103 protein-coding genes and 2 pseudogenes are annotated in these 114,162 nt (G+C 61.6%); 44 read left to right on the top strand and 61 right to left on the bottom strand.

Annotated features, from left to right (window positions below; translation table 11 throughout):
• Positions 1-64 precede the first annotated feature (64 nt).
• From clpB to rluD, 3 genes are all read right to left on the bottom strand, one after another.
• Complete coding sequence (clpB, locus tag AB4O22_RS00525; protein WP_003205692.1) at positions 65-2,629, bottom strand: ATP-dependent chaperone ClpB; 2,565 nt, start codon at positions 2,627-2,629, stop codon at positions 65-67.
• Positions 2,630-2,759: 130 nt separating this feature from the next.
• On the bottom strand, positions 2,760-3,485 hold the full coding sequence (pgeF, locus tag AB4O22_RS00520) for a peptidoglycan editing factor PgeF (protein WP_460095761.1): 726 nt from the start codon (positions 3,483-3,485) through the stop codon (positions 2,760-2,762).
• Positions 3,482-4,444 carry a 23S rRNA pseudouridine(1911/1915/1917) synthase RluD gene (gene rluD / locus AB4O22_RS00515; protein WP_003205696.1) on the bottom strand — a complete coding sequence of 321 codons (963 nt, stop codon included), beginning with the start codon at positions 4,442-4,444 and terminating at the stop codon, positions 3,482-3,484. The genes pgeF and rluD overlap by 4 nt, the downstream gene beginning before the upstream one ends.
• Before the next feature lie 150 nt (positions 4,445-4,594).
• Here rluD and AB4O22_RS00510 point away from each other — a divergent pair, with 150 nt between their 5' ends.
• The 4 genes and pseudogenes from AB4O22_RS00510 (at position 4,595) to AB4O22_RS00495 (ending at position 8,891) form a co-directional block, all read left to right on the top strand.
• Positions 4,595-5,611: an outer membrane protein assembly factor BamD gene (locus AB4O22_RS00510; protein WP_223470907.1), complete on the top strand. Its 1,017-nt coding sequence runs from the start codon at positions 4,595-4,597 to the stop codon at positions 5,609-5,611.
• 125 nt (positions 5,612-5,736) lie between these two features.
• Complete coding sequence (locus AB4O22_RS00505) at positions 5,737-5,970, top strand: PP0621 family protein (RefSeq protein WP_013694237.1); 234 nt, start codon at positions 5,737-5,739, stop codon at positions 5,968-5,970.
• Positions 5,960-7,548, top strand: a pseudogene (locus AB4O22_RS00500) (two-component system sensor histidine kinase NtrB). Before AB4O22_RS00505 ends, AB4O22_RS00500 begins: the two are co-directional and overlap by 11 nt.
• Entirely contained in the window at positions 7,545-8,891 is a 1,347-nt protein-coding gene (locus AB4O22_RS00495) for a sigma-54-dependent transcriptional regulator (RefSeq protein WP_223470909.1), read from the top strand. Before AB4O22_RS00500 ends, AB4O22_RS00495 begins: the two are co-directional and overlap by 4 nt.
• Positions 8,892-8,973: 82 nt before the next feature.
• Here AB4O22_RS00495 and AB4O22_RS00490 read toward each other — a convergent pair whose 3' ends face one another.
• Positions 8,974-9,339, bottom strand: coding sequence for a DUF6124 family protein (locus tag AB4O22_RS00490; protein WP_039014157.1), 366 nt, complete (start codon positions 9,337-9,339; stop codon positions 8,974-8,976).
• Positions 9,340-9,772: 433 nt separating this feature from the next.
• Between AB4O22_RS00490 and AB4O22_RS00485 the strand changes: the two genes are divergently transcribed.
• Positions 9,773-9,973 carry a nucleoid-structuring protein H-NS gene (locus AB4O22_RS00485; RefSeq protein WP_460097837.1) on the top strand — a complete coding sequence of 67 codons (201 nt, stop codon included), beginning with the start codon at positions 9,773-9,775 and terminating at the stop codon, positions 9,971-9,973.
• Positions 9,974-10,704: 731 nt separating this feature from the next.
• On the opposite strand, the gene thiO is transcribed toward AB4O22_RS00485, so the two are convergent.
• The 7 genes from thiO to AB4O22_RS00450 are packed head-to-tail and all read right to left on the bottom strand — an operon-like array spanning position 10,705 to position 17,495.
• Entirely contained in the window at positions 10,705-11,805 is a 1,101-nt protein-coding gene (gene thiO / locus AB4O22_RS00480) for a glycine oxidase ThiO (RefSeq protein ID WP_460095759.1), read from the bottom strand.
• Positions 11,806-11,861: 56 nt separating this feature from the next.
• The gene (locus tag AB4O22_RS00475; RefSeq protein ID WP_223470914.1) at positions 11,862-12,263 is read right to left on the bottom strand and encodes a type IV pilin protein; all 402 of its coding nucleotides are present in this window, start codon (positions 12,261-12,263) and stop codon (positions 11,862-11,864) included.
• Positions 12,264-12,274: 11 nt separating this feature from the next.
• Complete coding sequence (locus tag AB4O22_RS00470; RefSeq protein WP_460095758.1) at positions 12,275-15,373, bottom strand: pilus assembly protein; 3,099 nt, start codon at positions 15,371-15,373, stop codon at positions 12,275-12,277.
• The gene (locus tag AB4O22_RS00465; protein WP_223470931.1) at positions 15,360-15,830 is read right to left on the bottom strand and encodes a pilus assembly PilX family protein; all 471 of its coding nucleotides are present in this window, start codon (positions 15,828-15,830) and stop codon (positions 15,360-15,362) included. Before AB4O22_RS00465 ends, AB4O22_RS00470 begins: the two co-directional genes overlap by 14 nt.
• A 20-nt stretch (positions 15,831-15,850) precedes the next feature.
• Complete coding sequence (locus tag AB4O22_RS00460) at positions 15,851-16,567, bottom strand: PilW family protein (RefSeq protein WP_003205716.1); 717 nt, start codon at positions 16,565-16,567, stop codon at positions 15,851-15,853.
• Positions 16,564-17,025 (bottom strand): type IV pilus modification protein PilV, encoded by a 462-nt coding sequence (pilV, locus tag AB4O22_RS00455; RefSeq protein ID WP_028237094.1) that lies wholly within the window; start codon positions 17,023-17,025, stop codon positions 16,564-16,566. Before pilV ends, AB4O22_RS00460 begins: the two co-directional genes overlap by 4 nt.
• On the bottom strand, positions 17,022-17,495 hold the full coding sequence (locus AB4O22_RS00450; protein WP_003205719.1) for a GspH/FimT family pseudopilin: 474 nt from the start codon (positions 17,493-17,495) through the stop codon (positions 17,022-17,024). The genes pilV and AB4O22_RS00450 overlap by 4 nt, the downstream gene beginning before the upstream one ends.
• Positions 17,496-17,615: 120 nt before the next feature.
• Between AB4O22_RS00450 and AB4O22_RS00445 the strand changes: the two genes are divergently transcribed.
• Positions 17,616-18,155, top strand: coding sequence for a GspH/FimT family pseudopilin (locus tag AB4O22_RS00445; protein ID WP_013694240.1), 540 nt, complete (start codon positions 17,616-17,618; stop codon positions 18,153-18,155).
• On the opposite strand, the gene ispH is transcribed toward AB4O22_RS00445, so the two are convergent.
• From ispH to murJ, 6 genes are all read right to left on the bottom strand, one after another.
• Positions 18,109-19,056 carry a 4-hydroxy-3-methylbut-2-enyl diphosphate reductase gene (ispH, locus tag AB4O22_RS00440; RefSeq protein WP_223470918.1) on the bottom strand — a complete coding sequence of 316 codons (948 nt, stop codon included), beginning with the start codon at positions 19,054-19,056 and terminating at the stop codon, positions 18,109-18,111. The two genes, AB4O22_RS00445 and ispH, sit on opposite strands and share 47 nt — an antisense overlap.
• Before the next feature lie 206 nt (positions 19,057-19,262).
• On the bottom strand, positions 19,263-19,700 hold the full coding sequence (gene fkpB / locus AB4O22_RS00435; RefSeq protein WP_003205723.1) for an FKBP-type peptidyl-prolyl cis-trans isomerase: 438 nt from the start codon (positions 19,698-19,700) through the stop codon (positions 19,263-19,265).
• Entirely contained in the window at positions 19,693-20,205 is a 513-nt protein-coding gene (gene lspA / locus AB4O22_RS00430; RefSeq protein ID WP_003205724.1) for a signal peptidase II, read from the bottom strand. The genes fkpB and lspA overlap by 8 nt, the downstream gene beginning before the upstream one ends.
• Positions 20,198-23,029 carry an isoleucine--tRNA ligase gene (ileS, locus tag AB4O22_RS00425; RefSeq protein ID WP_460095757.1) on the bottom strand — a complete coding sequence of 944 codons (2,832 nt, stop codon included), beginning with the start codon at positions 23,027-23,029 and terminating at the stop codon, positions 20,198-20,200. Before ileS ends, lspA begins: the two co-directional genes overlap by 8 nt.
• 13 nt (positions 23,030-23,042) lie before the next feature.
• On the bottom strand, positions 23,043-23,981 hold the full coding sequence (gene ribF / locus AB4O22_RS00420) for a bifunctional riboflavin kinase/FAD synthetase (RefSeq protein ID WP_057451576.1): 939 nt from the start codon (positions 23,979-23,981) through the stop codon (positions 23,043-23,045).
• A gap of 130 nt (positions 23,982-24,111) precedes the next feature.
• On the bottom strand, positions 24,112-25,650 hold the full coding sequence (gene murJ, locus AB4O22_RS00415) for a murein biosynthesis integral membrane protein MurJ (RefSeq protein ID WP_223470920.1): 1,539 nt from the start codon (positions 25,648-25,650) through the stop codon (positions 24,112-24,114).
• Positions 25,651-25,904: 254 nt separating this feature from the next.
• Between murJ and rpsT the strand changes: the two genes are divergently transcribed.
• Positions 25,905-26,183: a 30S ribosomal protein S20 gene (gene rpsT / locus AB4O22_RS00410; RefSeq protein ID WP_003185593.1), complete on the top strand. Its 279-nt coding sequence runs from the start codon at positions 25,905-25,907 to the stop codon at positions 26,181-26,183.
• Between the two features lie 270 nt (positions 26,184-26,453).
• On the opposite strand, the gene AB4O22_RS00405 is transcribed toward rpsT, so the two are convergent.
• The 6 genes from AB4O22_RS00405 to rplU all read right to left on the bottom strand — a co-directional run bounded on the left by AB4O22_RS00405 (position 26,454) and on the right by rplU (position 32,513).
• Positions 26,454-28,490 (bottom strand): toxin-antitoxin system YwqK family antitoxin, encoded by a 2,037-nt coding sequence (locus AB4O22_RS00405; protein WP_460095756.1) that lies wholly within the window; start codon positions 28,488-28,490, stop codon positions 26,454-26,456.
• A gap of 81 nt (positions 28,491-28,571) precedes the next feature.
• Positions 28,572-29,027 (bottom strand): CreA family protein, encoded by a 456-nt coding sequence (locus AB4O22_RS00400; protein WP_460095755.1) that lies wholly within the window; start codon positions 29,025-29,027, stop codon positions 28,572-28,574.
• Between the two features lie 9 nt (positions 29,028-29,036).
• Positions 29,037-30,155: a glutamate 5-kinase gene (gene proB / locus AB4O22_RS00395; RefSeq protein ID WP_003205734.1), complete on the bottom strand. Its 1,119-nt coding sequence runs from the start codon at positions 30,153-30,155 to the stop codon at positions 29,037-29,039.
• Between the two features lie 336 nt (positions 30,156-30,491).
• Positions 30,492-31,715 carry an Obg family GTPase CgtA gene (gene cgtA, locus AB4O22_RS00390; RefSeq protein ID WP_003205736.1) on the bottom strand — a complete coding sequence of 408 codons (1,224 nt, stop codon included), beginning with the start codon at positions 31,713-31,715 and terminating at the stop codon, positions 30,492-30,494.
• A 190-nt stretch (positions 31,716-31,905) separates the two neighbouring features.
• Positions 31,906-32,163 carry a 50S ribosomal protein L27 gene (gene rpmA / locus AB4O22_RS00385; protein ID WP_003205738.1) on the bottom strand — a complete coding sequence of 86 codons (258 nt, stop codon included), beginning with the start codon at positions 32,161-32,163 and terminating at the stop codon, positions 31,906-31,908.
• 35 nt (positions 32,164-32,198) lie between these two features.
• The gene (gene rplU / locus AB4O22_RS00380; protein WP_003176051.1) at positions 32,199-32,513 is read right to left on the bottom strand and encodes a 50S ribosomal protein L21; all 315 of its coding nucleotides are present in this window, start codon (positions 32,511-32,513) and stop codon (positions 32,199-32,201) included.
• A gap of 239 nt (positions 32,514-32,752) precedes the next feature.
• On the opposite strand from rplU, the gene AB4O22_RS00375 reads away from it, so the two are divergent.
• The 3 genes from AB4O22_RS00375 (at position 32,753) to AB4O22_RS00365 (ending at position 34,731) form a co-directional block, all read left to right on the top strand.
• Positions 32,753-33,721: a polyprenyl synthetase family protein gene (locus AB4O22_RS00375; protein WP_003205740.1), complete on the top strand. Its 969-nt coding sequence runs from the start codon at positions 32,753-32,755 to the stop codon at positions 33,719-33,721.
• A 204-nt stretch (positions 33,722-33,925) separates the two neighbouring features.
• Positions 33,926-34,267: a zinc ribbon domain-containing protein YjdM gene (locus tag AB4O22_RS00370; protein WP_003205741.1), complete on the top strand. Its 342-nt coding sequence runs from the start codon at positions 33,926-33,928 to the stop codon at positions 34,265-34,267.
• A gap of 206 nt (positions 34,268-34,473) precedes the next feature.
• The gene (locus AB4O22_RS00365; RefSeq protein WP_003205743.1) at positions 34,474-34,731 is read left to right on the top strand and encodes a PA4570 family protein; all 258 of its coding nucleotides are present in this window, start codon (positions 34,474-34,476) and stop codon (positions 34,729-34,731) included.
• 134 nt (positions 34,732-34,865) lie between these two features.
• On the opposite strand, the gene AB4O22_RS00360 is transcribed toward AB4O22_RS00365, so the two are convergent.
• From AB4O22_RS00360 to AB4O22_RS00345, 4 genes are all read right to left on the bottom strand, one after another.
• Complete coding sequence (locus tag AB4O22_RS00360; RefSeq protein WP_003205746.1) at positions 34,866-35,483, bottom strand: FKBP-type peptidyl-prolyl cis-trans isomerase; 618 nt, start codon at positions 35,481-35,483, stop codon at positions 34,866-34,868.
• Positions 35,484-35,687: 204 nt separating this feature from the next.
• Positions 35,688-36,176: a TIGR00645 family protein gene (locus AB4O22_RS00355; protein ID WP_003205748.1), complete on the bottom strand. Its 489-nt coding sequence runs from the start codon at positions 36,174-36,176 to the stop codon at positions 35,688-35,690.
• Positions 36,177-36,309: 133 nt separating this feature from the next.
• Entirely contained in the window at positions 36,310-36,651 is a 342-nt protein-coding gene (locus AB4O22_RS00350) for a PA4575 family protein (RefSeq protein ID WP_013694243.1), read from the bottom strand.
• A gap of 368 nt (positions 36,652-37,019) precedes the next feature.
• Positions 37,020-39,458, bottom strand: a complete 2,439-nt coding sequence (locus AB4O22_RS00345) for a Lon protease family protein (RefSeq protein ID WP_223470922.1) — start codon at positions 39,456-39,458, stop codon at positions 37,020-37,022.
• 274 nt (positions 39,459-39,732) lie between these two features.
• Between AB4O22_RS00345 and AB4O22_RS00340 the strand changes: the two genes are divergently transcribed.
• The 4 genes from AB4O22_RS00340 (at position 39,733) to AB4O22_RS00325 (ending at position 43,190) form a co-directional block, all read left to right on the top strand.
• A complete protein-coding gene (locus tag AB4O22_RS00340) occupies positions 39,733-40,221 on the top strand; it encodes a DUF3015 domain-containing protein (protein ID WP_003185616.1) in 489 nt (162 codons plus the stop codon).
• 88 nt (positions 40,222-40,309) lie between these two features.
• Positions 40,310-42,163 (top strand): Lnb N-terminal periplasmic domain-containing protein, encoded by a 1,854-nt coding sequence (locus tag AB4O22_RS00335; protein ID WP_223470923.1) that lies wholly within the window; start codon positions 40,310-40,312, stop codon positions 42,161-42,163.
• A 104-nt stretch (positions 42,164-42,267) separates the two neighbouring features.
• Positions 42,268-42,624 (top strand): hypothetical protein, encoded by a 357-nt coding sequence (locus AB4O22_RS00330; RefSeq protein WP_028237098.1) that lies wholly within the window; start codon positions 42,268-42,270, stop codon positions 42,622-42,624.
• A gap of 74 nt (positions 42,625-42,698) precedes the next feature.
• Positions 42,699-43,190 carry a GreA/GreB family elongation factor gene (locus AB4O22_RS00325; protein WP_069971374.1) on the top strand — a complete coding sequence of 164 codons (492 nt, stop codon included), beginning with the start codon at positions 42,699-42,701 and terminating at the stop codon, positions 43,188-43,190.
• Between the two features lie 155 nt (positions 43,191-43,345).
• Here AB4O22_RS00325 and ettA read toward each other — a convergent pair whose 3' ends face one another.
• Positions 43,346-45,010: an energy-dependent translational throttle protein EttA gene (gene ettA, locus AB4O22_RS00320; RefSeq protein ID WP_013694244.1), complete on the bottom strand. Its 1,665-nt coding sequence runs from the start codon at positions 45,008-45,010 to the stop codon at positions 43,346-43,348.
• Positions 45,011-45,281: 271 nt separating this feature from the next.
• On the opposite strand from ettA, the gene AB4O22_RS00315 reads away from it, so the two are divergent.
• The 6 genes from AB4O22_RS00315 (at position 45,282) to AB4O22_RS00290 (ending at position 54,449) form a co-directional block, all read left to right on the top strand.
• Positions 45,282-49,130, top strand: coding sequence for a sensor domain-containing protein (locus AB4O22_RS00315; protein WP_460095754.1), 3,849 nt, complete (start codon positions 45,282-45,284; stop codon positions 49,128-49,130).
• A 221-nt stretch (positions 49,131-49,351) separates the two neighbouring features.
• Complete coding sequence (gene glyA, locus AB4O22_RS00310; RefSeq protein ID WP_003205763.1) at positions 49,352-50,605, top strand: serine hydroxymethyltransferase; 1,254 nt, start codon at positions 49,352-49,354, stop codon at positions 50,603-50,605.
• 202 nt (positions 50,606-50,807) lie between these two features.
• A complete protein-coding gene (locus tag AB4O22_RS00305; RefSeq protein WP_027912166.1) occupies positions 50,808-51,338 on the top strand; it encodes a hypothetical protein in 531 nt (176 codons plus the stop codon).
• A 291-nt stretch (positions 51,339-51,629) separates the two neighbouring features.
• Positions 51,630-52,943: a C4-dicarboxylate transporter DctA gene (locus AB4O22_RS00300; RefSeq protein WP_039014175.1), complete on the top strand. Its 1,314-nt coding sequence runs from the start codon at positions 51,630-51,632 to the stop codon at positions 52,941-52,943.
• A gap of 59 nt (positions 52,944-53,002) precedes the next feature.
• Entirely contained in the window at positions 53,003-53,707 is a 705-nt protein-coding gene (locus tag AB4O22_RS00295) for a FadR/GntR family transcriptional regulator (protein WP_039014177.1), read from the top strand.
• A 22-nt stretch (positions 53,708-53,729) separates the two neighbouring features.
• Complete coding sequence (locus AB4O22_RS00290) at positions 53,730-54,449, top strand: GntR family transcriptional regulator (RefSeq protein ID WP_038858937.1); 720 nt, start codon at positions 53,730-53,732, stop codon at positions 54,447-54,449.
• Here the strand turns inward: AB4O22_RS00290 and yjiA are convergent.
• The 3 genes from yjiA to AB4O22_RS00275 form a co-directional block, all read right to left on the bottom strand.
• On the bottom strand, positions 54,441-55,409 hold the full coding sequence (gene yjiA / locus AB4O22_RS00285) for a GTPase (protein ID WP_013694246.1): 969 nt from the start codon (positions 55,407-55,409) through the stop codon (positions 54,441-54,443). The genes AB4O22_RS00290 and yjiA overlap by 9 nt on opposite strands.
• Positions 55,410-55,692: 283 nt before the next feature.
• The gene (locus tag AB4O22_RS00280; protein ID WP_003201656.1) at positions 55,693-55,890 is read right to left on the bottom strand and encodes a YbdD/YjiX family protein; all 198 of its coding nucleotides are present in this window, start codon (positions 55,888-55,890) and stop codon (positions 55,693-55,695) included.
• Positions 55,891-55,905: 15 nt separating this feature from the next.
• Positions 55,906-57,972 (bottom strand): carbon starvation CstA family protein, encoded by a 2,067-nt coding sequence (locus AB4O22_RS00275; RefSeq protein WP_003205773.1) that lies wholly within the window; start codon positions 57,970-57,972, stop codon positions 55,906-55,908.
• Positions 57,973-58,129: 157 nt separating this feature from the next.
• Here AB4O22_RS00275 and AB4O22_RS00270 point away from each other — a divergent pair, with 157 nt between their 5' ends.
• Positions 58,130-58,486 (top strand): PilZ domain-containing protein, encoded by a 357-nt coding sequence (locus AB4O22_RS00270; protein ID WP_223472250.1) that lies wholly within the window; start codon positions 58,130-58,132, stop codon positions 58,484-58,486.
• Between the two features lie 208 nt (positions 58,487-58,694).
• Here the strand turns inward: AB4O22_RS00270 and radA are convergent, their stop codons facing one another.
• From radA to katB, 3 genes are all read right to left on the bottom strand, one after another.
• Positions 58,695-60,062, bottom strand: a complete 1,368-nt coding sequence (gene radA / locus AB4O22_RS00265) for a DNA repair protein RadA (RefSeq protein ID WP_003185644.1) — start codon at positions 60,060-60,062, stop codon at positions 58,695-58,697.
• 42 nt (positions 60,063-60,104) lie between these two features.
• Positions 60,105-60,653, bottom strand: coding sequence for an ankyrin repeat domain-containing protein (locus tag AB4O22_RS00260; RefSeq protein WP_038858508.1), 549 nt, complete (start codon positions 60,651-60,653; stop codon positions 60,105-60,107).
• A 152-nt stretch (positions 60,654-60,805) separates the two neighbouring features.
• Positions 60,806-62,347, bottom strand: coding sequence for a catalase KatB (gene katB, locus AB4O22_RS00255; RefSeq protein WP_460095753.1), 1,542 nt, complete (start codon positions 62,345-62,347; stop codon positions 60,806-60,808).
• Between the two features lie 282 nt (positions 62,348-62,629).
• On the opposite strand from katB, the gene mscL reads away from it, so the two are divergent.
• Positions 62,630-63,043, top strand: coding sequence for a large-conductance mechanosensitive channel protein MscL (mscL, locus tag AB4O22_RS00250; protein ID WP_003205779.1), 414 nt, complete (start codon positions 62,630-62,632; stop codon positions 63,041-63,043).
• 56 nt (positions 63,044-63,099) lie between these two features.
• On the opposite strand, the gene AB4O22_RS00245 is transcribed toward mscL, so the two are convergent.
• The gene (locus AB4O22_RS00245) at positions 63,100-63,876 is read right to left on the bottom strand and encodes a ferredoxin--NADP reductase (protein WP_003205780.1); all 777 of its coding nucleotides are present in this window, start codon (positions 63,874-63,876) and stop codon (positions 63,100-63,102) included.
• Positions 63,877-64,169: 293 nt separating this feature from the next.
• Between AB4O22_RS00245 and AB4O22_RS00240 the strand changes: the two genes are divergently transcribed.
• Together AB4O22_RS00240 and AB4O22_RS00235 are read left to right on the top strand one after the other, a co-directional pair.
• Positions 64,170-64,883 carry an autoinducer binding domain-containing protein gene (locus tag AB4O22_RS00240; RefSeq protein WP_223472249.1) on the top strand — a complete coding sequence of 238 codons (714 nt, stop codon included), beginning with the start codon at positions 64,170-64,172 and terminating at the stop codon, positions 64,881-64,883.
• A 182-nt stretch (positions 64,884-65,065) separates the two neighbouring features.
• A complete protein-coding gene (locus AB4O22_RS00235; RefSeq protein WP_013694248.1) occupies positions 65,066-66,205 on the top strand; it encodes a methyltransferase in 1,140 nt (379 codons plus the stop codon).
• 40 nt (positions 66,206-66,245) lie between these two features.
• Here AB4O22_RS00235 and AB4O22_RS00230 read toward each other — a convergent pair whose 3' ends face one another.
• From AB4O22_RS00230 to AB4O22_RS00220, 3 genes are read right to left on the bottom strand one after another with little or no spacing between them, the layout of a single operon-like run.
• Complete coding sequence (locus tag AB4O22_RS00230; RefSeq protein ID WP_003205785.1) at positions 66,246-66,410, bottom strand: DUF2474 domain-containing protein; 165 nt, start codon at positions 66,408-66,410, stop codon at positions 66,246-66,248.
• A gap of 11 nt (positions 66,411-66,421) precedes the next feature.
• The gene (gene cydB / locus AB4O22_RS00225; RefSeq protein ID WP_003205787.1) at positions 66,422-67,429 is read right to left on the bottom strand and encodes a cytochrome d ubiquinol oxidase subunit II; all 1,008 of its coding nucleotides are present in this window, start codon (positions 67,427-67,429) and stop codon (positions 66,422-66,424) included.
• A gap of 3 nt (positions 67,430-67,432) precedes the next feature.
• Positions 67,433-68,869: a cytochrome ubiquinol oxidase subunit I gene (locus tag AB4O22_RS00220; protein ID WP_003205789.1), complete on the bottom strand. Its 1,437-nt coding sequence runs from the start codon at positions 68,867-68,869 to the stop codon at positions 67,433-67,435.
• 483 nt (positions 68,870-69,352) lie between these two features.
• On the opposite strand from AB4O22_RS00220, the gene AB4O22_RS00215 reads away from it, so the two are divergent.
• Positions 69,353-70,591, top strand: coding sequence for an MFS transporter (locus AB4O22_RS00215; RefSeq protein ID WP_460095752.1), 1,239 nt, complete (start codon positions 69,353-69,355; stop codon positions 70,589-70,591).
• A gap of 46 nt (positions 70,592-70,637) precedes the next feature.
• Here the strand turns inward: AB4O22_RS00215 and AB4O22_RS00210 are convergent, their stop codons facing one another.
• The 3 genes from AB4O22_RS00210 to AB4O22_RS00200 are packed head-to-tail and all read right to left on the bottom strand — an operon-like array spanning position 70,638 to position 74,361.
• The gene (locus AB4O22_RS00210; RefSeq protein ID WP_460095751.1) at positions 70,638-72,839 is read right to left on the bottom strand and encodes a xanthine dehydrogenase family protein molybdopterin-binding subunit; all 2,202 of its coding nucleotides are present in this window, start codon (positions 72,837-72,839) and stop codon (positions 70,638-70,640) included.
• Positions 72,839-73,840 carry an FAD binding domain-containing protein gene (locus AB4O22_RS00205; protein ID WP_003205794.1) on the bottom strand — a complete coding sequence of 334 codons (1,002 nt, stop codon included), beginning with the start codon at positions 73,838-73,840 and terminating at the stop codon, positions 72,839-72,841. The genes AB4O22_RS00210 and AB4O22_RS00205 overlap by 1 nt, the downstream gene beginning before the upstream one ends.
• Entirely contained in the window at positions 73,837-74,361 is a 525-nt protein-coding gene (locus AB4O22_RS00200) for a (2Fe-2S)-binding protein (protein ID WP_003205795.1), read from the bottom strand. The genes AB4O22_RS00205 and AB4O22_RS00200 overlap by 4 nt, the downstream gene beginning before the upstream one ends.
• 192 nt (positions 74,362-74,553) lie before the next feature.
• On the opposite strand from AB4O22_RS00200, the gene AB4O22_RS00195 reads away from it, so the two are divergent.
• Positions 74,554-74,832, top strand: coding sequence for a type II toxin-antitoxin system RelE/ParE family toxin (locus tag AB4O22_RS00195; protein ID WP_057451873.1), 279 nt, complete (start codon positions 74,554-74,556; stop codon positions 74,830-74,832).
• A gap of 15 nt (positions 74,833-74,847) precedes the next feature.
• The gene (locus AB4O22_RS00190; RefSeq protein WP_003205799.1) at positions 74,848-75,135 is read left to right on the top strand and encodes a HigA family addiction module antitoxin; all 288 of its coding nucleotides are present in this window, start codon (positions 74,848-74,850) and stop codon (positions 75,133-75,135) included.
• A gap of 6 nt (positions 75,136-75,141) precedes the next feature.
• Here the strand turns inward: AB4O22_RS00190 and AB4O22_RS00185 are convergent, their stop codons facing one another.
• Both AB4O22_RS00185 and AB4O22_RS00180 read right to left on the bottom strand, forming a co-directional pair.
• On the bottom strand, positions 75,142-75,708 hold the full coding sequence (locus AB4O22_RS00185; protein ID WP_003205801.1) for a DJ-1 family glyoxalase III: 567 nt from the start codon (positions 75,706-75,708) through the stop codon (positions 75,142-75,144).
• 139 nt (positions 75,709-75,847) lie between these two features.
• Positions 75,848-76,303, bottom strand: coding sequence for a DUF4879 domain-containing protein (locus AB4O22_RS00180; protein WP_003205802.1), 456 nt, complete (start codon positions 76,301-76,303; stop codon positions 75,848-75,850).
• A 204-nt stretch (positions 76,304-76,507) separates the two neighbouring features.
• Here AB4O22_RS00180 and AB4O22_RS00175 point away from each other — a divergent pair, with 204 nt between their 5' ends.
• The 4 genes from AB4O22_RS00175 (at position 76,508) to AB4O22_RS00160 (ending at position 80,485) form a co-directional block, all read left to right on the top strand.
• On the top strand, positions 76,508-77,803 hold the full coding sequence (locus AB4O22_RS00175; RefSeq protein ID WP_003205804.1) for an NCS2 family permease: 1,296 nt from the start codon (positions 76,508-76,510) through the stop codon (positions 77,801-77,803).
• Positions 77,800-78,879: a tRNA (uridine(54)-C5)-methyltransferase TrmA gene (gene trmA, locus AB4O22_RS00170; protein ID WP_003205805.1), complete on the top strand. Its 1,080-nt coding sequence runs from the start codon at positions 77,800-77,802 to the stop codon at positions 78,877-78,879. Before AB4O22_RS00175 ends, trmA begins: the two co-directional genes overlap by 4 nt.
• Positions 78,880-79,187: 308 nt before the next feature.
• Complete coding sequence (gene aroQ, locus AB4O22_RS00165) at positions 79,188-79,628, top strand: type II 3-dehydroquinate dehydratase (RefSeq protein WP_003205806.1); 441 nt, start codon at positions 79,188-79,190, stop codon at positions 79,626-79,628.
• A 5-nt stretch (positions 79,629-79,633) separates the two neighbouring features.
• Positions 79,634-80,485, top strand: coding sequence for a shikimate dehydrogenase (locus AB4O22_RS00160; protein ID WP_460095750.1), 852 nt, complete (start codon positions 79,634-79,636; stop codon positions 80,483-80,485).
• Positions 80,486-80,604: 119 nt separating this feature from the next.
• On the opposite strand, the gene AB4O22_RS00155 is transcribed toward AB4O22_RS00160, so the two are convergent.
• Complete coding sequence (locus AB4O22_RS00155) at positions 80,605-81,282, bottom strand: TetR/AcrR family transcriptional regulator (protein ID WP_041931260.1); 678 nt, start codon at positions 81,280-81,282, stop codon at positions 80,605-80,607.
• 103 nt (positions 81,283-81,385) lie between these two features.
• The gene (quiC, locus tag AB4O22_RS00150; RefSeq protein ID WP_003205811.1) at positions 81,386-83,287 is read right to left on the bottom strand and encodes a 3-dehydroshikimate dehydratase QuiC; all 1,902 of its coding nucleotides are present in this window, start codon (positions 83,285-83,287) and stop codon (positions 81,386-81,388) included.
• Between quiC and AB4O22_RS00145 the strand changes: the two genes are divergently transcribed.
• Positions 83,286-83,558: a hypothetical protein gene (locus AB4O22_RS00145; RefSeq protein WP_223472246.1), complete on the top strand. Its 273-nt coding sequence runs from the start codon at positions 83,286-83,288 to the stop codon at positions 83,556-83,558. The two genes, quiC and AB4O22_RS00145, sit on opposite strands and share 2 nt — an antisense overlap.
• The gene (locus AB4O22_RS00140) at positions 83,555-84,892 is read left to right on the top strand and encodes an MFS transporter (protein WP_003205813.1); all 1,338 of its coding nucleotides are present in this window, start codon (positions 83,555-83,557) and stop codon (positions 84,890-84,892) included. Before AB4O22_RS00145 ends, AB4O22_RS00140 begins: the two co-directional genes overlap by 4 nt.
• Positions 84,893-85,031: 139 nt before the next feature.
• On the opposite strand, the gene AB4O22_RS00135 is transcribed toward AB4O22_RS00140, so the two are convergent.
• Positions 85,032-85,910 carry a DMT family transporter gene (locus AB4O22_RS00135; protein ID WP_003205814.1) on the bottom strand — a complete coding sequence of 293 codons (879 nt, stop codon included), beginning with the start codon at positions 85,908-85,910 and terminating at the stop codon, positions 85,032-85,034.
• Positions 85,911-85,972: 62 nt separating this feature from the next.
• A complete protein-coding gene (locus AB4O22_RS00130; protein WP_123351415.1) occupies positions 85,973-86,749 on the bottom strand; it encodes an IclR family transcriptional regulator in 777 nt (258 codons plus the stop codon).
• A 211-nt stretch (positions 86,750-86,960) separates the two neighbouring features.
• On the opposite strand from AB4O22_RS00130, the gene ypfJ reads away from it, so the two are divergent.
• Both ypfJ and AB4O22_RS00120 read left to right on the top strand, forming a co-directional pair.
• The gene (gene ypfJ / locus AB4O22_RS00125) at positions 86,961-87,845 is read left to right on the top strand and encodes a KPN_02809 family neutral zinc metallopeptidase (RefSeq protein WP_003205817.1); all 885 of its coding nucleotides are present in this window, start codon (positions 86,961-86,963) and stop codon (positions 87,843-87,845) included.
• Positions 87,846-88,793, top strand: coding sequence for an alpha/beta hydrolase (locus AB4O22_RS00120; RefSeq protein WP_460105814.1), 948 nt, complete (start codon positions 87,846-87,848; stop codon positions 88,791-88,793).
• 143 nt (positions 88,794-88,936) lie between these two features.
• On the opposite strand, the gene AB4O22_RS00115 is transcribed toward AB4O22_RS00120, so the two are convergent.
• The 3 genes from AB4O22_RS00115 to AB4O22_RS00105 form a co-directional block, all read right to left on the bottom strand.
• Complete coding sequence (locus AB4O22_RS00115; RefSeq protein WP_460095749.1) at positions 88,937-89,530, bottom strand: HAD family hydrolase; 594 nt, start codon at positions 89,528-89,530, stop codon at positions 88,937-88,939.
• Positions 89,527-90,396, bottom strand: a complete 870-nt coding sequence (gene tesB, locus AB4O22_RS00110) for an acyl-CoA thioesterase II (protein ID WP_003205823.1) — start codon at positions 90,394-90,396, stop codon at positions 89,527-89,529. The genes AB4O22_RS00115 and tesB overlap by 4 nt, the downstream gene beginning before the upstream one ends.
• Positions 90,397-90,500: 104 nt before the next feature.
• Positions 90,501-91,070 (bottom strand): GNAT family N-acetyltransferase, encoded by a 570-nt coding sequence (locus AB4O22_RS00105; RefSeq protein ID WP_003205825.1) that lies wholly within the window; start codon positions 91,068-91,070, stop codon positions 90,501-90,503.
• A 73-nt stretch (positions 91,071-91,143) separates the two neighbouring features.
• Here AB4O22_RS00105 and AB4O22_RS00100 point away from each other — a divergent pair, with 73 nt between their 5' ends.
• Positions 91,144-92,064 (top strand): histone deacetylase family protein, encoded by a 921-nt coding sequence (locus AB4O22_RS00100; RefSeq protein WP_003205826.1) that lies wholly within the window; start codon positions 91,144-91,146, stop codon positions 92,062-92,064.
• A gap of 276 nt (positions 92,065-92,340) precedes the next feature.
• The gene (locus AB4O22_RS00095; RefSeq protein ID WP_460095748.1) at positions 92,341-93,576 is read left to right on the top strand and encodes a TIGR03862 family flavoprotein; all 1,236 of its coding nucleotides are present in this window, start codon (positions 92,341-92,343) and stop codon (positions 93,574-93,576) included.
• 121 nt (positions 93,577-93,697) lie between these two features.
• Here the strand turns inward: AB4O22_RS00095 and AB4O22_RS00090 are convergent, their stop codons facing one another.
• Both AB4O22_RS00090 and yedA read right to left on the bottom strand, forming a co-directional pair.
• Positions 93,698-95,035: a DEAD/DEAH box helicase gene (locus tag AB4O22_RS00090; RefSeq protein ID WP_223472242.1), complete on the bottom strand. Its 1,338-nt coding sequence runs from the start codon at positions 95,033-95,035 to the stop codon at positions 93,698-93,700.
• A 58-nt stretch (positions 95,036-95,093) separates the two neighbouring features.
• On the bottom strand, positions 95,094-95,996 hold the full coding sequence (gene yedA, locus AB4O22_RS00085; RefSeq protein WP_003205832.1) for a drug/metabolite exporter YedA: 903 nt from the start codon (positions 95,994-95,996) through the stop codon (positions 95,094-95,096).
• A gap of 161 nt (positions 95,997-96,157) precedes the next feature.
• Here yedA and AB4O22_RS00080 point away from each other — a divergent pair, with 161 nt between their 5' ends.
• Positions 96,158-96,610 (top strand): Lrp/AsnC family transcriptional regulator, encoded by a 453-nt coding sequence (locus tag AB4O22_RS00080; RefSeq protein ID WP_460095747.1) that lies wholly within the window; start codon positions 96,158-96,160, stop codon positions 96,608-96,610.
• Positions 96,611-96,795: 185 nt separating this feature from the next.
• Here the strand turns inward: AB4O22_RS00080 and AB4O22_RS00075 are convergent, their stop codons facing one another.
• The 3 genes from AB4O22_RS00075 to AB4O22_RS00065 all read right to left on the bottom strand — a co-directional run bounded on the left by AB4O22_RS00075 (position 96,796) and on the right by AB4O22_RS00065 (position 98,795).
• On the bottom strand, positions 96,796-97,407 hold the full coding sequence (locus tag AB4O22_RS00075) for a 3'-5' exonuclease (RefSeq protein ID WP_223472241.1): 612 nt from the start codon (positions 97,405-97,407) through the stop codon (positions 96,796-96,798).
• Between the two features lie 21 nt (positions 97,408-97,428).
• Positions 97,429-97,908: a LabA-like NYN domain-containing protein gene (locus AB4O22_RS00070; protein ID WP_013694260.1), complete on the bottom strand. Its 480-nt coding sequence runs from the start codon at positions 97,906-97,908 to the stop codon at positions 97,429-97,431.
• A gap of 128 nt (positions 97,909-98,036) precedes the next feature.
• On the bottom strand, positions 98,037-98,795 hold the full coding sequence (locus tag AB4O22_RS00065) for a DUF2076 domain-containing protein (RefSeq protein ID WP_003205839.1): 759 nt from the start codon (positions 98,793-98,795) through the stop codon (positions 98,037-98,039).
• Between the two features lie 174 nt (positions 98,796-98,969).
• Between AB4O22_RS00065 and AB4O22_RS00060 the strand changes: the two genes are divergently transcribed.
• On the top strand, positions 98,970-99,632 hold the full coding sequence (locus AB4O22_RS00060; RefSeq protein WP_223472240.1) for a YciC family protein: 663 nt from the start codon (positions 98,970-98,972) through the stop codon (positions 99,630-99,632).
• A 90-nt stretch (positions 99,633-99,722) separates the two neighbouring features.
• On the top strand, positions 99,723-100,802 hold the full coding sequence (locus AB4O22_RS00055) for an endonuclease/exonuclease/phosphatase family protein (protein WP_460095746.1): 1,080 nt from the start codon (positions 99,723-99,725) through the stop codon (positions 100,800-100,802).
• Between the two features lie 129 nt (positions 100,803-100,931).
• Here the strand turns inward: AB4O22_RS00055 and hrpB are convergent, their stop codons facing one another.
• Complete coding sequence (hrpB, locus tag AB4O22_RS00050) at positions 100,932-103,448, bottom strand: ATP-dependent helicase HrpB (protein ID WP_460158235.1); 2,517 nt, start codon at positions 103,446-103,448, stop codon at positions 100,932-100,934.
• A 95-nt stretch (positions 103,449-103,543) separates the two neighbouring features.
• On the opposite strand from hrpB, the gene AB4O22_RS00045 reads away from it, so the two are divergent.
• Together AB4O22_RS00045 and AB4O22_RS00040 are read left to right on the top strand one after the other, a co-directional pair.
• Positions 103,544-103,963, top strand: coding sequence for a polyribonucleotide nucleotidyltransferase (locus AB4O22_RS00045; RefSeq protein WP_092149960.1), 420 nt, complete (start codon positions 103,544-103,546; stop codon positions 103,961-103,963).
• A gap of 28 nt (positions 103,964-103,991) precedes the next feature.
• Positions 103,992-104,885, top strand: coding sequence for a cation diffusion facilitator family transporter (locus tag AB4O22_RS00040; protein WP_223472237.1), 894 nt, complete (start codon positions 103,992-103,994; stop codon positions 104,883-104,885).
• A 64-nt stretch (positions 104,886-104,949) separates the two neighbouring features.
• Here the strand turns inward: AB4O22_RS00040 and AB4O22_RS00035 are convergent, their stop codons facing one another.
• Positions 104,950-105,960 carry a DUF6515 family protein gene (locus tag AB4O22_RS00035; RefSeq protein WP_223472236.1) on the bottom strand — a complete coding sequence of 337 codons (1,011 nt, stop codon included), beginning with the start codon at positions 105,958-105,960 and terminating at the stop codon, positions 104,950-104,952.
• A 414-nt stretch (positions 105,961-106,374) separates the two neighbouring features.
• Between AB4O22_RS00035 and AB4O22_RS00030 the strand changes: the two genes are divergently transcribed.
• Positions 106,375-106,854, top strand: coding sequence for an Lrp/AsnC family transcriptional regulator (locus AB4O22_RS00030; protein ID WP_003185723.1), 480 nt, complete (start codon positions 106,375-106,377; stop codon positions 106,852-106,854).
• Positions 106,855-107,100: 246 nt separating this feature from the next.
• Complete coding sequence (locus AB4O22_RS00025) at positions 107,101-107,310, top strand: DUF2788 domain-containing protein (RefSeq protein ID WP_003185724.1); 210 nt, start codon at positions 107,101-107,103, stop codon at positions 107,308-107,310.
• Here AB4O22_RS00025 and AB4O22_RS00020 read toward each other — a convergent pair.
• The 4 genes and pseudogenes from AB4O22_RS00020 to AB4O22_RS00005 form a co-directional block, all read right to left on the bottom strand.
• A complete protein-coding gene (locus AB4O22_RS00020) occupies positions 107,305-107,871 on the bottom strand; it encodes a pseudouridine synthase (RefSeq protein WP_161796661.1) in 567 nt (188 codons plus the stop codon). The genes AB4O22_RS00025 and AB4O22_RS00020 overlap by 6 nt on opposite strands.
• Positions 107,872-108,021: 150 nt before the next feature.
• Complete coding sequence (amn, locus tag AB4O22_RS00015) at positions 108,022-109,521, bottom strand: AMP nucleosidase (RefSeq protein ID WP_161796662.1); 1,500 nt, start codon at positions 109,519-109,521, stop codon at positions 108,022-108,024.
• A gap of 279 nt (positions 109,522-109,800) precedes the next feature.
• Positions 109,801-111,441: pseudogene (locus tag AB4O22_RS00010) on the bottom strand (acyl-CoA dehydrogenase family protein); the annotation flags it as partial.
• A 71-nt stretch (positions 111,442-111,512) separates the two neighbouring features.
• Positions 111,513-113,897 (bottom strand): hybrid sensor histidine kinase/response regulator, encoded by a 2,385-nt coding sequence (locus AB4O22_RS00005; RefSeq protein ID WP_460095744.1) that lies wholly within the window; start codon positions 113,895-113,897, stop codon positions 111,513-111,515.
• Positions 113,898-114,162 lie beyond the last annotated feature (265 nt).

Here is a 114,162-nt window from a genome sequence, read left to right as displayed (position 1 = left end):
CGGCCTGATGAAAAAAATGGCCTCGCAAAGCGAGGCCATCTCAATTGCAGGCAGTGCCAGCCTTTCAGTTGAAGACGATTTCGTCGTTCTCCACTGTACCGGTCACAGTCTCACCAGGCATGAACCGACCGGACAGGATCAACTGCGCCAGCGGGTTTTCGATCCAGCGCTGGATCGCCCGCTTCAGCGGCCGTGCGCCATAGACCGGGTCGTAACCCACCGCAATCAGCTTGTCCAACGCCTCGTCGCTCAACTGCAGTTTCAGCTCACGTTCGGTGAGGCGACTGCGCAGGCGACCCAACTGGATCTCGGTAATGCCGGCAATCTGATCACGAGCCAATGGCTCGAAGATCACCACTTCGTCGACCCGGTTGATGAACTCCGGCCGGAAGTGCGTAGAGATCGCGTCCATCACCGCCGCACGCTGCGCCTCGCGGTCGCCCACCAGTTCCTGGATCTGCGTCGAGCCCAGGTTGGAGGTCATCACGATCACCGTGTTGCGGAAGTCCACCGTGCGCCCGTGGCTGTCAGTCAGGCGACCATCCTCCAGCACTTGCAGCAGGATGTTGAACACATCCGGGTGCGCCTTCTCGACCTCATCGAGCAGGATCACCGAGTACGGCTTGCGACGCACTGCCTCGGTCAGGTAACCGCCCTCTTCATAACCGACATAACCCGGTGGCGCACCGATCAGCCGTGCCACGGAATGCTTCTCCATGAACTCGGACATGTCGATGCGCACCATGGCCTCTTCAGTGTCGAAGAGGAACTCGGCCAGCGCCTTGCACAGCTCGGTTTTACCGACACCGGTCGGGCCGAGGAACATGAACGAGCCGCTCGGCCGGTTCGGGTCCGATAGCCCGGCACGGGAACGACGCACGGCGTTGGAGACCGCCACCACTGCCTCTTCCTGACCGATCACGCGCTGGTGCAGCAAGCTCTCCATCTTCAGCAGCTTGTCACGCTCGCCTTCGAGCATTTTCGAGACCGGAATGCCGGTCCACTTGGAGACCACTTCGGCGATTTCTTCCTCGGTGACCTTGCTGCGCAGCAACTGGTTTTCGCTCTTGCCGTGCTGGTCGACCATTTGCAGGCTGCGCTCCAGATCCGGGATCACCCCGTACTGCAGCTCGGCCATGCGGTTGAGGTCGCCTTTACGACGGGCCGCTTCCAGTTCCTGGCGGGACTGTTCGATCTTTTGCTGGATCTGCGCCGAGCCCTGGACTTCGGCTTTCTCCGAGTTCCAGATTTCCTCGAGGTCGGAATACTCACGCTCGTGACGAACGATTTCTTCCTGCAACCTTTCCAGACGCTTCTTCGCCGCTTCGTCGCTTTCTTTCTTCAGGGCCTGGGACTCGACCTTGAGTTGAATCAGGCGCCGCTCCAACCGATCGAGCACTTCGGGCTTGGAGTCGATTTCCATGCGGATGCGGCTCGCGGCTTCGTCGATCAGGTCGATGGCCTTGTCCGGCAACTGGCGGTCGGTGATGTAGCGGTGGCTGAGCTTGGCCGCCGCGATGATCGCGCCATCAGTGATCGCCACCTTGTGATGAACTTCGTAGCGTTCTTTGAGGCCGCGCAGGATAGCGATGGTGTCTTCCTCGCTTGGCTCCTCCACCAGCACTTTCTGGAAGCGCCGCTCGAGGGCTGCGTCCTTCTCTATATATTGGCGGTACTCGTTGAGCGTGGTCGCGCCGACGCAGTGCAACTCGCCACGGGCCAACGCGGGCTTGAGCATGTTGCCGGCGTCCATCGAGCCTTCGCCCTTGCCCGCACCAACCATGGTGTGCAGTTCGTCGATGAACAGGATGATCTGCCCTTCCTGCTTGGACAGCTCATTGAGCAGCGCCTTGAGCCGCTCCTCGAACTCGCCACGGTATTTGGCACCGGCGATCAAGGCGCCCATATCCAGGGACAACAGGCGTTTACCCCTGAGGCCGTCCGGCACTTCGCCGTTGATGATGCGCTGGGCCAGGCCCTCGGCGATGGCGGTTTTACCCACGCCTGGCTCACCGATCAGCACCGGGTTGTTCTTGGTACGGCGTTGCAGCACTTGGATCGTGCGGCGGATTTCATCGTCGCGACCGATAACCGGGTCGAGCTTGCCTTCCTCGGCACGCTTGGTCAGGTCGACCGTATATTTGTCCAGCGCCTGGCGCGACTCTTCGTGGTTGGCGTCGTTGACCGCTTCGCCGCCACGCAGGTTGTTGATGGCATTTTCCAGGGCTTTCTTGCTCACGCCCTGGCCGAGCAGCAATTTGCCGAGCTTGCTGTTCTCGTCCATGGCGGCGAGTAGCACCAGCTCGCTGGAAATGAACTGGTCGCCCTTCTGCTGGGCCAGGCGATCGGCCTGGTTGAGCAGCCGCGCCAGATCCTGGGACATGTTCACGTCACCGGTGGGGTTCTGGATCTTGGGTAACTGGTCGAGTTCCTTGGCCAGTTCTTTGCGCAGGCTGTTGACGTCAAAGCCGACCTGCATCAGCAGGGGCTTGATGGAACCGCCCTGCTGTTCGAGCATGGCCTGCATCAAATGCGCCGGTTCGATACCGGGATGGTCCAGGCCGACGGCCAGGGACTGGGCATCGGACAGGGCCAACTGTAATTTGCTGGTTAAACGATCAATACGCATGGGTCACCTTCCTAATGAGCAGGCCGGACCTTGGAAACATCCTGAATGAAGAAACCTGCCAGATACCGTTATAGATGTGGTCGATTCTGGAAGATTCAAGCCGGGCGCCCTTGATACAGATCAGAGAAGTCTAGCGTTCGATCCAGATCAACGAGGCGAAGCGACCGGTGCGCGGGTTGCGGCGGTAGGAAAAGAAACGAGGGTCGGTCACGGTGCAGAGACCGCCACCGTAGACGGCCGTGACACCTCGTGCGGCCAGGCGCAGCCGCGCCAACGCATAGATATCGGCCAGGAACTTGCCGGCGTTGGGGCTTGCGGCAAAGGCTTGTGCCGCCTGGGGCAGTTGCGTAATGAAGGCTTCACGCACTTCCGGCCCGACTTCAAACGCTTGCGGACCGATGGCTGGGCCGAGCCAGGCGAGGATTTCATCCGCGGGCACGGCAAGGCTGTCGAGGGTGGCTTCCAGCACGCCGTTCGCCAGCCCGCGCCAGCCGGCATGGGCTGCCGCGACGCGGGTGCCGGCACGGTTGCAGAACAGCACGGGCAGGCAGTCCGCGGTCATCGCGGTGCAGGCGATACCGGGTGTGTCGGTCCAACTGGCATCGGCAGCCGCCACCTGGGCCGGATCAGCCTCGACCACGGCAATGCCGTGGACCTGCTGCAACCAGGCCGGGGTGATGGCGAATTGATCGGTGAGGCGACGACGGTTTTCGGCGACGGCCACAGGATCGTCGCCCACATGGTCGCCCAGGTTGAGGCTGTCGAACGGCGCCAGGCTGACGCCGCCCGCACGGGTCGTGACACAGGCCTTGACCCGAGCCGGCGCGGGCCAGTCGGGTATCAGCCAGTCACTCATCCGATGAACGCCTCGCGGTCCTGCTTGAGCAACGTCAGCAGCCAGACGAAATCATCCGGCAACGGCGACTCCCAGCTCATGCGCTTGCCGGTCGTCGGATGATCCAGCTCCAGGAAACGTGCATGCAGCGCCTGGCGCGGGAAGTTCTTCAGCGATTCGACCATGGTCTGGCTGGCAGCCGGCGGAATGCGGAAACGACCGCCGTAGGCCGGGTCGCCCACCAACGGGAAGTTGATGTGGGCCATGTGTACACGGATCTGGTGGGTCCGACCGGTTTCCAGCTTGACCCGCACATGGGTGTGGGAGCGGAAACGCTCGAGCACGCGATAATGGCTGACCGCCTGCTTGCCGCCCTCCATCACCGCCATGCGCTGGCGCTGCTGGCCGTGACGACCGATGGGGGCGTTGATCTTGCCACCGGCGGTGACGACCCCGATCACGATGCATTCATAGATGCGGCTGACGCTGCGGCTTTGCAGCTGTGTGACCAGCTGTGTCTGCGCCTGGATGGTCTTGGCCACCACCATCAGACCGGTGGTGTCCTTGTCCAGGCGATGAACGATGCCGGCACGCGGCACATTGATAATGTCCGGTACGTGGTGCAGCAAGGCATTGAGCAAGGTGCCATCAGCATGGCCGGCAGCCGGGTGCACCACCAGGCCCGCAGGCTTGTTGATCACCAGGATGTCATCGTCTTCATAGACGATGTCCAGGGCGATGTCCTGGGCGACCCATTCTCCCTGGGCCTCCTGTTCGGCAGTCAGCTCGAGAATGGCACCGCCGTGGACGATGTCGCGCGGACGGATCACCGCCCCATCCACAGTCAGGCGGCCGTCCTTGATCCAGGCGGAAAGGCGCGAGCGAGAGTGCTCGGCAAAGAGTTGTGCGGCGACTTGATCGAGGCGTTGGCCGCCCAATTCGGACGGCACCTCTGCGCGAAGTTCTATTTTATCGGACATGCTCGGACTGGGCGTCGGCACAGCCTTTGGTTTCGGCTGCGCGCTTGTGGTTAAATACGGCGTCTTTTGCCCCGAGGCTTTCAACGGGGCGCTCATCATAACAGGACGGCCCCGCCCAAGACAGCGGCCGTCATAGGGACGCAAGCCGCCATGCAAGTGAAACACCTGCTGCTGATCGCCATCCTCGCATTGACTGCTGCTTGCTCGTCGAAGGAAGTCGTAGACGAAAACCTGAGCGAAGTCGAACTGTACCAACAGGCGCAGAACGACCTGGATAACAACAGCTATACCAGCGCCACCGCCAAGCTGAAGGCGCTGGAGTCGCGGTATCCGTTCGGTCGCTACGCCGATCAGGCACAGTTGGAGCTGATCTACGCCAACTACAAGAACGCCGAGCCGGAAGCCGCCAAGTCCGCCGCCGAGCGTTTCATTCGCCTGCACCCGCAGCACCCGAATGTCGATTACGCCTATTACCTCAAGGGCCTGACCTCCTTCGACCAGGACGTCGGCCTGCTGGCGCGTTTCCTGCCGCTGGACATGACCAAGCGTGACCCGGGCGCGGCGCGCGACTCCTACAATGAGTTCGCCCAACTGACCAGCCGCTTCCCCAACAGCCGCTACTCGCCGGACGCCAAGCAGCGCATGATCTACCTGCGCAACCTGCTGGCTTCCTACGAGATCCACGTGGCCGACTACTACCTGACCCGTCAGGCCTACGTCGCCGCCGCCAACCGTGGCCGCTACGTAGTGGAAAACTTCCAGGAGACCCCTTCGGTGGGTGACGGCCTGGCCGTGATGACCGAAGCCTACCAGCGCCTGCACCTGGACGACCTGGCGGCCACCAGCCTGGAAACCCTCAAGCTGAACTACCCGGATCACCCATCCCTGGTCGATGGCCAATTCACCCCACGGGTCGACGAAGCGGACAACCGTTCGTGGCTGAGCAAGGCGACCCTGGGCCTGATCGAGTCTCGTCCACCGCTGCCGCCAGGCGAGACACGCGCCAACCAGGACGTACAGCGCCAGTTCCAGGATGCCAAGGAAGCCATCCCGAGCGAACTCAAGCCCAAGGACGAAAATGGCGACGTGATCGAGGAAGAAGAGCCGGAGAGCGAGTCCAGCGACCGCTCCTGGTTCAGCCACCTGACCTTTGGTCTGTTCGACTGAGATCAAGGCATCCAAAAAAAGGGAGACCCGACGGTCTCCCTTTTTTGTGCCTGGGTTTTATTGCGCTGTGCGCCGTTCCTGTCCTTGGCTAAACTGCCTGATCTCTAGCCAAAAAGCCGCCCATCATGCTTCGTTTACTGTTCTGGATCGCCCTGATTGCCGCCGCGGTATGGTTCTGGCGCAAGTTCAAGGGCGGCTCCTCCGCGCCGAACGCTCCCCGCGAGCAGGACGCACCGCCCATGGTCCGTTGCGCCCATTGCGGCGTACACCTGCCCCGTGACCGGGCGCTGGCCCTCGAACAACAATGGTATTGCAGCCAGGCTCACCTCGAGCAAGGCCCGGGCACTCGTGAGCGCTGAGGCCTCAAGCCCACGCGAAAAACAGGCGCAGCGCCTGCTGCGTCTCTATCACCTGTATCGCCTGAGCATCGGCATCACCCTGGTGCTGCTGATCTCCAGCAAACTGGACAACCGCCTGCTGGAGTTCGCCAATGACGACCTGCTGCGCAGTGGCAGTTGGTTGTACCTGGTGCTGAATATCCTGCTGGTGGTGTTCCTTGAGAACACCCGCCGCCCTGCCCGGCTGTTCGGCCTGACCCTGACTGACGTGCTGCTGCTCTCGTGGCTGTTCTTCGCCGCGGGCGGTGTGCCCAGTGCCATCGGCAACCTGCTCATCGTCTCGGTGGCCATCGGCAATACGCTGTTGCGAAGCCGGGTCGGCCTGTTGATCGCCGCTGTCGCCACGATCGGTATCGTCGGGTCGACTTTTTCCTCGGCCTGAGCGACTCAAACCGTCCCAGCAGTTATCTGCAAGCCGGCACCCTCGGGGCACTGTGTTTTGCCGCCGCCCTGCTGGTACAGGGCCTGATCCGGCGACTGGAAGCCAGTGAAACCCTGGCCGAGCAACGGGCCAGCGAGGTAATCGGCCTCGAAGCGCTCAACGCACTGATCCTGCAACGCATGCGCACCGGCATCCTGGTGCTCGACCGCGAACGGCGCGTGCAATTGGCCAACGAAAGCGCCTTGAACCTGCTGGGCATGCACGACCTGGTCGGCCAGCGAATCGATGACTATTGCACCGCCCTGGTCGAACGCCTGCAATTGTGGCTGAACAACCCCAGCCTGCGCCCCCCCAGCCTGACCGTGACCGGCACAGGCCTGACCCTGCAACCGAGCTTCATCGCCTTGGGGCATCACGATCAGCAGCAGTTGCTGGTATTCCTTGAGGACCTGGCCCAAGTTGCCCAGCAGGCCCAGCAACTGAAACTCGCTTCCCTCGGGCGCCTCACTGCTGGCATCGCCCATGAAATCCGCAACCCCTTGGGCGCCATCAGCCACGCAGCGCAATTACTGCGCGAATCCGAGGAACTGAACAACGCGGATCGGCGTCTGACGCAGATTATTCAAGATCACTCCCAACGAATGAATCGCGTCATTGAAAACGTCCTGCAGCTGTCTCGCCGCCAGCAAACCACCCCCCAACGCCTCGACCTGCGGACCTGGCTCGATCAGTTCGTCCGGCAGGCCCGCGAAAGCATGGCCGAGCACCAGCACTTGCACCTGAGCATCGACCCGGGTGACTACACCACGCTGATGGACCCCGACCAGTTGACCCAAGTACTCGACAACCTGCTGCGCAACGCCTGGCGCCACAGCGCCATGGCCCACGAACAGGCCGAGGCCTGGTTGAAACTGTTCATCGATCCCCACAGCCAGCTGTCGACACTGGACATCATCGACAACGGCCCCGGTGTAACACCCGAGCAGCAGGCACATTTGTTCGAACCCTTCTTTACCACCAGCAGCCAGGGCACCGGCCTTGGGCTCTATCTGTCCCGTGAGCTGTGCGAAAGCAACCAGGCCCGCCTAGACTTCAAACCACGCCAAGGCGGCGGTTGCTTTCGCATCACCTTTGCTCACGGACGGAAACAGATTTGAATAATCGCTCACGGCAACGAATCCTGATCGTCGATGACGAACCGGACATCCGCGAACTCCTGGATATCACCCTGGGCCGGATGAAACTCGACACCCGCAGCGCCAAGAACCTTGCCGAGGCCCAAGCCCTGCTGGCGGGGGAAGCCTTCGACCTGTGCCTGACCGACATGCGCCTGCCCGATGGCACCGGCCTGGAACTGGTGCAGCACATCCAGCAACGCTACCCCCAACTGCCCGTGGCGATGATCACCGCCTATGGCAGCCTGGAAACCGCCATCGACGCCCTCAAGGCCGGCGCCTTCGACTTCCTGACCAAACCGGTCGACCTGGGTCGGCTGCGAGAGCTGGTCACCAGTGCCCTGCGCCTGCCGCCGGTCGCCACGCCGGGCACGACCCTCGAGCGCAGCCTGCTGGGTAACTCGCCACCGATGCTCAGCGTGCGCAAGCAGATCGAGAAACTCGCCCGCAGCCAGGCACCGGTGTACATCAGCGGGGAATCGGGCTGCGGCAAGGAACTGGTCGCCCGGCTGATCCACGAACAGGGCCCTCGTGCCAACCAGCGCTTCGTACCGGTCAACTGTGGGGCGATTCCCACGGAGCTGATGGAAAGCGAGTTTTTCGGCCATCGAAAAGGCAGCTTCAGCGGCGCCATCGAGGACAAGCCCGGGCTGTTCCAGGCCGCCCATGGCGGGACCCTGTTCCTCGATGAAGTGGCCGACTTGCCCTTGGCGATGCAGGTCAAGCTGTTGCGAGCCATCCAGGAAAAAGCCGTGCGCGCTGTTGGCGGCCAGCAGGAAGAAGTGGTGGATGTGCGCATCCTCTGCGCCACCCACAAGGACCTGGACGGCGAAGTCGCCGCCGGACGCTTTCGCCAGGATTTGTATTACCGGCTGAACGTCATCGAACTGCGCGTCCCGCCGTTGCGCGAACGCCGTGAAGACATCGAGCTGCTGGCCAACCATATGCTCCAGCGTCTGGCGGCCAACACCGGCAGTCCACCGACCAGGTTACATCCCCAGGCGTTGGACGCCCTCAAGAATTACCGTTTCCCGGGTAATGTGCGGGAACTGGAGAACATGCTTGAACGTGCCTACACCCTTTGCGAACAGCAGCAGATCGAAGCGGATGACCTGCGCCTGGCGGAGGGCAATAGTACTACTGAGGCGGGCAATCCCGATTTGATGCAGGTCGACAACCTGGAGGATTACCTGGAAGACGTTGAGCGCAAGCTCATCCTCCAGGCGTTGGAGGAAACCCGCTGGAACCGCACGGCGGCGGCGCAGCGGTTGAAGTTGTCGTTTCGGTCGATGCGGTATCGGTTGAAGAAGCTTGGGCTGGATTGAGCCACGGTTTTGAAACTCACGCTTACCCCCTGTGGCGAGGGAGCTTGCTCCCTTGCCACGGGTTTCATGTTTGCCGCCGCGACTATCTTCCGTCCGCAGGCGCCTGCTCGTCCAGAACACGATTGGCCAGTAATTCACTCAGCTCAATCAACTGCAGTACCCCCAAGGCAATATGCCGTCTCGAACCGTCAAGCTCGAAAGCCAGATCGCTGATTGTTGCGTTGGCGGAGGCCAGGGTTTCGCTGAGGTTGGTGAGGAGGCATTCGGTGTCGATGCCGGCCACGACAGTGAATAACTGGTTTGAGGCGGGTTTCTTTTTGGTTTCGGGCTTTGGGCCGAGGTAATAGTCGAGGGCGCGTTTGGCGGCTTCATCGAGCTTTTGGTGATCAGGATCGACGTGGGTTGACGAGGAACCTGTTTCTGGGGGGTTGGGTGTATCTTTAATCATTGTGCATCTCCAAGTTTTTGGAGCTGTCACCGATCGCCGCGACGCGATTGGAGGTGGCAGCTGTACGCAGGTTCGCGGACCGAACTTGGAGCTTCGGCATACCCGAAGGTATCCCACGCACAGCCAACCATGACACAACGACAAATACCGAAGCACCGTCGTCGGCTGGAATTATGCACCAAGTTAACGGGCCGCGACGCCCGGACGCTGAATTGGCAGCGACGGGAAAAGGTTAGCCAGAGTTCTTCCCACCCGGCAACCGCCAGAACTCGTCGGAAAATTCGGCTCGAATCAGAATCTTGTCCGACCATTCCCACAAAGCTTGGTCGGCTGTCAGGGCGGTGTGTATATCCGTTTCTGCGGTAACGGCTACTTAGGGTTCCGCCCTGACGGCGGGTCACTTTCGAAAAGCGCGAAAGTAACCAAAGCGCTCATGCCCCACCACTTGGCACCTCGCCTAGGCTCGGTGTGCCCTCACTCCGGCATTGCTCCGTGGGCCCGCCGCGAAGGGCCATCCATGGCCCAGCGCGGCTATCCCGGCATCCATGCCGGGATGCCCACTCCACAACGCCTGCGTTCGGCCAGCGTGGTTAACGGGGCGCCCGAGATCAACGTCCACCGCGAGGCGGCCTAACAGCCGACCTGATTTAGGGTGATCGCGTTTCTCCTGTGGGAGCGGGCTTGCTCGCGAAGGGGCCGGAGCATTCAACATATTCATCGCCTGTGCCGCCGTCTTCGCGAGCGAGCTCGCTCCCACACTGGGTCGGCGACGATCTACAGATTTTTGGCCACTGCAAATCCCTGTGGGAGCGAGCTTGCTCGCGATGGCGGTGGATCAGCTTGCATCAGCCTTGGATGTGCCACCGTCTTCGCGAGCAGGCTCGCTCCCACAATGGGATCGGAGTACGACCGGGAGAACCAGGCCGGCTGTCAGGCCGCCTCGCGAGCAAGCTTTGCTCCCACAGGTCCTGCTCAAACAGATTTGACGGGTGTACGACCAGGAGAACCAGGTCGGCTACTAGGCCGCCTCGGGGCGGACGTTGATCTCGGGCGCCCCGTTAACCACGATGGCCGAACGCAGGCATTGATCCGTGGGCATCCCGGCATGGATGCCGGGATAGCCGCGCTGGGCCATGGATGGCCCTTCGCGGCGGGCCCACGGAGCAATGCCGGAGTGAGGGCACACCGAGCCTAGGCGAGGTGCCGAGTGGTGGGGCAAAGCGCTTTTGCTTACTTTTGGCGCTCTTCCAAAAGTGAGCCGCCGTCAGGGCGGAACCCTAAGTAGCCGTTACCGCAGCAATGGATATGTACTTGATCAACACGCAGCCGTCGCGAGCAAGCCCGCTCCACAGGAAAAACCGGACCTTACAAGCGCCCAGCCGGCGCATACGGCACAGGATCGATCACCGGCTCACGCCCCAACATCAAATCCGCAAACAACTGACACGACGCCGGCGCCAGCACCAACCCATTGCGATAATGCCCACAGTTCAACCACAACCCCGCAACCCCCGGCACCTCACCGATATAGGGAATGCCCTCAGGCGAGCCTGGCCGCAACCCAGCCCAATGCCCAACCACCTCGGCACCGCCCAACGCTGGAATCAACTGCTGTGCCGAAGCCTTCAGACTCTCCAACGCAGTATCGGTCGGAGTCTTGTCGAAGCCTTCGCGCTCCAGCGTACTGCCAACCAGAATATGCCCATCACGACGCGGAATCGCATAACGCCCCTTGGCCAGGACCATGCTCGACAGAAAATCCGACGCGCACTTGTACAAAATCATCTGGCCCTTGATCGGCTCGACCGGCAACTTCAAGCCCAAGGTCTTGAGCAACTCGCCACTCCAGGCACCGGCGGCCAGTACCACCTCATCGCCACGAATTTCTCCGGCAGAACTGTGCACACCCACCACACGCCCTCCGTCGCGAATGAACCCGCCGACTTCGCACTGCTCATGAATCCTGACGTTCGGCATCGCCAGCAACGCAGCCTTGAGGGACTTCACCAACCGGGGATTGCGCACGTTGGCCACGTCGGCCATGTAGATCGCCCGGGAAAAACCCGCGCCCAGCACCGGCACGGCGTCGTGGACAGCCGAGATATCCACAGCCCGCATCGGGCGCCCTTCACGCTCGGCCCAGTCCAGCGCTTCGTCCTGATCGTCCAGGTCCAGCCAATACAGACCGGTGACATGCACTTGCGGATCGATCCCGGTAGTAGCGAACAAGCGCTCGCCCAGCTGTGGATAAAAATCCTGCGACCAATGGGCCAGCGCCGTGACCGCCGGGCTGTAGCGCCAGGGGTACAACGGCGACACGATACCGCCGCCGGCCCAGGACGATTCCTGGCCGACACTGGAACGGTCCAGCAACACCACACGCCGCCCTTCGGACGCCAGATTGAACGCCGTCAGCAGGCCAATGACTCCGCCGCCGACAATCACCACTTGCTGTTGCCTGGTCATGTTCTGATTCGACTCATAAGACAGAGGGCACAAGGCTGCACCCCAAAAAAAGAAACTCAGCGGCCCCAGCAATCCTTGACCGTCAGCCCGGCAGCCTGGTTGACCATGTCTCGCGTGCCCGTGTTGTTGATCCTGAAATCACCGCACTTGTCCGTCGCCATGGACGAGCCACTCTTGCGCACAGCGGTCAGGGTGAAGCTCTGGTCCGCCAGCGTCGGGGTAATGGTATAGAAATCGTTGCCGCCGCTCAGGCCGGTCGCATTGGTGTAGACGTTGTTCTTCGAGTAGTAGCGCTCGAGAATCTGCGCCTGCTCCGATAACAGCCCGGCGATTTCGGTCCGCCGGCCCTTCTTCATGTATTCGGTCAGACTCGGATAGCCGACGGTGATCACGATACCGATGATCGCGATCACGATCATGATTTCGATCAAGGTGAAACCTCGGTTGGATCTGCGCATGCCTTGCCTCTTCATTGTATTTGTCGCCACATGATGCGGCGGCTGCCGCCCACGGATTTTTCCAGCAGCTCGGTGATGTTGCCGCTGGAGTCGTTGACGATCATGTTGGTGGCCCCGCTGGCGGCGACGACGGCGCTCAAGGTCGGGATCCCCCCCGTGAAGACCACCCCGCTGGAAATCGTGTCGGTGCTGTTGATCGTGCCGTCACCGTTGGTATCGAGCACCGCATAATTGAGCATCTTACCGTTGAACGCATCCAATTCGATCAGTTTGCCGGTACCGAAGCTGGCACAAGGGTCGGTAGTGTCGACGGCGGCCGTGGTAAAGACCACGCGCCCGCTCACCAGATTGGCCGGGTTGATCACCCGCTCCCCGGTCAGCGCATTGTTGTACACCAACGGCAGGTACCAACCCTTTTTCGTCGGATAAGCCACGTCGGTCTGGCTGGTAGTCACGAACTGCCCCGTGCTGCCTGAGAACACCCCCGTGATCGACTGGGCCTGCAGGCTCGACACGGTGATTTGCCCGGCACCGCCGGTGGCATCCCAAATCGAGTAGAACCCTTGCAGGTCCTTGTTGAGTTTATCCGCGGTTTCGTTGAACTTGCCGGTGCCGAAAAACACCTGGGTACCGCCCTGAGGGTTGTCCGCCAGCAGCGGTTGAACGGTGATCGGTTGAGTCGCGCCACCGGAGGTGGTGAACAATGGCTGACCGGCAAACGCCACGCCCCAAGCAGTCGGAGAAGTGCCACTGAGGTCGAATTTCCACATCCGCCCTTTCAGGTCGCCACCGTATGCCGCCTGCACCACATTCTGGGAGTTGACCCGCAGCTTGACCGACGACAAGCCATTACCGGTCTCGCTGCTGTTGATGACGATTTTCCTGATCAACGAGCCGTCGCGGATATCCACCACGTACAGCGCCGCAACACCGCTGTTGCTGCCGTAGCCGTTGGAGATGAACGCCGCCCAGCGCCCATCCGCCAGGCGGGCGACTTCGGGGCGGGCGTAGGCGTAGCCCAGGTCATTGAAAGCATTGGCGGTGTTGGCAACGGTCGGCGCGCTGATTTCCCACAACGCCCGAAACACATTGCCCGCCGACGCATCGAACAGCTGGACCGCGAAGAACGTCTTGCCGCCGGCACCCGTGCCGCCCACGGCCACCGTCTTCCAGGCACTCCCCGACTGCGTATCGAATACGCCGATCTGCCCATCCACCAGGAACTTGTGGCTCACGCCATTGACGTAGTTGGTGTCAGCAATGTTCTGCAGCGATGGCAGCACGCTCGACGGCATATAGGCGTAACGCCGCGTACCGTTAGTGCTATTGATGACACTGAAAAAACCGTCGTTGGCGTTCACCACCAGGTTGGCGCTCATGTTCGCCGCCTTGGTCGTCAAGTACGTACTGTAGCTGGTGTCGTTGAGCAAATCCGCGGCGGTCTGTTCATTGGGTGATGCCAGCACCAACGGCGAGTTGATGATGTCCCCCAGCAATACACTGCGCACCTTCAGGCCGGTTTTGTTGACACCCTTGCTCCACTCCACCAAGTCATTGCCGGTGATTCCCGTGGGCAGGTTCTGGCTGAGGCTGGTTTGCTGGGCCGGTGAGAAGTTAGCGAAGGCCAGGGTGACAGGCACATTCGTCACGGTGTTCCAGGATTGATAGATGGGTGCCGTGGCGCCGGGCACGATGGCGGTGTCGGTGGTCCATTGCACCGCCGCCCTGTTGACCGTGCCTGCCGAGGTGAAGCCGAACGCCCGGATGGTGCCGCGCCAGTCCTTGGGGTCGTAGGTGGTCTGGTAGTAACTGGAGGTGCTGGACAACGTGGCGGCGTTGGTCGTGCCGGCGCCCCCGGACCCGGCCTTGGAGGTGATGTCGCTCAAGGCGGAGGCCAACGCTGAGTTCAGGCCTTCGCTGTCGCTCGCTTGGTAATACTTGCCTGCGCCGTAGCGGGCGGCGTCGGACAACATCGGGTTGCTGGCGGTAAAACCCACGGTGTAGGTGTTCAGGTATTGCCGAGTGAAATCCGTGGCGTTCCAGCTCTGGCCGGTGGCGTCGGTGCCGGTGGAACGCATGTCGATGTCGAAGGCGAACTTGGCGATATCATCCAGATATAGCGTGTCGCCCTCGCCGTCACCACTGAGATCGGCACCATCGTTGTTGACGCCATCCCAGTTCGGCAAACGGGCCAAGCCTAATGGGTCGTTGGTGGGAAACGTCCGGTCATAGGTGGGTAAACCGTCGGTGATGACCACGCCGAAGTTTTTCTGGCAGCGGTACTGAATCGGGCTGGTATAGGTGGTCGGCGTGCTGTTGTAGTACGGCGCCATGCCCCTGAAATAGCGGGTGACTTCGTAATAGCTCTCGGCCAGCGGCGTATTCGCAACGGCGCCCAAGCCGTTGATGGCGTTGATCAACGCGCTGTAGTTGCTGTTGGCCTGGGTCTGGGTCACGCTGCCGCTGACCGGCGACAGGTCGCTGATGGCGCGAGCGATGTAGCCCCCTGGCCCGGAATTGCTGCTGTTGGGCGGGTTGAACGTGGCGAGGCCGATACGCAAGGCACGATTGCTGGCAACCAGGTCGTTGGACACATCCCGCGCCACGTTGATTCGATAATCGTTGGGAATCGTGCCAGTGGTGAAATCCCGGCTCGAGCCGTTGGCCAGGGTCACCAGATACGCCAGGTATTTACCGGTATAACGGGTATTGCCGCCTCCCACAGGGTCCGGCAACCGAAGGCACACCCGCCCAATGCTGGGTCGATAGAGACCGTACCAGCCAGACGAGCAGCCGCCACGCAACAGGCCCACCAACAGGATGTTCGAATCTTCCAGGTCCAGCTCATACCTGTCGTTACAGTTGTTACTGGCGCTGCAGGCATAAGTGCGCGTTTGCGCCGCCGCCGGATCAAACCCCGCCGCCCAGATAATGTTGTTCATGCTCCCCGAATCATCGATCAGCAACATCACGTTCGGTGTAACGGCAGCTGCACTCAACAGCGGTGAATCAGAAGGCGTGAACGCATAGGCCGGTGCCGCCAGGTAAAGGCTGAGCAACAACCCCCACAACATCGCTATCCAGCCACGGCGAGCCTCAGTATTTCGCATAGATGCTCTCCACCACGCTGCGCTGGTTATTGCCCACCACCGCCACCGCCGTGATCCGGTACAGCGTCGCCGAGGTATTGACCGGCACGTTGACCGCCGCAAGCGTAGTGCCGATGTTCTGCACGCCATAAAACCCGCCGGCAGCGGCAACCCAGAGCACCCCCGACGACGAATTGCGCCCCGCCGCCGTGATGGTCGCCGACTCGGTCGGCGGCGCGCATTGGATCGTGGTGGTACAGGCTGGCAAGGAATAGGTCTCGACCTGCACCGCACTCTCACCCATCCTCAGCGCAGCCTCGGCAATCTGGAAGGACTGGTTGCGCTGCATGACGCTGCTGGTCATCTTTTCCTGGAGGGTGGCGCTCTGCATCGACGACAGGCCGATCAGCGTCAGCAGCAACAGGAAAACCAGGCTGACCAGCAGTGCCATGCCACGCTGGCGATGCTTGAGATCCATCGAGATCATCGAGCGCCCCCTCATAGAAGCCGGTTGCGCAAGGCGGCAACCACGTTGAAGGTCTGCTCGCGCACCGTGTTCCTTGGATCAAAGAGCGTCAGGCTCAGGCGCACGCTGCGGATCAGTGCCGGGTCTGCCGGGTTGCCGGTGTAGCTCGACGCTGCGACGTCCGTGGCGCTGGCGGCCACGCCAAACGTCACGTCGAACGCCCGCACGTTGTCCACCAGCACCGATAGGGTCGGCGGATTGGCGGTGCCGCTGCCCAACAGCAATTGGTTGTTGTTGAAGCTGTAGACCAATCGACGGATCGGGAAGGCCAACTGCCCCGCCGCTGGCACCCGTGCGTTCGAGTAGGCCGTCGCCGAGGTACGGCAATCGGAGACGACGGTCCAGGTCGGCACGCTACCGCCACTCCCAATGTCCGCAGTGACCAGGGTCAACCTCCGGTTGGCGTTATCCCAACGGATTGGAGTGGTCTGGCTGGCCGCGAAACTGTTATCCGTTGAAGCATCGATGACGGTCGCCAGGCAGCCGAACATGCCCACCATGCGAATTTCCTGGACCATTTTGCTCAAGGCAAACCGCGCGTCCTCCTGAATCACCGCGGCGGCGTTCTGGCTGACGTAGGTATTTTTGGCGGCAATGAAAATCTGCACGACACCCAACACGACGATCAGGCTGAGCACCAGCGCGATCATCAACTCGATCAGGCCAAAACCGCGACTGTGCCGGTTCATGGCGGCGTCCCCACCGGGTCGACGGCGACGCGGCTGGTCAGCACGAAGCTGCGCCGCGCCTCGGCGGCGTTGGTGGTATTGGCGGCCCGGGTGTCGTCCCAGGAAATGGTGATGGTGTAGACGCGCTGGTTCAGCGCAATGGTGCCAGTGGCCGTGGCGCCGCCGAAGGCAATGATGTTGGTCTTGAAATCGTAGAGGTCCTGGTCCCGGGCCACGTTGAGGTTCGGCGAGCTGGGCGGTGTGATGGTGTAGTCGGCTCCGGAGTTGGCGCGAATGCGGTCCAGCAGGTCGTAGGCAATGAAGCTGGCCTGGCTGGTCATGCGCGAACTGTCGGTGTACTTGAGCGCATTGAGCTGGATCATCGCCGCCCCCAGCAAACCGACGCCGAGAATCAGCACCGCCACCAGCACTTCGATCAACGTCATGCCGGCCTGCGCCCTTTTACTGCAACCCTTCATCCGCAACTTCCACCCAATACGATTCTTCCATTGAGGCAAACACTCAGCGTCCTGCTCTGCGCCCCGCGTACATAATTGAAACTCACCGGCGTGGCTGGTGCCGACAACCCGCCGAGGTTGTTGAAATCAATGTTAGTCACGTCTGAGGTTAGCGTCAGAGTCGCGCCGCTGCTCATTGCTGGAACAACCCGCAATACATTGGCCGGCGTGCCAGTACTGTCATAGACCGTCAGTTCGCCGCTCCAGACACTGCCCTGGGCCGTGGGGCGAATTCGCGTGGTGATACCACGGTCGATCGCCTCCATCCGGGCAAAGTTCAGCGCCCGGCGCAAGTCGCCGATATCGGTATCGGCCTTGGTGCTCTGCAGCGAGCCAGTGAATGACGGTACCGCCATGGTGATCAGGATCAGCAGCACGCCAAGGGCCACCAGCACCTCGATCAGCGTGAAACCTTTTGTACGAAGATCCATCGGTGCCCTCCGTTGCCGTCGGCTATACCTGCCTCTACACGCTAGAACAAACCACCGCCGTATGTGCGGTTGTTTCGGTTTACGGCGCTCGTCGTTTTCGTACTCCAGGGAGGAGACGTCATGTATCAACAGGGTTTCAGCCTGATCGAACTGCTCATGGGACTGGCAATCGCCGCAATTGTTCTGCCGTGGGCCGGCGCGAGCTACAAAGAGCTGATCGAATCCATCGAACGCGAGGACACCGCGCAGTTGCTGATCAGCGGCTTGCGCATTGCCCGCAGCGAAGCCATCACGCGTAATCGCAGCGTATTGATACAAGGAATAGACAATGATTGGGGCCGGGGTTGGCGGATCATGCTGGACAACAAGGAAAAAACCTTGCTGATGGAACGCCCCGCTAGCGCCCGTGTGGTCGGCAACCAGCCGATGAGACGCAGGGTGAGGTTCGGCAACCAGGGGGAAGCACTGCACCCCAGCGGCGCATTCCAGGCCGGCAGGCTGCATGTCTGCGCCAAACGCGGGCCGGTCAGCCACCATCAAGTGATACTGGCGCCCTCCGGCCGCGTCCGCCTGGAAAGCGTCGAGGCCGAGCAGGCGCTGTGCGAGAAAGGACTTAAAGCAAGGAGCGCACGCGCAGCTCTTTCGGCATCGAGAACGTGATGTTCTCCTCGCGACCGGCCAGTTCATCGGCACCCGTTGCACCCCAGGCCTGCAATTGCTGGATCACGCCGCGCACCAGCACTTCCGGCGCGGAAGCACCGGCGGTGATGCCGATGCGCTCGACGCCGTCGAACCAGCTGCGTTGCATGTCCTCGGCACCGTCGATCAGATAGGCCGGGGTGGACATGCGCTCGGCCAGCTCACGCAAGCGGTTGGAGTTGGAGCTGTTGGGACTGCCGACGACCAGGACCACATCGCATTCGTCGGCCAGTTGCTTGACCGCATCCTGACGGTTCTGGGTGGCGTAGCAGATGTCATCCTTGCGCGGGCCACCGATGGCCGGAAAACGCGAGCGCAGGGCGTCGATCACACGGCTGGTGTCGTCCATGGACAGGGTCGTCTGGGTAACAAAAGCCAGGCTCTCAGGGTTGCGAACCTGCAAGGCCGCCACGTCCTCCTCGTCTTCGACCAGGTAGATCGCTCCGCCGTTGCTGACATCGTATTGGCCCATGGTGCCTTCGACTTCCGGATGGCCTTCATGACCGATCAGGATGCATTCGCGACCATCACGACTGTAGCGCGCCACTTCGATGTGCACCTTGGTCACCAATGGGCACGTCGCGTCGAAGACCTTCAGGCCACGACCGGCGGCTTCGGTGCGTACTGCCTGGGAAACCCCGTGGGCGCTGAAGATCACGATGACGTCGTCCGGTACCTGGTCCAGCTCCTCGACGAAAATCGCCCCGCGGCTACGCAGGTCTTCGACGACGAATTTGTTGTGGACCACTTCGTGGCGCACGTAGATCGGCGGCCCGAAGACTTCCAGGGCGCGGTTGACGATTTCGATCGCCCGGTCCACACCGGCGCAGAAGCCACGGGGGTTGGCGAGTTTGATTTGCATGCTGTGCCTCGTGTCTTGCGCGCAAGAATTGAATGCTTGCCTGTTAATCGAGCGAAAGGCCCGAAAACAATGGAGATCCCATGTGGGAGCGAGCTTGCTCGCGATGGCGATGGGGCAGTCACCCCTGGACTAAAAGGGTCTGCGCAATCGCGAGCGAGCTCGCTCCCACAGTAAATCGAGTGGCAGCAGGAACTGCCTGTAAAACCTTAAACCGCCTTCACTTCGAGGATTTCCACTTCGAAGTTCAAGGTCTTGCCCGCCAGCGGATGGTTGAAATCCACGGTCACCTGGGCGTCGTCAAAAGCCTTCACCACACCCGGCAGCTCGGTATTGGCCGCGTCGTTGAAGATCACCAGCAGGCCCTCGGACAGCTCCATGTCCTGGAACTGGGAGCGTGGCATGGTCTGCACGTTTTGCGGGTTGGGCTGACCAAAGGCGTTTTCTGGCGGTACGACCACGGTGCGCTTGTCGCCGGCCTTGAAGCCAAAGATCGCCGCTTCGAAGCCTGGCAGCAGGTTGCCGTCACCGACCTTGAACACCGCCGGAGCCTTGTCGAAGGTGCTGTCGACGGTGTCACCGTTTTCCAGGTACAGGGCGAAGTGAAGCTTCACTTCAGTGTTTTGAGCGATACGCTGCTCAGTCATGGACGGCTTCTCCGGTTTTCTTGCTCTTGAACATATCCAGGGCGAGCATCACGGCGCCCACGCTGATGGCGCTGTCGGCAAAGTTGAACGCCGGGAAATACCAGCGGTTCTGCCAATGCACCAGGATGAAATCGATGACATGGCCCAACGCGATGCGGTCATAGAGGTTACCCAAGGCACCACCGAGCACCAAGGCCAACGCCACGGCCAGCCAGGTCTCATTGCGCCCCAGGCGCTTGAGCCAGACCACCAGCACGGCGCTGACCACGACGGCGATCAGGGCGAACAGCCAGCGCTGCCAGCCCGAACTGTCGGCCAGGAAGCTGAATGCCGCCCCAGTGTTGTAGGCCAAGGTCCAGCTGAAGTAGTCGGGAATGATCACGATCTGCTGGTACATGGTCAGCGAGTTCTCGAAGTAGTACTTGCTGGCCTGGTCGATGACCAGTACCAGCACACTCAACCAGAGCCAGCCCAGCCGCCCGAAGCGGCCCGCCGCGTTAGGCATAATGACGAACCTCACCGGTGCCGCTGATGTTGTCGACGCAACGACCGCAGATTTCCGGATGCTCCAGGTTCACGCCGACGTCTTCGCGGCAGTGCCAGCAACGGGCGCACTTGGTGTGGTTCGACTTGACGATCTTCAGCTTCAGGCCGCTGACTTCAGTGGTCACCGCATCGGCCGGCGCCTGCACGAAAGGCGCGACGCTGGCGGTGGAGGTGATCAGCACGAAGCGCAGTTCGTTGCCCAGCTTGGCCAGGTCGGCGTCCAGTGCGTCTTCGGCATAGAGGGTCACTTCGGCCTGCAGGTTGCCACCGACGGCCTTGGCCGCGCGCTGGATCTCCATTTCCTTGTTGACCGCCGCCTTGACCGCCATCACGCGATCCCAATACGCACGGTCCAGCTCGAAGCCTTGCGGCAGTTCGGTCAGGCCTTCGTACCAGGTGTTGAGCATCACCGATTCGTTACGCTCGCCCGGCAGGTACTGCCACAGCTCGTCAGCGGTGAACGCCAGGATCGGTGCGATCCAGCGCACCAGCGCCTCGCTGATGTGGAACAGCGCGGTCTGGCACGAACGACGGGCCTTACTGTTGGCGCCGGTGGTGTACTGGCGGTCCTTGATGATGTCGAGGTAGAAACCACCAAGCTCCTGCACGCAGAAGTTGTGGATCTTGGAGTAGACGTTCCAGAAGCGGTATTCGCCGTAGTGCTCCTGCAATTCGCGTTGCAGCAACAGGGTACGGTCCACGGCCCAACGGTCCAGCGCGAGCATTTCTTCGGCCGGCAGCAGGTCGGTGGCCGGGTTGAAACCGGTCAGGTTGGAAAGCAGGAAGCGCGCGGTGTTACGGATCCGCCGGTAGGCGTCCGCGCTGCGTTGCAGGATCTGCTCGGAAACGGCCATCTCGCCGGAATAGTCGGTGGACGCCACCCACAGGCGCATGATGTCGGCGCCCAGGGTGTCGTTGACCTTCTGCGGCGCGATCACGTTGCCCAGGGACTTGGACATCTTGCGACCGGACTCGTCGACGGTGAAGCCGTGGGTCAGCAACTCGCGGTACGGCGCGTGATTGTCGATGGCGCAACCGGTCAGCAGCGACGAGTGGAACCAGCCGCGGTGCTGGTCCGAGCCTTCCAGGTACAGGTCGGCACGCGGGCCGCTCTCGTGGCCCATCGGGTGCGAACCGCGCAGCACGTGCCAATGGGTGGTGCCGGAGTCGAACCAGACGTCCAGAGTGTCGCTGATCTTGTCGTACAGTGGCGCTTCGTCGCCCAGCAGCTCGGCGGCATCCATCTTGAACCAGGCTTCGATGCCTTCGGACTCGACGCGCTTGGCAACTTCTTCCATCAGTTCGACGGTGCGCGGGTGCAACTCGCCGCTTTCCTTGTTCAGGAAGAACGGGATCGGCACGCCCCAGTTGCGCTGGCGGGAGATGCACCAGTCCGGACGGTTGGCGATCATCGAGTGCAGGCGCGCCTGGCCCCAGGCCGGCACGAACTGGGTTTCTTCGATGGCCTTGAGCGAACGCTGGCGCAGGGTGTCACCGCTGGTGGGCTGCTTGTCCATGCCGATGAACCACTGCGCAGTGGCGCGGTAGATCAGCGGGGTCTTGTGGCGCCAGCAGTGCATGTAGCTGTGTTCGATGACGGTGGTGTGCAGCAGCGCGCCGACTTCGGTCAGCTTGTCGACGATGGCCGGGTTGGCTTTCCAGATGAACTGACCGCCAAAGAACTCCAGCGACGGTGCGTACACGCCATTGCTCTGCACCGGGTTGAGGATGTCGTCGTTGACCATGCCGTATTTCTTGCAGGTCACGAAGTCGTCGACGCCATAGGCCGGCGCGGAGTGAACCACGCCAGTACCTGCGCCCAGTTCCACGTAGTCGGCCAGGTATACCGGCGACAGGCGGTCATAGAACGGATGACGGAAATTGATCAGCTCCAGCGCCGAACCTGGCGCGGTGGCGACCACCGAACCTTCGAGGTTGTAGCGGGCCAGGCAGGATTCGACCAGTTCTTCGGCCAGCACCAGCAGCTTGTCACCGACGTCGACCAGGGCGTAGTTGAATTCCGGGTGGACGTTCAGCGCCTGGTTGGCCGGGATGGTCCACGGGGTGGTGGTCCAGATCACGATCGAGGCCGGCTTGGCCAGCTTGCCCAGGCCGAAAGCCGTGGCGAGTTTGTCTTCATCGGCGATCGGGAACGCGACATCGATGGTCGAGGACTTCTTGTTCTCGTACTCGACTTCCGCCTCGGCCAGGGCCGAACCGCAATCGAAGCACCAGTTCACTGGTTTGAGGCCCTTGAACACGAAGCCGCCCTCGACGATTTTCGCCAGGGCACGGATTTCGCCGGCTTCGTTCTTGAAGTCCATGGTCTTGTACGGGTTGGCGAAGTCGCCCAGCACGCCGAGGCGGATGAATTCAGACTTCTGCCCTTCGATCTGCTCGGTGGCGTAGGCACGGCACAGTTCGCGAGTCTTGTCCGCGCCCAGGTTCTTGCCGTGGGTCACTTCGACCTTGTGTTCGATCGGCAGGCCATGACAGTCCCAGCCCGGGACATACGGAGCATCAAAACCCGACAGGGTCTTGGAGCGGATGATCATGTCCTTGAGAATCTTGTTCAGCGCGTGACCGATGTGGATAGTGCCGTTGGCGTACGGAGGGCCGTCGTGCAGGACGAACTTCGGACGATCCTTGCCAATTTCGCGCAACTTTCCGTACAGGCCAATGCTGTCCCAACGCTGCAGAATCTGTGGTTCGCGCTGAGGCAGGCCGGCCTTCATTGGGAAGGCGGTGTCCGGAAGGTTTAGCGTGGCTTTATAGTCGGTCATTTAAGGCTCTTCATTAGCGATTGGCGCTGGTTGCGACAAGGGCACGGGCGGCGGCGATATCTGCATGGATCGCCGTCTTGAGCGCCTCCAGAGAGGCAAAACGCTGCTCTTCACGCAGCTTATGGTGGAAAACCACCGTCAAACGCCGGTCATACAGATCGCCGGCAAAATCCAGAACATGTACTTCGAGGTGGGCCTTGCCATCCCCTTGGACCGTGGGCCGCACGCCGATATTGGCGACACCGGGCCAGGTCTTCCCGTCGATCTCGACACTCACCAGGAACACCCCGGTCAGCGGCACACGACGACGCTTGAGTTGCACGTTGGCCGTTGGCGTGCCCAATTGACGCGCCAGTTTCTGCCCGTGCAGGATCCGCCCGGCAATCCGGTACGACCGGCCGAGCAAGCGCTCGGCCAATTCGAAGTCGGCAGCCGCCAGGGCATTGCGGACCTGGGTACTGCTGACGCGCAAGCCGTCCATCTCGACAGTCTGCGCCGCTTCGACGGTAAAACCATGGGCGATACCGGCTTGTTGCAAATAGTCGAAATCCCCGGAGCGGTCGCAGCCGAAACGGAAATCATCGCCCACTTCCAGATGCTTCACATCCAGACCATCCACCAGGATGGTCTTGACGAACTCAGCAGCGCTGAGCTTGCTCAGGCGCTGGTTGAAGGCCAGGCACAGGACCCGGTCGACGCCTTCGGCGGCCAGCAATTGCAGCTTGTCGCGCAACCGGGCCAGACGGGCCGGGGCGGTATCCGGGGCGAAAAACTCCCGCGGCTGCGGCTCGAAGATCACCACGCAGCTGGGCACGCCCAGCTCCAGCGCACGCTCGCGCAGTCGCGCCAGGATAGCCTGGTGGCCACGGTGAACACCGTCAAAGTTGCCAATAGTGGCGACACAGCCCCGATGCTGGGGGCGCAGGTTGTGGAGGCCTCGAACCAGCTGCATAACGCGCTTCTTGCTCATAAAGTGGCCGATTATAACCACACCCGGCGGCCGACGACAGGCAACACCGCACCCCAAAGTGATCGAACCGACAAAACCACTGCCCGGCCCGGGATTATCGGGGGCTTACCCCTCAGCTCAAGGCCTTGCGATTGAAGTCACGCAGACGGAACCCCATCAGCAGCAACATGCCGAAATACGCCACCACGCCGGCAACTACCAGCGCCCCCAGGCGCAGGAAACGTTCAAGCATCTGCCCTTCGCTCCAAGCCGGCATGAAATGCATCGCCCCCAGCAAAACCGCCGACATCACCGCCACGGCGACCACCAGCTTGAGGCCGAACTTGCCCCAGCCCGGCTGCGGTTGATACATCTTCTGCTTGCGCAACTGGTAAAACAGCAGCCCGGCGTTGAGGCACGCGCCGGCACTGATCGCCAAGGCCAGGCCGGCGTGGGCCAGCGGGCCGATGAGCAACAGGTTGAACAATTGCGTCATCACCAGGGTGAAAATGGCGATTTTCACTGGCGTGCGAATGTTCTGCTGGGCATAGAACCCCGGCGCCAGCACCTTGATCACGATGATCCCGAGCAGGCCCACCGAGTAAGCAATCAGCGCACGCTGGGTCATCAAGGCGTCGAAGGCATTGAACTGGCCGTATTGGAACAGCGAAACCGTCAGCGGCTCAGCCAGGATTCCCAGGGCCAGGGAACAAGGCAAGACCAGCACGAAACACAGGCGCAGGCCCCAGTCGAGGATGCGCGAGTACTCCTGGCGGTCCTGACTGGCGTAGGTCTTGGCCAGGGTTGGCAGCAGGATCGTGCCCAGGGCCACACCCAGCACGCCGGACGGCAATTCCATCAAGCGGTCGGCGTAATACATCCACGACACCGAGCCGGCCACCAGGAACGAGGCAAAGATGGTGTTGATGATCAGGGAAATCTGGCTCACCGACACCCCGAGGATCGCCGGCAGCATCTGCTTCATTACCCGCCACACGCCGCTGTCGCGCAGGTTCAGCCGTGGCAGCACCAGCATGCCGATCTTTTTCAGGTGCGGCAGTTGATAGAGTAATTGCGCCAGGCCACCCACCAACACCGCCCAGCCGAGTGCCATCACCGGCGGATTGAAATACGGCGTCAGGAATACCGCGAACACGATCATGCTGACGTTGAGCAGGGTCGGCACAAAGGCCGGTACGGAAAAGCGGTTCCAGGTATTGAGGATCGCCCCGGCCAGGGACGACAGGGAAATCAGCAATATATAAGGAAAGGTCACCCGCAACAGGTCCGAGGTGAGCTGGAATTTTTCTGGCGTATCGGTGAAACCCGGGGCCGTGGCCCAGATCACCCATGGCGCGGCGAGCATGCCGGCCGCCGTGACCAGCGCCAGCACCAACGTCAGCAGGCCGGTGACGTAGGCAATGAACGTGCGGGTCGCTTCGTCGCCCTTCTGGCTTTTATATTCCGCCAGGATCGGCACGAAGGCCTGGGAGAACGCCCCTTCGGCGAAGATCCGCCGCAACAGGTTGGGCAACTTGAAGGCGATGAAGAAGGCGTCGGTGGCCATCCCGGCGCCGAATATCCGTGCGATCAACGTATCGCGAACGAACCCCAGGACGCGGGAAAGCATCGTGATAGAGCTGACGGCGGCCAACGATTTGAGCAGATTCATGAAAAGAGTTTTTGCCTGTCGATAAACAGCAGGCGAACAACGCGCCCACTTGTGCGATACTCCGCGCCGCTAAACAGTGCAGAGCCAAAGCCCGCGAGTTTACAGGTCGCACGCCGGAAAGAAATCCTTCGGTGCGCAGCACCTGCCATTCAGCGGAACGCGTCACCCGCCCTTGACAAGACTTCAACTCATCGGCATGATTCGCGGCCTATTTTGTTTGCTATTTCCCAAAAAGTCTTTCGAGGAGCTCGACGGTGGCCAACACACCTTCCGCCAAAAAACGTGCAAAACAGGCTGAGAAGCGTCGCAGCCACAACGCCAGCCTGCGTTCCATGGTCCGTACCTACATCAAGAACGTAGTTAAGGCCATCGACGCAAAAGACGCTGAAAAAGCTCAAGCTGCTTACGTTCTGGCTGTGCCAGTTATCGACCGCATGGCCGATAAAGGCATCATCCACAAGAACAAGGCTGCTCGCCATAAGAGCCGCTTGAATGGCCACGTAAAGGCCCTGAACGTTGCCGCTGCTGCCTAAGCGACGCGCTCGTTAAAAAACCGACCTCAGGGTCGGTTTTTTATTGCCTGCGATTTAACCCTAACCAGCCCCCCTCTCACACTGGATCTTCAGCAGGCATAAATTTAGCGCCCAACACAAATCCCCTGTGGGAGCGAGCTTGCTCGCGATGGCGGTGGGCCAGATGACGGCGATGGTGACTGTGCCGCCATCATCGCGAGCAAGCTCGCTCCCACACCTGGATCTGCGGCGATTTCCAGTTTAATGAACCCGCAATCCCCAGCAGAAGCCTTACTCCCCAAAATTGAAAACCACCGGTTTGGGCAGAGGACAACCTCCCGGCGGTGGGAAATTCTGCACGCCCGCCTCGTCGTAGCCGGTGTAACAACCCACTATCTTGTCATCCTTGAAGTTCATGCGGCGCTCAACCACACCTGTCGGGTAGTAGTAGACCGTCTCCCCTTCGCGCCTGGCGTACGAGTAGTCCCTGTATTCGCGCCCCTCGACCATTATCAGGCGAAAGCCCTGCTTGGCCTCGGAGAACTTCAACTGGCCGCTGGGGTAGTACTCGTTGTGAGTCACGCGATCATCAGGCCCCAACAACACCTCCCGGACCTTGCGCCCGTCCTGGGTATGGCGGGCGCTTTGCTCATTACCGAACAGGTAATCACTCTCCGAGTCGAAATGCCCGTTGTTGAAAGCCCCGCGCTGCTTGCCGCAAAGCTTGATACGGGTGTATTTCCCATCAGGCACGTGGCAATAGTTCCTGTCCGCGATCAACACCCCAGTCGCATCAAATGATTGCACGTTACCGATGGGCTCATCCCCCTCGTACATTGCCACCGTATCGGGTTGACCATTGGGGTGATAGAGACGAAAGGCACCCTCTCGCGAACCATGGCGCCACGAGATATCCGAAAGCAGCACGGCACCGTCATCGGTGTAGGTCAGCGCCCGCCCCTCGATCTGGCCGTTGGCATAGTTGGCCGAATAGGTGAGCTTGCCATTGGCCGCGTAGGCTTCTTTCAAGCCATCCAGCACACCCGCGCGGTAATGCTCGACGAGCCGCAACACACCCGCGGCATCCACTTCGCGCAATTCGCCTTGCTTCTTGTCGGCGACAAAATCCACAGTCTGGACACCACCGCCGTCCATTCTCAAGGTCCAACGACCTTCCCGGACGCCCTGCACATAACGCCCCTCACCCCAAGGCATTATCCAGTCCCCGTGCTGCTGCCCCGCCACAAAATCGCCGCGCTGGACAACCTCACCATGACGCACGCGCTCGGAGGGCCCGTCGAAATCACCATGCTTGTAAGTATCGAAGCCAGACATCTGCTCTTCATCGTCACGCGCCTCGATCGTCCAGCGCCCCTCATAGAAATCGTCGACGATCATACCCTTGGAAACCGTGCCCCCATCACTGACGACCCACGGCCCCTGGCGCAGTCCATCCACATAGGTGCCGGTGGACGCGTAGCCCGACTCGTCGAATTCCGCCCACTTGCCCGACCTCTTGCCCTGAACATAGACACCCAGCGCCCAGAGTCGCCCATTGCCCAAGGCCGCCCAGGCCCCATCCTCGGAACCCTGGTACACCTTCGGATCGGTTTCCCAAGCCATCCTGCTGACACGATAGGCAGAACCCACATCCTCGTCCTGAGGCGGCACGCGCTCGTAAGTCAGCGTGAGCCAGCGCCCTTCGCGCTGCTGGAAAGTCTTTTTGTAGGTGTCGCGATGAGGATCCTCCGGCGGTTGCCCCACTGACACCGGGACACCGTCGACGCCAAAGTAGCCCACCAGCGTGCCACTCGCGGGCTGCAGCATGTCGAACTCGGCGACACCGGTCTTGGGCAACACGGCGCTGTAATCGTAGGGCGGTAACTTGCCCAGCTCTTTCTGGACCAGCGCGGCAGTGAGGACCTTGCGATCAGCGGCTATACGATCCAATACCGGCTGCAACGTCTCGAGCCGGCGATACCCGCCAGTGGACGGCACGAACCGATAGCCATGAAGAGCGTACTGCCCCTTTGCCCGTGACAGCACGACCAGTGTCTGGAGAGCACTGTCGAGGCTGGCGTAGAACACCGACTCGACACTCGCATCGCCATACCTGTCGAGCACTTGCGGGACGCCATCCGGCGAATCACACAGGCATGAGTAGCCTACGACACCCTCGGCTTCGCGGATAAATGCCAGCGTCGCCCCACTCTCCTGGGAAGTTTTTATCAGCGGATGGGCCAGGGGTTTTTCGCTATAAAACGGCTCAGCCAAAGCCCCGACCGACACCGAACAACCCAATAAAAACAGCAGCAAAAACGCACGCATACGAATCCCTTCGCGCCAAAAGCACAACTAATCCATGGAGATAAAAAAAGCGAGCCGATCGGCTCGCCCGTCATTCGCGACTTAACGCCAAGGCAAGATCGGAATAGCCGTCACCGCGTTCTGCGGGCTGCCCTCGATCACGCGATCGCTGTAGACCAGGTACACCAGCGTATTGCGCTTCTTGTCGAGGAATCGCACCACTTGCATGGTCTTGAACACCAGCGAAGTGCGCTCGCGGAACACCTCTTCGCCGTCCTTGAGCTCACCCTTGAAGCTGATGGGGCCGACCTGGCGGCAGGCGATGGACGCCTCGGCACGATCCTCGGCCAGGCCCAGGCCGCCTTTCACGCCGCCAGTCTTGGCCCGCGACAGATAACAGGTCACGCCATCCACCCTGGGATCGTCGAACGCCTCGACCACGATCCGATCGTTCGGCCCGACAAACTTGAACACCGTCGACACTTGGCCAATTTCTTCAGCCGAAGCCAGCAGCGGCACCGCCAACAGCAAGCCGATCAATCCTTTTGCCAAACCCATGATTTTTCCTTAGACGAGGATCAGGTTGTCACGGTGAACCAGCTCGGGCTCCGCCATGTAACCCAACAGACCGACAATCGCATCAGACGACTGACCGATGATTTTCTGCGCTTCCAGCGCGCTGTAGTTGGCCAGGCCACGGGCGATCTCACGACCGTCCGGCGCCACGCACACCACCATTTCACCCCGACGGAAACTGCCCTGGACCAGCTTCACACCCACCGGCAGCAGGCTTTTGTTGCCTTGGGACAGGGCCGCCACCGCGCCAGCATCCAGCACCAACGTGCCACGGGTCTGCAGATGCCCAGCCAGCCACTGCTTGCGCGCTGCCAGCATGCCGCGCTCCGGGGAGAGCAAGGTACCGATCCGCTCGCCGGCTTTCAGGCGGTCCAGCACCCGCTCCAAGCGCCCACCCACGATGATGGTATGAGCCCCGGAACGCGCCGCCAGACGCGCAGCGCGCAGTTTGGTCTGCATGCCGCCACGGCCCAGCGCACCACCCGTGCCGCCCGCCACCGCGTCCAGCGCAGGATCGTCGGCACGAGCTTCGTAAATCAGCTTGGCATCGGGATTGTTGCGCGGATCGGCATCGAACATGCCGTCGCGATCCGTGAGGATCACCAGTAGATCCGCCTCCACCAGGTTCGCCACCAGCGCCGCCAGGGTGTCGTTATCGCCGAAACGAATCTCGTCGGTGACCACCGTGTCGTTCTCGTTGATCACCGGGATGACCTTGAGTTCCACCAGCGCGCGCAAGGTACTGCGGGCATTGAGGTAGCGCTTGCGGTCGGACAGGTCGTCGTGGGTCAGCAGGATCTGCGCCGTATGGCGACCGTGCTCGGCGAAGCTTGATTCCCAAGCCTGCACCAGGCCCATCTGGCCGATGGCGGCGGCAGCCTGCAGCTCATGCATCGCGCTGGGTCGCGACGTCCAGCCCAAACGGCTCATACCGGCTGCCACGGCCCCCGAAGAGACCAATACCAGCTCGACGCCAGCCTCATGCAAGGCCACCATCTGCTCGACCCACACCGCCATTGCCTGGCGGTCCAGGCCCTTGCCATCCGCCGTCAGCAGTGCGCTGCCGATCTTCACGACCCAGCGCTGCGCACCCGTCACCTTGCTCCGCATTATCTTCAACCTTTGCCAGCGAACGACGCGACCCAGCGCCGCCCATGGGATTATTCGTATTTGCGTTTTACAGATACCAAAACGCCGCTCGAATGAGCGGCGCCTTGAAACCGGCTGGTTGCGATGATAACACCGCACTGGACCAGTTAAACCTGCCCCATGCCAGCCACCCGAGAATCCCTGTGGGGGCGAGCTTGTGGGAGCAAAGCTTGCTCGCGATGACATCGTCACATCCAACACCTTTGCTGGCTGTAAAATCGCTATCGCGAGCAAGCTTTGCTCCCACAGATTCGCTCACATAGGCCTTAGTCTCAACTGAGCGGCATCAGCACAAGATCAGTCGCGAACGTAGATGATTTCCGGACCGTCCTCGTCATCCACATCTTCTTCGTCCCAATCGTCATCACCGATGTCATGGACCGACTTGACGCCACTGCGACGCAGGGCCCGCTGGTCGTCCAGCGCCTGCAACTGGGCACGGGCCTCGTCTTCGATGCGCTGATCGAGCTCGGCCAGCTCTTCCTTGTAGGCCGGATCGTTGGCCAGGCGGTCGGCGCGATCTTCCAGGTAACGCATGATGTCGTGGCACAGGCGCTCGGTGCCTTCTTTGGCGATGGCCGAGATCACGTAGACCGGACCTTCCCACTCCAGGCGATCGACGATTTCCTTGACCCGCTCCTCATGCTCTTCTTCAAGGATCTGGTCGCACTTGTTCAGCACCAGCCAACGGTCGCGCTCGGCCAGGGCCGGGCTGAACTTGGTCAGTTCGTTGACGATGACTTCGGCGGCATCGGCGGCACTGGTTTCATCCAGCGGCGCCATGTCCACGAGGTGCAGCAACAGACGGGTACGGGACAAGTGCTTGAGGAAACGAATCCCCAGGCCTGCACCCTCGGAAGCCCCTTCGATCAAGCCTGGAATGTCGGCGATTACGAAGCTCTTCCAGCGGTCAACGCTGACCACGCCCAGATTCGGTACCAGGGTGGTGAACGGGTAATCGGCCACTTTCGGCTTGGCCGCCGACACCGAGCGAATGAAGGTACTTTTACCGGCGTTCGGCAAGCCCAGCAGGCCCACATCGGCCAACACTTTCATTTCCAGCTTCAGGTCACGCTGCTCGCCTGGCTTGCCTGGCGTGGTCTGGCGTGGCGCACGGTTGGTACTGGATTTGAAACGGGTGTTGCCCAGGCCGTGCCAGCCGCCATGGGCGACCAGCAGACGCTGGCCGGCCTTGGTCAGGTCACCAATCACTTCCTGAGTGGCCGAATCGATTACCGTGGTGCCGACCGGCACGCGCAGGATCAGGTCTTCGCCCTTCTTGCCGGTGCAGTCGGTGCTGCCGCCGTTGGAGCCACGCTCGGCATCGAAGTGCCGGGTGTAACGGTAGTCCACCAGGGTGTTGAGGTTTTCGTCGGCGAGCATGTAGATCGAGCCGCCGTCGCCCCCGTCACCGCCGTTCGGGCCACCGTTTTCAATGAACTTTTCCCGACGGAAACTCATGCAACCATTGCCGCCGTCGCCGGCCTTTACTCGAATCGATACTTCATCAACAAACTTCATGACACACGCCTCTCGCCATACGGACGAGCCAAAAAAACAAGACATAAGACTCTTGCAAAAATGAGCGCAGCGACCTGATGACACGCCCCAACCGCAGCGCCGACAGCCCATACAAACAGTTTTGCAAGAGACTCACCCCACAAACGAAAAAGCCCCGTCGCAAGACAGGGCTTTTCCAGCGATCTCGCAATTAAGCTGCGATAACGCTTACGTAACGACGACCGAAGGCGCCTTTTACTTCGAACTTGATCACGCCTTCGACTTTAGCGAAGAGGGTGTGATCTTTACCCATGCCCACGCCGTAGCCAGCGTGGAATTGGGTGCCGCGCTGACGCACGATGATGTTGCCTGCTTTGATAGCCTGGCCGCCATACATCTTCACGCCAAGGCGTTTGGCTTCTGAGTCGCGACCGTTACGGGTACTACCACCAGCTTTTTTGTGTGCCATGAGTTCAATTCTCCTAGTGAGGAATTAGGCTGAAATTAAGCCTGAATACCGGTGATTTTGATCTCGGTGTACCACTGGCGGTGGCCCATACGCTTCATGTGGTGCTTACGGCGACGGAACTTGATGATGCGGACTTTATCGTGACGACCTTGGGAGATCACTTCAGCCACAACGGTAGCGCCAGCAACGACTGGAGCGCCGATATTCACGTCATCGCCATTGGCGACCAACAGAACGCGATCAAAAGTCACGGATTCGCCGGTAGCGATTTCCAGTTTTTCGATCTTCAGGTATTCACCTGGGGCGACCTTGTATTGCTTGCCACCAGTAACAATTACTGCGTACGACATGGTATTTCTCCGATAATCCTGCTCACCCAGCGCTTTATAAGAAGAGGTATTGGCTGGCATGGCTGCATGGGCTGGAAGGCCCTAATGCAATTGCGTAAGGCAGGTGCTGCCCAGGAAGTTCAGGGTGCGCGATTGTACGCAAGCCAAGAGAGCCTTGCAAGTAGCCGTCCATCGCGCCTTGACAGGCCTGGGTGGGGGTCCTAGCATGCCGCGCAACCCTTCTGGAGCACCTGTCGCTGATGCAACCCCAAGCTTTCTACCGCGCGGTGGCGGACGATTTTAGCGCCGTCGACGGCATCATCAAGAAGCAGCTGACTTCCCGAGTGCCGCTGGTATCGAAAATCGGCGACTACATCACATCGGCCGGCGGTAAACGCCTGCGTCCTTTATTGGTGCTGTTGTGCGGCAAGGCCCTGGGTCGCGAAGGCGACGACATGCGCCTGCTGGCCGCCACCATCGAATTCCTGCACACCGCGACCCTGCTGCACGACGACGTGGTCGACATGTCCGGCATGCGGCGTGGCCGTTCGACCGCCAACGCCATGTGGGGCAATGCCCCGAGCGTGCTGGTGGGCGACTTCCTGTATTCGCGCTCGTTCGAAATGATGGTCGAGCTGGGCTCGATGCCGGTGATGAAAATCCTGTCCCAGGCCACGCGCATCATCGCCGAGGGCGAAGTGCTGCAGTTGTCCAAGGTGCGCGATGCCAGCACCACCGAAGAAACCTACATGGAAGTCATCCGCGGCAAGACCGCGATGCTCTTCGAAGCCTCGACCCACAGCGCCGCCGCCCTGGCCGGTGCCAGCGCCGAACAGAGCGAAGCGCTGCGCACCTTCGGCGACCACCTGGGCGTGGCTTTCCAGCTGGTGGACGACCTGCTGGACTACAAGGGCGATGCCGAGACCCTGGGCAAGAACGTCGGTGACGACCTGGCCGAAGGCAAGCCGACCCTGCCGCTGATCTACACCATGCGCGAGGGCACGCCTGAACAGGCAGCACTGGTTCGCCAGGCGATCCAGAAAGGCGGGATCGAAGACCTGGAAAGCATCCGTGTCGCGGTCGAAGCGTCCGGCTCGCTGGACTACACCGCGAACCTGGCCCGTGACTACGTCGCCCGCGCGATCAAATGCCTCGACGCCCTGCCGGCCAGCGAATACCGCGATGCGCTGGTGGAACTGAGCGAGTTTGCGGTGGCCCGCACCCACTGACACACAGGGCTTTTGTGGGAGCAAGGCTTGCCCGCGATACCGGCGACTCGGTTTCTGAAGGATCGCATAGTCGCCATCGCGGGCAAGCCTTGCTCCCACAAATCCTCTCGCCACAGGATATCCAAACGCAGCACCGTCCCTCTTTCGCAACAAAACCCTATATAATGTGCGCCCTTTTGTCCTCCCGATACCCAAGGAACCTTAGTGAGCACGTTGCCTCCCTGCCCGAAATGCAATTCCGAATACACCTACGAAGACGGTACTCAACTGGTCTGCCCGGAGTGTGCCCACGAATGGTCCGCCAGCGGCGAAGCTGAAACAGTGTCCGACGATACCGTGAAGAAAGATTCGGTCGGCAACGTCCTGCAGGACGGCGACACCATCACCGTGATCAAGGACCTCAAGGTCAAGGGCACGTCGCTGGTGGTCAAGGTCGGCACCAAGGTCAAGAACATCCGCCTGTGCGATGGCGACCACGACATTGACTGCAAGATCGACGGCATCGGCCCGATGAAACTCAAATCCGAGTTCGTAAGAAAAGTCTGATCCTGCTGTATTCCATCCCATACCCCGCGTGTGGGATGGAGCTTCGCTCTCTGCGCTTCGGCCCCATTTCTCGGACGTTAGCCAAGTGCCAGCCGTCCTGAGCGGCCATAACCCATCGTCAGAAAAACAATCGCAACGCCAATAGAGCCTTGCTATTTAGCGAATAAGAATTATTCTCATCGAACCCCATCAAGGAGATGAGAACCATGACTTATTTGATCGATGCCTGGCTGGACCGCCCACATCCCTACCTCAGGATCCTGCATCGGGAAACCGGGGAAGTCTGTGCGGTGCTTGAAGAAGAAGCCTTGAACGAGCTGCAGGACCAAGGGGATCTGGACCTCAACAGCCTCAATTCCAGTGAACCGTTGGTGCTCAAGGAACTGGTGCGCAATCTGTTCCTGTTCTGCTACGCCCGGGCATTGCGCCCGACGGGTGATTTCAGCGGCAGGTTCCACGGATGAAGCACCTGACCCTGTGGGAGCGAGCTTGCTCGCGAAGCGGTGTGTCATTCAACATCGATATCGATTGACTGACCGCCATCGCGAGCAAGCTCGCTCCCACAGTTTTTTGTCCGGCAGTAAAACCGGGCAGGGTCTTACAGTACGTCCAACAGCTCGACGTCAAACACCAGCACGCTGTGCGGTGGAATGCTGCCAACGCCTTGAGCGCCGTAAGCCAGTTCGCTCGGCACGTACAGACGCCATTTGCTGCCGGCGTTCATCAGTTGCAGGGCTTCGGTCCAGCCTGGGATCACGCCGCCTACCGGGAATTCGGCTGGCTGGCCACGATCGTAGGAGCTGTCGAACACAGTGCCGTCGATCAGGGTGCCGTGGTAATGGGTACGCACCTGGTCTTCACGGGTCGGCTTGGCGCCTTCACCCTGGGTCAGCACTTCGAATTGCAGGCCGGAAGCCAGGGTGGTGATGCCTTCACGCTTGGCGTTTTCGGCCAGGAACGCACGGCCTTCGCCAGCGGCGGCTTCAGCCTTGGCAGCGGCTTCGGCTTGCATGATTTCACGGATGACCTTGAAGCTGGCGGACATCTCGTCCTGGCCCACGCGGCTTGGCTTGCCGGCGAACGCGTCGGTCAGGCCGGCCAGGATCGCATCCAGGCTCACACCCGGTGGCGGGTTGTCGCGCAGTTGGTCGCCCAACTGACGGCCAATGCCGTAGCTGACGCGGGTTTCGTCGGTGGACAGGTTAACTTCGGACATGATGCTGCTCCGCTGTGCGGACGGCTCGAGAGTTGCCGTGCGTGACACAGCGCCTCCCGGAGCGCCCGGAACCAAAAGGGCGAGCAGACTAGCACAGATGCCACCGCGGGTGACGAGCCCCCTGCGTCAAAGCAGGCCGCCAGAAACGACAACGCCCGCCTGCAATTCTACAGGCGGGCGTTGCGCCAGCGCGGTGAGCGGACCTCAGTGCTTGGTCAGTTTGTCCAGGTAGCCCATGGCAAATGCCGAGACCACGAAAGTCATGTGGATGATCACGTACCACATCAGGTGCTCGGGATCGACGTTCTTGGCGTCCATGAAAATGCGCAGCAGGTGGATGGAGGAAATGGCCACGATCGAGGCGGCGACTTTCATCTTCAGCGACGAAGAGTCCATGGTGCCCAGCCAGTTGAGCTTTTCCTTGTCGTCGCCGATATCCAGTTGCGAGACGAAGTTCTCGTAGCCGGAAATCATCACCATCACCAGCAGGCCGCCCACCAGCGCCATGTCGATCAACGACAGCAGCACCAGGATCAGGTCGGACTCGGCCATGGAAAACACGTTGGGAATGACGTGAAAGACTTCCTGGAAGAACTTCAGCGCCAAGGCCAACAGGCCCAGGGACAACCCGAAGTAGATCGGCGCCAGCAGCCAACGGGAGGCGTACATTGCGTTTTCGATAAAGCGTTCCATTGAATCTCACACCAGGGCTGAAAAAATCGCGGCGAGTATATCAGCCACGACCGGCCCCACAAATGCCGGGCCCCTCCCTGGTCCCTGCTCTTGTGTCAAAATTTTACTGCCGGTGCCCGTGCGGTGATGGCCTTCAATGCAGCGGACGAAACTCGAAGCCGCCGACATTGCGACAACGGCCTCCATTGATTTCACGCAGTTGGGCTTGCATGTGCAGGGACCAGATCTGCGGGTCGTCGGCCAGCTCATAGCCATGCAGTGTCAGGCTTTGCACAATGGTATCGAGGATGGATTCGGCGGCAGTCGGGCCGGGGAATGGCCCTTGGGCCTTGATGGCAGAAGGTTGTTCACCGGCCATTCCGGCGGCGAAGAGCAAGGTCCACATACCGGTATCTCCCGCCAGGGGGCGGATGGCGCATTCGATACGGGTGACAAGGCCCAGGCATTGACGAGTGAGGCAAAGGTTGCGCGACATGGCGGCGCCCCTCGGTAGATCCGGTATTCAGCCCCGGGAGGAGGCTGTTTCGATCCGATGATGACTCTCGTTATCCTTGAGCTGAGGATAGAAGAAAAGTTCCGGTCGCAAGGACTTTCGAGACCAGAATACGCCGAGCGGTCACAGTGTGAATATTGACGCCAAAGTGGTGGCACTTTTTAGCAATAATCCCCAAAACATTGATGGTGACAGCAAGCCTGTGGGAGCAAAGCTTGCTCGCGATGAGATTGTCACATGCAACATTTCTGTTGACTGGACAAAACGCTATCGCGAGCAAGCTTTGCTCCCACAGGCTGTTCTCCCACAAGCTCGCTCCCACAGGGGGTCTTGCTGGGGTCAGGAAAACATCAAGCCGGCTTGGCCTCCGTCAATGCCTGCTGTGCCAGTTCCTTTTCCGCTTCCTTGATGTCGTCCTCGCTGATCATCTCCGCGATCACCCGCAACCGCTCCACTACGCGGGCGTTGACGCTGCCCTCGGGGAACTCGCCGTTTTCATCCGGCTCGCCGGCAGGCTCGCCCACCAGCAGGCTCAGGGCTTCGTCGGCCTGGCGCACCGCGTAGACGTGGAACTGCCCGGCGCGCACGGCGGCCAGCACTTTCTCGTCGAGCATCAGGGTCGCGACGTTGGCCTGGGGAATGATCGCCCCTTGCTCACCGGTCAGCCCGCGTGCTTCACAGAGGCGGAAGAAGCCTTCGATCTTCTCGTTGACCCCGCCCACCGCCTGAACTTCGCCGAACTGGTTGATCGAGCCGGTGATGGCGAAGCACTGCTTGAGCGGCGTCTTCGACAGGGCCGAGATCAGCGTACACGCCTCGCCCAGGGACGCGCTGTCGCCGTCCACGTAACCGTAGGACTGCTCCAGGGCGATGCTGGCCGAGATCGCCAGCGGGAATTCCTGGGCATAACGACTGCCCAGGTAACCGGTGAGGATCATCACGCCCTTGGAGTGGATTGGCTGGCCGAGGTTGACCTCCCGCTCGATGTCGACGATACCGCTGCCGCCCGGGTACACCGTGGCGGAAATCCGCGCTGGCACACCAAACGCAGAGTCGCCGACCTCGAGCACCGTCAGCCCGTTGCATTTGCCCACGGCCGCGCCAGCAGTGTCGATCAGGATGATCCCCGCGAGCATGTCGTCGAGAATTCGCGCCGAGACACGCCCGGTGCGGGTGGCCTTGGCCTTGAGGGCGCGTTCGATATGACCGGCGTCGGTCATCTCGTCACCGGCCAGTTGGCGAATGAAATCCGCCTCGCTGACCAGCTGGAACAGATCACCGATACGCGCCGACAAGCGCCCCTGGTGTTCGGCCAGACGCGCACTGTAGGTCGCCAGGCGCGCCACCGCGTCGGCGGTCAGCGGCGCCATGCCCTCTTCCGAAGTACGGGTCTTGAGCAACTGGGCGAACTGCTCCAGGCTCTCGTCGCCCATCGGGATGTCTTCGTCGAAATCCACCAGCACGCGAAACATTTCCTGGAAGTCCGGATCCAGGTCCTGCAAGGCGTAGTAGAGCTGGCGGGCGCCGATGATCACGACCTTGACCTGCAGCGGAATGTGCTGCGGCGTCAGGGTCACCGTGGCCAGCCGCCCCAGCTCACCCAACGGCGATTCCATTTTCAGCTTGCGCGATTGCAGGGCACGCTTGAGCGCATCCCACACGAACGGCTCACCGAGCATTTTTTCCGCCTCGAGAATCAGGAAACCGCCATTGGCCCGGTGCAAGGCACCCGGACGCAACTGCCGGTACGTGGTGTAGAGCGCGCCCTGGTCGGTGCTGTATTCGATGCGACCAAACAGGTTGTCGTAGGTCGGGTGCGGCTCGAACACCACCGGCGCGCCGCCACTGAACGGATGCCCGACCACCAGGCTCGGGGCGTACTGTTCCTCCAGCAGTTTGCGGGCGATGGCGTCGGTCTTGCTGTCGTCCACCAATTGCTCGACCACGGTCTTGAGCAGATAGACCTGCATGGCCTGCAGGTAGCCGCAGACCGCAGCGTTCTCTGCGTATTTCTCCGACAGCGGTGCCAGCAATGGTTGCAGAGCCAGGGTGATGGTTTCTTCGTTGAGGTGGCGCAACTGGTTGCTGGACTCGCGCTTCCATTGCGGCAGGCTGGCGAGCTCTTCGTTCAAGCGCTCTTCCAGGCCCGAGATGTCCTCGTGGAAACGCTCGCGCTCGGCTTCCGGCAACTGGGCGAATTCCGCTTCATCCAGAGCCTTGCCTTCGCTCATCGGCGTGAAGGCAATGTTGCTGCTGTCACGGTACAGCGCGACATCCTTCTCCAGCGCCAGGCGCTCGATCACGTCCAAGGCGCGGTCATAGCGCTGGTTGAAGGCGCGGTCGATCGCGCTTTTCTTCTGCTGGTAGGACGGGTGCTCGAACACCGCCGGGAAAGTCGCCAGCAGGTTGTCGATCAGGCCGTTGATGTCGGCGATGAAAGCACCGGCCGTGCCTGACGGCAGTTCCAGGGCACGGGGTTCGCGGGGCTCATCGAAATTGTTGACATAGACCCAGTCCGCCGGGGTCTGCAGGCGCTTGCCTTCGGCCTTGAGGTAGCGTTTGACGAACGAAAACCGGCCAGTGCCGGGCTCGCCCATGACGAATACGTTGTAACCGGGGCGCGGCATGGCAACGCCGAACTGCAAGGCTTCGACGGCACGTTCCTGGCCAAGCACTCCGCGGAAGGGCTCCAGATCATTGGTGGTAGAGAAGCTGAACTGTTCAGCGGAAAACGGACGGGTCAGCGCTTCGGGCGCTAGACGCAAGCTGGCAGCAACAGGATCAGGCATCGGGCTTCCTTACATCAGGCGGGGCAGATAGCGGCATTCTGGCGCTGCCTGTACCTGACTGGCAAGGAGCGCCTCAGACCAAAGCATAGTCAATGGGAAAACCCCAGGCGGGGCCCCGTAAACAGGCGATCCCCAGTAATGTTTTTGCAAAATGTCACGGAACCCTCGGATCGTGCCTAAACTCCAAATTGCGCGGCTGGAACAATAACCGGCCCACTGGCAGCTGTAGGGGCCAGACCCTGTCCATTGGTATGCACATAAAGAGAACATAGCTATGAAACGGATTCTTCTCGGTACTCTCTTCACCGCTGTATCCATCAACGCCATGGCTCAGGCGCCGGGCGGCCCGGATTGCGGCTGGGGCAACATGCTGTTCGAAGGTCAGCGTGGCACTCCGGCACACTTCCTGGCATCCACCACCAACGGCACTTCCGGTAACGCGACCTTCGGCATGACCTCCGGCACCAACGGGTGCTCGACCAATGCTGCACTGACCTACGGTGGCAAGTCCTGGCTGGCCATGAATGGCATGATGAACGAGCTGTCCGAAGACATGGCCAAGGGTCAGGGCGAAGCGCTGACCACCTATGCCGTGGTACTGGGCGTAGCGCCGGAAGACCGCGCACATTTCTCTGCCGTCACCCACGAGCACTTCCAGCAGATCTTCAGCAAGGCTGACGTAACCGCCGAAGACGTGCATACCAACACCCTGGCCGTGCTGAAAAGCGATCCTCGCCTGGCCAAGTACGCCACTCAAGCTTAAGCTCGACACCACTCGCTCCTCTCGGGGAGCGGGTTTTCTTTTTGGGGCCCCTTCGGTCTTTATTTTTCGCCTTTCCAAGTAGCCGACTATGCTCAAACGCCTTGCCTGGCTGGCGCTCTGTGTGTGCGCCCCGCTGTCCGCCGCGCCTCATGTCGCCCCTCAACGTTTGCAGCAACTGGCCAATGACCGCTTCTGGATTTCCCTGGGCCACTACGAAGCCGCCAAGCTCGGCGGTTGGCGCAGCTATATCAGCGACAAGAAATTCTTCCTCGCGCCCGATGGCAACGAACATCCCGAGCGTGAACTGAGCGCCACGCTAAAAGCCCTGTACAGCCCGGCCAGCGCCGGCCAGCAGCATGCCCAGTGCGTGTACCCGGCGCGCACGCGCTGGCTCAAGGCCCAGCTCAACCTGACGGATCTGCCGGCCGTCGACTGCGGCGACTTCAACCAATGGTTCAAGGACGTCTCGCCCCACAGCGCGGTGATGATCTTCCCCGCTGCGTACCTGAACAGTCCCTCCTCGATGTTCGGCCACACCCTGCTGCGCATCGACCAGGCCGATGTGCAAAGCGACAAGACCGCCCTGCTCAGCTATGCGATCAATTTCGGCGCCTACATCGAAGGCTCGGACAACAGCATCCTCTATGCCTGGAAGGGCCTGATGGGCGGCTATCCCGGCCTGTTCGCCCTGGTGCCGTACCAGGAAAAACTCTCCGAGTACCGTAGCCTGGAGAACCGCGACCTGTGGGAATACCGCCTGAACCTGAGCCAGGCGGAAACCGAGCGCATGGTTGAGCACGTCTGGGAACTCAAGCAGATTCAGTTCGACTATTTTTTCTTCGACGAAAACTGCTCCTATCGCCTGCTCGAATTGCTGCAAGTGGCTCGCCCCAGCCTGCGCCTGACTGAACAATTCCCGCTGACCGCGATTCCCACCGACACCGTCAAGGCAGTGAAAGAAGCTGGCCTGGTGGAAAGCATCCAGTATCGACCGTCCCGTGAACGGGAACTGCTCAGCCGCGCCGAACCGCTCAGCGATGATGAACAGCAATGGGTACTGAAAGTCAGCGCCGACCAGCAGCAACTGCAAGCCCCCGGCTTCAAGGCGTTGCCGCGCGAACGCCAGGCGCTGATCATCGATGCGGCCTATCGCCTGGAGCGCTATCGCGCCAACGGCCAGGAGCGTGATCCGCAGCGTTCCCAGCGCAGTTTCGAACTGTTGCGGGCGATCAACCAGAACCCTGCGCCGGAACTCGATATCCCACAACCGGGCCTGCCCGAGGACGGTCACCAATCGCGCACCTGGCAGGCCGGCCTCGGCACCCGGGGCGACCGGGCGTTCGGCGAGTATGGCTTGCGCATGGCCTATCACGATCTGAACGACAACGCCGAGAGCTTCCCCTTGGGCGCACAGATCGAAATCCTGCAATTGAAACTGCGCCAGTACGAAGGCAATGACTGGCAGGTGCAACAACTGGACCTGGCGACCATTCGCTCCCTGACCCCACGCAACGAGCTGCTGCAACCGCTGTCCTGGCAGGTCACCGGCGGCCTGGAGCGGGTGCCAGGCAAACACGACGATGAAACCCTGGTCAGCCACGTCAACGGCGGCGCCGGTGGCACCTGGGCGCTGGGCGAAGAGGTGCTGGGCTTTGCCCTGGGCACGGTACGGGTCGAGCACAACAACGATTTCGCCCAATTCATCGCCCCGGCCGCCGGTTTCAACAGCGGTGTGCTGTGGAAAAACCCGCTGGGCAACCTGAGCCTGGAAGCCAAGGGTGATTATTTCGTCAACGGCGAAGTGCGCCGCAGCCTGAGCTTGAATCAACAATGGGAATTGTCCCGCAACCTCGGCCTGCGCCTGAGTGCCCAGCGGGAATTCAGCCAATTGGCCTCGCCGGAGAACGAAGTGATGCTCGAGGTGAAGTGGTACCACTACTGACCATGGCCTAGGCAACGAACGGATTAATCACCACGCTTTCACGCCTTACTGACGAATCCACTCCTAGACTTATTGTATGAGCGGGATTCGGCAGGAAAGCAGAAATGAAGCGTGCGACAGTGGTCCTGAGTGTGTTGATGTTGCTCGGTGGCTGTGAAACCACCCACGAAGACCTGATCGCCCGGGGTTATCCACCAGCGTTCGCCGACGGCTACGACGACGGTTGCAGCAGCGGCCGGCAAGCCGCCGGGGTGATCACCGGCCAATTCAGAAAAGATGTGCCGCGTTACCTCAAGGATCCGCGTTATGCCGAGGGCTGGAGCGATGGCTTCCGCCAGTGCCAGGCCATGCGCGAGAACGAAGAGCGCAATGCCTATCGCGAGCGCCATTGGGACGAACGTGAACGGGCCTGGCAGCAACAGAAAGACCAGGACGCCGCCCGGGCTTATCGCTCGCAATAAGTCGCGTACAGACATCCGTCGAAACCAAAACCCTGCAACCATGGCCCAAACTCCAATGCAGAGGAGCAAATGCCATGAGCCGCGCCTTCGTCAACGAAGATAACGCCGCTGCCCAGGCCGACCAGCCGGTCGAGCGCCAGGTCAGCGCGCAACCCAACTACGTCACGCCCACAGGACTTGCCCAGCTACAGGCCCGGGTCGCCGAGTTGCAGGCGCTACACGCCCAGCAGGCGAGCCGTGGGGAGCTGGCGGACAAGCAGCGGATCGCCGACCTTGAGCGGGATCTGCGCTATTTCACGCAGCGCCTGCAAAGCGCCCAGGTCGTTGCGCCGACTTCATCCGATCAAGTGCGGATCGGCCACTGGGTGACCTTTGTCGATGAACAGGACCACGAGCAGCGAGTGCAATTGGTCGGGGAAGACCAGGCCGATGCGGCCAGTGGGCTGATCAACTGGGGCTCGCCGCTGGGACGGGCGTTGCTGGCGGCAAAGATTGGCGATGAGGTGACATGGGAACGACCATTGGGGAATCTCGCTATAGAGGTCGTTGCGATCGATCTCCAGTGATACTGCCAGTCTGTTTAAACATGCCTGAAGCCTCTAACAAGACCCGAGATTACCCGGTGCTCGGGTAGCCCCATCAATTAAGCCTCCCACAATGGATTTGCATCCATAAAAAAACGGAGCCTTCGAAGGCTCCGTTTTTCATGCAACCGACCGAATCAGGCCAATTTCTTGTGCCGTACGCGATGCGGCTGGGCAGCAGCTTCGCCGAGGCGTTTCTTGCGATCGGCTTCGTACTCGGTGTAGTTGCCTTCGAAGAACACCGCTTGCGAGTCGTCTTCGTACGCCAGGATGTGGGTCGCCACGCGATCGAGGAACCACCGATCGTGGGAGATCACAATGGCGGCGCCCGGGAAGTCCAGCAAGGCTTCTTCCAGGGAACGCAGGGTTTCGACGTCGAGGTCGTTGGACGGTTCGTCGAGCAGCAGGACGTTGCCGCCCTCCTTCAAGGTCAACGCCAGGTGCAAGCGACCGCGCTCACCACCGGACAAGTCCTTGACGAACTTCTGCTGGTCGCCGCCCTTGAAGTTGAAACGGCCCACATAAGTGCGCGACGGGATTTCATAGTTGCCGATGCGGATCTGGTCGGAACCGTCGGAGATCTGCTGGAACACGGTCTTGCTGCCGTCCAGGTCTTCGCGGCTCTGGTCGACGCAGGCCAGTTGCACGGTCTCACCGATTTCGATGCTGCCTGAATCCGGCGTTTCCTTGCCCATCAGCATGCGGAACAGCGTGGATTTACCCGCGCCGTTACCGCCGATCACACCCACGATGGCACCTTTTGGCATGGAGAACGACAGGTTGTCGATCAGCACGCGGTCGCCATAACCCTTGGAGACGTTCTTGAACTCGATGACCTTGTCACCCAGGCGCGGACCGGCCGGAATGTAGATCTCGTTGGTTTCGCTGCGCTTCTGGAATTCCTGGGATTGCATTTCCTCGAAGCGTTGCAGACGTGCCTTGGATTTGGACTGACGGGCCTTGGCGCCTTTGCGCACCCACTCCAGTTCTTCCTTCATGGCTTTTTCATGAGCCGACTGCTGCTTGGATTCCTGGGCCAGACGATCGGACTTGGCCTCCAGCCAGCCCGAATAGTTGCCCTCGTACGGAATGCCTGCGCCGCGGTCGAGTTCCAGGATCCAGCCGGCGACGTTGTCCAGGAAGTAACGGTCGTGCGTGATCGCAACCACGGTGCCTGGGAAGTCGTGCAGGAAGTGTTCGAGCCAGGCGACGGAATCGGCGTCCAGGTGGTTGGTAGGTTCGTCGAGCAGCAGCATGTCCGGGGCCGACAGCAGCAGGCGGCACAGAGCCACACGGCGCTTCTCACCACCGGACAGGTGTTCGACCTTCGCGTCCCAGGCCGGCAGGCGCAACGCATCGGCGGCGACTTCCAGCTGGCGATCCAGGTTGTGGCCGTCGCTGGCCTGCAGAATCGCTTCGAGCTTGGCCTGTTCGGCGGCCAGCTTGTCGAAGTCGGCATCCGGATCGGCGTAGGCGGCATAGACCTCGTCGAGGCGCGCCTGGGCGTCCTTGATCACGCTGACCGCTTCCTCGACCACTTCACGGACGGTCTTGCTCGGGTCCAGCTGCGGTTCCTGGGGCAGGTAGCCGATGTTCAGGTCCGGCATCGGGCGGGCTTCGCCGTCGAATTCGTTATCGACGCCGGCCATGATTTTCAGCAGCGTGGACTTACCCGAACCGTTGAGACCCAGTACGCCGATCTTGGCGCCGGGGAAGAAGGACAGTGAAATATTTTTCAGGATTTCCCGCTTCGGCGGAACTACTTTGCTCAGCCGATGCATGGTGAAGACGTATTGAGCCATGGTGAACCTAGCGTCAGTGACAGGTGAAAAGAACGAGCCAGGCCATGCGCGGCACCGGCACTTGACGGTCATCAATGCCTGCGGGCGGATAGAGCCTGGGAATCTGGAGCTGGAACGCTCTTGTTTGACCGGCAAAGCTACCTCAACCGTCGGTCAAGGTCCAGCCGCCAAGGGCTGGCACTTTGCCACAAGTCAAGGCATGCTAGCCGCCCTTCGGGCGTCCGGCTTATAGTGCACGTCGCGCCAGTCCAGCAAACCGCAGGATTACAGCTTGTCCAACGTCACTCCGCCCCTGTCCCCTCGCGCACCCGCTGTCGTGCCCGGCTCGCCCCTGCGCGGGACATTGAAGGGCGGACTGGCCACGCTGGTGCTGCTGTTACTCGGCTTGCTGTTCTGGCAACTGCTCGACCAACTGCGCGAAACCCAGCAGCAACAACGCCAATACACCATCGACTACACTGCCGATCTCGCCGCGCAGGTCAGCCTGAACATGGCCCTGAACGCGCAAATCGCCCTCAACCTGCTACCGATTGTCGAACAACCCCAAACAGGCGACGAACAGCGGGCCCTGGTGCGCAAACTCCAGCAGTCGCTCCCCGAACTGCGCAGCCTGGCCCTGCTGAGCCCCTCCGGCCGAGTGCTCAGTGACAGCGACGCCGACAGCCACGACGCCGATTACCTGGGTGAACTGGTGCGGCGCAGCCGGGCCCAGGCCCATTACTTCAGCAATGCCGAAGACGGCTCCGTGGTGCATCTATTGTTGCACCAGGCCAGCGGTAGCAGCCGTGGCTACTGGGCGCTGCGCCTGAACCCGAAGTTTTTCTCCACCCTGACCAAGCAGACCGATATGGGGCTGCGCCCGCTGTGGCTGGTGGAAAACCGTCTCAACCAGCAGATCATCAGCCGCGACGAAAGCCTGCCCTCGAGCAGCCCTACCCATTTGTCCCCGGATGACCTGGAGAACACCGTACTGACCGTGCCCTTGAGCAGCAGCGACTGGCAACTGCGGGGGCTGTTCGACAGGCGCCAGGTGATCGAACAACTGCTGCCGGCCTTCATCGGCAAATGCCTGCTGGGCCTGGCGTTTTCCTTGTTGCCGGTGATTGCGCTCTTGAACATGCGCCGGCGTCAGCGGCAGTTGCATGAAGGTCGGCGGCGCTACCAGGATATTTTCGAAGGCACCGGCGTGGCCCTGTGCGTGCTGGATCTGTCGGGGCTCAAGGCCTTTTTTGAGCGGACCGGCCTGCACACGGGCGATCAATTGCGCGCCTGGACGAAAACTTCCCATCAACTCGAGCAATTGCGCCAGGAAGTCCACGTCACCGAAGTCAACCAGATGGCGTTGAAACTGCTCAACGTCGATTCCTGCGACCAGGCCTGGCAACTGCTGGTCGGAAAGGGCGCGCAGGACAACAACCCCGTTGGCTCGAAGCTGCTCGAAGCGCTGCTCGATCGACACAAGCAACTGGAACTGGAAATCAAGCTCCAGGACGCCCATGGCCGCGACCAGCACCTGTGGCTGGTGCTGCGCCTGCCGGAAAAACAGCAAGACCATAACGCGGTCATCCTGAGCATCAGCGACATCACCAGCCGCAAGCTGATCGAGCTCTCGTTGCTCGAACGCGAGGGTTTCTGGTCCGACGTGGTGCGCACCGTGCCGGATCATCTCTATGTGCAGGACGTCATCAGCCAGCGGATGATCTTCAGCAACCACCACCTGGGCCAGACCCTGGGCTACGACCGCACCGAGCTGCACCAGATGGGCGAGTACTTCTGGGAAATCCTGCTGCACAGCGACGATGCCGATCACTACCACGGCCTGCGCCAGGCACAACGGCGGGGCGGGTACACGCAATTGTTGCAATGCCAACTGCGCTTTCGCCATCGCAATGGCAAATGGCGCTGCTTCGACATCCGCGAGCAGGCACTGGCCCGGGACCGGGACAATCAGGTGACACGAATCATCGGTGTGGCCAAGGACGTCACCGAGCAGATCGAGGCCAGCGAATCGCTGCGTGACAGCGAGCAACGCTACCGGATGCTCGCCGAAAGCATCAGCGACGTGATTTTCTCCACCGACAACAAGCTTTCGCTCAACTACGTCAGCCCGTCGGTGCAAGCGGTACTGGGCTACACCGCCGACTGGATCTTCCAGAACGGCTGGCAATCGATCATCGCCAATCCGCAACAACTGACCGGCATCTACAGCCTGATGGACCGGGTCAGCAAGGCCCTCGACAAGCCCGAACAACTGGCCGAGCTGCGCAACCAGATGCAGACCCAGTTGTTCCTGTTCGACTGCCTGCGTGCCGACGGGCGCAAGATTCCCATCGAGCTGCGGCTGGTACTGGTGTGGGATGAACACGGCGCGTTCGAAGGCGTGCTCGGCGTTGGTCGCGACATCAGCCAGCAGCGTCGCGCTGAAAAAGACCTGCGCATGGCCGCCACGGTCTTCGAGCACTCGACCTCGGCGATCCTGATCACCGACCCGGCCGGCTACATTGTCCAGGCCAACGAAGCCTTCAGTCGCGTCAGCGGTTATGCCGTGTCGCAAGTGCTGGACCAGTTGCCCAACATGCTGACCGTGGACGAACAGCAGGAAGCCCACTTGCGCTACGTGCTCAAGCAGTTGCAACAGCACAGCACCTGGGAAGGCGAAGTCTGGCTCAAGCGCCGCAATGGCGAACATTACCCGGCTTGGGTCGGCATCACGGCCGTGCTGGATGACGAGGGCGACCTGGCCAGCTATGTATGCTTCTTCAGCGACATCAGCGAGCGCAAGGCCAGCGAGCAGCGCATTCATCGCCTGGCCTATTACGACGCCCTGACTCACCTGCCCAACCGCACGCTGTTCCAGGATCGCCTGCACACCGCGCTGCAATCGGCCGACCGGCAGAAGACCTGGGTCGTGCTGATGTTCCTCGACCTGGACCGCTTCAAGCCGATCAACGACTCCCTGGGGCATGCCGCCGGCGACCGGATGCTCAAGGAAATGGCCACGCGCCTGCTCGGCTGCGTTGCCGACGACGACACCGTGGCGCGCATGGGCGGCGACGAATTCACCCTGCTGCTGCAACCGCGCGCCAGCCGCGAAATGGCGCTGAACCGGGCCATCAACGTAGCCGAGCAGATCCTCGCCAGCCTGGTCCGGCCATTCGTGCTCGAAGGCCGGGAGTTCTTCGTCACCGCCAGTATCGGTATCGCCCTGAGCCCCCAGGACGGCAACGAACTGAGCCAATTGATGAAGAACGCCGACACGGCCATGTATCACGCCAAGGAGCGTGGCAAGAACAACTTCCAGTTCTATCAGGCCGACATGAACGCCAGCGCCCTGGAGCGCCTGGAGCTGGAAAGCGACCTGCGCCACGCCCTGGAACAGAACGAGTTCGTGCTGTATTACCAGCCGCAGTTCAGCGGCGATGGCAAACGTTTGACTGGCGCCGAAGCACTGCTGCGCTGGCGCCATCCGCGACGCGGGTTGGTGCCGCCGGGGGACTTCATCCCGGTACTCGAAGAGCTCGGCTTGGTGGTGGACGTCGGCGACTGGGTCATCGCCGAAGCCTGTCGGCAGCTCAGGACGTGGCACCAGGCCAAGGTCCGGGTGCCGAAGGTCTCGGTCAACATTTCCGCCCGGCAGTTCTCCGACGGCCAGTTGGGCACGCGCATCGCCAATATCCTGCGCAGCACCGGCCTGCCGCCGGCCTGCCTGGAGCTGGAACTGACGGAAAGTATCCTGATGCGCGAAGTCAGCGAGGCGATGCAGATCCTGGCCGGGCTGAAAAACCTGGGCCTGAGCATCGCCGTCGATGACTTCGGCACCGGTTATTCGTCGCTCAACTACCTCAAGCAATTCCCCATCGATGTGCTGAAGATCGACCGCACCTTCGTCGACGGCCTGCCGTCCGGCGAGCAGGATGCGCAGATCGCCCGGGCGATCATCGCCATGGCCCACAGCCTCAACCTGGCGGTGATCGCCGAGGGCGTCGAGACCCACGAGCAACTGGACTTCTTGCGCGAGCACGGCTGCGACGAAGTCCAGGGCTACCTGTTCGGCCGGCCGATGCCAGCCACCCGGTTTGAAGCGCAGTTCAGCAATGATGCGTTGTTCATGCTCGACTGAGGCCTTGTACTATCTGGGCCGGCCTCTCGCGGGCAAGCCTTGCTCCCACAGGGGAACGAGGGCTTCTGTGGGAGCAAGGCTTGCCCGCGATGAGCCAGTACAGGCAACACCCCTCTTGCGTGAAACCCATTCGTCCGCGACATGACGCCCTTTCATATGCCTTCCAAAACCGGTTGAGGTAGAATGCCCCCCTTTTCTGCCCCCGATCCTTGAGGACCGCCATGTTCAGCCGTGATTTGACTATTGCCAAGTACGACGCCGATCTCTTTGCCGCCATGGAGCAAGAAGCTCAGCGCCAGGAAGAGCACATTGAGCTGATCGCTTCGGAAAACTACACCAGCCCCGCGGTGATGGAAGCTCAAGGCTCGGTACTGACCAACAAGTACGCCGAAGGCTACCCGGGCAAGCGTTACTACGGTGGTTGCGAGTACGTCGACGTGGTCGAGCAACTGGCCATTGATCGCGCCAAGCAACTGTTCGGTGCCGACTATGCCAACGTCCAGCCGCACGCTGGCTCCCAAGCCAACTCCGCCGTGTACCTGGCGCTGCTGTCGGCCGGCGACACCATCCTGGGCATGAGCCTGGCCCACGGCGGTCACCTGACCCACGGCGCCAGCGTTTCCTCCTCCGGCAAGCTGTACAACGCCATCCAGTACGGCATCGACGGCAACGGCCTGATCGACTACGACGAAGTCGAGCGCCTGGCCCTCGAGCACAAGCCGAAAATGATCGTGGCCGGTTTCTCCGCCTACTCCCAGGTCCTCGACTTCCCGCGTTTCCGCGAGATCGCCGACAAGGTCGGTGCCTACCTGTTCGTCGACATGGCCCACGTTGCCGGCCTGGTCGCCGCTGGCGTCTACCCGAACCCGGTGCCATTCGCCGACGTGGTCACCACCACCACCCACAAGACCCTGCGTGGTCCACGTGGCGGCCTGATCCTGGCGCGCGCCAATGCCGACATCGAGAAGAAGCTGAACTCCGCCGTCTTCCCGGGCGCCCAGGGTGGCCCGCTGGAGCACGTGATCGCAGCCAAGGCGATCTGCTTCAAGGAAGCCCTGCAACCTGAGTTCAAGACTTACCAGCAACAAGTAGTGAAGAATGCCAAGGCCATGGCCGGCGTGTTCATCGAGCGCGGCTTCGACGTGGTGTCCGGCGGTACTGAAAACCACCTGTTCCTGCTGTCGCTGATCAAGCAAGAGATCTCCGGCAAAGACGCCGACGCGGCGCTGGGCAAGGCGTTCATCACCGTCAACAAGAACTCGGTGCCAAACGACCCACGCTCTCCGTTCGTCACCTCGGGCCTGCGTTTCGGCACCCCTGCCGTGACCACTCGTGGTTTCAAGGAAGCCGAGTGCAAGGAACTGGCTGGCTGGATCTGCGACATCCTGGCGGACCTGAACAACGAAGCGGTCATCGACGCCGTACGTGAGAAGGTCAAGGCTATCTGCAAGAAGCTGCCAGTCTACGGCGCTTAATCAGCCCGCTAGAACGAGTTGAATAAGGCCCGCATCGAAAGATGCGGGCCTTTTTTTATTGCCCTGGAAAACAGGGCCAAACAACTAACACCATCCAACACTTAATTTTCTGCAATACAGAAAACCTTACACGCAATTAATAAACCCATACGATCTCTCCTGCCCCCTGAACTTAATCACTCAAAACAGGACGCTTATTCACATGGACAGTGAACAATCCTTTAATGCAACACTCAGCATGTTCAACACCCGCGTAAATCTACTGGAAAGGCTGCATGGCAAACCCGCGATGGCGACCATCAGTGCATTCAGCGGTGGATTCTTCACCGGTAGACCCCAAACCCAGGATCACTCAAGCCTGCTCGGCATGCGCGTCGAAGACCAGGCTGTGCGCGGCGAGCCCTTGCGGCTGCACTTGCGGTATACCGCTGGCGGCTACCTCCTGACCCTGAAAAACACCGGTGAACACTACAACAAACTGATCAGTAAAAGCTGGCTCGAAGTGTTTGGGGCAAGTGATCCAAACACTCGCAACCCGACTCTTTTCAGCCTGGTCGATCATCAGCAAAACATCATCACACGCAAGCACATCAAATCCCGCCATGTCCCCATCTCGCTCATGACAGGCAATAAGAAACATGTCGGGGGATTAAGGGTACGCGGCTCGCCTTATCTTTATCTTGCCGAGACAGACGAACAATCAAAAGCGACGTTCATTCTGAGCGTGCTCTGAAGGTCGCCCCTGTTGGCATGTAAAGTCAGTCGAAGGGACGAAGCACGACCCTTGTGGCGGGGCGGTTATTGACCACCCGTCATTTTTTCTTTTGAGAAAACGCTCAAGCACAGGGCTTTCACCTCAACTGGTAAGACCGGTCATGCCAAACCAGCACAATCGAGCTTGCATCCCCGCAAAAACAGCGCTTAGACTGCGCCTGCACTGGACAAACCGGTAAGACCACAATAATGAAGTCCCAACGCCAGCCCTCCCCTGGCGAACAAGGACACCGAACCAGGAATCCCTCCCATGCTCAAATGGTGCTCGCGGTCGATCTTCCTTCAAGTTGTCCTCGGACTGGTGCTCGGCATCGTCTGCGGGCTTACCCTTCCCGAATACTCTGCACAGCTCAAACCCCTCGGCGATGGTTTCATCAAGCTGATCAAGATGCTCATCGGCCTGATCGTGTTCTGCGTGGTGGTCAGCGGCATCTCCGGCGCCGGTGATCTCAAGAAGGTCGGGCGCATTGGCCTCAAGTCGGTCATCTACTTCGAAATACTCACCTCCATCGCCCTGGTCATCGGCCTGGTCCTTGCTTTCAGCACAGGCATTGGCAGCGGCGCGAACATCCACCTGGAGCAGCTCTCCAGCGCGGATGTGAACGATATCGCCCAGCGCGGCCAGCACATGGTCACCACCACCCAGTTCCTGATGAACCTGATCCCGACCTCGGTGATTGGCGCGTTCGCGGAAAACAACATCCTGCAGGTGCTGCTGTTTGCCGTGCTGTTTGGCAGCGCGTTGAACCTTGTTGGTGACGCCGCTTCCGGCATTTCACGCCTGATCAACGAACTCAGCCACGTGATCTTCCGCATCATGGGCATGATCGTACGGCTGGCCCCGATCGGCGTCTTCGGGGCCATTGCCTTCACCACCAGCAAATATGGTCTGGATTCGCTACAACACCTGGGCAGCCTCGTTGGCCTGTTCTACCTGACCTGCATCGCCTTTGTCGCGGTGATCCTGGGTGCGGTAATGCGCGTGTCGGGCCTGCCGATGCTGCCATTCCTCAAATACCTGCGCGAAGAGCTGCTGATCGTGCTCGGCACCGCGTCGTCCGATGCCGTGCTGCCACAGATCATGCGCAAGCTCGAACACCTGGGGATCGGCAGCTCCACCGTGGGCCTGGTCATTCCAACCGGCTACTCGTTCAACCTGGATGGTTTCTCGATCTACCTGACCCTGGCCATTGTCTTCATCGCCAACGCGACCGGCACGCCCCTGGCCATGAGCGATCTGTTGACCATCCTGCTGGTCTCGCTGATCACCTCCAAGGGCGCCCATGGGATTCCCGGCTCGGCGCTGGTGATCCTGGCAGCGACGCTGACCGCGATCCCGGCGATCCCGGTGGTCGGCCTGGTGCTGGTGTTGGCCGTGGACTGGTTCATGGGCATCGGTCGCGCCCTGACCAACCTGATTGGCAACTGCGTGGCCACCGTGGCGATTGCCCGCTGGGAAAAAGACATCGACATCCCTCGGGCGCGCAAGGTGCTGTCCGGCCAACAAGGCTATGCCTTCCAACCCAGGAAACCGGTGGGCAGTGCCCATCACCAGCAATTCTGAAAGACGGCGATGCCGGCCCGCGAACCGGCATCGCCTGATCGATTTCCAAGGAGTCACATGTGATCAGTTCATCGACCGTCGTCAATTCCGTGGTGGAGAAACTCCGCGCCGCCCTCGCCCGAGGCCAATGGCGCTCGGGCGACATGCTGCCCGGCCAGCGCGAGCTGGCCGAGCAACTGGGCATCAGCCGGCCAAGCCTGCGTGAAGCGGTGATTGTGCTGGAAACCCTGGGCCTGGTGCGCTCGATGCCCGGCAAAGGCGTCGTGGTGCTGGAGGCCAATCTCAACGATGCTGCCGGTGAAGGCAGCGCCATGGCCGGCGCGAGCCTGGAAGACCTGCTGCAGCTGCGCTACACCCTGGAGCCGTTCATCGTCGGCCTTGTGGCCCAGTCCATCAGCAGCAAGGAGGTCGGCCAGTTGCGCCTGACCCTCATGGACATGCGCGAAGCCCTGGAAGCCAACGACAGCGACGCCTGCGCCAACGCCTACATCGCCTTCCATGAAGAATTGTTTGCCCTGACATCCAACCCGATCTTCCAGAACGTGGTCCAGCAGACCAGTAACGCCCTCAAGCAGAGCGCCGATATGTTGCGCAATTCGCCCGAGCACCTGGCTGAACGCCTGGAAGAAAACGAAGCCGTGGTCCGTGCCATCCGGGGCAAGAACAGCGCCCAGGCCAGCGCCGAAATGCGCCGGCACATTCTCCGGGAAGGCCAGCGCATGGGCATCGAATTGAACATTCCGGACGACAACCTCGGCACCTGAGCCATTGCCTGTGGAGACCGCCATGAACAACCTCATGCCCCATCAACCCCAGCACAACCACAACGTGCTGGCCGCCCTGCCCCCGCCCGGCCGGGTCGGCAAACCGTCGGTGGACGATATCTACCCGCGGATCTTCGACGCCATCCTCGAACAACGCATTGCCCCGGCCAGCCGCTTCACCGAGGAAAGCCTGGGGGATGTGTTTGGTGTCAGCCGCAGTGTCATTCGCCGCGTTCTGGCGCGCCTGTCTCATCAGCAAGTGGTGATCCTGCGGCCCAACCACCGGCCACAAGTCGCTGCGCCAGACCTGGAGCAGACCCGGCAGATCCTCCACGCTCGCCGCCTGGCTGAGCAGACCCTGGTGCGCTTGGCCTGCAGGGCGCCGCAGCCCAAGGACTTGCAACAGCTGCGCGATCTGGTGGAACGCGAGCGCCAGTGCCTGGATCGTGGTGAACGTGGCCCGGCGATCCGCCTGTCCGGCGAGTTTCATCTGCAACTGGCCGCCATGGCCGGCAACGCGCCGTTGATGCAATTTCTCGGCAGCCTGGTGCCGTTGACCTCGTTGGCCCTGGCGCGACACGAGATCAAGTCCCGCCGGCACTGCGCCTGGCAGGAACACCTGGCAATCGTCGACGCAGTGGAAGGCCGCAACGTCAACGAAGCGGTGCGGCTGATGGACGAGCACCTGGACCATCTGGAGCAAAAACTGCTGCTGGCCGCAGGTACGGGTTCGTCAAAGTAGCGCGGCTTCGAAACCGGCGCGGATCTTCTCTTCCGGCAGTTCGTCGGCGATGAACACGATCACGCTTTCCCGGGCTTCGCCGGGGGCCCATTCGGTGTCCCAATCGAAACCGTACAACTTGAGCACGCCCTGGAACACCAACCGACGGGGTTCGCCCGCGATGTTCAGCACGCCCTTGTAGCGCAGCAATTGCTTGCCGTGTTCTTCCAGCAACTGGTTCATGAACTCGCTGAGCTTGTCGATATCCAGCGCCTTGTCGGTACGCAGCACCAGGCTGCTGATGCGATCGCCCGGGGTGGCCTTGCCGACCGGTCGCAGGCTGAACCCCGCGCCCAGGTCCGCATTGAGATTGAAGCCGCGGATGTCGAGCAGCTCGGCCAGGTCGATCTTGCCGTGCTCGACCACCCTGATGGGTGCCCGTCGGTTGATGCGCGTCAGGCGCTCGCCAAGGGCCTGGACCTGGGCCGCGTCCACCAGATCGGTCTTGCTCAAGAGCAGGCGGTCGGCAAACCCGACCTGGGCCTGGGCGATGGCCTGGGTCAGGTGGACATCGGCATGAGCGGCGTCCACCAGCGTAAGAATGCCGTCGAGGATATAGCGCTCGCGCAGGTCCTCGTCGATGAAGAACGTTTGCGCCACCGGGGCCGGGTCGGCCAGGCCGGTGCATTCGATGACCAGGCGATCGAAGGCGATCTCGCCGCTGTCCAGCCGCTCGAGCAACAGGTACAGGGCCTTGGTCAGGTCGGTGTGGATGGTGCAGCACACGCAACCGTTGGCCAGGGTCATGACTTGCACCGGCTCGTCGCCCAGCAGTTGGGTATCGATGCCGGCATCGCTGAATTCGTTCTCGATCACGGCGATTTTCAGGCCGTGCTCGGCCTTGAGCAGATGGCGCAACAGCGTGGTCTTGCCGGCGCCGAGGAAGCCGCTGAGGATGGTGACCGGGATGGGAGAGGACAAACTGAATCTCCTTGATGCCTGAAAGGGAAGCGGTTTTGTGGGAGCGAGCCTGCTCGCGAAGGCGGTGGATCAGTCGACATTATCATTAACTGACACTCCGCTATCGCGAGCAAGCTCGCTCCCAAAGGGGATCTGTGGTGTATGCACATCTTGAGACCACCCCAAAAACAACTGTGGGAGCGAGCTTGCTCGCGAAGGCGGTGGGTCAGTCAACATCAATGCTGCTGATCCACCGCCTTCGCGAGCAAGCCCGCTCCCACATGGGGTTCGAGGCTACCTCAACTCAACAGCACTTGGGCCCACCCTTGCCACCGTAACGGGCCTCCTGGCGTTCGCGAAAGAACGCCTCGTAGTCCATCAACGGTTTGTCCGGGTGCTTGGTTTGCATGTGCTCGACGTAGTTGTCGTAGTCGGGCATGCCGACCATCAGGCGGGCGGCCTGACCGAGGTATTTACCCAGGCGACTCAAGTCATTGAACATCGTTGCAATCCCCTATCAAGCGTCCGGCAAGGCCTGGAATGGCGCTTCCTTGTCCGTGCGTTCCTTGGTGCCCCAGGCGGCGATGCCGACCTTGAGCGCGTAGAACAGGATGCTGAAGACCACGAACAGGAACAAGGCCGTCAGCGTCGCGTTGGTGTAGGCGTTGAACACCACGTGCTGCATCTGCTCGATGCTCTTGGCTGGAGCCAGGACCTGGCCGGCGGCCAGGGCATCGTTGTATTTGCGCGCCAGGGCCAAAAAGCCGATCGCCGGGTTGGCGTCGAACAGCTTGATCAGACCCGCAGTGGTGGTGCAGATCAGCAGCCAGACCGCCGGCAGCATGGTCACCCAGACGTAGCGCTGGCGCTTCATCTTGATCAGGACCACGGTGGCGAGCATCAGGGCGATACCGGCCAGCATCTGGTTGGAGATGCCGAACAGCGGCCACAAGGTGTTGATGCCGCCCAGCGGATCGATCACGCCCTGGTACAGCAGGTAACCCCACATCGCTACGCAACCGGCGGTGGCGATCAGGTTGGCCGGCCAGGATTCGGTGCGCTTGAGCGAAGGCACGAACGAGCCCAGCAAGTCCTGCAGCATGAACCGCCCGGCACGGGTGCCGGCGTCCACCGCGGTGAGGATGAACAGCGCTTCGAACAGGATCGCGAAGTGGTACCAGAACGCCATGGTGTTCTCACCCGGCAGCACCGAGTGCAGGATCTGCGCGATACCGACCGCCAGGGTCGGCGCACCGCCGGCACGGGCCAGCACGGTGGTCTCGCCGATGTCCTTGGCCACCGCTTGCAGCGCCTCGGGGGTGATTGCAAAACCCCAGCTGCTGACGGTCTGGGCCACGGCCACCACGTCACCGCCGACGATCGCCGCCGGGCTGTTCATGGCGAAGTACACGCCCGGCTCGATGACCGAAGCCGCGACCATGGCCATGATCGCCACGAAGGACTCCATCAGCATGCCGCCGTAACCGATGTAGCGGGCGTTGGTTTCGTTATCCAAGAGCTTGGGCGTGGTGCCCGAGGAGATCAGCGCGTGGAAGCCCGAGACCGCGCCGCAGGCGATGGTGATGAACAGGAACGGGAACAGGCCGCCCTTCCATACCGGCCCGGTGCCGTCGGTGAACTGGGTCAGCGCCGGCATTTTCAGCTCGGGCATGGTGACCAGGATGCCGATCGCCAGGGCGACGATGGTGCCGATCTTGAGAAAGGTCGACAGGTAGTCCCGCGGCGCCAGGATCAGCCACACCGGCAGCACCGCCGCGACAAAACCGTAGCCGATCAGCATCCAGGTGATCTGGATCCCGGTGAAGGAAAAGGCCTTGGCCCAGACCGGATCGGCAGCGATCTGCCCGCCCAGCCAGATCGAGCCCAGCAGCAACAGCACGCCGATGAGCGAGATTTCACCGATGCGGCCCGGGCGGATGTAGCGCATGTAGATGCCCATGAACATCGCGATCGGGATGGTCGCCATCACCGTGAAGATGCCCCACGGGCTCTCGGCCAGGGCCTTGACCACGATCAGCGCCAGCACCGCGAGGATGATGATCATGATCAGGAAGCAGCCGAACAGCGCGATGGTGCCGGGGATGCGGCCCATTTCCTCACGGACCATGTCACCCAGGGAACGCCCGTTGCGGCGGGTGGACAGGAACAGGACCATGAAGTCCTGCACCGCACCGGCCAGCACCACGCCGGCGATCAGCCAGAGCGTACCGGGCAGGTAGCCCATCTGCGCCGCCAGCACCGGCCCGACCAGCGGCCCCGCGCCGGCAATGGCCGCGAAGTGGTGGCCGAAAAGAATGTGTTTGTTGGTCGGGACGTAGTCCAGGCCATCGTTGTTGAGCACGGCGGGAGTAGCCCGGCGCGCATCGAGTTGCATCACGTTGTTGGCGATGAAGAGGCTGTAGTAGCGGTAGGCGACCAGATAGATGGCCACGGCTGCGACGACGATCCAGAGGGCGTTGATCGCCTCGCCTCGACGCAATGCCACGACGCCCAGGGCGCACGCTCCCACGACGGCCAGCAGTAGCCAGGGTAGATGGCGCAGCAGGCTATTATTGTTTTTCATTTTTATATTCCAGCCAGGGTGACAAGAAAGATAGCCATTGGAGTTTAGCGCTAACCCGGGCAAAGGCCATACTCGACGTTCGTTTGTCAGCAGCCGAACGGTGACGATGCCCCGTCAGTTGGGTCTATAGTCAGTGAATCTCCAGAGGGAATGCGTAATGAGCGAACGTCGCCGCTTCGTACGAGTTGACTTCAATGCCAGGACCGAGCTGAGCCAGGGCCCGTTCATCTGGCCGGTAGAGTTGCTGGATCTGTCCCTCAAGGGGTTGCTGATCAAGAAACCCGAACCCTGGCTTGGCGATATCGAGCGCCCCTTCATGGCCGATATTCATTTGAGCCCTGATGCCGAGATCAAAATGGAAGTTCGTTTGGCCCATGATGACCATGGTCACCTGGGCTTCGCCTGCGAGCACATTGACCTGGACTCCATCGCACACCTACGCCGGCTGGTAGAGCTGAACGTGGGCGACCATGACGAGTTGGAGCGGGAGTTGGGGGCGTTGATCCAGATCTGAGCAGCCCTGCTCCAGCCTCCAGTATTTGATCGTTCCCACGCTCTGCGTGGGAATGCATCCCGTGACGCTCTGCGTCACACTCCAGAATCGGAACGCGGAGCGTCCCTGGCGGCATTCCCACGCAGAGCGCGGGAACGATCGGTAATCGAGTCGCCTGCATCGCGAGCAAGCTTTGCTCCCACATACAGTCCTTGCGCAATTGCCAGGGTTATTCGAACAACGCATCCAACGCCTGTTCCAGGCGTGTCACGGCAATGATCTGCAACCCCGGCGGGGCTTCCTTCGGCGCGTTGCCCTTGGGCACGATGGCGCGTTTGAAGCCGTGCTTGGCCGCTTCCTTGAGCCGCTCCTGGCCACTGGGTACCGGCCGCACTTCACCCGACAGCCCGACTTCGCCGAACACCAACAGGTCGTGGGGCAGCGGCCGGTTGCGCAGGCTGGACATGACCGCGGCCATCAACGCCAGGTCGGACGCGGTTTCCAGCACCTTGACCCCACCCACGACGTTGAGGAACACGTCCTGGTCGTGAGTCGGAATCCCGCCGTGTCGATGCAACACCGCCAGCAACATGGCCAACCGATTCTGATCCAGGCCCAGGGTGACCCGGCGCGGGTTCGCCAGGTGGCTGTCGTCCACCAGCGCTTGCACTTCGACCAGCATCGGCCGAGTGCCTTCCCACGTTGCCATGACCACGCTACCGGGGACTTCTTCCTGGGCACGCGTCAGAAAGATCGCCGAAGGGTTTGAGACTTCTTTCAGACCTCTGTCGGTCATGCCGAACACACCTAGTTCGTTGACAGCGCCAAAGCGGTTCTTCACCGCCCGCAGCAAACGCAGGCGCCCATCGGATTCGCCTTCGAAATACAACACGGTATCGACCATGTGCTCCAACACCCGCGGCCCCGCCAGTGCGCCTTCCTTGGTAACGTGGCCCACCAGGAAAATCGCCGTGCCACTCTGCTTGGCGTAGCGCACCAGCAACGCCGCGCTTTCGCGCACCTGGGACACACCGCCCGGGGCCGATTGCAGTTGTTCGGTGAAAATCGTCTGGATCGAGTCGATCACCATCACCTTGGGTTTTTCCAGGCGCGCCGTGGCGATGATGGTCTCGATGCAGGTTTCGGTCATGACCCGCAACTGGTCCTGGGGCAAGCCCAGGCGCCGGGCGCGCATGGCGACCTGCTGCTGGGACTCTTCGCCAGTGACATACAGCGCCGGCATGCGGGTGGCGAGGTTGCACAAGGTTTGCAACAAGATGGTGGATTTGCCGATGCCCGGATCGCCGCCGATCAGCACCACCGAACCGTCCACCAGGCCGCCGCCCAGCACGCGGTCCAGTTCACCGGATGCGGTGGAGAAACGCGGGATTTCTTCGACACTGACTTCGGCCAGGGTCTTGATCTGCGCCTGCTGACCGGCCCAGCCCGTGCGACCGGTGGGTGCCGCCGCGCCGCCGCTTTCCACCATGGTTTCAGTCAGGGTGTTCCAGGCCCCGCATTCGCTGCACTGGCCGGCCCATTTGGGAAAGGTCGAGCCGCACTCGGTGCAGCCGTACATGCGCTTTGCCTTGGCCATCTGAACTCCGGGTAAAAACCGCGATGATAGCCCACGCGGAGGTCAACGCGGGGCCGGCATTCTGATTTCACCCCTCGCCAGATCCACCGCAGTGTTGCCCAACGGGTCCTGGGCCTGCAGATCGGCGCCCTTGGCCTTCAAGGCATCGAGCAATTCATCCCGTTTGAACAGGCCGGCATACATCGCCGCGGTCTGCCCGGCGCCGTTGCGTTGGTCCGGGCTGCAATCGGTGGACAGCAAACGACGGGCGATCTGCACTTCGCCCTTGAAAATGGCGCCCATCAGCGCCGTGTTACCGCGTTTGTCCTGGGCACAGGCATCGGCGCCAGCGGCCAGCAGCCGCTCCACCGCCGGGCCGTGGCCGTGATAAGCCGCCAAAATCAGCGCGGTGTAGCCCTTTTCATCCTGGGTATTGAGCGAGTAACCGGCCTCGATAAAAGTCTCGAGCATCGGCACATCGCCGCGGCGAGCGGCGTCGAAGTAGTAGTTTTGCAACTGTTCTTGTACGGCGGCCGGTTCGGTGGGTATTGGCTGATCGGCCAGTACGCCCAGTGACCAGGTCGCAAGCATCGATAAAAGAAATCTGCGCATCATGACGTCTCCTCTGGCAGATGACTGTGGGGGCATGGTTGTGGGAGCACGGCTTGCCCGCGATGCAGGCAACTCAGTCCGGTTTCAGACCCCAGCGCCTGTATCGCGAGCAAGCTTTGCTCCCACAGGTCATGCACCTGCCTGGCTGTGGATCAGTCAGTCAGTTTTTCCGCCAGGGCCTTGACCCGGGCCAAGTCACCTTTGGCGACACGGGCCACGCCAGTACCGTACTCAGGGTCAGCCTTGTAGAGGAACGACAGGATGATGTGCTTGCTCTCGTCATCGGTGGTCGCCAAAGAGCCGCCGAAGCTGTCGATCAGGTCATCACGCTCTTTCTTGCTGAACGAGCGATACAAATCACCGGCCTGCTTGAAGTTCTGCTCGCGCTGGATCTTCGCCTGCTGGGTGCTGCCGCTCAGCGCGGTCTGGCTGTAGCGTGCCGCTTGCGGTTCTTCACGCGGCGTCAGGCGACTCGGCTGATAGTTCACGCCGGTGCTGGTGCTGCCTGGATTCATCGCACCGTCCTGGTTACCGTTGTTCACCGCCACCTTGGGGGCGTTGATCGGCAGTTGCAGGGCATTGGCACCCAGGCGGTACATCTGCGTGTCAGCGTAGGAAAATACTCGCCCCTGAAGCAAACGATCCTCGGAAGGTTCGATACCCGGTACAAGATTGGCCGGTGCCATGGCGACCTGCTCGGTTTCCTGGAAAACATTCGCCGGATTGCGGTTCAAGACCATTTGCCCGATTTTTCGCTCAGGCACACCCGGCCAGATCTTGGTCGCGTCCAGTGGGTCGAAGTCAAACTTGGCAAGGTCCTGTGGATTCAGCACCTGGATGTACAAGTCCCATTTCGGGAAGTCGCCCTTATTAATATGATTCACCAGATCATTTGTCATATGGCTGTAATCTTGGCCTTGAACTTTCACAACTTCTTTCGGATCGAGATTTTTCAGCCCCTGCAAACTTTTCCAATGAAACTTCACGTAATGAACTTCACCCTTGGCGTTAACCAGTTTGTAGGCATGTACACCGTTACCGTCCATCTCACGGTAACTGGCCGGTGTCCCGGAGTTGGAATACAACTCGGTCAGGGTGCGGGTCGATTCTGGAACATGGGAGAAGAAATCGAAGCGGCGTGAATCATCGTCCAGGTTGGTCCGCGGGTCGGGTTTGAAGGCGTGGACCATGTCCGGAAACTTGATGGCATCGCGGATGAAGAAGGTCGGGAAGTTGTTACCCACCAAGTCCCAATTACCGTCGGCGGTGTAGAACTTCGTGGCGAAACCACGGGGGTCGCGCAGGGTTTCCGGCGAATGATTGCCGTGCACCACGGCAGAAAAACGCACGAACACTGGTGTGACCTGGCCTGCGGCAAAGACTTTGGCCTTGGTCAGGTCGCTGAGATCGTCGGAAACCGTGAAGGTGCCGTGGGCGCCGGTCCCACGTGCATGCACCACGCGCTCGGGGATGCGTTCACGGTCAAAGCGCTGGAGCTTCTGGATCAACTGCACGTCTTGCAACAAGGTCGGGCCATTGGGGCCTGCCGTTTGCGAGTTCTGGTTGTCGCCGACAGCCGCACCATTGTCCCGGGTCAGGGTGGCCGCGTTGACAGACAAGGACAAAAGGCTCGCGGTCAGCACAAAAAAAGCGCGGCGATGGGAATAAGCCCCGTGGCCAAGGGAAGTGTTCATAGGCGTGTTCCTCTGATGTTATAGAGCGCATCCATGTGCGCCATCCAGAGGCTAGTGCTCGAAAAAGGAAAACCTAAATAGAAATGCCGTACCGCATCGATAGAAAAAACGTTGTGGGGCGCCAGGCTGAAACCGCGTATCACGCGCGATTGATGGCACTTTGAAAACTTTTCACCCAAGGCCAGGTCGATAACTGAAGCTTTGTAAGCAGGCGTTTCGAGCAGGACTCGTTGGGCTGATTTACACTGCCACTCATCTTTCATTTGTTACAAGGAATAGCTCATGGGCGTGCTAAGCGAGTTCAAGGCCTTCGCGGTCAAAGGCAATGTCGTCGACATGGCCGTCGGGATCATCATCGGTGCCGCTTTCGGCAAAATCGTTTCGTCATTCGTTGGCGACGTGGTCATGCCTCCCATCGGCCTGCTGATTGGTGGAGTGGACTTCAGTGACCTGGCCATCACCCTCAAGGCCGCCCAGGGTGATGCGCCTGCCGTGGTACTGGCCTACGGTAAATTCATCCAGAGCACCATCGACTTCATCATCGTGGCGTTCGCCATTTTCATGGGCGTCAAGGCGATCAACCGCCTCAAGCGCGAAGAAGCCGTAGCCCCCAGCGCGCCTCCTGTTCCGACCAAGGAAGAACTGCTGCTGAGTGAGATTCGCGATCTACTCAAGGCCCAGAACGAGCGGCCCTGAGGCAGTCAGTCACTGACGCCTCTTGTGGCGAGGGGATTCATCCCCTCGCCACAGTCCTACCAGTAGTTTTCCACCGCCACCTGCCCCGGCCGACGGGTCAGGCTCAGTTGCAGCCCCCTGGCCTTGAGCAGCTTGCGCGTGTCATCGATCATTTGCGGATTGCCGCACAGCATCACTCGCGAATGCTCCGGCGTCAGCGCTACGCCGGCCGCCCGCTCCAGCTCGCCATTTTCGATCAGCGTGGTGATCCGCCCACTGAGCGCCCCCGGATGCTGCTCACGGGTGACGGTCGCAATGAAATGAAACTTATGAGCGTACTCGGCCAGGTAGTCGCGCTGGGGCAGCTCCTTGATCAGCGCCTGATACGCCAGCTCCTGCGCCTCGCGCACGCTGTACACCAGGATGATCCGCTCGAATTTTTCCCAGGCCTCAAAATCCTGGAGGATAGAAAGAAACGGCGCCACCCCCGTCCCGGTGGACAACAGCCACAAATCCCGACCATCGACAAAGCGATCCAGCGTCAGATAGCCGAAAGCCTGGCGATCCACCAACAGTTCGTCACCCGGTCGCAGGCGGCTAAGCTCACTGGTGAACTCGCCATCGGGAACCACGATGGAAAAGAACTCGAGGAACTCGTCGAACGGCGAAGACACCATGGAGTACGCCCGCCAGACGGCGGTCCCGTCCGCCTTGACGACCCCCAGCCGGGCAAACTGACCCGCCCGAAAACGAAAACCGCGGTCCCGGGTCGTGCGCAAAGTAAACAAATGAGGCGTCAACGGCTGGACATCGAGCAGGGTTTGGCGGCTGAACTTCTCTGCGCTGTCGGTCATGAGCCACTCCAATGGGACGAGACTTGCAGTGTCCCGCAAAGCGAGCGTCTTCACCACCGATGACGAGTAATGGCACTTTAGCCACAAACAACGTCTGACCAACAAAATCTTTTACCTAACTTATACAAACCTCACAGAACTGTAAAAATAGCCAACTAAAAAGTTCAGTTCCTTAAACATCTCAGAATGTAAGCAAACTAAAAAAAACTCACTACAAATTAAGAATAGTCCTACACTCAAATTTCGCATCATGGATTGGATCCGCATGAACGAATCAAACCCAGGAGAGAGCGATGGACAAGTGGAAAGACTTGTTATTGAGGAAGCTATCCTGCGAAAAGGACCTGCAGACGGCCTATCGTCTGGTTCTGAATTTCTTTAATAATCAGGGATTTGAATATTGCGCATTTGCAGCCTATCTAGGAAGCCCCGACAAGCACACCAGCAAAGTGAACCTGAATAACTACCCTTATGGATGGGACAGACTTTATGAACAAAATGGCTATGCGTCGAACGATCCATTAGTAGCACATTGCAATCAATCACCACTCCCCATCTTGTGGGATGAGACTGTCTTTGCTCAAGCCCCCAAGTTATGGCGAGAACTTAATCGACAAGGACTCAAGTACGGCTGGACCCAGTCCGTTCATGATGAACAGGGCGCACATTGCAGCCTGTTCAGCCTCGCACGGAGCCACTGTCCCATCGATATCGAGGAACACTATGCAAATCTCGGCTATGCCATCTTCGCCAGTCAAAGGCTGCATGCACTCGCCAGCAAAAAATTGTCTGACGCCCTCGCAATCCAGCCCAAATGCCACCTGTCACCCAGAGAGATCGAAGTGTTGAGGTGGTCTGCCGAAGGCAAGACGGCGTCGGAAGTGGGCAGGATTCTCTGTCTTTCCGAACGGACCGTGAATTTCCATGTGTGCAGTTGCATGCGAAAACTGAACGTCAGCAATAAAATTTCAGCGGTGGCAAAAGCCGCCCAGATCCATGTGATCTGAACAGTGGAGTGACAGCGCCGGGCTGAAAAACCCGCGAGTAATGTGCAACAAAAAAACGTACCATTTACGGTTCCACTTGGATGATGCCGCTTCTTGCACGCGACGCAGTTCATTCAGGCGGTCCCGCACAGACACCTATCTCCAGGCAGCGGGACATTCGTTGATCTCCAGAGTCCCCAGCCATGCCCCTGCTCGACAGCCCCTTCGCCCAACTCGACCTGATCCGCCAACCCGAACAGCAGAACGAACCGCTGCAAGCCTTCGATGCGGCCGATGAATACCTGCTCGCGTACCTGGCCGAACAACAGCCGAGCGCGCAGACTCGGGTCCTGGTGCTCAATGACAGCTTCGGCGCCCTGGCCGCCAGCCTGGCGGGCAACGTCCTGGTAACCAGCAGCGGTGACTCCTTCCTGGCATTGCAGGCGCTGGAGAAAAACCTGGTGCGCAACGGCCGCTCCTTCGATGCGGTGCCGACGCTACCTGCCAGCGAGCCGCTGACCGGCCCGTTCGATCGCGTCCTGGTCAAAGTACCGAAAACCCTGGCCTTGCTGGAGGAACAGCTGATTCGCCTGCAAGGCCAACTCGCGCCAGGCGCCCAAGTGATTGCCGGGGCCATGATCAAGCACCTGCCCCGGGCCGCTGGCGATTTGCTGGAGCGGTATATCGGCCCGGTGCAGGCCTCCCTGGCGGTGAAAAAAGCACGGCTGTTGATTGCCACGCCACAACCTGGCTCTTCACAAGGCAGTGCGCCGATCGTATCGCCCTACCCCACGCGTTACTGGCTGGACGAGCCGAAGATCGAGCTGCTCAACCACGCCAATGTGTTCTGCCGCGAAGGCCTGGACATCGGCACCCGCGCGTTCCTGCCACATCTGCCGAAAAACCTCGGGACGGCACGGGTCGCGGACCTGGGGTGCGGCAACGGCGTGCTAGCCATCGCCAGTGCCCTGCAAAACCCCGAGGCCCACTACACCCTGGTGGACGAGTCGTATATGGCCGTGCAATCGGCCGCCGAGAATTGGCGTGCGGCCCTGGGCGAACGCGAAGTGACCCTGCGGGCCGGTGATGGCCTGGCCGGACAAGAGGCGCAGTCACTGGACGTGGTGCTGTGCAATCCGCCCTTCCACCAGCAGCAAGTGGTGGGCGATTTCCTCGCCTGGCGGATGTTCCAGCAGGCTCGCGAAGCGCTGGTGGTGGGCGGCGCGCTGTACATCGTCGGCAACCGGCACCTGGGTTACCACAGCAAATTGGCGCGGTTGTTCCGCGGTGTCGAGCAAGTGGCCGCCACGCCGAAATTCGTGATCCTCAAAGCCCGCAAATAAATCGTCCCCTGTGGGAGCAAAGCTTGCCCCCACAGAGAAATCAGTGGGTGGTCAGCCCTGCGGCATTCATGAACATCCGCATCAGGCTGGCAACGATGAACAGCGCCAGCACACTGCCGGCCCAGATCAGCGCCAGCCAGCCGAGCCGCTGCCAGAGTGGCTTGCGTTCGGCGGCCTCGATGTCTTTCAAGTCAGGTTTGGCCATGCTCGACGCCCTCAATGGTAGCCGTCGTCATGGGTCACCTTGCCGCGGAACACGTAGTAGCTCCAGAAGGTGTACACCAGGATCAACGGAATGATGAACAGCGTGCCGACCAACATGAAGCCCTGGCTCTGGGGCGGTGACGAGGCGTCCCAGATCGAGATGGACGGCGGCACGATGTTCGGCCACAGGCTGATGCCCAAGCCGCTGTAGCCAAGGAAGATCAGCACCAGAGTCAGGATGAAGGGCGTGTAGTTGGCGTTGCGCGCCACGGCGCGGAACAATCCGTACATGGTCACCAGCACCAGGATCGGCACCGGCAGGAACCAGAACAGGTTCGGCAAGGTGAACCAGCGGGCCGCGATGTCCGCATGGGCCAGCGGTGTCCAGATGCTGACAATGCCGATCACCGCCAGCACCACGAACGCCAGCGGCCGGGCCAGGTCATGCATCTGCTCTTGCAGCTTGCCCTCGGTCTTCATGATCAACCAGGTGCAGCCGAGCAACGCGTAGGCCGCGATCAACGCCAGGCCACAGAACATCGTGAATGGCGTGAACCAGTCCAGGGAGCCACCGGCGAACTGGCGATTGACCACCTCGAAGCCGTCGATGAACGCCCCCAGCGCCACCCCCTGGAAGAAGGTGGCCGTCAGCGAACCGCCAATGAATGCCTTGTCCCAGAGGTGGCGCTTCTCAGCCTTGGCCTTGAAGCGGAACTCGAAGGCCACGCCGCGGAAGATCAAGCCGATGAGCATCAGGATCAATGGCAGGTACAGCGCCGAAAGCACCACCGAATAAGCCAGCGGAAACGCCCCGAACAGCCCGGCACCGCCCAGCACCAGCCAGGTTTCGTTACCGTCCCAGACCGGTGCCACGGTGTTCATCATCACGTCGCGGTCGCGCTCGCCCTTGACGAAGGGGAAGAGAATGCCGATCCCCAGGTCGAAGCCGTCCATGACCACGTACATCATGATGCCGAAGATGATGACCACGGCCCAGATCAGCGGAAGATCAATACCCATGATTCAATTCCCCTTGTTCGAGCGTTCGTTATGGTCCATGTCGTCGCCGTCATCGGCGGCCGACAATGGCCGGGCCGGCGTACGTTTCTGGCCCGGGCCACCATCGCTCGGCTCGGCTTCGTGGGCCTCCGGCCCCTTGCGCACCAGCCGCATCATGTAGCTCAGGCCGGCGCCGAACAGCGCGAAATACACCACGACGAACAGCACCAGGGTGATGCTCATCTGGGCGAAGCTGTGGCCGGACGACGCATCGGCCGTGCGCATCAAGCCATAGACCACCCACGGCTGACGGCCGATCTCCGTGGTAAACCAGCCGGCCAGGATCGCGACCAGGCCGGACGGCCCCATCCACAGCACCATGTAGAGGAACGGCCGGGACTGATAGATCCGATCGTTACGGCGCAGCCACAGGCTGCACAGGCCGGTGAAAATCATCAGCAACCCAAGGCCGACCATGACCCGGAACGACCAGAACACGATGGTCGAGTTCGGTCGGTCCTCCGGCGGGAACTCCTTGAGGGCCGGCACCTGCTTGTCCAGGCTGTGGGTCAGGATCAGGCTGCCCAGGTAAGGAATTTCCACGGCGTATTTGGTCTTTTCCGCCTTCATGTCTGGCAGACCGAACAGGATCAGCGGGGTCGGTTCATTGCCGACGTTTTCCCAGTGGCCTTCGATGGCGGCGATTTTCGCCGGTTGATGCTTGAGGGTGTTGAGGCCATGGAAGTCGCCGATGACCGCTTGTATCGGCGCTACCAGCAAGGCCATCCACATCGCCATCGACAGCATCCGGCGGATGGCCGGGTTATCGCGGCCGCGCAGCAAATGCCAGGCCGCCGACGAGCCGACGAAGAACGCCGTGGCGACAAACGCTGCGGTGGACATGTGCAGCAATCGATAAGGGAACGAGGGGTTGAACACCACCGCCAGCCAGTCCACCGGGATCACCCGGCCGTCGATGATTTCGTAACCCTGGGGGGTTTGCATCCAGCTGTTGGAGGACAGGATCCAGAAGGTCGAGATCAGGGTGCCGATCGCCACCATGACCGTGGAAAAGAAATGCAGGCCGCGGCCAACGCGATTCCAGCCGAACAGCATCACGCCCAGGAAACCCGCCTCGAGGAAAAACGCCGTGAGCACCTCGTAGGTCAGCAACGGTCCGGTCACCGCACCAGCGAAGTCCGAGAAACGGCTCCAGTTGGTCCCGAACTGATAGGCCATGACCAACCCGGACACCACCCCCATGCCGAAGTTGACCGCAAAGATCTTCGACCAGAAGTGGTACAGGTCGCGGTAGGTGTCATCGCGGGTCTTGAGCCACAAGCCTTCGAGTACCGCCAGGTAACTCGCCAGGCCGATGGTGATGGCCGGGAACAGGATGTGGAACGAGATGGTGAACGCGAACTGGATTCGGGCGAGATCAAGCGCCTCCAAACCGAACATAAGTCTTCCTCTGTCAGGTAAAACCGGCTGCGGGCGGGGCCTGCATCACAATCCCCAGGGATATGGAGTGCGATGCTTTTCAAATCGTTCTTTTTATAACCGTCACAACGCAGGACTCTGGCCGGATGGCCGCCAGCCCAACACCCCGAAAGGTATTGATCTGGATCAAGCAATGATCAAAGAGTAGCCGCATTCTCGTCGATGAACGGCGTGGTCGTTTGTCGCGTGACAGGTTGTCCCAGTGCTGACTGAGGCGAGGGGATATGTGGGAGCAAGGCTTGCCCGCGATGAAGGCGATGCGGTCTTTCAGAAATCGAGTCGCGTCCATCGCGGGCAAGCCTTGCTCCCACAGATAAATCCCCTCGCCACAAAAAAGGTGCTATGTGGAAGATCGATGCTTGGCTAACTATTTTTTCCGCCACCGCAACTTCCAGTTACAGCTCGGTGATAATCTCGATGCCTTCATCACCGGACCCGTCATAGATGCCCAGCCAAGCGCCGCTGCTGCTCCGCCACCATCGCCCCTTCATCGCCTTCTGGCTGGCGCGGATATTCACCGCCAGCGGCTTCCAGATGCTCACCGTGGCTATCGGCTGGAACCTCTATCAACTGACCGGCAACGTCCTGGACCTCGGCCTGGTGGGGTTGGTGGAATTTGCCCCGCGCGTGCTGTTCATGCTCCACACCGGGCATGTGGCCGACCGCTATGACCGCCGCAAGGTGGCGGCCATCTGCCAGTCAATGCAGGCCATGATTGCCCTGGCGCTGGTGATCGGCAGCGCCACTGACAACGTCACGCGGGAGATGATCTTCATCCTCGCCTTCCTGCTGGGCGCCGCCCGCTCCTTCGAAATGCCGACCACCCAGGCGCTGCTGCCGAGCATCGTGCCGGCTGCGCTGTTTCCCCGTGCCGTGGCCGCCGCGCAATCGGCCCAGCAGTCGGCCACCATCGTCGCCCCGGCACTCGGCGGCTTGCTCTATGCCTTTGGCAGTGTCTGGGTCTACGGGCCGACGGTACTGCTTTACCTCATCGCGTGCGGCCTGATGCTCAACCTGCCCGCCCGACAGACACCGCTGAACAAAGGCAAGGCGACGCTGGATTCGTTGCTGGCCGGGATTCGCTTCATTCGCAGTCGCCCGGACATTCTCGGGGCGATCTCCCTGGACCTGTTCGCGGTGTTGCTCGGCGGCGCGACGGCGCTGCTGCCGGTGTTTGCCAAGGACATCCTGCTCACCGGTCCCTGGGGCCTGGGCCTGTTGCGGTCGGCACCGGCGGTCGGGGCCTTGCTGATGTCGCTGTGGCTGGCGCGGTTTGCCGTGGAGCGCAAGGTCGGCCGAGTGATGTTCACAGCGGTGGGCGTGTTCGGCGTCGCCACCATTGCATTCGGCCTCTCCACCTCGTTCTGGTTTTCCCTGGCGGTGCTGGTAGTGCTGGGCGCGGCGGACATGATCAGCATGGTGATCCGCGCCTCCTTCGTACAACTGGAAACACCGGATGAAATGCGCGGCCGGGTCAGCGCGGTGAACGGATTGTTCATCGGCGCCTCGAACCAGTTGGGCGAGTTCGAGTCCGGCCTCACCGCCCACTGGTTCGGCACCGTGCCGGCGGTGGTCATGGGCGGCGTCGGCACGCTGCTGGTGACCGGGGCCTGGATCAAACTGTTCCCGACCCTGGCCAACCGTGACCGGATGCACGAACCGGTGGATGAAGCAAAAGCCTAGTGGCCTGTACGGTTGATTTGAGTGCACGAATTAGCCACACAGGCCACTAGATTAACTTGTCGAGGGTGATGGGAAAGTCCCGCACCCGCTTGCCGGTGGCATGGTAAATCGCATTGGCCACCGCCGCAGCCACCCCGACGATACCGATTTCACCCACGCCCTTGGACCCGAGCGCATTGACGATCTCGTCGTGTTCCTCAACGAAAATCACCTCAATGTCGCCGATGTCGGCGTTAACCGGCAAATGATACTCGGCCAGGTTGTGGTTCATGTGGCGACCCAGGGCATGGTCCGTCAGGGTTTCTTCATGCAAGGCCATGCCGACGCCCCACACCACGCCACCAAGAATCTGGCTGCGGGCGGTTTTCGGGTTGACGACCCGGCCAGCGGCGATGGCGCTGACCACGCGATTGACCTTCACCGTCCCCAGGTCTTCGTCCACCAGCACTTCGACGAACACCGCCGAGTGAGTGGCCGTGGCGTAGGCCTGGCGTTTTGCATCCGGCTCGGCAGTGACCTGGGCCTGCAACGGCGTCTCGCCGCTTTTCTGCGCCAGCTCCGCGAGCGCAACGCTCGCTTCGCCCAGTCGCAGCTGACCATCGACAAATGTCACTTGCTCAAGGGTCGCGCCGCTGAAGGCCGGACACGCCTGGCGGGCCACGGCCAGGAGTTTTTCCTTCAGTGCTTCACAGGCCTGCTGCACGGCGGTGCCTACCGACGATACGGTGAACGAGCCGCCCTGCAGCGGCGCGGTGGGCAGCGATGAATCCCCCAGGACAAACGTGATGTCCTCAAGGGAAACGCCTGACGCCTCGGCGGCGATCTGGGTCATGACCGTGTAGGTCCCGGTGCCGATGTCAGTGGTGGCGCTGCTGACGGTCAACTTGCCATTGGTATCCAGCGACGCCTGGGCGCTGGCCTTCTGCTGCATGGCCTCCCACACACCACCGGCCATGCCCCAGCCCACCAGTTGCCGGCCTTCACGCATGCTGCGCGGTTCCGGGTTGCGCTTGTCCCAGCCGAAACGACGGGCGCCTTGGGCATAGCACTCACGCAGTTCCTTGCTGGAATACGGCTTGCCTTCGTTCTCGTTACGCTCGGCGTAGTTGATCAACCGCAATTGGACCGGATCGATCGCCAGGGCACAGGCCAGTTCATCTATGGCGCACTCCAGGCCAATCAAGCCGAGGGCCGCACCGGGTGCGCGCATGTCCAAAGGCGTGTAGACGTCCAGTGGTACCAGTTTGTAAGTCAACTCGACGTTGTCGCAGTGATAGAGCATGCCGCTCCACTCCACCACATGCTCGGTGAAATCCTCGAAGCGCGAGGTCTGGCCGACGGCGGTGTGCGCCACGGCGAGCAAGCGACCGTTGGCCGCCGCCCCCAGTTGCACGCGCTGGATAGTTCGCGGCCGATAGCCAAAGGTAAACATCTGCTGGCGCGTCAGGCTGACTCGCACGGAACGCTTGAGGGCCAGTGCCGCCATCACGGCCAACGGTAGTTGATATTGCGGACGCAGCCCGGAACCGAAGGCGCCGCCGACAAACGCGGCAAACACTCGCACTTGCTCCTTCTCGAGCCCGAAGACTTTTTGCACATAGGCCTGGCCGTTTTGCGTGCCTTGGGTCTTGTCGTGGATGTGCAGGCTGCCATCAGGCTGATACAGCACGGTGGAGGCGTGTGGCTCCATGGGGTTGTGGTGTTCAATCGGCGTGCTGTAGGACACATCCACGCTGAGCGCGGAGCTGGCGTACTCGCCCTGAAAATTCCCACGGGGCTTGGGTAATTCAGCCGGCGCTGGATGGGCGTCGTTTTGCAGGATTATCAGATCGGTCTGATGCTCCCCAGTCGCGTATTCGATGTCTATCAGCGAACCGGCATACCGGGCCAACTCGAGATTTTCCGCCACCACCAAGGCCAGGGGCTGGCCGCTGTAGAGGACCTGGTCGTTGTACAGCGGCCGGAACGGCGAGCCGTCCGCCGCATCGGCATCCTGGTAGGGTTCGTCGTAGCTGGCGATCCTCGGCCGGTTGGTGTGGTCGATGACCGCGACCACGCCAGGTAGCGCCAGGGCGCGGGAAGCATCGATGCGCAGCACGCGACCACGGGCGACCGTACCGGACACGACGCTGCCGTGCAGCAAGCCGTCCTCGGGGTATTCACCGGCATAACGGGCCTGGCCCGTCACCTTGAGCAGGCCATCGACCCGGTCGAGTGGTTGCCCTATGGATTTGCTCGGAGCGTTCATCAGGCTTGTCCTCCCTGCGGTGCGCGACCCAACGCGGCATCGCTCAAGGCGCGGATAATTGCCCGGCGCGCCAATCGGATCTTGAAACCGTTGTGTTCCAACGGCTCGGCGTCTTGCAGCAGTGCATCGGCGGCGACGGCAAAGGCTTCGCGACTGACGGTCTGTCCGACCAGCCAGCTCTCCACGGCCCGGTCGCGCCACGGTTTGTGCGCCACGCCACCGAGGGCCAGGCGCGCCTGGCGAATCACCGGCCCATCCAGTTCCAGCGCCGCCGCCACCGAGACCAGCGCAAACGCGTAGGAGGCGCGGTCACGGATCTTCAAGTAGTGGCTATGCTCGGCAAAACCGGCGGCAGGCAACTCGATGGCGGTGATCAGCTCATCGTCGGCCAATTGGTTATCGCGCTCCGGGGCATCGCCGGGCAGGCGATGGAAGTCGGCGAATTCGATGGTCCGCGCACCGCCCCGACCCAGGACATGGACCACCGCCTCCAGAGCGGCCAAGGCCACGCACATGTCGGAGGGATGGGTGGCGACACATTGATCGCTGGCACCGAAAATCGCATGGATCCGGTTCAAACCGTTCCGGGCCGGGCAACCGCTGCCGGGCCGGCGTTTGTTGCACGGTACGCTCGCGTCATAGAAGTAATAGCAGCGTGTGCGTTGCAACAGGTTGCCGCCAGTACTGGCCATGTTGCGCAGTTGCGGTGAGGCGCCCGCCAGGATGGCCTGGGCCAGCAGCGGATAGCGGCGCTCGATCCACGGGTGCCAGGCCAGGTCGGCATTGCTCACCAATGCCCCGATCATCACCCCGCCGGACGGCGTTTCACTGAGGTCCGCCAGGGGCAGCCCGGTAATGTCGATCAGGTGCTCGGGGCGGGTCAGGTTCTCTTTCATCAGGTCCAGCAGGTTGGTGCCACCGGCGATGAAGCGGGAAACCGGGCTCGACAAATCGACGGCCGCCTGCACGGTATCGGGCTTGCTGTACTGGAAGGGATTCATTGATCACCTCCCGGTTGCCGGCAGAGCGGCAACGCCTCTTCGATGGCATCGCAAATGTGGGTATAGGCCCCGCAGCGGCACAGGTTGCCGCTCATCAGTTCACTGATTTGCGCGCGGGTCTGCGCCCTGCCCTCGTTGGCCAGCCCCACCGCTGAACAGATCTGCCCCGGCGTGCAGTAACCACACTGGAACGCGTCATGGGTGATGAAAGCCTGCTGCATGGGATGCAATGCGTCATCACCGGCCAGGCCTTCGATAGTGGTCAATTCGGCGCCGTCGCACATCACCGCCAGGGTCAGGCAGGCATTGATCCGCTTGCCATCGCGCAGCACCGTACAGGCGCCGCACTGGCCGTGGTCGCAGCCTTTCTTGCTGCCCACCAGGTCCAGTTGCTCACGCAGCAGGTCCAGCAACGTGGTCCAGGCCAGCACTTGCAACTCACGCACCTGGCCATTGAGAGTCAGGCGGATCGGATGACGGACGAAGGACACCGGCGTCGCTTCGGACAGGGTTGCGCTCATGGAACACCTCACGGTTGGTCGTACTCGCGGCGTTTTGGGAAACCGCCGTCATAAGGGGTACGACTTCAGGGTGGGGTGGAGCGTTCAAGGCAATTTGCGATGCCGTGGTAACGCAAGAGGCACGGTTTTAACGGGGCTGTGCGGTATATATGTACCGCCCCGAGTGTAATGTATCGCCTTACACTCCATTCCATGATTAAATCTTTTCAGCACAAAGGCCTCAGGCTCTTTTATGAGACGGGGTCGACCCGTGGTATCCGGGCGGACCACGGGAAACGCCTGGCCCGCATGCTCCAGTTCCTGGACAGGGCTCAGGTCGCCAACGACTTAGATATCCCCGGATGGCGATTGCATCCGCTCAAGGGTGAGCTGGATGGATACTGGTCGCTTGGGGTTTCGGGAAACTGGCGGGTTATTTTTCGTTTCATCGGGTCCGATATCGAACTGGTCGATTATCTGGACTACCACTGATCAGGAGGCTGGAACATGCCCATGCACAATCCGCCACACCCTGGCGAAACCTTGCGGTTGGACGTGCTGCCCGAACTGGGCATCACGGTCACCGAACTGGCGCGACACCTGGGTTTCGCCCGGCCTCATTTTTCCCGGGTCCTGCATGGTCATGCGCCCATCAGCCCTGATCTGGCCGTGCGTCTGGAGCGTGCCGGGATCGGCAAGGCCAGGGTCTGGCTGGGCGTCCAGACCGATTACGATTTGTGGCAAGCCGAGCAGCGCGTGCAGCCTGTGATTGAACCCTTCCCACAACACGCTTGATGCCTGTCAGGCCAACAACTCCGCCGCCACCACACTCCTCACGCCCTTGCCACTGAGTTGCTCCACCAGCGTCAAGGCAAACGCCAGGGCGGCGGCTGAACCCTGGGCCGTGATGCAGTTGCCATCCACCACCACGGGTTGATCGACGAAGCTGCAACCGGACAGTTGCTGGCTCACGGCGGGCAGGCAGGTCATGCGTCGCTGGCGCAGGACACCGAATGCCTGTAGCGCCAGGGCCGGGGCTTCGGCGATGGCGGCGAAAAACCGTCCGGTGGCGGCCTGGCCCTTGATCAGTTGTTGCAGCGGCTGATGGGCCGCCAGGTGTTGGGCGCCGATGATCCCGCCCGGCAGGACGATCAGGTCGAAATCCTGCACGAGCACGTCCACCAGCATGCCATCGGCCGTCAGGCGCGTGCCGCGGGCGCAAGTGAGCATCCGCCGCCCTTCGATGCTCGCCACCACGGTTTCGATCTGCGCTCGACGCAACACATCGATCAGGGTGACCGTCTGCAAGTCGTCGACACCCTCGGCGACGGCTATCAGGGCTCGGGGGATCTTGGTTCCAGGAATCATGGGCGCTCTCCGCTGGGTGATGCTTGTAGTGTAGGAGCTGCCGAAGGCTGCGATCTTTTGATAGGCGCTTGAAATTCAAGCGTCAGAGGGAAAGATCGCAGCCTCGCTTCGCTCGACAGCTCCTACACAGGTTGGCGGGCTACTTGATATACAGCTGGGTCGACATCCGGTTGCCCGGTGCGTTGATCGAGATGTTGCTGAAGCTGAAGGTGCCCTCTTGCTTGCCCTTCAGGTCGAAGATGTACACATAGCCGACGACTTTGGTTCGCACGGAGCAGTCGTTAAGGTTGCCGTTACTGTACGCACACACGGGCGAGCGGGTGCCGTCGACTTCAAAGCCGTCCAGGGTGACATGGGGCTGGCGGCCATAACCGACCTCCAGCACGTAGACCTTGATATTCGGGCCACTGTGATCGCAACGCGTCTGCGCCTGCCCCGGGACGATGTCCTCGAAGCCACAGGCCGGCGACTCGACCTTGAGCACCTTGACCTCGCTCAAGGGCGGTGCCGACGCGGCATTGGCGGCCTGGCCGGACAACCACCAACCCAGCATGCAGCCCACCGCCGCCAGCAGCTTTTTATTCATGCAATACATAGAGACCTCCCGGAACCGCGCGCAGTATGGCCCACTTGGCGCGTTGGCAAAACATCGACGACGATCGCAGCCACAACGCTACGCTGCTGGTATGATGCGCGGCTTTTTCCGACCCACAGAAAATTCCCGGGCGCCGCTGGCGACCTGTGCTTTGCTGTTGAGGTCGATACATTCACGGCGCCGGGCGCGCCACGGGGAGCAGACATGCTGGAAAGGCTGTTTCAACTCAAGGCACATAACACCAACGTGCGGACCGAGATCCTGGCGGGCGTCACAACGTTCCTGGCCATGGCCTACATTCTGTTCGTCAACCCGAGCATCCTCGGCGAAACCGGCATGGACAAGGGCGCGGTATTCGTCGCCACCTGCCTGGCAGCGGCCATTGGCTCCACGGTCATGGGCCTGATCGCCAACTACCCGATAGCCCTCGCACCGGGCATGGGCCTGAATGCCTTCTTTACCTACACCGTGGTCCTGCACATGGGCCACACCTGGCAAGTGGCGCTGGGCGCAGTGTTCATTTCCGCCGTACTGTTCTTCATGTTGTCGATCTTTCGCATCCGCGAATGGATCATCAACAGCATCCCGCTGCCGCTGCGCTCGGCCATTGCCGCCGGTATCGGCCTGTTCCTGGCGCTGATCGCCCTGAATAACGCCGGCATCGTGGTGAAAAACCCGGCGACCATGGTCGGCCTAGGCGACTTGAAACAACCGGCGCCGATCCTCGCGACCCTCGGTTTTGTCCTGATCGTCGCCCTTGAAGCCTTGAAAGTACGCGGCGCGGTACTGATCGGCATCCTGGCGGTCACCATCGTCTCGATCCTGATGGGCTTCACGCCGTTCGGCGGCGTGATGTCCATGCCGCCGTCCCTGGCCCCGACCTTCCTGCAACTGGACATCAAGGGCGCCCTGGACATCGGCCTGGTGAGCGTGATCTTCGCCTTCCTGTTCGTCGACCTGTTCGACAACTCCGGCACCCTGATCGGCGTCGCCAAGCGCGCCGGGCTGATGGGCAAGGACGGCCACATGCCGAAGATGGGCCGTGCGCTGATCGCCGACAGCACCGCCGCCATGGCCGGTTCGCTGCTGGGCACCTCCACCACCACCAGCTACATCGAATCGGCGGCGGGCGTCAGTGCCGGCGGCCGCACCGGCCTGACCGCCGTCGTCGTGGCGATCCTGTTCCTGCTGGCGCTGTTCTTCTCGCCACTGGCCGCCAGCGTCCCGCCCTTCGCCACCGCCCCAGCCCTGTTGTTCGTCGCCGTACTGATGACCTCGGGCCTGGCGGAAATCGACTGGGACGACATCACCGTCGCCGCACCAGTGGTGGTGACCGCCCTGGCAATGCCGTTCACCTATTCCATCGCCAACGGCATCGCTTTCGGTTTCATCGCCTGGACCGCCATCAAACTGGTATCTGGCCGTGGTCGTGAGCTGAACTCGGCGCTGGTCATCCTGTCGATCCTGTTCGTGATCAAGTTGGGTTGGTACAACGCATGACTTTTGATTCCCAGGCCTACACCGCTCAGCTCCAGGACAAGGTCACCCGCTTGCGTGACCTGCTGGCGCCGTTCGATGCACCAGAACCTGCGGTGTTCGATTCGCCCCTGAAGAACTTCCGCCTGCGCGCCGAATTCCGTCTGTGGCGCGAGGCCGGCGAACGGCACTACGCAATGTTCTCCCAGGACGACAAGCGCACACCGATCCTCATCGAGGAATTTCCCATCGCCAGCCTGCGCATCAACCAGTTGATGCCGCAACTCAAGGCCGCCTGGCAAGCCAGCGCGCCCCTGAGCCACAAGCTGTTCCAGGTGGAGTTCCTGACCACCCTGGCGGGCGATGCGATGATCACCCTGTGTTATCACCGCCCGCTGGACGAGCACTGGCACGCTGCCGCCTCGAAGCTGGCGGCGGACCTGGGCGTGAGCATCATTGGCCGCTCCAAGGGCAAGCGCGAAGTGATCGGCCATGACTACGTGGTGGAGAAACTCGAAGTGGGCGGTCGTACCTTCAGCTATCGCCAGCCCGAAGGCGCCTTCACCCAGCCCAACGGCACGGTGAACCAGAAGATGCTCAACTGGGCTTATGACGCGCTGGGCGATCGCAGCGACGATCTGCTGGAGTTGTACTGCGGCAACGGCAACTTCACCCTGCCCCTGGCCACCCGCGTGCGCAAAGTGCTGGCCACCGAGATCAGCAAGACCTCGGTGAACGCCGCGCTGAGCAACCTCAGCGAAAACGCGGTGGATAACGTCACGTTGGTGCGCCTGTCGGCCGAAGAACTGACCGAAGCCCTGAACGAAGTCCGGCCGTTCCGTCGTCTGCATGGCATCGACCTGAAAAGCTACGAATTCGGCAGCGTCTTCGTCGACCCACCTCGCGCCGGCATGGACCCGGACACCTGCGAGCTGACCCGACGCTTCGACAACATCCTGTACATCTCCTGCAACCCTGACACCCTCGCCGCGAATATCGCGCAACTGAACGACACCCACCGCATCACGCGCTGTGCGTTGTTCGATCAATTTCCCTGGACCCATCACATGGAGTCCGGGGTGTTGTTGACTCGGCGCTAAACGCTGGGGCGATCTCCCACCGGGCTGGACTAGGCAAAGCTCTGTGGGAGCGAGGCTTGCCCGCGATACAGGCGACTCAATTTCTGAAAGACCGCATCGCCTGTATCGCGGGCAAGCCTTGCTCCCACAAATAAATGCCCTCGCCACAAGAGCCCTCCCCCCTCTCTTGGCAAAGGCCATGTTCGATCATCGAACACTTATTGGCCGATGTCGGCTGCTTTATTTGACCAAATTAACCATCTAGTACAATTTATCTCCAGCGGCTGAAACCTGGCCGACACCAACAATAAAAATGTGGAGAAATTGCGATGCCTCCGATCGTTCTGGTGCTCAACGGCCCGAACCTGAACCTGCTCGGCACCCGCGAGCCGGCGACCTATGGCCATGAAACCCTGGCTGACATCTCGGCACTGTGCGGCCGCGCCGCTGAAGAGTTCGGCCTGGCGGTGGAGTTTCGCCAGACCAACCAGGAAGGTGAGCTGCTGGACTGGATTCACGGCGCCCGTGGCCGATGCGCCGGTATCGTCATCAACCCGGCGGCCTGGACCCACACCTCCGTGGCGATCCGCGATGCCCTGGTGGCCAGCGAAGTACCGGTCATCGAAGTCCACCTGTCCAACGTCCACGCCCGTGAAACCTTCCGTCATCACTCCTTCGTCTCATCCGTCGCCATTGGCGTGATGTGCGGGTTTGGCAGCCATGGTTATCGCCTGGCCCTTGAACATTTCAGTCAGCGGTTGAAGGGTTGATGAGCATGTCGAATATCACTGTGCTGGCCGGCCTGATCGGCGCGGGCATCCAAGCCTCTCGCACGCCTGCGCTGCATGAACATGAGGGCGATGCCCAAGGCATGCGTTACCTCTATCGGCTGATCGACCTCGATGCGCTGAAACTCGACAGCGGCGCCCTGGCCGATCTACTGGTGGCCGCCGAGCGCATGGACTTCACCGGCCTGAACATCACCTTCCCCTGCAAGCAGGCGATCATCCCGCTACTCGATGAGTTGTCACCCGAGGCCCGTGGTATCGGCGCGGTCAATACCGTGGTGCTCAAGGACGGCAAGCGCATCGGCCACAACACCGACTGCCTCGGGTTCGCCGAAGGTTTTCGTCGCGGCCTGGGGGATGTGGTGCGCAAGCGCGTGGTCCAGATGGGCGCCGGTGGCGCTGGCGCGGCGGTGGCCCACGCGCTGTTGATGGAAGGCGTAGAAACCCTGAGCATTTTTGACGTCGAGGTCAGCCGTGCCGAGGCGCTGGCCAATAACTTGAATCAACACTTCGGCGCTGGCCGCGCCCGCGCCGGGCATGACCTGCCCACCGCCATGGCCGAGGCCGATGGCCTGGTGAACACCACGCCCATGGGCATGGCAAAACTACCGGGCATGCCGGTGCCGGTCGAGCTGTTGCGCGGCACTTTGTGGGTCGCGGAAATCGTCTATTTCCCACTGGAAACCGAACTGCTGCGCAACGCCCGCGCGGTCGGCTGCCGCACACTGGATGGCGGCAACATGGCCGTGTTCCAGGCGGTGAAGGCGTTCGAACTGTTCAGCGGCGTGGCACCAGATGCGCAGCGGATGCTCGCGCATTTCCAAAGCATGAATCACTAAAGCCTGGTGATAAGCCCTTGTGGGAGCGAGCTTGCTCGCGATGGCGGTGTGTCAGTCGCAATCGATGCTGGCTGATCGACCGCTATCGCGAGCAAGCTCGCTCCCACAAGGGGTCGAGGTCAGACTTGCAGATAGCGCAACACCGACTCACAGACCATCTCACGATGCCGCTGCTTGATAGCTTCATCCGACAGGTCGATCTGAAAGATCTCACCGAACGTCTGGCGATTGGACACCCGGTAAAAACAGAACGAACTGATCAGCAGATGCACATCCAGCGGCTCGAGGCCGGCACGGAACACGCCCTCTTCAGCACCGCGCCGCAGGATCACGCCCAGGGAATCGAGGATGGTATTGGTCATCGCCTTGATCGCACCTGACTGCTTCACGTACTCGGCGTTGTGGATGTTCTCGATGCAGACGATGCGCACGAAATCCACATTGCGATCATGGTGGTCGAAGGTGAACTCCACCAGGCGCCGGATCGCATCGACCGGGGCCAGCTCCGCCAGGTGCAGGCGGCTCTCGGTGGTGCGGATGTCACCGTAGAGTTTCTCCAGCACCTCGACGTACAACTGCTCCTTGCTACCGAAGTAGTAGTAGATCATGCGCTTGGAGGTGTGGATGCGCTCGGCGATGGCGTCGACCCGGGCACCGGCCAGGCCTTGCTGGACGAACTCGACGATGGCTTCCTGAAGAATGTTTTCCCGGGTCTTCTCCGGGTTGTTCTTGCGACTCTTGCGCGGCGCGGCGACGGGTTCGTCGAGCGCTGCGGAAAGCTCTGGATTCATAGTCATTGCGGGGCTCACGGCCATCACTGCACAGGCTGGCGATTATGGGCCGCACCGTGCACTGAAGGAAGCCAGGACACGGCCCATTACCGCCACGTTTACGATTTTCCTACAACTTGGCGTGCCGCAAACCACCGCTGCGGGACTTGGCCATGGCCGCCAGTCGCACCGCGACATTGGCTGCGCCGTAACCGGCGTAACCATTCTTGCGCTGGATGATTTCGAAGAAAAAACGCCCTTCGAACGGCTCGGTGTAGACGTGGAACAGCTCGCCACCCTGGGCGTCACGGTCGTACAACACGTTGAAGTAGGCCAGTTCGCTAAGGAACTCGTCGTCGAAATCGAAACGCGCCGCCAGGTCGTCGTAGTAATTGAGCGGGATGTCCAGCAACGGCACACCCGCCTCTTTGGCACGACTGACCTGGGCGAAGATGTCGTCGCAGTCGAAGGCGATGTGATGCACGCCGGAGCCACGATAACTCGACAGCGCGTGTGAGATCGCAGTGTTGCGGTTCTCGGAAATGTTCAGCGGCAAGCGGATCGAACTGCAGCGGCTACGCAACGCACGGCTTTTTACCAGGCCATAAGGGTCGGGCAAGACCACTTCGTCGTCGGCCTCGAAATCCAGCAGGCTCTTGTAGAACAGCACCCAACTGTCGAGGCTGTCGGCCGGCAGCGCCATCGCCATGTGGTCGATGCGCTTGAGCCCGGCCCCAATGACCGCACCCGGCTGCAGGTTGAAATCGGTGCCATAGACATCGGCCTGCTGGTCCACCAGGTAAATCAGACTACCGTCCGGTGCCCGCACCGCGGCCAGCTCCAGCTCATTGGGGCCCACCAACCCCCGATAAGGCTGGCCTTTGTAGGCAACAGCCCGCTCCAGGGCGCTGGCACTGTTTTTCACGCGCACGGCGGTGGCGCACAACGAAGGTCCGTGGGCTTCGAAAAAACTGTGGGCGAACGAGTACGGCTCGCTATTGAGGATCAGGTTGATATCACCCTGGCGCAGCAGGCTGACATTCTTGGAACGATGCTGGCCGGCCTTGACGAACCCCAGCCGTTCCAGCCAATGGGACAGCTTGGCGCCGAGGTTATCGTCCACGGCGAACTCGAGGAATTCGATGCCGTTGTATTCGCTGGCCGGCGGCGTGGCGAACAGGATGTCGGCATTGCCCATGGAGGGCACTTCTTCAGCCAGCCGCTGACGGGTTTTTTCTTCCAGGTACAGCAGCGATCGCAGGCCGTCGGCGGCATTGGCCCGTGGCGGCGCGGCGCGGAAACCGTCGTTGAAGATTTCCAGCGACAGCGGTCCGGTGTAGCCACTCTTGATGATCGGCGCCAGGAAACCCGGCAAGTCGAACTCGCCCTGCCCCGGGAAACAACGGAAATGTCGGCTCCATTCCAGGACATCCATGGCCAGGATCGGCGCGTCGGCCATTTGCACGAAGAAGATCTTGTCGCCGGGAATCTCGGCGATCGCACTCGGATCGCCCTTGAGGGACAAGGTATGGAAGCTGTCGAGCAACACGCCGAGGCTGGGGTGATCGGCCTGGCGCACAATGTTCCAGACCTGTTGATAAGTATTCACGTGCCGGCCCCAGGCCAGCGCTTCATAACCGATCCGCAAGCCGCGCGCACCGGCGCGTTCGGCCAGCAGGCGCAGGTCATCGATGAGAATCCGTTCATCGCCGACACTGTCGGCCGAGGCGTTGCTGCACACCAGCACCAGGTCGGTGCCCAGTTCCTGCATCAGGTCGAACTTGCGCTCGGCCCGCTCCAGGTTGCGCGACAGGCGATCGCGGCGGCAGCCTTCGAAGTCGCGAAACGGTTGGAATAAGGTGATGGCGATGCCCAGGTCGGCGCACATCTGCCTGATTTCCCGGGGGCTGCCATCGTAGTAGAGAAGGTCGTTCTCGAAAATTTCCACCCCGTCAAACCCGGCGGCGGCAATGGCTTCGAGTTTTTCCGGCAAGGTACCGCTCAAGGACACGGTGGCAATGGAACGCTGCATGACTTCGGCTCCCGGGACAGGCATCGGCTACAAAAAGTGCGCCGCTTTTTTAAAGAGTCAGCCGATTATTGAGCTGCCGGTTTCTTTCAGCAATTTAATATGTACCATCCAGTTAGTTTTTTGGGCGATTATCGAACAAAATGGCCATTGCCGAATTGACGATTTTTTGCTCACTGCGCACCATCGCTCCCACATTGACGCCGGCCCTGCCGACCTCGATGGACAGACCCAGACCAACCATAAGAATTTCAAAAACGGGTACACGCTATGATCCCTTCCCAAAGTTCCCGCCTGGCCCCCAGCCTGGGAGTCTCCTCCAGCGGCATCGGCGACAAGATCCGCGGCGCCATGGCCGTGGGCAAGACCCGTTGGGGCATGCTCGCCCTGGTGTTTTTCGCCACGACCCTGAATTACATCGACCGTGCCGCCCTGGGCGTCATGCAGCCTATCCTGGCCAAGGAAATGAGCTGGACGGCGATGGACTACGCCAACATCAACTTCTGGTTCCAGGTCGGTTATGCCGTCGGCTTCGTGTTGCAAGGACGGCTGATCGACCGGATCGGCGTCAAGCGCGTGTTCTTCTGCGCGGTGCTGCTCTGGAGCCTGGCGACCGGCGCCCACGGCCTGGCCACCTCGGCGGTGGGCTTCATGGTCTGCCGCTTCATCCTCGGCCTGACCGAAGCCGCCAACTACCCGGCCTGCGTGAAGACTACGCGGCTGTGGTTCCCGGCCGGTGAACGGGCCGTGGCGACTGGCATTTTCAACGCCGGGACCAACGTCGGCGCGATGTTCACCCCGATGCTGCTGCCACTGGTCCTGCACGTGTGGGGCTGGCAGGCGGCGTTCCTGTGCATGTCGGCATTGGGCGGGATCTGGCTGCTGTTCTGGGGCCTGAAATACTTCAACCCCGAAGACCATCCCAGCGTCAAACAGTCGGAACTGGACTACATCCAGGCCCAGGAGGAACCGGACCAGGTCCGCGTGCCGTTCTCACGCATCCTGCGCATGCGCGGCACCTGGGCGTTCGCCCTGGCCTACTCGATTACCGCCCCGGTGTTCTGGTTCTACCTCTATTGGCTGCCGCCGTTCCTGAACCAGCAATACAACCTGGGCATCAACGTGACCCAGATGGGCATCCCGCTGATCATCATCTACCTCACCGCCGACTTCGGCAGCGTGGGCGGCGGTATCCTGTCTTCGTTCCTGATCGGCCGTGGTCTCAATCCGATCAAGGCGCGACTGGTGTCCATGCTGCTGTTCGCCTGCTGCATCATCGGCGTGATCATGGCCGCGGGCTCCAGCAGCCTGTGGATGGCAGTATTCGCCATTTCCCTGGCCATCGGCGCGCACCAGGCCTGGACCGCCAACATCTGGAGCCTGGTGATGGACTACACGCCCAAGCACATGATGAGCACGGTGTTCGGCTTCGGCGGCATGTGCGCGGCCATCGGCGGGATGTTCATGACTCAACTGGTGGGCCACATCCTCACGATCACCAATAACAACTACACCGTGCTGTTCACCCTGATCCCGGCGATGTACTTCATTGCCCTGACCTGGTTGTACTTCATGGCACCGCGCAAGGTGCCTACGCTGGAAAACTGATTCCCGTCAGCCCGGGATTATTTATCCCACTGTGGGAGCAAGGCTTGCCCGCGATGAAGACGATACGGTCCCAAGTGAACCGAAGCGCCTTCATCGCGGGCAAGCCTTGCTCCCACAATTACCCCCTTCACAATCGGTGTTAAGCCCGCCGCTGCTGCCACGCCGCCGCCAACCCACTCAAGCAGATCAAGGTGATGCCCACCACGGTGGTCAGCGTCGGCGTGTGGTTGAACAACAACCAGCCCAGCAGCCCGGCAAACACGATCTGGCAGTACCCGAATGGCGCGAGCAGCGCCGGGGCGGCAAAGCGGAAGGCCTGGGTCAGCATCAGGTGCGCCGTCATCCCGCAGGCACCCAGCGCCAGCATCATCGCACCGTGCAACAGGCTCGGCACTTGCCAGAAGAACGGCACCAGCGCACTCATCACCAACGTATTGCACAGGCCAGCGAAGAAGTTGCTGGTGGTCGGGCTGTCGATCTCGCTGAGCTTGCGCGTGAGCAGTTGGTAGAAACAGAAGAACAGCGCCGAACAGAACGGCAATATCACCGCCGGGGTGAACAGATCCCCACCCGGATGGACGATGATCAACACCCCGATAAAGCCGAAGATCACCGCGATCCATTGGCCGCGTGTCACGTGTTCGCCCAGCAATGGCACCGACAACGCGGTGACCAGCACGGGCGCGAGGAAGTTGACCGCCGTCGCCTCGGCCAACGGGATATACAACAGCGCCGTGGTGAAGAACAGGCTGGTGCCCAGCAGGCACAGCGCCCGGGCCAGTTGCCACAAAGGACGCTTGGTCCGCAGGACCCGCAACCCCGAGCGCGGCAGGAAAATACCCGCCATCAACAACGTGTGCACCACGTAACGTGCCCAGACCACCATGATGATCGGGTAGAAACCCGAGAGATATTTCGACAAGGCGTCATGACTGGAGAACAGAAACGTCGCCACCAGAATAAGCAGGATGCCCTTGAAAGCCTGATTGACGCCGGAAAGCGGAGTGCTGACGGTCATGTAGGAATCCTGCGTTGCGTGATGTAGGGAGCAAGGCTTGCCTGTGACGGATGAGACCGCATTCAGCTGAACAACTCCGAGGCCTGACTGGCTTGCGATAGCTCCTCGGCAAACGCCAGCAAGGTCGGTGCCAGCTCGTGCAACCGCGCCAGCGTCATCCGTGCGCTGGGGCCGGCAACACTCAATACGCCGATGACTCGGCCATCCAATGGATGACGAACCACAGCGGCAATGGCCGACGTGCCGATCGCCGAGCTTTCCTCGACACAGGCATAGCCTTGCTCGCGGGCCTGGTGCAGGTACTGGAGCAGTTCAGCCGGGCTGCGTGGTGCGTTTGGCCCGGCGTCCGCCGGCACTTGCACAGCCTGGCGCGCCACCAGTGCCAACGCCTCGGCGTCACTCATGCAAGCCAGCCAGGCATGGCCCGACGCGGTATAGGACAACGGCGTCTCACGCCCCATGTCCGGGTCGTAGCGCAAGCCGGAACGGGCCCCCTGAGACTTGGCGATCCAGGTCTGGCACTCCCCTTCGATGACACCCAGGCGCACCAGTTCACCCGTTTCCTGTGCAAGGCGATCGAGCACTGGCTGGACGATGTCGGCTCCACTTCGCGACAGATAACGAAAGCCCATGGCGACCAGGCGAGTCGACAAGTGATAACGCAGGTTCTCGGGATTCTGGCGCACATAGCCCAGGCGCATCAGTTCGGCGAGCAAACGGTGGGTGGCACTCTTGGGAATCTGCAACTGTTCGGCCAAGCCTAGCAGCGGCCAGCCGCGAGGGTCGCTGGCGAGGCTTTCCAGCACATTGAAAACCCGTTCGATTTGACTGCCGGCCATGAGCGATCCAAAGGTAAGTTCGTCGATTCTAGAATATACAAAGTGTAATGCAAATTCTGGAACCGGTGCGCCATTCATTCATGCGCTGATGAACCAAACCCCGCGACGGTTGCCTGAAAGCTCAGGCATCACGCGCATCCTGACGCCCCAAAAGCTAGACTCACCGCAACGGCAATACAGTGACACCCCGGCCAATCAGAGGAACGCCCACATGTTATGGAAAAAAGGTCGCCGCAGTGACAACGTGGTGGACGCTCGCGGTGACGGTGGGGGCGGTGGCGGGATGCGTTTCGGCGGCGGCAAGGGCTTGAGCCTGACGGCCGTCCTCCTGATCGTCGGCATCGGCTGGATCACCGGCCAGGACCCGATGCAGATTCTCGGCCAACTGGCCGGGCAGATGGATCAATCCGCACCCACCTCTTCACAGACCCGCCAGGCGCCACCGGCCAACGATGAACAGGCCGAGTTCGTGCGCTCGATCCTTGGCGATACCGAAGACACCTGGGGCCAGGTTTTCCAACAGGCCGGACGCCAATACCAGCAACCGAAACTGGTGTTGTTCAGCGGCCGGGTCAACTCGGCCTGCGGCCTTGCCTCGTCGGCGACCGGTCCGTTCTATTGCCCGGCAGACCGGCAAGTCTATCTGGACATGAGTTTCTTCAAGGAAATGTCCCAACGCTTCGCCGCCGCCGGAGACTTCGCCCAGGCCTACGTCATTGCCCACGAAGTCGGACACCATGTGCAGACGCTGCTCGGCGTGTCGGCGAAAATCCAGGAAGCACGCCAGCAAGGGCGGCAGATGGAGGGCGATGGCGGCTTGTTGGTACGCCAGGAGTTGCAGGCCGATTGCCTGGCGGGTGTGTGGGCCAACCATGCGCAAAAACGCCTGAACTGGTTGGAGCCGGGAGACATCGAAGAGGCCTTGAATGCCGCCAATGCCATCGGCGATGACCGCTTGCAGCAACAAGGCCAGGGCCGCGTGGTGCCGGACTCGTTCACCCACGGCACTTCGGCGCAGCGAGTGCGCTGGTTCAAGACCGGGTTCGCCCAGGGCCAGGTCAGCCAGTGCGACACGTTCGCGGCGAAAACCCTGTAGATGAAGTGGGGGGCGTTGATCGGGCTGGTGCTGTGCTGCGCCGTTGCCCAGGCCGAGGAACACGGCGTCAACGTGGTCGCCCAAGGGCGACTGCAGTTCAAGGGTGGTGCCCTGGCCGTCGGCGTAAGCCCACCGCCGGCGTCCATCCAGCGCGTGTTGATCATCCTCCACGGTCGGCTGCGCAATGCCGACACCTACCTGCACAGCGCCGAAAAGGCTGCCGGGCAGGCCGGGCAACTGGGCACCACCCTGATCATCGCCCCGCAGTTCGTCAATGAACAGGACGTGGCGCGCCATCAATTGCCCAATGACATCCTGCGCTGGCAAGGCAACGACTGGATGGCCGGTGGTTTATCCACAGGGCCGAACCCGGTCAGTTCCTACCAGGTACTCGACGACATCGTTGCGCGAGTCAGTGACCGGCAACAGTTTCCCGAAGTGAAAGAGATCGTCATCGCCGGCCATTCCGGCGGCGCCCAGGTCGTGCAGCGCTATGCCCTGCTCGCCCACGGCCAGTACCGGATCAACCCACGCTTTGTCATCGCCAACCCGTCGTCCTATGCCTACTTCGATGCGCAACGGCCCATGGCTTTCGACCCGGCCAGTTGCCCTGGCTTCAATCATTGGAAGTACGGCCCGCAGAACTTGCCAGCCTACGCGGCGGGGCAAACACCCGCGCAACTGGAAGAGAACTACGTCAAGCGCGACATCGTCTATTTGCTCGGGCAACAAGACACAGACCCGGAACATCCGGCGCTGGATAAAGGCTGCGAAGCACAAACCCAGGGGCCGTATCGGTTACTGCGCGGGCATTTCTTTTTCGACTACCTGACCCGGCGCCATCCCGTGGGGTTGAACCAGCGGCTGATCGAAGTGCCCGGAGTGGGGCATAACGGAGATGGGATGTTGACTTCGCCCGAGGGGTTGAAGGTGTTGTTTGGTCAGTGAGTTTTGTCGCGAATGACAGGGCGCTATCGCGAGCAAGCTCGCTCCCACAGGGGTTCTCTGTCGATTACAAAATCTGTGTTCACCACAAATCCATTGTGGGAGCGAGCTTGCTCGCGATAGCAATCGAGCAGTCAACCCAGCGCTCAAGCGAACAGCATCCGCCGCAACTCCCCACAATCGCGCGCATGCCAATCCGTCAGCTCCGGCCACGGATTGTCCGGCAGGTTCACCAGCACCGTCCGTGCGCCCGCCGCACGCCCGCAGTCCAGGTCAAAGCGGTAATCGCCCACCATCACCATCGCCTCGGGCACCACGTTCCAGGCCTCGGCCAGCTTCAACAGGCCACCGGGGTGGGGCTTGGGCGGTGCTTCGTCGCGGCCCAGTACATCCTCCACGGCGAAGCAGTCCGCCAGGCCGATGGCTTCGAGGGTGACGTGGGCCAGCTCGCGGGCGTTGCGGGTGAGGATGCCCAGGCGATAACCGCGCCCGGCCAGCTCTCGCACCAGTTCAACCGCCCCCGGCGCGGGCCTGGAGCCCAGCGCCAGGTCCCGTTCATGCTCCAGCAGCCAGGCATGCTTGGCCGCAGCTTCATCAGCCGGCAACGCCGCCAGGTGGGTGAGGATGTCGTCTTCGGCCGGAATCGCCAGGGCCACGCGGATCGCCGCGAAGTCATGCACGGCAATCGTCAGCGTGCCGTCCATGTCGAATACCCAGTGACGAACCTCGGCCAGGCTCATGCCCAGTCCTTGCGATGGCGGATCAAGCCTTCCTGGGTCACCGAGGCCACCAGTTGCCCGGCGCGGTTGAACACGCTGCCACGGGAAAACCCGCGGGAGTTGCCGGCCCACGGGCTGTCCATGGCGTAGAGCAACCAGTCATCGGCGCGCAGGTCGGCATGGAACCACAAGGCGTGATCGAGGCTGGCGACCTGCATATCTTTGTGCCACACCGATTTGCCGTGGGGCAGCAACGAAGTGGTCAACAGGCCGAAGTCCGACGCGTAGGCCAGCAGGTATTTATGCAAGGCCGGCGAATCCGCCAGGGCGCCATCGGCACGGAACCACACGTATTTGACCGGGTCCGCCGGTTGCGGGTTGTAAGGGTCTTTTTCGGTGACCGGGCGCACCTCGATCGGCTTGGGGCACAGCAGTTTTTCGCGCATGTGCTCGGGCAGCAGGTGCGCACGTTGCTGGGTCAGTTCCAGCTCGGACGGCAGGTTCTCCGGCCCGACGACTTGCGGCATGCTGCTCTGGTGCTCAAAGCCCTCTTCGTCGTACTGGAATGACGCACTGCAAGTGAAAATCGGGTTGCCCTTCTGGATCGCCGTCACCCGGCGAGTACTGAAGCTGCCACCGTCGCGCACCCGGTCCACCTGGTAGACCACCGGCAGCGCGGCGTCGCCCGGACGCAGGAAGTAACCGTGCATCGAATGCACATGGCGCGCCTCTTCCACGGTCTGGCTGGCCGCCGACAACGACTGGCCCAGGACCTGGCCGCCGAACAACTGGCGAAATCCCAGGTCCTGGCTACGCCCGCGAAACAGGTTCTCTTCGATCGGTTCCAGGGTCAGCAGGTCGACCAGATCTTCCAACACGTGGCTCATTCAGACTTTCCTCACACAGCGCAAAAACCGCGCAGTCTATGCTGCGGCGGCGGATCGATAGTGGCCCGGGCCATTTTGGCGGGCATTGTAAACGTCCGTGTCGGCTAACCGTGCAGGGTCTGCAACCACTGCTCACGATTGATGCGATAGAGCACATGGTGACGCAATGGATGACCGACGGCGAGTGTCGGGTGTTCGAAATCGTCAGCCGGGTCGTGCTGCATGCCAATGGCCTGCATGACCTTTTGCGATGGCAGGTTGTCGACGGCGGTGAACGCCACCACTTCGTCCAGCGTCAACTGGTCGAAAGCACAACGCAGGGCGGTCCAGGCCGCTTCGCTGGCATACCCCAGGCCCCAGTGTTCCCGGGCCAGGCGCCAACCGATCTCGATAGCCGGTGTGAAAGGCGCATCGAACCCGACCACACCCAGCCCGGTAAAGCCAATGAAGGCGCCAGTGTCCTTGCGTTCCAAGGCCCACAAACCAAAACCATGCTCGGCGAAATGCCCCCGCACGCGACCGATCAGGGCAGCGCTTTCCAGGCGGCTCAGGCGCGCCGGGAAATAACGCATCACCTGCGGGTCTGCGCACATGGCGGCAAATTCCGGCAAGTCATCATCGTGCCACTGCCGCAACAGCAGCCGCGCGCTTTCCAGTTCCAGTATCGGCTCCATTTTCACTCCCCTTCCATGCCCCAGAGTCTACATCGCTGGTAGGATCCGTCACTCAATCACTACTGAAAACACCATGTCGCTGCCGCTTATCTATCACGAAGACTACAGCCCCGACTTCCCGGCGGAACACCGTTTCCCCATGGACAAGTTTCGCCTGTTGCGCGATCACCTGGTGGACAGCGGGCTGACCCGCGACGCCGACCTGTTGCGCCCGTCGCTGTGTCCGCCGGACATCCTCGCCCTGGCCCACGACCGTGCGTATATCGAACGCTACATGGGCGGCGAGTTGTCCCGTGAGGACCAACGGCGACTTGGCCTGCCCTGGAGCGAAGCCCTCGCCCGCCGAACGGTGCGCGCCGTGGGCGGCTCGCTCCTGGCCGCCGAACAAGCCCTTGAGCATGGGCTGGCCTGCCACCTGGCCGGCGGCACCCATCACGCCCACTACGACCACCCGGCCGGGTTCTGCATCTTCAACGACCTGGCGGTGATCAGCCGCTATTTCCTGGCCAGCGGCCGAGTCTCGCGGGTGCTGATTTTCGACTGTGATGTGCACCAGGGCGACGGCACCGCCCGAATACTCCATGACACCCCGGACGCCGTGACAGTTTCCTTGCACTGCGAAAAGAATTTTCCTGCACGCAAGGCGCAAAGCGACTGGGACATCCCCCTGCCGATGGGCATGGAAGACGCGGCTTATCTGAAGGTGGTGGACGATGCGCTCAACTACTTGCTGCCGCTCTATCAGCCGGACCTGGTGTTGTATGACGCCGGCGTCGACGTACACAAGGATGACGCCCTCGGCTACCTGAAACTGACCGACGAAGGCCTCGCCGCCCGGGACGAGAGCGTCATGCGCCATTGCCTGGGGCGCGATATCCCGGTGGTCGGCGTGATCGGTGGCGGCTACAGCAAGGACCGCCAGGCCCTGGCCCGCCGCCACGGAATCCTGCACCACAGCGCACAAAGGGTCTGGACGTCATCAGGTTGTCACTGAAACCTGGGCTTTACCCACAATGCCTGTGGAGCGGCCTGTGGATAACCTGAGCGAAACGACCTACAGGCTATGCTGCCTGTAGCGTACAGAGGTTTGGCTGTTTTTTGATCACCTCTTTGAAAGCACCACCCACCCCCTGTGGGAGCGAGCTTGCTCGCGATAGCGGAGGGTCAGCTACATGAATGTCACTGACACACCGCTATCGCGAGCAAGCTCGCTCCCACAAAGAATTGTGCTGGTAGAATGCCCCGCCTACCCCAGCCCCCAGTTCAAATCATGACCTCGACCGCCAAGCCTTCCGCCCCAAACGTCGCCATCATCGGCGGCGGCCCCGCCGGTCTGATGGCGGCCGAGGTGCTAAGCCAGGTGGGCCTTCAAGTCGACCTGTACGACGGCATGCCCTCGGTGGGCCGCAAATTCCTGCTGGCCGGCGTGGGCGGCATGAACATCACCCACTCCGAAGCCTTCCCGGCCTTCCTTTCCCGCTACGGCGAACGTGCGCCGAACATTGCCCCGCTGCTGCGGGCATTCGGCGCCGAGCAATTGTGCGAATGGATTCACGGGCTGGGCATCGACACTTTTGTCGGCAGCTCCGGGCGGGTATTTCCTACCGACATGAAAGCCGCGCCACTGCTGCGCGCCTGGCTCAAGCGCCTGCGCGATGCCGGCGTGGCGATCCACACGCGCCACCGCTGGCTCGGCTGGAACCCCGATGGCAGCATGCGCATAGCGAGTCCGGAAGGTGAGAAAACGCTACGCCCCGACGCGACACTGCTGGCCCTGGGCGGCGGCAGTTGGTCGCGCCTGGGCTCTGACGGCGCCTGGATGCTGCCGCTGGAACAACGCGGTGTGACCCTGGCGCCATTGCAACCGAGCAACTGCGGGTTCGAGGTAGAGGCCTGGAGCGACCTGATGATCAGCAAATTCGCTGGCGCCCCGCTGAAGAACATCGCCATCGGCCTGAACGACGATGTACCACGCCTCGGCGAATGCGTGATCACCACCACCGGCATCGAAGGCAGTCTGATCTACGCCCTGTCGGCAGCGATTCGCGAAGCCATCAACCAGCACGGCAGCGCAACCCTCCATCTGGACCTGCTGCCCGGTCGGCCTGTGGATAAAATCCTCCAGGCCCTGAACAAACCTCGCGGCTCCCGCTCGATGGCCAAGCACTTGCACAGCCAGTTGGGGATCGACGGCGTCAAGGCTGCGCTATTGCGCGAGCTCACACCGGCCGAGTGCTTCACTGACCCAGCGCGGCTGGCCCAGGCGATCAAGACCCTGCCACTCACCCTGGTGAAGACCCGCCCCTTGGACGAAGCCATCAGCAGCGCTGGTGGCGTGACCTTCGAAGCCCTGGATGAACGCCTGATGCTCAAGCAATTGCCCGGCGTGTTCTGCGCCGGGGAAATGCTCGATTGGGAAGCACCGACCGGCGGTTACCTGCTTACGGCGTGCTTTGCCAGTGGCCGGGCGGCGGGGCTAGGCATGCTGGAATTCTTGAGGCAGTGATCGTTCCCATGCTCTGCGTGGGAATGCTTCTGCGGACGCTCCGCGTTCGGCTTTTGGGACGCAGAGCGTCCCGGGCGGCATTCCCACGCAGAGCGTGGGAACGATCACTAATGCCTTAATATCAGGGTTTTTTCTTACGCGGCCCGGTATTGAACACCGGCACTTTGCGCACAGGCTTGACCGAAGGTTCCACAGGCGAGGAGTCGCCGCTGTCCACCCACTTGCCCAGGTTGCGCTTGCCGCCGCCACCGGAGGTTTTCGGTTTCTTCGGCTTTTTCGGTTTCTTGATCACCTGGCCACTGGCGTCGGTGTCCGGAACCCGATGCTCAGGCTCGAAATCCTGTTCCATCTGACGAGTCAGCGTCTGGCGCGTCAGCATCTCGATGGCCGACAGCAGGTTCACTTCGTCGGCGCAGACCAGGGAAATCGCTTCCCCGGTCGAGCCCGCCCGACCGGTACGGCCGATGCGATGGATGTAGTCCTCGGCCACGATCGGCAGGTCGAAATTCACCACCAACGGCAAATCCTCGATATCCAGGCCACGGGCGGCGACGTCGGTCGCCACGAGGATCTGCACTTCGCTGGCCTTGAAGCGGTCCAGCGCGCGCTGGCGGGTGGCCTGGGGCTTGTCACCGTGGATGCCGTCGGCGTTGATGCCCAGGCCCTGGAGTTTCTCCACCAGCGCATCGACGCCGTTGCGGGTCTTGGCAAAGACCAGCACCTGCTTCCACTTGTTCTTGCGCATCAGGTGCACGAACAATTCCGGCTTGCGCTTCTTGTCCACCGTCACCACCCATTGCTTGACGGTGTTGGCGGCGACGTTGCGCGGGCTCACTTCAATGCTCAGCGGATCGTTGAGCATCTGCCCGGCCAGCAGGCGGATCGCGTCGGAGAAGGTCGCCGAGAACAGCAGCGTCTGGCGCTTCTTCGGCAGTGCCTTGTAGATATTCGCCAGTTCCTCGGAGAAGCCCAGGTCGAGCATGCGATCGGCTTCGTCCAGCACCAGGGTCTGCAGCTGATTGAACTTCAGCGCGTTCTGGCGGAACAAATCGAGCAGACGCCCTGGCGTGGCGACCAACAGGTCGACGCCTTTGCGCAACTTCATCATTTGCGGGTTGATGCTGACACCGCCGTACACAGCGTAGGTGCTCAGCGGCAGGTTTTGCGCGTACTGACGCACGCTTTCATGGACCTGCTCAGCCAACTCACGGGTCGGCACCAGGATCAGCGCTCGCACCGAGTTGGCCGAGACCTTCGGCCCTTCGGTGGCCAGCAACTGCAACAGCGGCACGGCGAAACCGGCGGTCTTGCCGGTGCCGGTCTGGGCCGCGGCCATCAGGTCACGACCGGCCAGCACCGCCGGCATGGCTTGGGCCTGCACCGGGGTCGGGGTCTGGTAACCGAGCGTCTCGAGGGCGCGCAGCAAGGGTTCGATCAGGCCAAGGGTGGCGAAAGTCATGGAAGTACCGTAGGAAAAATCAGCGCAAGGTGTGCAATGCGCGGCAGTTTACCCTAAATCAGGAAGCGGCCGGCGCAGGCTTGGGTTTGCGCCACTGCGGCAAACCGATCAGCACCACGGCACTGATGATCACCAGCATCGCCAGACTTTCTTCAGCGCCAATGGTTTCACCCGCGAACACGATCCCCAGCAACACTGCCACGGCTGGGTTGACGTAGGCATAACTGGTGGCCGCCGCCGGACGCACATGCTTGAGCAGGTACATGTAGGCATTGAAGGCAACGATCGAGCCGAAGCAGGTCAGGTAAGCCAAGGCAAACCAACCTTCCAGCGGCGGCATGCTGTCCAGGTGCTCGCCGCTGGCCACGCTGCCGATCAACAGCACCACGCCGCCTACCAGCATTTCCACGGCACTGGCCATCGCCCCTGCCGGCAACGGCACGTGTTTGCTCAGCACCGAACCGAAGGCCCAGGACGCCGCCGCGAATACCAGCAAGGTCGCACCCAACGGGCTGGACTGCAGGTTGGAGCCCAGGTTGAGCATCGCGATGCCAATCAACCCCAGCACAATCCCCGCCCATTCCAGACGGGTATTACGCGCGCCCCAGAAATATCCGCAGAGCAAGGTAAACAAAGGCACCGTCGCCACCGCCAACGCCGCCACCCCGGACGCCACGCCCGTGTGCTCGGCCACACTGACCGCGCCGTTGCCGAAACTGAGCAACAACACACCGATGATGGCCCCGGCCTTCCATTGCGCCCAGGTCGGCGCCGGTGCCCCGCGCCAGCGCAGGAAGCCATACATCAGCGAACCGGCCAGCACAAAACGAATCCCGGCCAGCAACAGCGGCGGCCAATGCTCCACACCGATGCGAATCACCAGGTAGGTCGAACCCCAGATGACGTACAAGGCAAAAAAGGCAGCAATCAATGGCAAGGGAAAACGGCGTGGGCCGGGCATGTTCAGCTCGAAGTCAGGACAATGAGAGACGTTATTCTAGAAAGGCGACAGACGGAAAATAAGTTACAAAACCTGTTTATCCGAGCCGTACACTTTTCAAAACACGGATATCAACGCTATAAATCGTGTTTTCGAAAGTCACACCAACAGGAAGCCATACCGTGGATAAATACGACCGCATGCTGCTCAGCGCCCTGTTGGAAAACGGTCGTGCGTCTTACGCCGAACTGGCCCGCAAAGTGAACCTGTCAGCCCCGGCCGTAGCCGAGCGGGTCAGCAAACTGGAAGCCAGCGGCGTCATCACCGGTTATCAAGCCAAAGTCGACATGGCGAAGATCGGCCTGCCGGTGCAGTGCGTCATCGAATTGCGGATGAACCAGCATGGCAACCAGAAGACCTACGACGAACTGTGCGAGATCCCGCAACTGACCGAGTGCCACCGGGTCACCGGAGACCCGTGCGTGATCATGCAAGCGGCGGTTGGCTCGATGCCGGAACTGGAAGAGCTTATCAACCGCATCGCCAAGTTCGGCTTCAGCAAGACCTCGATCGTGCTGTCCAGCGCCATTGAAAAGCGCGTGCCGCTGGGGCAGTTGGAAGGCAACGGGAAGTAACACTGATCGCCCACAGTTTGATCGTTCCCACGCTCTGCGTGGGAACGCAGCTGGGGACGCTCCGCGTCCCTTCGAAGCCGGACGCGGAGCGTCCGATGAGGCATTCCCACGCGGAGCATGGGAACGATCGAACGCACCGCTATCGCGAGTAAGCTCGCTCCCACAGTTTTGGTTCGACGGTGTGTTTAGAACCCGCGATGCCGCTTGAGGTGCTCGTTGATCTTCGCCGCCGGCACTTTCTGCAAACTGCACAACAGATCATGGGACAACTCCCGCAGCCCATGCTTTTGCCGCAGTTGCGAAGCCAGGTGCGCGGTGAGGTTGGCGGCCATTTCGGCGTCGGCCATGGCCCGGTGAGCCTGGCCGGTATGGGGCAGGCCGGCGAACGTGTTGAGCGTGCCGAGCTTGTGGTTCGGCGCCGCTGGCATAAGGCGTCGGGCCAGCAACAGTGAGCAGGCAAAATTCTGCAGGCGGGTGCGCTTGATTCGCCCCAGTTCGAAATCCCAGAACTTCTGGTCGAACGCGGCGTTGTGCGCCAGCAGCGGTGTGATGCCGACGAATTCGTTGACCTCGTTCATCACTTTTTCCGCCGACGGGGCACTGCGCAGCATGGCGTTGCTGATGCCGGTCAGTTGCTCGATAAACGCAGGGATGCGCACACCGGCATTCATCAAGCTCTGGTAGCGATCGACGATTCGGCCTTGCTCGAGCATCACCACCGCGATTTCAGTAGCCCGGCAACTGCTGCTCGGGGTGATCCCGGTGGTTTCAAAGTCGATGACTGCGATGCGTTCCAAACCTTTTGAACTCCGTGAAAATCAATTCTTGAGCAACAACGCGCCTTCGATGGGCACGTAGCGGCTGGCAGCGCGGATCAGCGAGTTGGCGGTCAACCCCGGCACACCATAGGCCACGGCCTGCACGCCGTGTTTTTGGATGATCCGTTCGAGCAGCATGTCGAAATCGCCGTCGCCGGAGGCCAGCACCACTTCGTCGACGTGGTCGGCGGCGTCCATGATGTCCAGCGTGATGCCCACGTCCCAGTCGCCCTTGGCCGAGCCGTCGCTGCGCTGGATGTAGGGCTTGAGCTTCACGATAAAGCCCAGGTTGCGCAGGATCTGCTGGAATTGCTGCTGCTTGCTGTCACCGCGATCGATCGCGTAGGCATAGGCCTCGACGATCTGCCCCTGCTTGCTGACATCAGCCCACAGCGCGGCGTAGTTGAAATGGCAACCGTAGGCTTGGCGCACGGTGTAGTAGAGGTTCTGGACATCGGCGAACACTGCAATTTTTTTCACCGCGTTTCCTCTTGGATGCACACGCACGCAGACCACCTGGGCCGAAAAGTCGCCCAGTATGCCAGCCCGAAGGATTGTTCCGCGAATAATCGCCCCGAGGCGCCTATGCGCCCCGGACGAATGGCAGGTCAGACGAAGGAGTCGTCGTCGCCGAAGGAAGATGAATCGTCGCTGTAGTCCGCGTCGCTGAAACCTCCCGGGTCATTACCATAGCCGTCGTTATCGGCCACCCGTTGGTCATCGCCCCAACCGTTGTCGCCGCTGTTGGCGGTGTCGTTGACCGGTTGAGCCGGCTCCTCCTTGATGACCTCGACGATTTCCTGGGGTTGCTGGTTACTGTGGAACAGGCTGCTGATGCCTTGGGCCAGCATCACACCGCCGGCCACGCCTGCCGCGGTTTTCAGGGCGCCGCCGAGGAAGCTGCCCGCAGCCGGGGCCTGCTGTTGCGGTGCGCCATAATTGCCGGGCGGCGCGCCGAAGCCCTGTTGGGGCTGGGCATTGAAGGACGGCTGTGCCGGTTCGCGCCAGCCTCCCCCACTGGACGTCGGTGTGCTTGCCGGGCGTGAATCCCGGGCGCTGCCACCAAAAATGCTCGACAGAAAGCCTCCGCCACCGCTGGGTGCCGATGGCTGGGAACGGGCCCGTTGCAGCTCGGCCTGCAATTGCTCGACCTGCTGGGCGAGTTGCTTGTTCTGTTCATCGAGGCGCTTGATCGCGGCCTCCTGCACCAGAATCGCCTGGGCCATGAAATAGCCCGCCGCTGGCTGGCTGGCCAGGTGTTCCTTGATCCGCGCCTCGGCCTGGACGTCGCGCGGGGCTGAATCCTTTTCGGCCTGTTGCAGCCGTGAAAACAGTCCATCGATCAGGGTTTGTTCTTCGCTGTTCATGGCGACCTCATTAGATTGCCGGGTAGAAACCATTCCGGTCCTGAAGACCGGTGCCCACCAGTAATGGGGCTCGCCGCAAAGGTTTCAATGGTCTTTACCTGATGTTTACGTTTGCTTGTGCGGGCGCCTGATCGGTTAAAGTGTCAGACCGCTTTTGAACTGCGATACCGACTCATGAATCCGTTTGACGTGCTGCGCGACTCTTTGTATTTCTTCAAGCGCCATCTGGGCCGGATCGCCCAGCTGTGCCTGCCGCTGGTCATACTCGAGGCCTTGCTGCAGCAAGGCGTGGACAGCGCCGTCGGCCCCGAGGGTTTCCCCGGCTACAGCGTGATCGTCGGGCTCTTGGTGTACCCCTTGTACACCGCAACGTTGATCCTGTTTCTCGACGCCCGCAGCCGCGGTGAAGCACCACGCACCCGTGACCTGCTCGCAACGGCCCTCACCCTGTGGCCACGCTTTGCCTTGCTGACGGCCCTCAACACGCTGTTGATCCTGGTGGGACTGTCGTTGTACTTCCTGCCGGGCCTGTGGCTGATGGTGACCCTGGCCTTCAGTGAATACCTGTTGGTCCTCAGGGGCCTGACACCCCTGGCGGCGATGAGGGAAAGCCTGAACATGTCCCGCGGCAACTTCTGGCGGGTCCTGCTGTGTATTCTCTGTGTGATGGGCCCGCTGTGGCTGCTCAAGGGCGTCAGCGTCTCGGTATATCCACCTCCTCAGAACCCTGTGCTCAGCCTGCTGATCGACAGCGTCCACAGCTTCTTGCAACTGTTCACCAGCGTGGTGCTGTTCCGCATGTTCATGTTGATCGAAGCCAAGCCTGACAACCGCTGATCGCACACTGCGAAGGCCCTGGGCTTGGGCTTGAGAACCGCTCTCGGTTATGCTCGGGATCACTTTCGCGTTTCGCCCATAAGCCGAGCCATGACCCGTCTACTGCGCTACACCTTGCTGGGCCTGCTGTTGATCCTCAGCCTGGCCGCCCTGTCGATCTACGGCCTGACCTGGCGGCCACAGCCCCGGGAAACCTTGCCGGTCAGTTGCACCGCCAACGCAGCACCGCTGGCGCCCGGCCAGGCCTTGAAGGTGATGACCTGGAACGTCCAGTTCCTCGCCGGCAAACGCTACGTGTTCTGGCACGACCTGGCCCAGGGCAACGATGAAAGCCCGACCCTGGAAGATATGGCCTTCAGCCTCGACGAAGTGGCACGGGTCATCCGCGACGAGCAGCCGGACGTCGTACTGCTCCAGGAACTGGACAAGGGCGCCAAGGCCAGCGATTACCAGGACCAGCTCAAGCTGTTGCAGGAGCGGCTGGCCGACCTCTATCCGTGCGGCACCAGCGCCTTCGACTGGAAGGCCGACTTTACCCCCGATCCACACATCTTCGGCAGCGTCGGCCGGCAACTGGCGACCCTGAGTCGCTACCGCATCGACCATGCCGAACGGGTACAACTGCCGGTGGCCGACGCCAACATCATCAGCTGTCAGTTCCAGCCGAAAAATGCCTTGTTGGTGAGCTATCTGCCGCTGAGCGGCGGCGGCCGACTGGCGGTGCTCAACACCCACCTGGAACGGGCCACCGAGCCAGACGAAACCCTACCCAGACAAATCACCGCCGTGGCCAAGGCCCTGGATAAACTCGAATCCGCTGGCACACCCTGGCTTATCGGCGGCGACTTCAACCTGCTGCCCCTGGGCCAGTACCGGCGCCTGCCGGCCGAGCAACGCACGCCCTATTCCGCCGACAGCCCCCTGCACCTGTTGTGGGACAAATACCCGATGATCCCCACCAACAACGAGGCCAGCGGTATCGACCGCGGACACTGGCTGACCCACTACCCGAACGACCCCGGCCTCAACGGCCCCGACCGCACCGTCGACTACCTCTTCTACAGCCCGCGCCTCAAACGGGTCGAAGCCCAGGTAAGGCAGGACGATACCTTGCGCATCTCCGATCACTTGCCGGTGATTGCACGGTTCCTGTTGCCGGCAGCGCCTTAGCCCTTTGTGGGAGCCGAGCTTGCTCGCGATTGCGGTGGATCAGCAGCACGGTCATAGACTGACACACCGCTATCGCGAGCAAGCTCGGCTCCCACAGAGTTTGTATTTCATATCCTGAATATCCTCAGCTCACTTACGCGGTTTGACCCGCGCCGTCGCCTCCGCCACCAGCGGATCGTCCGGCCAGTAATGCTTGGGATAGCGCCCCTTGAGGTCTTTCTTCACCTCGGCGTAGGTGCTGCGCCAGAAGTTCGCCAGATCCTGGGTGACCTGCACCGGCCGGCGCGCCGGTGACAGCAAGTGCAACTTGACCACCTGGCGCCCGCCAGCGATGCGCGGGGTGTCGGCCAGGCCGAAGAGCTCCTGCAAGCGCACCGCCAGGATCGGCGGATGCTCGCTGTAGTCCAGGCGGATCGAAGACCCCGAGGGCACGCTCAAATGGTGCGGCGCCAATTCATCCAAGCGTTGCGGCAGGGGCCAGGGCAACAGCGCGTGAACGATGCTCGACAAATCCAGGTTGGCAAAATGGCTGAGGCGCGAGACTCGGCCCAGATACGGCATCAACCAATGCTCTAGGCTGCCCAGCAATGCGCCATCGCTGACATCCGGCCATTCGCTCTCGCCCTTGGCGTCCAGGTCCAGGCGGCGCAGCAGCGCCACCCGCGCCTGCCATTGCCGCAGTTCCGGGGTCCAGGACAATAATTCCAAGCCCTTGCGCCGCACCAGGTTCACCAGGGCCTGGCTACGGGCCGACTCATCCAGGCCGGTCAGCGGTTCGCGGCTGAGCACCAGTTCGCCGACCTTGCGCTGGCGCTCGGCGCGCAGCACGCCTTCGCGCTCGTCCCAATCCAGTTGATCCACCGTGCGTACTTGTTCGGCCAATACCGAATCGAACAGCGCCGGGTCGAAATCCGTCGCCAGGTAGATCCGCTCTTCCCGCTGGCCCTGGCGGCTGCCCAGGTCGGCGATCACCAACCACGTTTGTTTCATCAGGCTGTCAGCCTCGGCAAACAGCGCCGCACGGCCATTGGCCAAACGATATTCAGCGCCGCCGGGCCGGCGTTGCTGGGCGACGCGGTCCGGGTAGGCCAGCGCCAGCAACGCGCCAAGCCAGCGCGGATGATCGGGATCGACCACGGCTTCTTCGGCCTTGCCCCGCAGGTAACCGCGATATTGCCGGGCCAGTTGTCGCGCCCGCTGCACCTCGCCCTGGGCGCCGCGCGCGGCTCGTTCTTCGCCGGACAGCAAGGCCAGGCGACTGTGCAGATCCGCGCCGGCGCCGCGCAGAATATCGCGCTCGCCCAACAGTGCGGCGACGTTGCAGGCCATGTCCGCCAGTCCCAGCGCCTGACCGCGCAGCAGCAGATGAGCGATACGCGGGTGGGCCGGCAATTCGGCCATGGCCTGGCCGTGGCGGGTCAGTTGCTCGCCCTCCAGCGCGCCCAGGCGTTGCAGCAGGTCCTGGGCCTGGGCATACGCAGCGGTGGGCGGAATGTCGAGCCAGACCAATTGCTGCGGCGTCACGCCCCAGCGTCCCAACTGCAGGGCCAATCCGGCCAGGTCCGCCGACAGAATCTCCGCGCTGCCGTAGGCGGCCAATTGCTCATGCTGGTCTTCGGACCACAATCGATAGCAGACACCAGGCTCCAGACGCCCGGCCCGACCAGCCCGCTGGGTAGCGCTGGCTCGGGAAATGCGCTGGGTGTCGAGTCGGGTCATGCCGCTGCCCGGGTCGAAACGCGGCACCCGGGCCAGTCCGGCGTCGATCACCACCCGCACGCCATTGATGGTCAGGCTGGTTTCAGCGATGTTGGTGGCAAGCACCACTTTGCGCTGGCCGAGTGGCGCGGGGTCGATGGCGGCGCGCTGGGCGGCGAGGTCCAGTTCACCGTGCAGCGGACAGAGCAACACATTGCCACCCTCGCCCAAGGCCTCGGCCAGTTGCTGATGGACCCGGCGGATCTCGGCCTGCCCGGGCAAGAACACCAAGACGCTGCCGGTTTCATCCCCCAGTGCATCCAATACGGTCTGCACCAACCGCGGCTCGATGAACTCGCCGGGCTGGAACGGCCGGCCCCAACGCACCGTCACCGGGAACATGCGGCCTTCGCTGCGCAGGATCGGCGCGTTGTCCAGCAACCCGGCCAGGCGCTCACCTTCCAGGGTGGCGGACATCAGCAGGATCTTCAGTGGCTGGTCTTCGCGAAACAGCTCCCGACCGTTGAGGCTCAGGGCCAGGGCCAGGTCGGCGTCGAGACTGCGTTCATGGAATTCATCGAAAATCAGCAGCCCCACGCCTTCCAGCGCCGGGTCGTCCTGCAAACGCCGGGTGAGGATGCCTTCGGTGACCACCTCAATGCGGGTCTTGGGGCCGACCTTGCTGTCGAGGCGAATCCGGTAGCCGACGGTTTCACCGACCTTTTCCCCCAGTTCACTGGCCAGCCGCTCGGCCGCCGCCCGTGCCGCCAGGCGCCGGGGTTCGAGCATCAGGATGGTCTGCCCGGCCAGCCAGGGCTCGTGCAACAAGGCCAGGGGAACACGGGTGGTTTTACCGGCACCGGGTGGCGCTTCGAGCACGGCTTCGTGGCGCGATGCCAAGGCTTGACGCAGGGCGAGTAAAACTTCATCAATCGGCAAAGAAATCATGCTGGCTCCAAAACAGAGGGCCGAGTATAACGGCGAACTGTTTAGCGTGGTCTGGACTCCAACCAGCAACGCCTTTACCTGTTCAGGAGATTGCTATGCGTATTCCCTTTCGCGTGATCGGTGGCGTCCTGGTCGCCTCCTTGCTGACTCAAATCAGCGCCTGTGGCTCGATCTTCTACCCGGACCGTCGCGGCCAGATCGATGGCAAGATCGACCCGGCGATTGCCGCGCTCGATGCCGTCGGCCTGCTGTTCTACATCATCCCCGGCCTGATCGCGTTCGCCGTGGACTTCGCCACCGGCGCCATTTACTTCGAGCCGGGCAAGAGCGTCCAGATCGAGCCAGAGAAACTCAAGCCGGCCATCAACCCCGATGGCACCGTCAATAACCACGTGTTGCAGGCGATCCTGGAACGCGAACTGGGCCGCAGCTTCCCGCTGGACGATCCTCGGCTGATCCAGCACAAGGGCAGCGCGCAACAACTGGCTGCCCTCGGCCTCAAGCCCGCCGCATGACAGGCGCCACCCAAGGAACGACCGCACCATGACCACCAGCACCGAACACGCCCGTCTGCTGCGCCTGGCCACCCGGGCGTCGGTGGCCGTGGCGCTTACCCTGGTCGTCGCCAAGGCCCTGGCCTGGTGGCTGAGCGGCTCGGTGAGCATGCTTGCCGGCCTGACCGACTCGGCACTGGACGGCGTCACCTCGCTGCTCAATCTGCTGGCGGTGCATTACGCGCTGCGCCCCGCCGACGATGACCATCGCTACGGTCATGGCAAGGCCGAATCCCTGGCCGGCATGGCCCAGGCGCTGTTTATCGGCGGCAGTGCGGTATTGATTGCCTTGCAGGCTTTCGAGCGGCTGAAAAATCCGGTGCCGGTGGATGCCCCCTGGCTGAGCGTCGGCGTGATCGTGTTTTCCCTGGGGCTGACCCTGGCGCTGCTGGCGTTGCAGCATCGGGTCATCCGCGCCACCGGCTCCAACGCCGTGCGCGCCGACTCGCTGCACTATCGCTCCGACTTGTTGCTCAACGGCAGCATCCTGGTCGCGCTGGTGCTGGCCGGGTTCGGCTGGTATCAACTCGATGCCTGGTTCGGCCTGGGGATCGCCATTTACATTCTGTGGAGCGCCGTCCAGATCGCCCGGGAAAGCTTTGCCGTGCTGATGGATCAGGAACTGCCGCCCGACGTCAGCCAGCACATGCTGGAACTGGCCTGCGCCGTGCCCGGCGTGCTCGGTGCCCATGACCTGCGTACGCGGATCTCCGGCAACCACTGGTTCGTGCAACTGCACCTGGAGCTGCCGGGAGAACTGACCCTGTCAGTGGCCCACGGCATCAGCGACCAGGCCGCCGATGCGATCCATCATGCTTATCCGAAGGCCGAAGTGCTGGTGCATGCCGATCCGTCGGAAGTGGTAAAAGCCGTCAGCGCATAACTTGTGGCGAGGGGATTTATCCCCTCGCCACAAAAAGCAGCGTCCGCACGATCTTTACCGCGTCTCAGTACGTCACCTGATACCCACGACTACTCAAGCAACTCCCCTGGGCCTGGCGATAGGCCTGCACCACTTCCGGCGCCGGTGGGTAGCTGTAGTTGCGCGGGTCGAAACCGCTCTGCTGCACTGCCCAGCGATAGCAGTCGTAGCCATCCTGATTGACCTGCTCGGGCGACTGGCCGTTAGCCGGATAGGCCACCACGTCAAAGCTGTTGCCTTGGGGTTGAGGCTGCGGGTTGGCCACGGGCGGCTCGACCACGACGTAGTCCTGGGTGCTGGCTTCGTAGATGTAATAGGCGCCGGCAGCGAGAAAGAACAGCGAGCTGCCGATCCACACTTCCCTGGCGTAATCGGGCAGGTAACGGGTACGGATGCCCCGCGGTGGCTCGACCACGATGTAACGCGGCCCTTGAGGGCGATACCAGTAGCCGCCCGAGTAGAAATAATCCTGGCCGCGATAGGGCACGCGGTAGTTGCGATCCGGGAAACGGTCGATCACGTAACCCGGGCGATACTGCGGTCCCGGGCCCCAGCCGTTGCCATGGCCGTCCGGTCGACCGGGCCAATGCTGCTCGGGACGATTGTCGTGGCTTGGGCGTGGCCCGCCGTTTGGATAACCGTCGTTGCGACGCGGGACATCGCGGTAATACCCTGGTTGCGGTTCGCGGGTCTGGGTCACGCTGTCGGGCCGGCCCTGGATCGGCAGGTTGTTGCCGGGCTGCGGCTGCGGACGGCCATGGTCGTTGGGGTCTTGAGGGCCACGATCATAGCGCTGGCCGCCCTGGTATTGCGGCTGTGGCTTGACCTCGAACTGACGACTGTTGTCGCCCCGAATGATTTCGTTGCTCTGCGCCCGTGGCTGGCCCGAGTAACCCTGGCCGTTGCCGCCGCGTCCGTCCTGACCACGACCGCCGTCGGGGCCGCCACGGTTTTGCTGATCGTCGGCCATACCCTGCGCACTGACACTTGCCCACAACAGACCAACACCTGCCAAACGCCAGATGCGCGACTTCATGAAATTCCTCACAACGGTTCAGGGCCTGATAGTAAGACTGGAAAAGCCCAGGCCGGTTCTGCGATAGGTTATCAGCCACGGGGTTTATTTCGCAGGCATTAAAAAAGGGAGGCCCGTCGGCCTCCCCTTGAGAATTTCGTCCGTGCTCGACGCTTATGACGTCGGCTCACCTCACGCCGTCTTCTGGACAGTGTGCAGCTCGGGGGTCTGCCAGTACCGGTGGGTACTGCGACCGCAGCCGGCCTGATTGGGCGGGCTGCACTGGACTGTTTGTCCGAGCAGTGATCTTGGTGATAAGAGTAAACCTGAGGTGCCGACAGATGATTGCGAAGATTGCGGAAATAAACACCACTTGCGCAATTTTTAACCTCGGATAGATAATCTTCCGCAATTATCAAGATAAAGGCCCGACCGATGAGCAAACTCGACCGATACGACCTGAGCATTCTGGCGGAATTGCAGCGCGACGCGCGCATCTCCAACCAGGAACTGGCCGAACGCATCGGCCTGTCGCCCTCCCCCTGCTCGCGACGGGTCAAGCAGTTGGAGGATGACGGCTACATCACCCGCCAGGTCGCCCTGCTCGACCGCAAGCTGCTGGGCCTGAGCCTGACGGCTTATGTGCTGATCGGCATGGACCGCCACACCCCCGAGCGTTTCGAGAACTTCGAAGCCGCCATCCGTAACTTGCCGCAAGTACTGGAGTGCAGCCTGGTGACCGGGATGGACGCGGACTACCAGCTCAAGGTGGTGGTGCCGGACATGGACCACTACCAGAAACTGCTGCTGGGGCACCTGACCCGGATCGATGGCGTCACCAGCGTGCGTTCAAGTTTTGTGCTGAACCAGGTACTCAACAGCACCGAACTGCCGTTGACGCATCTGCGCAGCTGACCGCTTTTGTGGCATTGATCGTTCCCACGCTCTGCGTGGGAACGCCTCTCCGGACGCTCTGCGTTCGGCTCTTGGAGGGACGCAGAGCGTCCCGGGCTGCATTCCCACGCAGAGCGTGGGAACGATCAACAGTGAACTTGAGGCGATGAATAGCTGCGACACACCGCCGCAGGCCAATCCCGCGCCCGCGCCCCATGCCTTATACTCGCCGCGCCTTTTCAACCCCGCCCACGCCGGAGTGTCCTGATGGATCCTGCTGTTTTCGAAGAGTGGATGATGACCGGCCTGGTCAGCATCCTGATCATTTTCATGGGTTTCATCGTCTGGGACTTGGCGAAGAAGTCCAAGGCCGGACGTTTCGGCTCGTTCATCCTGTTTTTCGTGCTGGGCCTCGGTGTGGCCGCGTTCGTCATCAAGAGCGTGGTGATCGGCCTGATCGAGTCCGGAGCGTTATAAGCGCGCTGGCACTTCCTTCCACTGGCCCTGATCGAGCCCTTCGATCGTCCAGTCGCCGATCCTGACCCGCACCAGGCGCAATGTCGGCAAACCCACGGCGGCGGTCATGCGTCGTACCTGGCGATTGCGCCCCTCGCGTATCACCAGCTCCACCCAGCTTGTGGGCACGCTTTTACGAAAACGTACCGGCGGGTTGCGCGGCCACAATTGCGGCTCATCCAATGAGCGCGCCTCGGCCGGCAGGGTCATGCCGTCGTTCAACTCCACCCCATCGCGCAATCGCTGCAACTGTTCGGCACTCGGCTCGCCCTCCACCTGCACCCAATAGGTCTTGGCCAGCTTGTGCTTGGGGTCGGCAATCCGCGCCTGCAACTGCCCATCGTTGGTCAGCAACAGCAAGCCTTCGCTGTCGCGGTCCAGTCGTCCGGCCGGGTAGATGCCCGGTACGTCGATAAAATCCTTGAGCGTCGCCCGCCCCTCACCGTCACTGAATTGCGTCAGTACATCGAAGGGTTTATTGAACAGGATCAGCTTCGGCTCGGCCGGCGGGGCCTTGGCCATACGGCGCGGGGCGGAGGCTGGAAGCTTCGCGCCAGGGCGACGGGAAGCAGGGCGTGGAGGACGGGGCATGGCGAATACAACATTTAACGTTCGGGCCCACCATGCTAGTGGCCCGACCGTTAAATAACCACCACCCCCTTCAACGGGGCATCAGCGGAACGGCGGCTCGTCGAAGCTGCGCAGCTTGCGCGAATGCAACGAGTTGAGTTCGGTGCGCAACAGGTCCAACGCCTCGATGCCGATCTTCAGGTGCTGGTTGACCGCTCGCTCATAGAACGCGTTGGCCGAGCCCGGCAGCTTGATTTCGCTGTGCAACGGTTTGTCCGAGACACAAAGCAACGTGCCGTAAGGCACCCGCAGGCGATAACCCTGGGCGGCGATGGTGCCGCTTTCCATGTCCACCGCCACCGCGCGGGACAGGTTGATCAGCGGACGCTCCTGGGCCCAGCGCAGTTCCCAGTTGCGGTCGTCATAAGTCAGCACGGTACCGGTGCGCAGGCGTTTTTTCAGCTCGTCGCCCTTTTCGCCGGTGATGTTCGCCGCGGCCTGTTGAAGCGCCATCTGCACTTCGGCCAGGGCCGGAATCGGAATGTTCGGTGGCACCACCCGGTCGAGAATGCCGTCGCGGCGCATGTAGGCGTGGGCCAGCACGTAGTCACCGATGGTCTGGGACTGCCGCAGCCCGCCGCAGTGGCCGATCATCAGCCAGCAATGCGGGCGCAGCACGGCCAGGTGGTCGGTGATGTTCTTGGCGTTGGAAGGGCCGACGCCGATGTTCACCAGGGTCACGCCATGGCCATCATTGGTCTGCAGGTGATAGGCCGGCATCTGGTAGCGGTGCCAGACCACACCGGCGGCGATGGCCGATGCTTCGCTGTGCTCCATGTTCTTGTCGATGATCACGTTGCCCGGCAGGACCATGCGCACAAAGCGCGGGTCGCTGCGCAGTTGCTCCAGGCCATGGACGATGAACTGGTCGACATAGCGGTGATAGTTGGTCAACAGGATCCACGGCTGCACATGGCGCCAGTCGCTGCCGGTGTAATGCACCAGCCGGCGCAGGGAAAAATCCACCCGCGCGGCGTCGAACAGCGCCAAGGGCAGTGGGTCGGTGTTTTCCCAGTCATAGAGGCCGTCGGCAATGCCATCGGTGGCGGCCGACAGGTCGGTGCTGGGGAAAACCCGCGCCAGCACGGCGGCGGTCACGCCGGAGCCGGCCAGTTCGTCGCCCTGCTCCACCACGTACGGGTACGGAATGTTCTGCTCGCTGACGCCCACTTCCACGGTGACGGTAAAGTCGTGCATCAGCGGGACCAGCTGTTCCAGCAGGTACTTACGGAAAGCGGCGGGGTGGGTGACGGTGACGCTGTAGGTGCCGGGCAACTGGACCTTGGCATAGGCACGCGTGGTTTGCGGGACTTCGCCGTGGCAGTGATAAGTCAGCCGCAAGGCCGGATAGCGAAACAACGCACGCTGTTCGGCATCCGGCTCGACGCGGTCCTTGAGATAACGCATCAGCGCCTGGTTCAACGCGGTGGTCGCACGCTCGTGCAGGGCCGCCAGACGATCCACGGCTTGTTCGGCGGTTTGAACGACAATAAACGCTTCGGTCACGATCAGCTTCCTGTGTTCTGACTTGCAGGCCTTCATCTTGCCTGCATCGCCGCCCGACGGGAACAGTGGCGTAGTGGACTCGATCGATTCCCTGCGGGAGCGAGCTTGCTCGCGATAGCGGTGTATCAGTCACCACAGATGCTGGATGTACCTCCGTCATCGCGGGCAAGCCTTGCTCCCACATGGACTCCGGGATGCTCTGTGGGAGCTGAGCTTGCTCGCGATAGCGGTGTATCAGGCACCACAGATGTTGGATGTACCGATGCCTTCGCGAGCAGGCTCGCTCCCACAGGGTACGTGTCGTGTCCAAAAGCCGTGTGGGGTGGAGCGCGTCACGATCGCCTCGACATTCAAGCCCCGAGGCAAGGCACCGTACACCCGGCCGGCCGAACCCAGGCGACTGGCGATGAAGGCATCGCTGACCTCACTGTTCCCGGCTTCGAGCAACAGCTTGGCCTGCAGGCCAACGGCGATGTCTTCGGTCAATTGCCGGGCGCGGTACTGGATGTCGTCGGTATCCTTGAACGCGGCGTGCAATTGGTGGATGTGGCCAGCCAGGCGCTTGTCGCCGTGGCCATCGCCCAGTTCGCTGAACAATACCTCCAGCATGCCGGGCTCCTTGGACAAGGCGCGCAGCACATCCAGGCATTGCACGTTGCCGGAGCCTTCCCACGTCGAGTTGACCGGCGCTTCTCGGTACAGGCGCGGCAGGATGCTGTCTTCGACGTAGCCGGCACCGCCCATGCATTCGGCGGCTTCATTGATCATCGCGGGGGCGCGCTTGCAGATCCAGTACTTGCCCACTGCCGTCACCAACCGGGCGAACTTGGCCTCATGCTCGTCATTCAAGTGGTCCAGCGCCCGGCCCATGCGCAGGCTCAAGGCCAGTGCGGACTCGCTTTCCAGCGCCAGGTCAGCCAGGACGTTTTGCATCAGCGGCTGTTCACTCAACAACTTGCCACCGACCTTGCGGTGCGCGCAGTGATGGCTGGCCTGGGTCAGCGCCTGGCGCATCAGGGCGCTGGAGCCGACCATGCAATCGAAACGGGTCATGGCGACCATCTCGATGATCGTCGGCACGCCCCGCCCTTCTTCACCGACCATCCAGGCCAGTGCGCCACGGAACTCGACTTCGCTGGAGGCGTTGGAACAGTTGCCCAGCTTGTTCTTCAGCCGCTGGATGTAGAACTGATTGCGGGTGTCGTCGGGGCGATGGCGCGGCAACAGGAAACAGGTCAGCCCCTTGTCGGTCTGGGCCAAGGTGAGGAAGGCATCGCACATCGGCGCCGAACAGAACCATTTGTGCCCAACCAGCTCATAGGCCTGGCCCGGGCCGCTGGCGCCCACCGGATAGGCCTTGGTGGTGTTGGCCCGCACATCGGTGCCGCCCTGTTTTTCGGTCATCGCCATGCCCAGGGTCACGCCGGCCTTGTGGGCCATGCCGACGTTGCGCGGGTCGTACTCGGTGGCCAGCACCTTGGGCACCCAGTGCTCGGCCAGGTCCGGCTGCAAGCGCAGCGCCGGCACACTGGCGAAGGTCATGGTCAGGGGGCAGCCGGTGCCGGCTTCGGCCTGGCTATGCAAATAGGTCATCGACGCCCGGGCGACATGCGCGCCGGGTTGCGGGTGCGCCCAGGGCAAACTGGGCAGGTCGTGCTCGACGGCAGTGCGCATCAACTGGTGATAAGCCGGATGGAACTCCACCAGGTCGATGCGATGGCCATAACGGTCATGGCTGGAGAACACCGGTTTGTTCTGGTTGGCCAGGAAGCCCGCTTCCATCAACGGTCCGCCGGCCAGCGCCCCATACGCATCGATCCGCGCCTGCGCCCAGCCCGCCCCAAAGCGCTGTGACCACTGCTGCAGCGGCAGGTCGATGCGGTACAGGTTGGCGCCATCCAGGGACGGCGGCTGATTGGTGACGTCGTGGGTTTCAGCGAACTGGTGCAGGTTCATGACAGGGCTCCTCGATCGGCCAGGGATTCAGTTAAGCACCGCCTCCAGGCCGAACAAAGTGTCATATGCGCCTAAATGTCGGCGCTTTCACCCTGTCTTGGGCAAAGCACCCGGCGCTGGAGCATCGCCTGCAGTGCCTCGAACTTCACTGGCTTGTTCAAGTAATCGACCGGCGCGCCCGAAGGACAGCACTCACGCCCCTCGTTCGGGCTGACCACCAGCACCGGCAGTTCCTCGCAGCCGGACAAGGCGTGGATCTGGCAGCAGAGCGACACGCCGTCCAGTGGCGGCAACTGGCAATCGAGCAGCACCGCATCAAAGCGCTCGCCGTGCAGCAGATCCAGCGCGGCGCGGCCACTGTCGGCGGTGCGCACCCGATAACCGAGCTTGAGCAACATGCCGCGCATGACCAACTGATCGATGCTGTTGTCATCGGCCAGTAGCACCGTGCAATCCTGTGGCAGGCGCGAACCCTGGTGGCCACCGAAGGAAAACGGCGTCGGGACCGCCGCTGGCAAGGCCACGTCAAACTCTACGTCCAACTGGAAACGGCTGCCACGACCGGGTTCGGAGGTGTGGGTCAGACGTCCGCCCAGCAGTTCCACCAGTTGCCGACAGATAGCCAGCCCCACGCCGAGGCCGCCATATTCGCGGGTCATCGAGCCGTCGAGTTGGAAGAAGCGCTGGTACAAGGTCGCTTCCCCCAGGTCGGTAAAACCGATTCCGGTGTCGATGACGGCAAAGGACAGCACCAGCCGATCAAGCGCCGTCGGCCGGCCGCTGACTCGCAGAGCCAGGCCGCCAACCCGGGTGAACTTGATGGCGTTGTCCAGCAGGCATTCCAGGCTCTGGGCCAGTTTGCCGCTGTCGCCGAGCAACCGGTCCGCCAAACCCGGGGCCACATCGACCTTGAAGTCCAGGCCCTTGGCCGCGGCATTGGCGCCGAACTGCACCTGCAGCGCATCGACCACCCCACGCAGGCTGAACGGTGCCGGATAGACCTTGAGCTTGCCGGCCTGCAACTCGGTCAGGGTGAGCATGCCATTGACCATGCGCATCATGTCCCGCGCCGAGCCGGCGGCGGTCTGTTGATACTGGGTCAGTTCCTCGTCCATCTCGACGGTTTCCATCAGCTCAAGGGAACCGATCACGCCATTCATCGGCGTGCGCAGTTCATGGGTCAGCGTGGCGAGGAATTCATCCTTGAGCTTGTTGCCGTGGGCCAGTTGCTGGTTGAGCACTTCGAGTTTCTGCCCGGCGTCCAACAGGGTCTGGGCCTGCTGCTCGCGCATGGCATTGATGCGGTCGGCCAGGGCCAGGGACAACAGCGCCACTTCGATGGCCGAGCCGATCTGGCTGGCGTACATGGTCAGGAAGACGTTCGGCAGGTAACCGAGCACCATCAACGTGTTGACGATGCCCCCCAGCAGAAACGCCGACCAGGCAATGATGAAATAACGCGCCACCCGCAGGCCACGCCACCAGGCAAACAACCCGGCGGCAAAGATCGCCACCGTGAACAGCAGCGCCAACACCGTCGCCAGGCGCAGCGCCAGGGCATAACTGGTCATCAGCGACAGACCGACCACCCCGGCGCTGTAGGCGATCAGCGCCAGCAGCAAGCGGTCCAGCCAACGGCTATGCTGGGCGGTTTGCAGGAAACTGCGAGCGAACTGGCTGCCAAACAGGCCCGCGCAGCCGATGAAGAACGGCGTCGCCGCATTGGCCCACCAGGGGTTATCCGGCCAGAAATACTCCACGGCGGCACCGTTGACCGACAACTGGTACAGGCCGAACGAGGCAATGTAGAAGATGTAATAGAGGTAGCTGGTATCGCGCACGCTCAGGTAGATGAACAGGTTGTAGACCAGCATCCCCAGCAGCACGCCATAGATGATCCCCAGTACATACAAGCGCACGGGCTGTTGTTCGAGATACGCGGTGCTCGACCACAGCGTCAGCGGCGCCTGGATCGAACCCTGGCTTTGCAGGCGCAGGTAGAGGGTCTGCTGTTGTTCGGGCTTGAAAGCCAGGCTGAACAGGTAGTTGTTCTGGCGGATCTCGCGGCTGGCGAACGGCAACGCATCACCGGTCTGGCGAACCAGGCGATAGCCCCTCGCCGCATCGGGCAAATACAAGTCGAGGTGGTCCAGCGGCGGGTATGCCAGCTCCAGCAGCCAGGTGCGCTGGGCGTCCGGATTGCCGGGACGGTAGTGCAGGTCGATTTTCAACCAGAAGGCTGATCGCGAGTAACCGGCGTTCAGGGTAGCTTGGTCATGGGGCTTGAAAGCACCAGCGGCAGCCTGAGCCAGGACATCGTCAATGGTGGCCGTGCCGCGCGCATCTTCGAACACCAGCAGGGCATGGCCCAAGGGCAGGTTTTGGGTGAATTCATCGAATTCGAGAGCACTTGCCAAAGGGGACAAGCACAGCAACAACATCAGCAAATAGCGCATTTAAGCCCCAGCGCGGCCTGTCCGGTTGAGTCAGGAAGCCCCCCATTCCCTGAGTAGACGTAAAACCGGCATTACCTGTTATGAGTTGGATCCATCCCTAGCATAGCCGCTGATGGCCAATTTGCACCATTGAATTTTTTCCTACAAAAGGCTCTAGAACGGGCGTTTCAGAGCAAAGCATTGAGATAGAGCTGTTGCCTTGTTCAGGTCGACAAATGACGGGGCAAAAAAGCATCCACCCGCAAGCGACTCAACATAAAACCCT

It is taken from the genome of Pseudomonas sp. S3_B11 (assembly GCF_054667715.1).
Note: the sequence above shows the minus strand (reverse complement) of the source record. Positions and strands in the feature narration are given on the sequence as shown.

Bases quoted from the DNA above. Each gene is read 5' to 3' on its own strand.
- AB4O22_RS00400 (WP_460095755.1), bottom strand. From the start codon at position 29,027: ATGGGTTTGGCAAAAGGATTGATCGGCTTGCTGTTGGCGGTGCCGCTG.
- ettA (WP_013694244.1), bottom strand. From the start codon at position 45,010: ATGGCTCAATACGTCTTCACCATGCATCGGCTGAGCAAAGTAGTTCCG.
- AB4O22_RS00180 (WP_003205802.1), bottom strand. From the start codon at position 76,303: ATGTATTGCATGAATAAAAAGCTGCTGGCGGCGGTGGGCTGCATGCTG.
- ribF (WP_057451576.1), bottom strand. From the start codon at position 23,981: ATGCAGCTGGTTCGAGGCCTCCACAACCTGCGCCCCCAGCATCGGGGC.
- AB4O22_RS00035 (WP_223472236.1), bottom strand. From the start codon at position 105,960: ATGAAGTCGCGCATCTGGCGTTTGGCAGGTGTTGGTCTGTTGTGGGCA.
- katB (WP_460095753.1), bottom strand. From the start codon at position 62,347: ATGAACACTTCCCTTGGCCACGGGGCTTATTCCCATCGCCGCGCTTTT.
- AB4O22_RS00145 (WP_223472246.1), top strand. From the start codon at position 83,286: ATGACTTCGGCTCCCGGGACAGGCATCGGCTACAAAAAGTGCGCCGCT.
- AB4O22_RS00135 (WP_003205814.1), bottom strand. From the start codon at position 85,910: ATGACCGTCAGCACTCCGCTTTCCGGCGTCAATCAGGCTTTCAAGGGC.
- AB4O22_RS00365 (WP_003205743.1), top strand. From the start codon at position 34,474: ATGACTTATTTGATCGATGCCTGGCTGGACCGCCCACATCCCTACCTC.
- AB4O22_RS00105 (WP_003205825.1), bottom strand. From the start codon at position 91,070: ATGGAGCCGATACTGGAACTGGAAAGCGCGCGGCTGCTGTTGCGGCAG.
- cgtA (WP_003205736.1), bottom strand. From the start codon at position 31,715: ATGAAGTTTGTTGATGAAGTATCGATTCGAGTAAAGGCCGGCGACGGC.
- AB4O22_RS00475 (WP_223470914.1), bottom strand. From the start codon at position 12,263: ATGCGCAGATCCAACCGAGGTTTCACCTTGATCGAAATCATGATCGTG.
- AB4O22_RS00375 (WP_003205740.1), top strand. From the start codon at position 32,753: ATGCAACCCCAAGCTTTCTACCGCGCGGTGGCGGACGATTTTAGCGCC.
- AB4O22_RS00020 (WP_161796661.1), bottom strand. From the start codon at position 107,871: ATGGCCAAGGCCCCGCCGGCCGAGCCGAAGCTGATCCTGTTCAATAAA.
- AB4O22_RS00095 (WP_460095748.1), top strand. From the start codon at position 92,341: ATGACCTCGACCGCCAAGCCTTCCGCCCCAAACGTCGCCATCATCGGC.
- AB4O22_RS00230 (WP_003205785.1), bottom strand. From the start codon at position 66,410: ATGGCCAAACCTGACTTGAAAGACATCGAGGCCGCCGAACGCAAGCCA.
- AB4O22_RS00130 (WP_123351415.1), bottom strand. From the start codon at position 86,749: ATGGCCGGCAGTCAAATCGAACGGGTTTTCAATGTGCTGGAAAGCCTC.
- AB4O22_RS00340 (WP_003185616.1), top strand. From the start codon at position 39,733: ATGAAACGGATTCTTCTCGGTACTCTCTTCACCGCTGTATCCATCAAC.
- AB4O22_RS00330 (WP_028237098.1), top strand. From the start codon at position 42,268: ATGAAGCGTGCGACAGTGGTCCTGAGTGTGTTGATGTTGCTCGGTGGC.
- mscL (WP_003205779.1), top strand. From the start codon at position 62,630: ATGGGCGTGCTAAGCGAGTTCAAGGCCTTCGCGGTCAAAGGCAATGTC.
- AB4O22_RS00005 (WP_460095744.1), bottom strand. From the start codon at position 113,897: ATGCGCTATTTGCTGATGTTGTTGCTGTGCTTGTCCCCTTTGGCAAGT.
- ypfJ (WP_003205817.1), top strand. From the start codon at position 86,961: ATGTTATGGAAAAAAGGTCGCCGCAGTGACAACGTGGTGGACGCTCGC.
- tesB (WP_003205823.1), bottom strand. From the start codon at position 90,396: ATGAGCCACGTGTTGGAAGATCTGGTCGACCTGCTGACCCTGGAACCG.
- AB4O22_RS00140 (WP_003205813.1), top strand. From the start codon at position 83,555: ATGATCCCTTCCCAAAGTTCCCGCCTGGCCCCCAGCCTGGGAGTCTCC.
- AB4O22_RS00060 (WP_223472240.1), top strand. From the start codon at position 98,970: ATGAATCCGTTTGACGTGCTGCGCGACTCTTTGTATTTCTTCAAGCGC.
- AB4O22_RS00090 (WP_223472242.1), bottom strand. From the start codon at position 95,035: ATGACTTTCGCCACCCTTGGCCTGATCGAACCCTTGCTGCGCGCCCTC.
- murJ (WP_223470920.1), bottom strand. From the start codon at position 25,650: ATGAATCTGCTCAAATCGTTGGCCGCCGTCAGCTCTATCACGATGCTT.
- AB4O22_RS00185 (WP_003205801.1), bottom strand. From the start codon at position 75,708: ATGATTCCTGGAACCAAGATCCCCCGAGCCCTGATAGCCGTCGCCGAG.
- AB4O22_RS00485 (WP_460097837.1), top strand. From the start codon at position 9,773: ATGCCCCACCACTTGGCACCTCGCCTAGGCTCGGTGTGCCCTCACTCC.
- AB4O22_RS00270 (WP_223472250.1), top strand. From the start codon at position 58,130: ATGAGCGAACGTCGCCGCTTCGTACGAGTTGACTTCAATGCCAGGACC.
- ispH (WP_223470918.1), bottom strand. From the start codon at position 19,056: ATGCAAATCAAACTCGCCAACCCCCGTGGCTTCTGCGCCGGTGTGGAC.
- AB4O22_RS00235 (WP_013694248.1), top strand. From the start codon at position 65,066: ATGCCCCTGCTCGACAGCCCCTTCGCCCAACTCGACCTGATCCGCCAA.
- AB4O22_RS00460 (WP_003205716.1), bottom strand. From the start codon at position 16,567: ATGAACCGGCACAGTCGCGGTTTTGGCCTGATCGAGTTGATGATCGCG.
- AB4O22_RS00360 (WP_003205746.1), bottom strand. From the start codon at position 35,483: ATGTCCGAAGTTAACCTGTCCACCGACGAAACCCGCGTCAGCTACGGC.
- AB4O22_RS00065 (WP_003205839.1), bottom strand. From the start codon at position 98,795: ATGAACAGCGAAGAACAAACCCTGATCGATGGACTGTTTTCACGGCTG.
- AB4O22_RS00220 (WP_003205789.1), bottom strand. From the start codon at position 68,869: ATGTTCGGTTTGGAGGCGCTTGATCTCGCCCGAATCCAGTTCGCGTTC.
- radA (WP_003185644.1), bottom strand. From the start codon at position 60,062: ATGGCCAAGGCAAAGCGCATGTACGGCTGCACCGAGTGCGGCTCGACC.
- AB4O22_RS00240 (WP_223472249.1), top strand. From the start codon at position 64,170: ATGGACAAGTGGAAAGACTTGTTATTGAGGAAGCTATCCTGCGAAAAG.
- AB4O22_RS00040 (WP_223472237.1), top strand. From the start codon at position 103,992: ATGACCACCAGCACCGAACACGCCCGTCTGCTGCGCCTGGCCACCCGG.
- rluD (WP_003205696.1), bottom strand. From the start codon at position 4,444: ATGTCCGATAAAATAGAACTTCGCGCAGAGGTGCCGTCCGAATTGGGC.
- AB4O22_RS00450 (WP_003205719.1), bottom strand. From the start codon at position 17,495: ATGGATCTTCGTACAAAAGGTTTCACGCTGATCGAGGTGCTGGTGGCC.
- amn (WP_161796662.1), bottom strand. From the start codon at position 109,521: ATGAAGGCCTGCAAGTCAGAACACAGGAAGCTGATCGTGACCGAAGCG.
- AB4O22_RS00120 (WP_460105814.1), top strand. From the start codon at position 87,846: ATGAAGTGGGGGGCGTTGATCGGGCTGGTGCTGTGCTGCGCCGTTGCC.
- quiC (WP_003205811.1), bottom strand. From the start codon at position 83,287: ATGCAGCGTTCCATTGCCACCGTGTCCTTGAGCGGTACCTTGCCGGAA.
- AB4O22_RS00350 (WP_013694243.1), bottom strand. From the start codon at position 36,651: ATGTCGCGCAACCTTTGCCTCACTCGTCAATGCCTGGGCCTTGTCACC.
- AB4O22_RS00205 (WP_003205794.1), bottom strand. From the start codon at position 73,840: ATGAATCCCTTCCAGTACAGCAAGCCCGATACCGTGCAGGCGGCCGTC.
- AB4O22_RS00175 (WP_003205804.1), top strand. From the start codon at position 76,508: ATGCTGGAAAGGCTGTTTCAACTCAAGGCACATAACACCAACGTGCGG.
- AB4O22_RS00200 (WP_003205795.1), bottom strand. From the start codon at position 74,361: ATGAGCGCAACCCTGTCCGAAGCGACGCCGGTGTCCTTCGTCCGTCAT.
- AB4O22_RS00355 (WP_003205748.1), bottom strand. From the start codon at position 36,176: ATGGAACGCTTTATCGAAAACGCAATGTACGCCTCCCGTTGGCTGCTG.
- AB4O22_RS00445 (WP_013694240.1), top strand. From the start codon at position 17,616: ATGTATCAACAGGGTTTCAGCCTGATCGAACTGCTCATGGGACTGGCA.
- AB4O22_RS00210 (WP_460095751.1), bottom strand. From the start codon at position 72,839: ATGAACGCTCCGAGCAAATCCATAGGGCAACCACTCGACCGGGTCGAT.
- AB4O22_RS00465 (WP_223470931.1), bottom strand. From the start codon at position 15,830: ATGGATCTCAAGCATCGCCAGCGTGGCATGGCACTGCTGGTCAGCCTG.
- hrpB (WP_460158235.1), bottom strand. From the start codon at position 103,448: ATGATTTCTTTGCCGATTGATGAAGTTTTACTCGCCCTGCGTCAAGCC.
- AB4O22_RS00505 (WP_013694237.1), top strand. From the start codon at position 5,737: ATGCTTCGTTTACTGTTCTGGATCGCCCTGATTGCCGCCGCGGTATGG.
- AB4O22_RS00335 (WP_223470923.1), top strand. From the start codon at position 40,310: ATGCTCAAACGCCTTGCCTGGCTGGCGCTCTGTGTGTGCGCCCCGCTG.
- AB4O22_RS00470 (WP_460095758.1), bottom strand. From the start codon at position 15,373: ATGCGAAATACTGAGGCTCGCCGTGGCTGGATAGCGATGTTGTGGGGG.
- pgeF (WP_460095761.1), bottom strand. From the start codon at position 3,485: ATGAGTGACTGGCTGATACCCGACTGGCCCGCGCCGGCTCGGGTCAAG.
- glyA (WP_003205763.1), top strand. From the start codon at position 49,352: ATGTTCAGCCGTGATTTGACTATTGCCAAGTACGACGCCGATCTCTTT.
- AB4O22_RS00215 (WP_460095752.1), top strand. From the start codon at position 69,353: ATGCCCAGCCAAGCGCCGCTGCTGCTCCGCCACCATCGCCCCTTCATC.
- AB4O22_RS00115 (WP_460095749.1), bottom strand. From the start codon at position 89,530: ATGAGCCTGGCCGAGGTTCGTCACTGGGTATTCGACATGGACGGCACG.
- AB4O22_RS00325 (WP_069971374.1), top strand. From the start codon at position 42,699: ATGAGCCGCGCCTTCGTCAACGAAGATAACGCCGCTGCCCAGGCCGAC.
- AB4O22_RS00260 (WP_038858508.1), bottom strand. From the start codon at position 60,653: ATGCGCAGATTTCTTTTATCGATGCTTGCGACCTGGTCACTGGGCGTA.
- yedA (WP_003205832.1), bottom strand. From the start codon at position 95,996: ATGCCCGGCCCACGCCGTTTTCCCTTGCCATTGATTGCTGCCTTTTTT.
- AB4O22_RS00195 (WP_057451873.1), top strand. From the start codon at position 74,554: ATGATTAAATCTTTTCAGCACAAAGGCCTCAGGCTCTTTTATGAGACG.
- rplU (WP_003176051.1), bottom strand. From the start codon at position 32,513: ATGTCGTACGCAGTAATTGTTACTGGTGGCAAGCAATACAAGGTCGCC.
- trmA (WP_003205805.1), top strand. From the start codon at position 77,800: ATGACTTTTGATTCCCAGGCCTACACCGCTCAGCTCCAGGACAAGGTC.
- pilV (WP_028237094.1), bottom strand. From the start codon at position 17,025: ATGAAGGGTTGCAGTAAAAGGGCGCAGGCCGGCATGACGTTGATCGAA.
- AB4O22_RS00300 (WP_039014175.1), top strand. From the start codon at position 51,630: ATGCTCAAATGGTGCTCGCGGTCGATCTTCCTTCAAGTTGTCCTCGGA.
- AB4O22_RS00045 (WP_092149960.1), top strand. From the start codon at position 103,544: ATGCGTATTCCCTTTCGCGTGATCGGTGGCGTCCTGGTCGCCTCCTTG.
- ileS (WP_460095757.1), bottom strand. From the start codon at position 23,029: ATGACCGACTATAAAGCCACGCTAAACCTTCCGGACACCGCCTTCCCA.
- AB4O22_RS00510 (WP_223470907.1), top strand. From the start codon at position 4,595: ATGCAAGTGAAACACCTGCTGCTGATCGCCATCCTCGCATTGACTGCT.
- AB4O22_RS00280 (WP_003201656.1), bottom strand. From the start codon at position 55,890: ATGTTCAATGACTTGAGTCGCCTGGGTAAATACCTCGGTCAGGCCGCC.
- proB (WP_003205734.1), bottom strand. From the start codon at position 30,155: ATGCGGAGCAAGGTGACGGGTGCGCAGCGCTGGGTCGTGAAGATCGGC.
- lspA (WP_003205724.1), bottom strand. From the start codon at position 20,205: ATGCCTAACGCGGCGGGCCGCTTCGGGCGGCTGGGCTGGCTCTGGTTG.
- AB4O22_RS00245 (WP_003205780.1), bottom strand. From the start codon at position 63,876: ATGACCGACAGCGCAGAGAAGTTCAGCCGCCAAACCCTGCTCGATGTC.
- AB4O22_RS00190 (WP_003205799.1), top strand. From the start codon at position 74,848: ATGCCCATGCACAATCCGCCACACCCTGGCGAAACCTTGCGGTTGGAC.
- aroQ (WP_003205806.1), top strand. From the start codon at position 79,188: ATGCCTCCGATCGTTCTGGTGCTCAACGGCCCGAACCTGAACCTGCTC.
- AB4O22_RS00290 (WP_038858937.1), top strand. From the start codon at position 53,730: ATGAACAACCTCATGCCCCATCAACCCCAGCACAACCACAACGTGCTG.
- AB4O22_RS00160 (WP_460095750.1), top strand. From the start codon at position 79,634: ATGTCGAATATCACTGTGCTGGCCGGCCTGATCGGCGCGGGCATCCAA.
- AB4O22_RS00025 (WP_003185724.1), top strand. From the start codon at position 107,101: ATGGATCCTGCTGTTTTCGAAGAGTGGATGATGACCGGCCTGGTCAGC.
- AB4O22_RS00100 (WP_003205826.1), top strand. From the start codon at position 91,144: ATGTCGCTGCCGCTTATCTATCACGAAGACTACAGCCCCGACTTCCCG.
- rpmA (WP_003205738.1), bottom strand. From the start codon at position 32,163: ATGGCACACAAAAAAGCTGGTGGTAGTACCCGTAACGGTCGCGACTCA.
- AB4O22_RS00405 (WP_460095756.1), bottom strand. From the start codon at position 28,490: ATGCGTGCGTTTTTGCTGCTGTTTTTATTGGGTTGTTCGGTGTCGGTC.
- cydB (WP_003205787.1), bottom strand. From the start codon at position 67,429: ATGGGTATTGATCTTCCGCTGATCTGGGCCGTGGTCATCATCTTCGGC.
- AB4O22_RS00275 (WP_003205773.1), bottom strand. From the start codon at position 57,972: ATGAAAAACAATAATAGCCTGCTGCGCCATCTACCCTGGCTACTGCTG.
- thiO (WP_460095759.1), bottom strand. From the start codon at position 11,805: ATGACCAGGCAACAGCAAGTGGTGATTGTCGGCGGCGGAGTCATTGGC.
- AB4O22_RS00055 (WP_460095746.1), top strand. From the start codon at position 99,723: ATGACCCGTCTACTGCGCTACACCTTGCTGGGCCTGCTGTTGATCCTC.
- fkpB (WP_003205723.1), bottom strand. From the start codon at position 19,700: ATGACTGAGCAGCGTATCGCTCAAAACACTGAAGTGAAGCTTCACTTC.
- AB4O22_RS00305 (WP_027912166.1), top strand. From the start codon at position 50,808: ATGGACAGTGAACAATCCTTTAATGCAACACTCAGCATGTTCAACACC.
- AB4O22_RS00155 (WP_041931260.1), bottom strand. From the start codon at position 81,282: ATGACTATGAATCCAGAGCTTTCCGCAGCGCTCGACGAACCCGTCGCC.
- AB4O22_RS00345 (WP_223470922.1), bottom strand. From the start codon at position 39,458: ATGCCTGATCCTGTTGCTGCCAGCTTGCGTCTAGCGCCCGAAGCGCTG.
- AB4O22_RS00490 (WP_039014157.1), bottom strand. From the start codon at position 9,339: ATGATTAAAGATACACCCAACCCCCCAGAAACAGGTTCCTCGTCAACC.
- AB4O22_RS00030 (WP_003185723.1), top strand. From the start codon at position 106,375: ATGAGCAAACTCGACCGATACGACCTGAGCATTCTGGCGGAATTGCAG.
- clpB (WP_003205692.1), bottom strand. From the start codon at position 2,629: ATGCGTATTGATCGTTTAACCAGCAAATTACAGTTGGCCCTGTCCGAT.